Genomic DNA, 115,092 nt, shown 5'->3' on the forward strand with positions numbered 1-115,092 from the left:
TCATCAACAGCAAGGGGCTGACGTCCAACGCTTCCGGCCGCTATCAGCAGATGCTGAAGGACTGGCCGCACTACAAAGCGCTGCTCAAGCTGCCGGACTTCGGCCCTATCAGCCAAGATCTTCTGGCGCTGCAGCACATCCGCGAGTGCCGGGCTTTGCCTGACGTGGTGGCCGGGCGGATCGAAACGGCTATCGCCAAGTGCCGGAACATCTGGGCCAGCCTGCCCGGCGCGGGCTACGGGCAGCGCGAACACCGCCTGGAGGATTTGCTGAAGCAGTACCGGCTGGCGGGCGGGGTGATGTCGTGACGCTCGGGCAGATCCTGGCCGCGATCCTGCTGGCGATGGCCGTCAGCGCCGCCGGCACCTGGCAGGTGCAGGACTGGCGGATGGGCAAGAAGCTCGCCGAGCAGGCAGGGCTGCAAAAGGATGACATGGCGGCGATCAGCAATGCCGCCTCTGCCCAGGTCCGTGCCGAGCAAGAGAGACGCCTTACCCTTGAGCAGAAGCTCTCCGGCCAGGACCAACAACACACCAAGGAATTATTCGATGCCCAGCGCAACCAGGCTCGCCTGCGTGACCAGCTTGCTACTGCTGATGTCCGGCTGTCAGTCCTCCTTGCCGAGGATCCAGCCAGTGGCTGCAACGTGCCTGCCACCACCAGCACCGGCGGCGTGGTTCATGCAGCCCGTCGAGCCCAACTTGACCCAGCGCATGCTCAAAGAATTATCGCCATCACTGACACCGGCGACCAAGGACTGATCGCGCTGCGGGCCTGCCAAGCTTACGTTAGGGTCATTACTAGATGAGGGCAGGGGCTTCATCCTGCTCGCTACAAAGCCGATACATAAATGCAATTGATTTTCGTTATCTCTACATGTGAAACTTGTAAATAAACATCATTTGCATTTTAGCTTTTTGGAGTTTCAGCCATTCATGCGCAAAATATCCTCCTTGCCCACGTCAGCACTCACGCTGATTGCCTTGGGTATTCTTAACAGTGCCTTTGCGGATGACAGCACTCTGAATCTGCCTTCCACGAACATCAGCGCTACTGTCGAAGATCAGGAAAGTGCGCCGCCGGGTTATCAGGCCAAGCCCGACAGCAGCACCACGCGGTTGAATCTCACGGCCCAGGAAACCCCGCAAAGCGTGACCAGTATCAAGCGTGAGCAAATGGACGATTTCAAACTCAACAGTGTCCGCGATGTGCTGGACAGCACGCCGGGTGTGAACGTCCAGAAAGTAGAAACTGACCGCACCTACTTCACGGCCCGGGGCTTCGATATCACCAATTTCCAGTATGACGGCGTAGGCATGCAGATGACCGGCGGGCTGCTGGTGGGCGATGTCGACATGGCTACCTATGAGCAGGTGGATATTCTGCACGGAGCCAATGGCCTGATGACAGGCAGCGGCAACCCCTCGGCAACGGTCAATTTCGTGCGCAAGCGTCCGACTTATGAGGCTCAGGCCAAGATTGATCTGAGCGCTGGTTCCTGGGACAAGCGCCGGGTCGATATCGACTTGTCGGGCCCGTTGACCGAAACGGGTAATGTTCGCGGGCGATTGATTTATGCCAACGAGGTGGGTAACTCCTACTTGGATCGTTATTCCCGGGAAAAGAACATTTTCAGCGGCATGCTGGCATTCGATCTGACCGAAAGCGACACCTTGACCGTTGGTTACGAAGACCAGAAAAGTAATGCCAACGGTGCCAGTTGGGGCGCGTTGCCGCTGACCGACGCCAGTGGCAAGTCGCTGCATTACAGCAGCACCAGCGCCAATATCGCCCAGCCTTGGGTGTATTGGGATGTTCACACCACTCGCGCTTTCGCGGAGTGGGAGCACAGTTTCGCCAACGACTGGAAGTCGCGCCTGACCCTAACCGCCATGGAGCACCGGGAAGACGCCGAGATGTTCTACATCTACGCTGACAGCACTTCTTCCACCGGCTACACCGGCCTAGCATCCAAGTACAAGGACAAGAACCGTGAACTAGACGGCGATCTGTCTTTCAGCGGCCCCTTTTCCCTGGGCGGACGTGAACATCAGTTGACGGTGGGCGCCAACGTGGCCCGCTCGCGCAACAACGAATCCTCGTTATACGGCACGTCGTCGTACTACACCTCGGTATCGTTGCAGGATGCGCTCAGTGGCTCCATTGCCAAGCCCACTACTTACGATATCGCCAACGCTGCCGATACCTCCAGCTATACCGACCGGCAGAAGAGTGTGTATGCCGGGGCGCGCTTCAGCCTCACCGACGATCTCCACTTTATCACCGGGGGGCGCATGCTCAGTGCTGACAGCGATGGCGAAAACTACGGTTCAGGCCGGAATGTGCGCGTCCACGGCAAGGTTACGCCTTATGCTGGCCTGGTCTACGATCTGACGCCGCAGTACTCGCTGTATGCCAGCTATACCGAGATATTCAATCCGCAGTACTACCTAGACCCTCAGGGCAAGGTGCTCGACCCGCTGGAAGGCAAGAGCTACGAGGCCGGGATTAAAGGCCATCTGCTGGACAACAAGCTGGACGTCTCGGCCGCTGTGTTCCATACCAAGCAGGACAATGTCGCCACATACTCCGGATACGACGCCAGCCTAGGTGGTTACTTGTATGAGGGCATGTCCTACAAGAGCAACGGTATAGAACTGGAAGCCTCTGGTGAGCTGGCTCCGGGCCTGCAAGTCAGTGGCGGTTACACCTACGTGTACATCACGGATGCGGATAACGACCGTGGACGCAAGTTCATCCCGCGCCATGCCTTGACCTCCTCCATGAGCTACAAACTGCCGATGGCACCGAAGGTCAAGGTCGGCGGCACGGTTAAATGGCAAAGCGAGATCCAGAACGACGATACTCCAGCCGCGAACCAGAGTGGTTACGCACTAGTGGGCATTATGGCGCACTATGATATCGACCCACACTGGAGCACCCAGTTCAACCTCGACAACCTTACCAACCAGAAGTACCTGCAAGCTGTGCGGTATGGCCAGAGCAACTATGGCGACCCGCGTAACTTCACTGCGTCTGTCAGTTGGAAGTTCTAAGGTAGGATCGAAAAGCGCACATCAAGCCGCGCCCTGTCGCGGCTTTTTGTTGGGCGTCAATCGCGGCAGTGGTGAGGCAAGCCGAGCAGAATCAATTGCGCCTCGGCGTCGCTCAATGGGTAGTTGTACGTGTCTTCATCGATGTTCATGGTAGCGTGCTCAAATGCTGTATGTGCACACAGCAATCGAGGTTTGCCGATTGTGCGATTTGAGGCTACGAGCTGTAGGATTTAATCCGGCGCCATGAGCACTGCCAGGGTGAGCTTTATGAAGTCTTCGTTCTCGTCGATGGTGTGCAGAGCGCCCCGGATATTCTCAGCCACATCGGCGGAGCCGCGCTGCTCAACCCAGTTCGATAACTCCATGATGGATGCCTCGAGAGCAAGCTGATTTTCATAGAGCTTGGAGAGTAGGGAAGGGAGTAGGTCTGTATTCGGCATGTCTGTTTCCTCCTTGGAGTGAACAGCTTAGCAGGGTCTTAATCTTGGATTTGATTTAGGTCGGCAGGACGCCGCGAGAGGGGTTATGCAGTTTCGGCATGGGCTGAAATTTGCCCGTTGGGACCAGTCTTGGGACCAACGGGTGCATTTCGGTGCTTTATTACTGATTACTTATGACGACTTGGCTCAGTAAACACTGATCAACAGTAATCATCAGAATGCGTTTCATACCGCATGGTGATGTTAGCTGTGGAGATCAATTACTTTACCTATCAATGGGTTGCGAGCGTGGCGGCAGGAGCCTTCAGGCATGCATCAACAGCGACATCAAGGCGCGAAACCCGGTCGCTGAGCAAAAAATGGGGGATGTGTGTTGGAATTTGGCGCGCATTGTCGCATATGTGAGGCGACAGTTGTATGGCGGCCGACGAGGGATATTCAGCGCTCTGAATGTGGCAAGCCATTGCTGGTGCAGCTCGGATGCCTGCTTGACGTACTCCGAGCTCGTTGGCGGCGGGAAAATGGAAGGTGTTTCCAGCACCTGACCTTTGCTTTTTTTCCGGCGCTCAGCTTATTTCCCTGGCGAATAGAGGGCTTGCAGGGGGCTATCATTCAACAAAACGAAGCGCTCAATAAATCGTATTGGGCAAGTGATCGTGCTCGTACATCTTCGCTATCTGGTCTGCTTATTCCAGCGTGAAGGGGTCAACCTCCTTTTTGTTGCGCTTGGGTAGGGGAGCGTTTCACTGCGCCGACTGCCGTTCCACATAAACCGGATGCGGATCGATCCGTCGTTGAGTTGTTCTGCTGCTGACATGTGTGGTCCTGGCCGCGCGGGGTGGCGGAGAGTAGCCCACCGGTTTCCGGCAGGCTTATTCAGAGGGGAAAGGGCTACATCAAGGAGGCAACATATGCCCCTGCGGTTTGCTGCCGCATATCCTGTCGCGTTTTAAGATTGATGAAGCCCAGCCGAAGCAATGGCGCGCCGGTGATGACCAGTTTTGTGACTGTCGAGCGCTCGACCTTTAGCGGCGCGGCGATGTGGTTTTCTGTAGGCATGAGGAGTCCTTGCCGGGCCATGCCCGGCGGTGGAGTAGATTGATTTGAACTGCTGATTCCATCAGGTGCCGAAACAGCTACCACCCAGAGGACATAGCGATGACTAAGGAAAAGAAGAAAGAGCCCGAGCAGGAAACCCCGGCGCACTCCACCGAGGAAGAGCGCGAACGCTTGAAGGACTTCAACAAGGACGGAATTCCGCCTGGTTCAAGCTGATCGTCAAGCAGCGCGTGATTGGCGCTGTTCTGTTCGCCGTGCCGTCCTGACCTGGGCCATTCCTCAGGTTGCCGGTGCCGAGGGCAAGCGCTCCGCTGCGGTGCTGCCGGCTGCCTGTTACGACATCACCAATTGGGATAATGATGGCAAGCCGGAGTCGACCCGGTACTGGTGGCGCTCAGGGATCCGCAAGACATTGGATGACCAAGTGAACGAGGCGCTCACTGCCGCTCAGGAACTGCTCGACGCAGAGGGATTAATCGAAGGTTGCGCGGCGTAGCAAAAAGCCGTTGCAACGAGTGAGAAAGTGAGAGAAAGATTTATCCATCCTGTCAATCTTGCGCATAAGGGATTGATATTAGAGAGCCTCGTCACTGGACGGTTTTTTTTCGTCCGCTCGTCGAGGCAGAAGCACTTTCTGTCTAATTAATCCCTCCCAGTTATATGCGCAACCCCGCGCTACAGACAGGAGATGATTTATGGTGGATGACAATAATGGTCCTGCAGCGGCATATCCGGGACCAAAAGAGGAAGTGCCTGAGACGGGCGAAGGTCATGACTCCGGTCTTGAGCAAGCTGGGTCCGAGCCCAAGCAGGGTACTGGTGAGAGTCCAGAGGATTGGAATCCGCCGCCTGGAAACCCAGGATCGGATCAGGACGCTCAGAATGATCGCAGCAACGGCGGCGCTAAGTAGTCTTCAGCGGTTACAAGTTAAAACACAGAGCCCGGCCATCGGCGGGGCTTTTTGTGTCCGATTAGCTATAGGCGAAATTGGTTAACCATTCGGTTCAGTTCAGCCGCCAACTTCGACAGTTCCGAACTGGCTAACGCGGTCTGGTTTGATCCTTCAGAGGCCTGGCTCGACAAATCGCGGATACTGACCAGGCTTCGATCCACTTCCCGGGCTACTTGAGCTTGCTCCTCGGATGCTGTGGCAATCAGCACGTTGCGTTCCGTGATGTCGTCAATGGTTTCGGTAATTTCCACCAATGCCGAGCCAGCACCACGCGCTGTGTCGAGTGTTTTTTGTGCTTGGATGTTGGTATTGCTCATTGCAGAAACGGCGGCTCCAGTGCCTTTCTGAATGGACGTGATCATCTGTTCGATCTCGCTGGTTGAAGTTTGCGTTCTATGCGCGAGCGCTCGGACTTCATCGGCTACCACAGCGAATCCGCGGCCTGCTTCTCCTGCCCGGGCTGCTTCGATTGCAGCGTTGAGTGCAAGCAAATTAGTCTGTTCGGCGATGGCCCTGATGACGTCCAGAACCTTACTGATGTCGGTAGCCATCACCGCGAGTCCTTGAACCTCATTGGATGCGTCTCCCACGCTTGAGACCATCAGGCTAATCGCTTCGACGGTTTCATCCACCCGTGCGCGGCCGGCTACAGCCGCCGAATTGGAGCGTGTAGCGGCCTCAGATGCCGCAGAGGCATTTCGGGCGACTTCTTCAACTGCAGCGCTCATCTCGGTAACAGCCGTAGCGGCCATTTCCACCTCGTGGCTCTGTTGCTGCATGCCGGTATTCGCGTTTTCAGTTACGGCATGCATTTCCTCGGATGTTGATGCCAGCTGGCTGGATGAGTCGGATATCGACAGAAGCGTGGTTCGCAAGTTGGCCTGCATCGCTTTCAACGCCTGCATCAGCCGCGCTACTTCGTCGGTGCCTTGCACATCGATCACTTCGCTAAGGTCGTTTTTCGCAATCCGCTCAGCGATGGCCAATGACCGATTCACCGGGGTGGTGAGGCTTCGGGTGTACATGAAAGCAAGGACGATCGCAGCCAGCGTACTCACCAAAATGAAACCGCCGACGATCAGTTTGCTTTGTTCATAAATACGCGTTGCATCTTTGCCAGCATTCATTGCTTTATTGTTATTGAGTTCGGTCAGGTTCTGAAGAACGGTGTTTACGCCATCCGCCTCAAACTTCATTACCTCGCTGGACAGCTTGACTGCATCCTCGAATTTTCCGGCACCTGTAAGGGCCAAATATTGCTCCTGAACGACCTCATACGTGCTGTAATCTTTCGCCAATTCCCCGATAAGCTGTTTGCCCTTAGCCGTTACGATGAGCGGTTGGAGTTTCTGAATAAGATCCTTAAAACTTCCGCGCGATGTTTGGACCTCTACAAGCGCTTGAGCTCTGCGCTCGGCAGGCTCAATAGGGTTGCGCAATCTCGAATTATTATTTCGAATGCTTAAAAACTCGCGGTCCATCTTGGCGAGTATCGAAATGCTGGGCACCACGTTGTTTTCTACAAACTTTTCAGCGTCGTTCAAGCTTGATGCCTGGATGAGAGCTACCACTCCCAACCCAATAATCATCGAGCAAAAAAAACCAAAGCTAAGTGCGGAGCGTGGGGCGATATTGAGTTTGCGCAGAATCATACTGATACCTCTTCATGATCCCATTCTATCGGCAGCAAACTGAGCAGCAGCCCGTTCATCGCTGCTACGCATTCTATTGCTACGAGTACGACGGCATTTGCACCTGTTTCTAGCGTCTGCATATGCAGACGCTTTTCTTTGCCGGTTCCTTTCGAAGGACGCGACCGACCGAGCCATGGACAGCGCCGATATCGGCACGTTGAAGCGCCTGAACGGACTGCTGAACCAGGAACGCGCTGCCAGTAAAGAGGCTGAGTCCCGCGCCGATCAGTTCGCCGAGGAACGCAACGACCTTGCCGCCGCAGTAGGCCGCATGGAAGGAAAAATCGAAGCCCTCACCAGTCAGGTTGGCCAGCTCACCGAGCGCGTCACAGAGCAGAGCGAAGAGATTCACCGCCTGTTGTTGGATCAATCCGAAGCTGGTGAGGGTTCTTGCTTCGGCTTGCTCTTGCTGAGAACGAACCACACAGCTAAACAGATGAGCCCGCCGCCGTACAAATGCGCGGCCGAAAGATGTTCATCAAGGAACATCACACCCCACAGCACGCCGAAGGGAGGGATTAGGAAGGTTACGGTCAGCGAACGCACCGGCCCGATATCCGCGATCAAGCGGAAGTACAGAATGTACGCACACGCAGTGCAGATGAAACCCAGCGCAACCAGTGCTATCCATACCTCTGGGTTACCCCAGCTCGCCGGTGGGTTTATTGCGGTTGAGATTCCGAAAAACGGAACGAGAAACAGCGTCGCGCCAATCTGACTACCAAAAGCTACGAGTTTCGCGTCAAGCCCACCCTTGTCAGCTACCCATCGTTTAGTCAGAAATCCTGCTGCACCATAGCAACTGGTGGCGACTAAACATGCCAACGCGCCCATGACCACGTTCATTGAAAGTGTGACGGGGCCGGTGCTGGTCAGCAACGTAATGCCCATAAGCCCGATCAAAACGCCGACACCTTTTTTCAGTGTCAACGAATCGCTGAAACACATCCAACCGATCAAGACGCCCATCATCGGTGTGGTCGCATTGAAAATTGCTGAATAGCCGGCAGGTAACAGCAGTGCCGCCACGCTATACATCAAAAATGGGAGGCCCGAATTGATAACGCCCAATACCATGATCTGCTGCAGCTTGCCTTTGAAGTCGACTTTGGTTTTTAAAATGGCAAGAATGACGGCCAAGCCAATAGCACCCAACAACACGCGAAAAAATGCAGTCGGCAATGCGCCCAAAACAGGAGCCGAGATGCGCATGAAGAGGAAGCTGGCGCCCCAGATCGCCGCCAGAGCAAGTAGTCGAACATAATCGGATAATTTCATGGGCTGCCTTCAGCGCTGTTCGTTAACTCAAAAATGACTCGAGAATTGCATAGCTAATGCCGCGCAATCCAAGAATTTATTGGAGTGGTTAAGGGGAAAAGGCCAGCTATACGGAAGCCATGGTGGACTTCTCTAAGTTTGGAGTCTCATCGTAAGAATCTTCGAAATGTGCTCGCACTCCGATTCTTGCTGCCGAAAATGTATGTGCGTTTGGGCATCACGCCTTTCGGCGTCTGATGGATGAGTACTGAGCCAAAGGCGCAGTTATAGGTGGAAATCGCCCGCAGCCTCCGGCTGGTAAAGCACTTTCTTGATCTCAATCCGGCGGGTCCGATCAGAAATTCGCCAGTCGATGGCATCTCCCTCCTGATAGCCAAGGATGGCGGCGCCTATATCAGAAGACACGGAATGCTTCCCTGCATTGCTGTCCGCGTCTTCAGGGTAGACCAACGCCACTTCGAGCTCTTCGTCGTCCAGTTGCAGCAAAGCCCTAGAGTTCATCGTGATGACATTGCACGCCACCTGCTGCGGCTTGACGACAATGGCTCGTTCAAGCTCATGTTCGAGCTCAACAACCGCCGAGCCTTGCTCTAACGCGATTAGACCGTAGAGCCTGGCTTTGTCGATTTCAGTGATGTAGATCCTACTGGAGTCGCCACCGGCTCCTTCGCGTAAGAACTGGAGATAGCGTTCCTCCGTCATGGACAATGATTTCAATGTCGGCGTTTCGCTCTCAAGCATAAAGCCGCTGCGCAAAAAGGCTTTTAGCGAGCGCGAATTGTCCGGGTGAATCTTGGCGATGAGCTTCTCGGCCCGCATGTCGAGGAAAGCCAGTTTCATGCCTTCGCGGATCGTGCGGGCGCCTAGGTTTCGGCCCCATTTGTCGCTGTCTCCGATGACCAGGACTATCTCGCAATTTGAGCCGGTCTTGACCAGACGGACAAAGCCCACCGGGGCGTCATGCCGGTCATAGGCCATAAAGAATCTGCCGCCCCGGTTGAATAGATGGGTCAGGATCGGCAACTGAGTTCGATCAATGGCTTGCTCGATGGAACGGGAGACATGACGCGAATCGCTCAGGTAGCAGGTGACGCGCTCATCCTCTAACCAATTCATTAATGTCAGCGCATGCGCCCGAGTAATTTCAGGGCAGAGCGAAATGAAAGGCCTGTTCATCTTAACCACTCTTATTTGTAAAGGATGGAAGGCCTTCATGGATATGAACATGGCGGCTCTTCGGCAACCGGGCATTTTAAGATATACCGCGAGTAATGGCGAACAGCCTAGAGAGTTTGAAGAAACCATCGTTTTGGCGAGCCCATGCCCAAACCAGTCAAGCGCTCAAGCCTCGATGAAGCCGACTACATTCGGAATGATCAGCGCTGTATCGTTCTGTCCCTCTCTTCCGTAATGCAGTGGATGCTGAACGGCACCACGCATAGAGAGATGCCTAATTTTTGGGTGGCAACTTCATACCAACAGGCGTTCTGATCGCCGCATAAAGCCGACGCTGCTTTGCAGGTCGGATGCCTGCTTGACGTACTCCGAGCTCGTTGCCGGCGGGAAAATGAAAGGTGTTTCCAGAACGTTGCTTTCGCTTTTTCCGGCGATCCGTGTGTTTCCTGGCGAATCTCAACGCATGCGTGGCGGGATCGTTGATTGCGTCGCGCCGAACAACCGCGGCTGCATTTTCAGCCTTGCACCTTCAGCCACGCACGAATGCGCGTTCGGGCATTGGCGTAAGGAGACGAAGTATTGAACTGAATCATGCGGCCCTTGGGCCATTTTCCGTACCAGGCGCTGCCATAGAGTTCATCGTCTGACCTTGCCGTGATCGTCGCCGCGAGCCGTGTTTTTGCTTCTACCAGGCGGGCAATCAGTTCGTGCCATTCGAGTGCGTTGTGATCTGCATAAAACTTCTGTGCCAGCAGGCCGAGCTGGTTCCATTTGAAGCCGATCTCAGGAAACTCAACCGGTTCACCCCGGTCGTCGCGGTCCAGCCATTTCAGGACCAACTCGTTCCATCCAATCAGGTAGGCCACAAGATCGGCCGGACTCATGGTGGTACCGTCGACATGACCCTTCAGTGTGGCTTCACGCGCACGATCAGGCGCAACCTTGGCCAGATCGCTCATCAGCGTGTTGAAGGTCGTCGTAATGGCCGCAAGCAATTCTGCCTTGGAGGCTGGAACAGCCATGAGTTCCTCCTTCTATCTGCTCTTACGACTGGCACGGAGGGTATGGAAAACTCAGGTTTCCCGAAGCGTTGAGATCAGTCTCGACGAGGCCCCCCGCGCTCAGTAAGTGGTTGCGATCGCCTGCGCGAGCTGCATGTCGGTCATGGGGCGCGTGTGAGGGTCCGAGCGGTAGTGTAGAGATGCCTGCTCAAACTGAGCGCCGCGAATTTCGCCCTCGGAGCCAATGAATGCAAGGGCATCATCCTTCGCTTTTTTCATTATTGAGGGCGAGTAGACCGTAAATGCCGTGGTCCCGCCGAGGATAATGGTCGGGAACAGGGTGGTGGCGCTCAGCGCTCTCTCGACCGGATTCTCCACATACCATGCCATAGCGTTGGTGCTGATCGATGCCATGAGGGCGATTGCCAGCGTCTTCCATGAATTCATTCTTCGATGCTTCCATTGCGGTCGAAGGACGCACGATAACAGAGTCGGCTGAGCGCCAGAAACTCGGCCCGTCAGCAATTAAACACAGGCGCATAACGCTCTTCGCGTTTCTTGAAATGAATCGGGGCCATAGGGACTTTTTCACCGTTGACGAATATGTCCGGGAAGGTGAGCGTGAAATCATCCATATCGCCTTGACCCAACGCTGTTCCTTTGAACCCGTCGTGGAATGTTTTCCTGGGGTCGAAACCGGTTTTGAGTTGTTCAATGGTGACAGGATAACTTTGCCCATTAGCCAGCGTGACCGTGACAACGGGCGATGCCGCGCTGACCCAAAGCGCCGGGGCGGGTTGTTTGACGGCTGCTGTGCGCTGCACCGAGGTATTAGATGGGTAGAGCCGCCCGAACAGGCGCAGTTCAGCTGCGGTTGAGCGCTGGTTGCCCGGCCAACTGGAGGTGCCGGGTGGCGCCACATAGACCAGCACATGAACCCAGTTGAGTGCTTCTGACAGCGGGGCATAGCTCATCGCCGCTTTCGGGCCGGGGCAGGTGCGCGAAAGCAGGGCGTTGCTGCCCACCGTCGACTCCGGATGCAGATAGGGCCCCGTGCTGCATCCTGCAAGCAGAAGCAATAGCGGATACAGGATGTTTTTCTTCATAGGGGCAACTCCATTTGCTGTTTGGGTTCGGCGCACAGTATCGCTTATATCAGGCGGCAGATGCGTGGGGCGCGAAGATGGGCTTCGCCAGCGTCTCCGGCATCGCCAGCCATAACAGCGCCAACGCGACGAAAGCCACACCGGCCAGGGTGAGGAATGCTGCGTTGTAGCCCGCCTGTTGCACCACGAACCCGGCCAAGCTGCTGCTCAGTGCCGCGCCCAGGCCAAATACCGTGGACAGCGCGCCCAGGCTGACGTTGAAACGCCCGGTGCCCTGGGTCAGGTCCTTGACGATCACCGGGAACAGCGCGCCGAAAATCCCCGCGCCGATACCGTCGAGCATTTGCACAGCCACCAGCCAATAGGGATCGCTGGACAGGGTATAGAGCACACCACGCAGCGGCAGAATCATGAAGCCGAACAGCAGCAGCGGTTTGCGCCCCCACACGTCGGCCTTGCTGCCCACCAGCCAGGCCATCGGCACCATCACCAATTGTGCGGCGACAATACACGCCGAGGTCAGCGGTGTGGCCATCTGCAGGTTGATCTGCGAGAGCTTCTGGCTGACCAGCGGCAGCATGGCTGCATTGGCCAAATGGAACAGGGCGCAGCAGATGGCGAACAGCAACAGCGGGCGGTTCGCCAGCAGCACCTTAAGCCCGGACGGCTGCTCGTGATCGGCCGCGTGGGCGGGGTCGAAGCCCCGCGCAACCTCATGGTCGATAGCCTTGGCCGAGACACAACTGACCGCGACGACACTGGCCACCGCCATAAAGGCCATCAGGTAGAACACCACAACGGGCCCAAACAGATACGCCAGGCCACCGGCGAGCAGTGCAGCCACAGCGTTGCCGGCATGGTTGAAGGTTTCATTGCGCCCGGTGCGGCGGGTAAAGGCACGTGGTCCGGTAATGCCCAGGGAAATCGCGGAGATGGCCGGAGCGAACACCGAGGCGGCCACGGCGCTGGCCGCCTGGGTCAAGGCAACGAGGCTGAATGAACTGACGAAGGGCAGCAGCAGGCAACTGCCCGTCACCAGCAGGGCGGCAATGGCAATCACTGCGCGTTTGCTGTGCGTGCGGTCGATCAGTGCGCCCGCCGGGCCCTGGGTGATCAGTGCGGCGATACCCGCCAGGGTCATGACCACGCCGATACTGGCGGGGTCCCACTTGTGCACCGCCAGCAGGTAGATGGCCAGGTACGGGCCAAGGCCGTCGCGCACATCCGCCAGGAAAAAATTCAGGCTGTCCAGGGACAGGGTATTACGCAGGTCGGAGGCTCTGGCCATGGCGCAGTCTTCGGAAGGGGCGTTCAACGGCTGAACACTCGATGGGCTAATGACCTGTGCGCTCCACATTAAGTTTCGCCCGCTCCCCCGGGGTTTTAATCCTTGCCCACTTGGCTTATTTTCTGATCCCCCCTGTAAGAATATCTGGAGACGCAATGGACATGCCCTCAGCTCAACAAGCGATTGCCTGCAACAAGGACGCCTGGGACCAATCCGCCGACCTGCACAAAACCACCGAGACCTGGAGCGCACTGCTTGGCGGGGTCCGCGACCCCGGTTTTTCGTGCCTGGACCCCACCATTACCGGTTTGTTGCAGGACATCGGTGTCGCCGGCAAGGACGTGGTGCAACTGTGCTGCAACAACGGTCGCGAAAGCCTGTCGCTGTTCGCCCTGGGCGCGCGCTCGGTCGTTGGCGTCGATCAGTCCAAGGCGTTTCTCCAGCAGGCGCGTGAGCTTGCCGATGTGTCGCCGCATGCTCCTGAATTCATCGAGAGCGACATCCATCATCTGCCGCAACGCTTGCACGCGCGCTTCGATATCGCCCTGGTGACCATCGGTGTACTCGGCTGGATGCCTGATGTGGCGTTGTTCATGCGCCATGTCGCCAGCACGCTGAAGCCCGGCGGTACGCTGGTGATGTATGAAACTCATCCGTTCCTGGAGGTGTTCGATCCCAAGGCGCAAAACCCGCTGCTGCCTGCCAGTTCATATTTCCAGCGTGAGCCTTTTGTGTTGCAGGAGTCGATTGTCTACGAAGGCCAGGGCGACGTGGCTGGACCGACCTCCTATTGGTATGTGCACACCTTGGGGGATGTCGTGAGCGCAGCGATTGGCGCCGACTTGCAGATCAGCCATCTGCAGGAGTACGCCCACTCCAACCGTGAAGAGCTGTACGACCAGTACGAGCACCAACCTGCTCAGTTGCCCTTGTGCTTTACCCTGACTGCCACCCGGCAGCGAGTCTGAGTGGGATTGTCCAGACAAAAAAAAGCCCGCGAGGAGAGGCGGGCCAAGGGATTCACTGGAGTAGGTAGGCTTCACCCTATAAGACTGGAAGTGAAGGCTTTGTGAAAACGTTGTCGCAAATTCGGATGGCGTACGGCTCAGGAGCTCCGTATGAAACTGCGCATGGTTTGGCCTGCACTCGTCTTGAATGAGAGGGGCCTGGGCATACCTTCATCCGCGGCAATGAACACAAATGTATTGCCTTCGAGGCGATAGCTGGCGGGCAAGTGCTTGCCGGCGTCATCGCCGATGGCGTCCACCCAGGTGATGCTCTTGGGACGCGTGGTGCTGTCCAGGAAAAAACGCCCCTCCAACAACACCTCGCCACTGACGGTCTTGACCTCGAAACGGTCGCCGGCAATCGTGGTAATTGCACCTGGAGCGCTGTGGGCATCTACGGGATTGAGCACGCCACTGTCTTCGAGTGAGGTTTGCTCCCAGGTGCCTTGAAGGGCTAGAACATCCGGGTCTGAAAGGGATGACATAAAAATTCCTTTTGCTGAAAAATTAGTTGCCGGTCGTTCTGAACAAAGCGGTGTTTTCTTTATCTAAAGCGAAAGTTTATGTAGGAACTATCCTATTTTTATTTTTTTGTAATTTTGCGTTTACCGGCAGGCAATTTGCGTTACTTTGCCTGCCTGTCGGGTAACGTCTCGTAACGAATCGTCTTTACTCAAGGTGGGTGCCACATACAACAGTCGTGTAACCGAAATGAAACCTCCCGCTGCTTAAGTGTGAGGGTTAAGTTAAATGGATGGCCTTTTGATGGCGTAGTGCCGCATTCGTGGTATGCCGGGAAGCTGCCCCCTGTTTATTCGTCGTTAGTCCGATCTGTGTGTTTGGGCGCCGGATTCCAACTCATCAGAGTGTACGAACTTTGAACAATACCCCCCTGCGTCATCAACATTTGGTATCGGACGAAATTGATCTCCTCGAACTGTTTCACGGAATATGGAAGCAAAAAAAACTGGTAATCGGTTGCACGATTCTGGCGGGTATTCTGGGGGTAGGCTATGCGTTTCTTGCACCCAGGGTTTACCAGGTCAGCAGTGTGCTACGGCCAGCGGCGATCAATGAGTTGGATGCTCTTAACCGTTCCGAAGTCTACAGGTTGCCGCCAGCCGAGGCCTTGGCCAAGGTCGGTGCGCAGTTGGACTCCTATGAGGTCCGGCTGGGTTTTTTCAGGGCTAATCCTGCACTGTTCGAAGCATTCCAACGCCCAGGGCAAAGCCTGGAGCAGAGCTTTGAAGCGTTCAACCAGAACTCCATCAACCTGGTGATGCCTGATCCGAAGAGGCCCGACGCGGTCAGTTCCTATCTGCGCCTGGTAATGCAGTACCCCAAGGGAATTGACGGCGCGGCCATTCTCAACGGCTTCGTCGACTACGCCATTGCGCAGGAGCGCAACCAGGTGGCGTCCGACCTCAAGGTGATCGTTAATAACCGCCTTAACGAACTCAAGGGCAAGATCGATGCTGCGCGTACCAACTACGAGGCGGATAAAGCGTCGAAGACCGCCATGTTGCTGGAGGCTGACGAAGTCAAACGCGCTAGCTTGCAGGACGAGCTCACGGCCTTGCGGTTGCAGATGAAAATGGAACGCACCAACCGCTTGGCCGAACTGGCCGAGGCGATCTCGATTGCCAAGTCCATTGGCATCAAGAACCCCACCACTCCCTCTGCCATGGATCGGAATGGACCTCGTGGCTCGAACCAGGTGACGAGTATTGTCTTGACCAATCAGCCGATTCCTTTGTATTTCATGGGCACCGAAGTGCTGGAGGCGGAGAGGGCTGCGCTGCAACAGCGTACCAACGATGATTTCACCAACAGCAGGGTGGCCGAGATCGGCAAGGAACTTCGCATGCTCGACGTCAACCGCGAAGTCGAAATACTCAACGGCCGCAAGAACGAAGATATGTTCCTGCAGGACGTAGAGCCCCTGCGGGCGGAAGAGGCTCGGTTGCGCGGACTGAATCTCGACATGAGCATGCTGAAACTGGTCACCGTGGATCGCCAGGCACTGGAACCGCTGAGTCCGATAAAGCCAAGGGTGGGCGCGATCATCGCAATCAGTTTCGTGGGCGGGCTGGTGCTGGGAATATTCTTGGCATTAATTCGACATTTTGTGCAAGCACGGCGTAACCGTGCCGTGTTCGATGATCGCCGGTCGCCACACCAATAGGTCGGGCTGAATACGGCGTGGGGTAGTTGCACGGTCGGCCGAAGAGGCGCCAGCCCAGAACCTTCAGTAGACAGGTTTTCACAATTCTTGATTAACTTTTGGTTACAAACTGTGGCTAAATAACTGCCACGGACTGCGTACCGGGTACTCACTAAGCCGGTCGTTCCAATTGTGTGAATTGTGATTTCAGACGCTGCTATCCATCCTCAGCCGTTGTGGGCGCGCAGGTGCAGCCTGTTTTCTTCTGACATGTGACGAACCCCCTTGAAACTCATCATTGTTGTTCTCTATGTGGCCTCCATTGCGTATGTACACCTGCGTGGTCGGGTGCGACATAAGCTGGGCCGCCAACTCAGTGATCATTCGACCTTCCTGGCGCCGATCAACTGCTTGCTTTACCTATGCTCCAAGCTACCCGGTCGTCCCTACCTGTCACCCAGTGATTTTCCTGACTTGAGCCCGCTGCAGGCGCATTGGAAGGAGATTCGCGAGGAGGGCCTGAGCCTGATGCGCGCGGGTGAAATCAAGCGTTCCGACCAGTACAACGATGTGGGCTTCAATTCGTTCTTCAAGTCTGGCTGGAAGCGCTTTTACCTGAAATGGTACGGCGAAAGCCACCCTTCGGCGATGAAGCTGTGCCCGCGTACCACCGAGCTGCTGCAGGGCATAGGCTCGATCAAGGCGGCGATGTTCGCCGAGTTGCCACCGGGCTCCAAGCTGGTGCGCCACCGTGACCCTTACGCCGGCTCGTACCGTTATCACCTGGGTCTGGTTACCCCGAATGATCCGGGCTGCTATATCAATGTGGACGGCGAGCACTACTACTGGCGTGACGGTGAGCCGGTGATGTTCGATGAGACCTACATCCACTACGCCGAAAACACCACGCAGCAGAACCGCATCATCCTGTTCTGCGATATCGAGCGGCCGATGAAATATCGCTGGGCTGCAGCGTTCAATCGTTGGTTCAGCCGCAACGTCATGGCCGCCGCCGGCTCGCCCAACGATGCAGGCGACAAGACCGGCGGGCTCAACCGCGCCTTTACCCGACTGTACAAAATTCGCTTGCGTGGCAAAGAGCTGAAAAAACGCGACCGCACGCGTTACTACCTGGAAAAATGGGCGATCTTTGCCGCATTGGCGCTCATATTTGTGCTGATTTGAGGCCAACCTGGGCGTAAGTCACTCCGGTGGCGTCGCGCCCAGCTTGTCCCACATCTTCTTGCTGATTTTCTGCCGATTGGCATAACCGGCCCATGGGTCAACCTTCAGCCCCTGCAAGCGTTGGTGCAGGTTGGCCACGGTCCATTGCTGGGAGCCACGCAACCCCTTCAATTCCTCGCGACTGACCGGTACCGATACTGGCAGCCCTGGGCGTGCGCGCACCGAATAGGCCGCTACCGTACTGGCGCCGCGTGCATTGCGCAGGTAATCGACAAAGATCTTACCCACGCGGTTTTTCGGCCCGGAGGTGGCGGTAAAGCGCTCGGGCAGTTGCTCGGTCATGAATTGGGCAATGGCCTTGGCAAAGGCCTTTACGGCGTCCCAGCTATCCCGGCGTGCCAGCGGTATGACCAGGTGCACGCCTTTGCCACCGCTGGTCTTGACGAACGCTTCCAGCCCCAGCTCGTCGAGTACCGACAACGTGAGCTGCGCGGCTTCCAGCATGGTTTTCCAGGGCAGCGCCGGGTCCGGGTCGAGGTCGAGCACAAACAGGTCCGGGGTTTCGATTTTGTCCGAGGTGGCGCCCCAGGTATGCAATTCGATGGTGCCCATTTGCACGGCCCCGATCAGGGCTTTCGTCGTGTCGATCTCCATCAGGCGCGCATGGCCTGGGTCCAGCGCCGGGTCCAGTTGCTTGATATTGGGAATGGCCAGGCGTTCCGAGTGCTTCTGGAAAAACTGCTCACCCTCGATGCCTTCCGGAGCCCTGAGCAGGGACACGGGGCGATGTCGCAGGAAAGGCAGGATCCACTCGCTGATGCCCTCGTAGAACTGCGCCAGTTGCTGTTTTTGCGTGCCGCTCTGCGGGTCGATGACACGCTCGGGGTGAGTGATGTTTACGCCGCCGCGTGGCTTAGCGGCTTTCACCGCTTTGAGGGAGTTTGCCGCGCGCGGCTGTTCATGGATGATCTGCGTTGCTGGCTTGTCGGTACGCAACCCCACGAAGGCTGCCTGGCGCACCACGCCTTCACGGGTCCACTCCGTAAACTGCACTTCGCCGACCAGGCGCGGTTCCACCCAGTGCACACCTCGTGCCTGGGGGCTGGTGAGGGGGTTTTCCAGGGGCGATGCGTCGCGCTCCAGCGGGGTGAGTTGTGCGTAGATGTTTTTCAATGAGGCTTGGTCGAAACCAGTGCCCACCCGCCCGGCGTAGACCAGCCCGCCATCGTCATTGACTGCCAGCAGCAGCGCGCCAAAACCGCTGCGCGACCCCTGGGGCCGGGTGTAGCCGACAATCACGAACTCCTGGCGCAGGCGGCACTTGAGCTTGATCCAATCGGTATTTCGACTGGAGACGTAGGGGCTGCCCTTACGTTTGCCGATCACGCCTTCCAAGGCCAGGTCGCATGCACTTTCGAAGATATCGCGTTGATTGGCGGCAAACGCTTCGGAGAAACGCAGCAGTTTGCTGCGGCTACCAGACAAGGCGTCCTTGAGCGCGGCGCGACGCTCCTCCAGCGGCGCCTGGCGCTGATCGCTGCCGTTTAAAAACGGCGCGTCGAACAGGTAGTAGACAATGTCCAGGCTGCGGCCGATATCAAAGGCATTTTGCAGCGCCTGAAAGTCCGGCAGGCCGTCGCCATTGAGGCTGACCACCTCGCCATCCAGCCAGCTGTCCTTGAGCTTTAGGGCGCGCAGGGCCTTGGCCTGGCGTGGCAGGCGTTCGGTCCAGTCGTGGCCGTTACGTGTAAACAGGCGGACCTCGCCGTCGCGGATGCGGGCGAGCATGCGGTAACCATCGAACTTGATTTCGTAGTGCCAATCGCCTTCTGGCGCGCGGTCTACCAGGGTTGCCAATTGCGGTGCAAATTGCTCGGGGAGGGCTGTCGCGTGCTTCTGTGGTTTGGCGCGAGGCTTGGCCTTGGGTTTACCGATGGATGCATCACTGAGGACGCTCTTTGGCTGGGCCTCCACAATGTCATAGTCGGCCGCAGAGCGGGCCTGTTGGTCGTGCTCCTTGATCAGCAGCCACTGCTCCTTGTCGCCGCTGCCCTTGAGGCGCGTACGCACCAGCGCCCAGTCACCCGAGAGCTTCTCACCGACCAGGGTAAATTTGAGTTTGCCGGCGGCGTAGGCCTTGTGCGGGTCGCCATGGGGTTGCCAGATGCCGCGGTCCCACACGATCACGTCGCCGGCGCCGTACTGGCCGGCCGGGATGCTGCCCTCGAAACCGCCATAACTGAGGGGGTGATCTTCAACATGCACCGCCAGGCGTTTCTGGCTCGGGTCCAGGCTCGGTCCCTTGGGCACTGCCCAACTGAGCAGCACGCCGTCGAGTTCCAGGCGGAAGTCATAGTGCAGGTTGCGCGCATCGTGCTTCTGGATCACGAAGCTCAGGGCCGAAGCCTCGCGCTTTCGACCTGCTGCGCTGCCTGATGGCTCAGCGGTGACCTCGAAATCGCGCTTGCGGTTGTATTCGCTCAGGGGCTTTGCCATGGAGTTCTCCTGTATATGGCAGGCTCAAGAGGCCTTTTTGCCGGCTTTTTTCGCCGCCGGTTTTTTCGTCGTTGGTTTGCCGGCCAGGCTGCGTTTGAGCAGCTCGGTCAGGTCGATCACATCGGCCGACTTGCGCTCGTCGCTGTCTTCCTGGGATTCGACGTCTTCGATCTTGCCTGCCTTGGCCTTCCTGGCCACCAGCGCCATGATCTTTTCCTGAAAACTGTCGCGATACTCCTCGGGCTGCCAGTCGGCGCTCATGTCTTCCACCAGACGCTTGGCCATGTCCAGCTCGCCCTTGGCCAGGTCGGGTTTGGTCACGTCGCTGGGGAGTTCCAGTTCATCCAGGCTGCGCACTTCAGCTGGCCAGCGTAGCATCACCAGCACCAGCGCCGACTCCAGGGGCATCAGTGCCGCCAGGTGTTGCTTGGTGTGCAACACCACATTGGCCAGGGCGACCTTGCGGGTTTTCTTTAACGTTTCGCGCAGCAGTGCGTAGACCTTGCCACCGCGTTTATCCGGGGCCAGGAAGTAAGGCGTGTCGATGTTCTGCAACGGAATTTGGTCACTGGCGACAAACGCGATGATCTCGATGGTCTGGGTCGACTTGGGGTGGGCCGAGCGGATCTCATCTTCGCTGAGTACCACATAGCGGCCTTTCTCAAATGCCACGCCCTTGACGATATTCTCCTTGGTGACCTCCTTGCCGGTGCTCTTGTTGATGCGCTTGTAGCCCACCGGGTCCATGCTGCGCTTGTCCAGCCAGTCGAAATCCACGCCCTGGGCGGACGTGGCCGAGACCAGCGATACCGGAATATGAACCAGGCCAAAACTGATGGCGCCTTTCCAGATTGCCCGTGGCATACGTGCGATTCCTTAAGAAGAAGCTGTGTTCTGGTGACTCGACGGCTGCGTGAAAAGTTTCCCCCGGCAGATGCGCGGACAGATCGTGTTACACCTGATGAGAAACTATTTAGTTACGAAAGCCGAACCCAGGGCGTAGCGTGGTATCGAAAGCACGTACTCCTCGCCCCAGAGAGGCTTTGTCATGAAAAGCTGTGTGCGTCATCTCGCGGTGCTGGTGTTAGGCCTGGCACTTGGGCCATTTGCCCATGCGCAAAACCTGCCCGGCAGAAGCGATTCCAATAACGGTCCGATCCACCGGGCCAATCCCAACAGCATGCAGGGCACCCAGCCCAATACACCGACGGTGCGTGGCATTCAGACCGTGCCGACCCCGCGTGCGCCGACCCTGGAAAACGGTGGTATCGGCAATCGCTATCCGCAACGCGATGCGACACCCAGCCGCCCGGCCACCGACACCAAAGCCCCCACCTATGATGCCAACGGCAATCGCCGGTAAGGACGCTGTCTTATGTTTATACGCAAAACCCTGCTAGCCACCCTGTGCGCCACCACGCTGCTTGCGCAGACGGCCGTTTATGCGGCCGATGCGCAGCAGTTCCCCAGCGAACAAGGCAGCATCTCCGCGACGCCGATCGCCAAAGGCCTCGATCACCCGTGGGCCGTGGCATTTCTACCCGACCAGCAAGGTTTCCTGGTGACCGAGCGTCCAGGCCACCTGCGCTTTGTCAGTCCGGACGGCAAGCTGTCTGCGCCGTTGACCGGCGTGCCTGAGGTGTGGGCCAAGGGGCAGGGCGGTTTGCTCGATGTGGTGCTGTCGCCGGACTTCAAGCAGGACCGCATGGTCTACCTGACGTACGCCGAGGGCGGTGGCAAAGGCGGTACGGCCGGCACGGCAGTGGGCCGCGGGCGCCTGGCGACGGACATGAGTGGCTTGACCGATTTCAACGTGATCCTGCGCCAGGAGCCGAAACTCTCCACCGGCAACCACTTCGGTTCGCGCCTGGCCTTCGACCGTGATGGCTACCTGTTCGTGACCCTGGGGGAAAACAACGATCGCCCGACCGCCCAGGACCTGGACAAGTTGCAAGGCAAAGTCGTACGGATCTACCCGGATGGCCGCGTGCCCGATGACAACCCGTTCGTCGGTCAACCCGGGGTACGCCCCGAGATCTGGTCCTACGGCCAGCGCAATCCGCAAGGGCTGGCGCTGAACCCATGGAGTGGCACGATCTGGGAAAACGAACACGGGCCGCGCGGCGGTGATGAAATCAACATTATCGAGCGGGGCAAGAACTACGGCTGGCCGCTGGCGACTCACGGCATCAACTATTCGCTCACACCGATTCCCGAGGCCAAGGGCAAGACCGCAGAAGGCACCGTGGCGCCTCATCATGTGTGGGAGAAATCACCGGCTATCAGTGGCATGGCTTTCTACGACGCCGACCGGTTCAAAGCGTGGCAGCACAACGTGTTCATCGGTGCGCTGGCCAGCCAGGAACTGATTCGGTTGCAGTTCGACGGCGACAAGATCATCCATGAGGAGCGTTTGCTGGGCGGCTTGAAGGCACGTATTCGCGATGTGCGGCAGGGGCCGGATGGCTTTCTGTATGTGCTGACGGATGAGGACGATGGGGTGCTGTATCGGGTGGGCCTCAATCAGGATTGAGCAATGAGCCGCAAGCTTGAAGTTTCAAGCTTGCGGCTTCAGTCAAAGCCCCAGAGCGGACAACCCCGGATGCTCATCCGGGCGTCGACCCAGCGGCCAGTGGAACTTGCGTTCGCTTTCCTTGATCTGCAGGTCGTTGATGCAGGCAAAACGATTGGCCATCAGGCCATTCTCGTCGAACTCCCAGTTCTCATTGCCATAGGAGCGGAACCAGTTACCCGAGTCGTCGTGCCATTCGTAGGCATAGCGCACGGCGATGCGGTTGTCGGTAAAGGCCCATAGCTCTTTGATCAGCCGATAATCCAGCTCCCTGGCCCATTTTCGAGTGAGAAAACCCTTGGCCTCTTCGCGGTTATGGACGAATTCGGCACGGTTACGCCATTGCGTGTCCAGGGTATAAGCCAGCGACACCCGGTGTGGGTCGCGGGAATTCCAGCCGTCTTCGGCCAGGCGCACTTTTTCAATCGCCGATTCACGGGTAAACGGCGGCAAGGGCGGACGTGTTTCTGCGGTAGATGACATCAGGTGGCTCCTTAAAACCCTACAGCGTTATCGAAAGTTGCCAGGCGTGTGGATTCACAGTCCCAATAACGTTCGCGCCATGCATTGCGCGTTATCAGCAGCTGTTGAATCACCCATGACCAGGGCAACGGTAATGGCGCCATCGATCAGGATCAGCAGTTGCGCGGCCTGCCGTTCGGGGTCGGGGGTGCCATGTGCCTGGCACAGTTCGAGTGCGTACTCGAACAATTTCTGTTTATGGGCCTTGGCCAGCAGGCGGACCGGGTCGTGCGGGTCGCCGGTTTCGCCACTGGTGTTGATAAAGGCGCAACCTCGAAAGTCCGCCGAGGCGAACCAGGCCTTGAGGGCGTCGAACAGCGCGAGCAAGCGTTCGCCGCTGCCATCGACGCGCTCCACTTCGCCGTGCAGCCATTGCATCCAGCGCTCGTCGCGGCGCTGCAGGGCTGCGATCACCAGCTCATCTTTATTGGCGAAGTAACGGTAAATACTTTTTCGCGAGACGCCGGCGGTTTTCACCAGGAAGTCCATGCCGGTGGCGGCGATGCCGTGGCGATAGATCAACTTTTCAGTGACGTCGAGGATAATGTCGCGAGTTTCATTGTGGGTAATTTCGTTCATGCTTATGAAAGTAGAACGATCATTCTTCTTGGTCAATAAAAATTTTACTCTCTGGCACTGCGAGACCTGAGCACCCCCATGGTGTAAGCTCGGGGCCTCCTCGGATTCGACCCATTGCGAGCCCTATGCCGTCGTTCTTCAAACGCTCCCTGTTGCCCAAGCTGCGTGGCTTCCCCCTCACTCCCGACGCCCTTGACGTGCTGTCCGGCGCTGACGCGTTTCGCCGCTGCCTGCTGGAAAAAATTGCCCAGGCCACCCGACGCATCTACATCGTTGCGTTGTACCTGCAGCAGGACGAAGCAGGGCAGGAGATCTACGACGCCCTGCACGCCGCCAAGGCGGCGCGGCCGGAGCTGGACATCGTGGTAGTGGTCGACTGGCTGCGCGCCCAGCGCGGGCTGATTGGCGCCGGCAAGCAACCGGGCAACAGCGCCTGGTACCAGGCCATGACGCAGCGCCATGCCAGTGAAGTGCCGGTGTATGGCGTGCCGGTGCAAACCCGCGAGCTGTTCGGCGTACTGCACCTCAAGGGCTTTGTGATCGATGACAGCGTGCTGTACAGCGGTGCCAGCCTGAACAACGTGTACCTGCACAAGTTCGATAAATACCGCTTCGACCGTTATCACCTGATCCACAGCCAGCCGTTGGCCGATTCGATGCAGCATCTGGTGGAGCACGGCCTGGTGACCTCCAAGGCCGTGCACCGCCTCGACCTGCCCAACCTGCCGACCACCCGCAGCCTGCGCAACGACATCGGCGACCTGCGCAGCCGCCTCAAGCACGCGGCCTACGACACCACCGCAGGGCAGTTGCCCAACGGTCACCTGTCGGTCAGCCCGTTGCTCGGCGTGGGCAAGAACAACCCGTTGAACCGGGTGATCCTCGAACTGATCGCCAGCGCCCAGCATCAACTGACTATCTGCACACCGTACTTCAACCTGCCGCTGCCGGTGACCCGGGAAATCAACCGCGCCCTTGCGCGTGGGGTGAAGGTCGACATCATCGTCGGCGACAAAACCGCCAATGATTTCTACATCCCGCCCAGCGAACCCTTCAAGGTGATCTCGGCACTGCCGTATCTCTACGAAATCAGCCTGCGCCGTTTCGCAAAACGCCATCAATCGGTGATCGACAGCGGCCAGTTGAACCTGCACCTGTGGCGCGACGGTGACAACACCTACCACCTCAAGGGTATGTGGGTCGACCAACGCTACACCTTGCTCACCGGCAATAACCTCAACCCTCGGGCGTTCCGCCTTGATCTGGAAAACGCCTTACTCGTCGATGACCCGCAAGGCCAGTGGCTGGAACCGCGACGTGCCGAGCTGGCGCAGATTTTCCAGCACACTACGCGGATCGAGCGTTACCAGGATTTGCAAACCCTGGTGGATTATCCCGAGGCCGTCGGCAAATTTTTGCGCCGTGTCAGCCGTGTACGAATCGAGCGGTTGTTGTACCGAATTCTCTAGTAACGGGTGCGTTGCGGCAGACTCGACTTCTTGAGACTTTGCCTCTGCAGCGGCTTTGGCGTGTGCTGTACGTTTTCTATTGACTGTTCTAAGGGACGAGAACTCTCGCCGTTCAATTGGCCAGGGGTTAATAGATATGTACACCACTCGATTCAGCAGTACTGTCCCGGCGCTCAGTGAGTTTCAGGCGCCCTCCCAGGGGGCGTTGTTGCACCCTGTCGCTGTACCTGACAGCCGGTCCAAACGTGCTGCTTTGGATACCGTAACGTCTCGACGCCATTTCCCCAGCGCCGCTGTTGCCGCTGCCGCGGATACCACGCTGCGCAAAAGGCTGGTTCAGTGGTTGACCACGGGCAGCGCGCCCGAAAACCTCATCCCGCCCAATGCATCCATCGCCCCCTTCCTCCAGATGTACAACGCCGCAATCAATGAGCCGGCCGTGCTTGCCTGGTTTGAAACCAAGGGCCTGAAGCTGTCGACGGTGCGGGTCTTTCGAGATTCGGTGGCAGGCACGGTGACGCGTGATGGCAAGGATACCTTTGAGCGGTTTACAGCCACGGATGGTTCGGGCTGGTGGGAGGTGAGCACAAAGATCAACGCCATCCAGCAGGTTCTGTCACCCCATGACCTGGGTGTGCCCGTTGCTGAAAGCCCTACCCAAGGTGCGGTGCCACGGGACGTGGTGCTGGATTTCTACGGCGTAAGGCCGCCGCTCAATGAACGGGCCTCGGCTGCAACGGGCACACAACTCAAGCGCGAGGGATGGCCCGCGATTTCTTCCACCTTGCGTGATCAGTGGGAGAAACAGTTCAAGCACCTGCTGCAACAGAACGATGACCAGGCAGTGCGCCGGCAATTGGTTGGCCAGTTGCAGCCGATGATCGCGGGCAAGGCGGACGGCGAATCACTCAAGCTGGATAACCATACGGTCTCCATTGCGAGGGGATCGACCCTGGATCAACTCAGTCAAGAGGCACGAAAGCAGTTCAATGCCTTTCTGACGACGCCGACCTTCCGGGATTTCCTGACGAAAGTGGGGTTCGCGGGAGAGGGCCGCGCATACAGGTTGTCCGAGGGGGAGCTCCAGATGCGCAACGCTGCCGGTCAATGGCGATCGTTGCAGGCGTATTTCGACGATGAAATCCAGAAAGCCCTGGCCGCCGGCAGCGAAGAAGCACAACAGTCTGCCCGCCAGATGAACGCGAATCTCGATGATTTGCTGCAGATGAGTGGCAAGACCGGGAATGCCCTGTACAGCACTCGCACCTATGACGCGCGGCAGGCGTTGGCGTTTTATGCCCCTGATGCGCCGCAAACCGTGAGTGAGGTGCGTGCCACATTGAGTTGGTTCAATACGTCGTTCCCGCCGCCGCTGCCGGCAGCCGATTACGCAGCCATGCTGCCCTATGAGCAGAGCGTGGGCGCCGCTTTGTCGGCCGATGCTCGTGAGGTATTGAAAGGCATGGCGCCAGCGGTGGTGTCATTGCTTGGACGCTTTACAGGCTCCAGTGTGGTTGAGCAATCGCCGCATGATCCGGACCGCCGTCTTGCCGACTTTTTCGATTCGCCACCGTGTATCGCCAAGGCCGACGAATTGGCCAAGCGGCTGAAGCTTTACGCCGTGGCCGACGGCCAGCCCTTGAGTAAAGCCAAGCGCCATCAACTCCTCGCTGCTGCGCTGAAGCTGAGTGTGAACGCTCCAGTGCCCGGCCGGCCAGGCGTGGTGGCCGGGTATTGGCTTTACCAGCCAGGCAACCTGGGCCGCACACTCAAGGATGTGCGCCGGGACGTGGAAAAACACCTGGAAAGCAAGGGGGTCGATGCCACGCTTTCGTCCCTGTTCGCCCACCTGTTCCTGGCCCACTCCGCACCGGAAATGCTGATCAAGGCCGATCCGGATGTGCCGAGGGAGGCCGCGCAGGCCTTCAACCGTGACCCGCAAAGCGTCAAGATCGGCTCCACCGGCTGGCTGGAAATGCGCCTGGGCTGCGCAATAGCCGATGCACTGTCCGGCGCGGGCAGTTCGCGATTGATGAACCTTACGCAAATCATGGCACTCTCGCGGCTTGACGCGGGTGGTGCAACGCAAGAGACGCTGCTCAAGACCCTGGCGACCAGGCCCTTGTTGGACTGGGCGGTCATGACCGGTATTTTCCCCATGACCCACGACGGCCAGTACTCCCCAGGGGATTATCAGGCCGCAGCACAGGCCTTTACCTCGCGGGAGAAGCAGATCCGCGAGGCCTTCAGCACGCTGACGAAAGAGCCGCCGACCCAGCGCAGCTTGCTGATCGAGCAACTGGTGCCGTTGTTCCCGGAAATGACCGCCGATGAAATACGTGAATTCAGGCTTGAACTGGACACTGACGTGCCCTTTGACCCTCGCCAGCATGCTCATTTGGAATCCCGTCGGCCGTTGCTGACCGATGTCATTCTGACGGAGCAGGTTCGCGATGACCCGTTGCTGGCCGTCGATCATTGGCTCAATACCCGGATCAGTGGGGAGCGACGCTACCGGTTCACCCATCCCGGAGTTTCCCAGGCAACCTTCGAGGCGCGCATCCGGCAGGTGCCAGAGATTGCCCCATTGGTGGAAGCCGCCGTTGATCGGCACATTGCCGATACCCGCGTGGCTCAGGCTATTGCATTGAAACTGATGATTGCCCAGTTGCCTGCGCAGGAACGTCTAGCGCTGGAGGCAGGCAAAATAGAATTTTTCACCGTACGCCAGGAAACCGGGGAAGCCCTGGAGGACGATCAGGGCCCCGACTCCAAAGTCGACGAAAACTGCGGCAGGCATGGTCTGCTGCTGCGTTATGAAACGGGCGTGGTAGAACCCAGGTTCGGTTACTACGAGGTGTTCCCGCGATCGATGCAGATGGTCAAGCGCACCGATTTGCCTTATCGGTTGACACTCAACGGTACTGTCGAGGAGGGCCGCAAGCCCCACGGGCCATTTGCTTATGTGCGCGCTCCGTTCCGGCTGGGGACTGAGCAAGCGTTGGATGTGATGGCCTACCGTTCAGGTTCGCCACCGCGTACGGGGGCCAAATCGAAGGTGATTCTCGACAAAGCCTCCACAGAACTGCCGCCGACGCCGCTGCCACGCCCTGGGGATACGGCGATCCAGCGTGTGCCCGATACCTTTGCTTCGACCAAAACCCAGCGAATTGTCAACGCTTTGCTGGCGCACAGTTTTGACGACAAGCGCGAGGCGCTGATTGAGTTTGCCAACCAACCCACGGGTCTACAGAGTCGACGCACCTATCCGTTTACCTCCGGCAGTCAGCTGTTCACCGCCGAGAACGCTCGTATGATGCTGAGCCTGATCCCGTTTGTGGGGGCGATTTCAGATATTGCACAAGGCAATGTGAAGGAGGGACTCAAGGGCTTGCTGATTGATTTCGCTTCGTTCGCCGCCACAGGAGGGCTGAGTGGGGCGAGCCGATTTTTGCGCGGCGTAAAAAAGCTGGTGCTGTTCAATGGCAAGTCATTCAGCCTGCCAGGGCTCAAAGGCGCCGCGCCGTTGCTACGTAGCCTGTTCAATCCTCTGGACGGTACGATTGACGTGTTCAAATCCGGGTCGAATGCCATCGATGCAATGCGCAAAATCATGAAAGGTGAAGTCGCTCGCCTGGCGCCCGGCCTCTATATGCCGACCACGGCATTCGAGAAGTGTCGTTGGGCGGTGGGCGTTCAAGGTTGCCTCTTCCCGGGAGGCGTTCGATCGTTCAGGGCTGTGTCGGGCGTTCGAACGGGCAACGTGGGGGCTCTTGAAATCCAGGCGATCCAGAAAAATGCCGGGTGGTATGCGATCAATCCCAGCTCTGGCGAGCCCGAGGGTGCACCGCTGAAGCATTTCAGGGTTCGGGGTTGATAGGTGCCGCCCAGGCTCATTGCGAACCTGGGCGGCCACGGATCAGTTCAGGCCCAGCTTGCCACGCAGGGTCGACAGGTCTTCGGCCAGGGTGTTAACCGGACCCACCAGCGCCTTGCGGTCGTTTTCCTTGACCTTGTCATAGGTCTCGAAGCCGCCGTCCTTGGTCTTGTACTTGGCCAGGATCTTGTCCACGGCGGCAAAGTTCTTGTCGACCTTGGCCAGGAAGGCCTTGTCCTGTTTCTCGATCTGGCCACGGAACAGGTCGACGATTTTCTTCGCGCCGTCGATGTTGCCCTGGAAGTCATACAGGTCGGTGTGGCTGTAGCGGTCTTCTTCACCGGAGATCTTGGTGGCGGCGACTTCTTCCAGCAACGCTGCGGCACCGCCGACAACTTTCTCCGGCGGGAAAGTCAGGCCGTCGACACGGGTTTTCAGGTCGTTGACGTCGGTGTTGAGCTTGGCCGTCAGGGCTTCCAGGCCCTTGGTCGAGTTCTGCGAGAACAGCGCGTACTCGATGCGGTGGAAACCGGTGAAGTCTTCGGCGGTCACGCCTTTTTCGTGGTCATCGACACGGGAGTCGATCGAGGCGTCGAGGTCGCTGAACAGCTCGGCGATCGGCTCGATGGACTCATAGTGCACACGGGTCGGCGCGTAGAGCTTCTTGGCGGTGGCGAGGTCGCCTTTGTTGATGGCATCGGTAAAGGCCTGGGTCTGGGTGACCAGCTCGCCGATTTCCTCGGTAACGTAGATCTTGTAGTCCGACACCGGGCCTACCAGGTCCAGCGGCGCGGTGGCGGCGAAGGCTGCCAGCGGCGAAAGGGTCATTAACAACGACAACGCGATAGTCGACTTCTTCATGGGACGTTTTCCGCTCTGGTGTGTTTTAGGTGTTGGCAGTGGTTTGAAGGTGCGTGGCAGCGAGCAGCGTGCGCCCAATGAAATCCTTGGGCCCCGTGACCCCCGGCAACGTGAAGAAGTACCCGCCGCCGACCGGCTTGAGGTATTCCTCCAAGGGTTCGCCGTTGAGCCGGGTTTGCACGCTGATAAAGCCTTTCTCCAGGTCAGCCTGGTAGCAGATGAACAACAGCCCCATGTCCAGCTGACCGTTTTTATTGACGCCGTTGGAGTAGTTGAACGGCCGACGCAGGATCAGGTTGGCCTGGGTCTGCGCAGTACGCGGGTTGGCCAGGCGGATATGGGCATCGAGCTTGGTCAGCTTGCCTTCCGGGTCCTTGCTGTAGTCGGGCACCTGGGATTCTTTCTGGCCATCCATCGGCGCGCCGGTTGGCTTGATACGGCCGATGATGCTTTCTTGCTCCTGCAGCGGCGTGCGGTCCCAGCGTTCGACGAAGTTGCGGATGATGCGCACCGCCTGATAGCTGCCATGGGCCGCCCAGCTCGGTTCGTCGCTGCCGGGTTGGACCCACACAATCTGGTCCATGGCCTTGCTGTCGTTGGAGTTAGGGTTGGCCGAACCATCGCGAAAACCCAGGAAGTTGCGCGCGCTCTGCGCCGGCTCGCCGGGCTTGGCCGGCGCCTGGGGCGGCACGCTGCCTTCCTGCTTCCAGCGCACCAGCAGCAGGTCGGGCAGGTTCTTCACGATGTCGCGCAGGGCGTGGATATTGGTGTCCGTGGTGTTGGAGCTGAATTGCAGGCTCAGGTCGCCATGGCACTGCGCCGGTTCCAGCGCATCGTTGGGGAAGCCGACCATGCGGCTCAGGCGCTTGGGTTTGACGGCGGCCAGGCCGAAGCGCTCATCGAACAACGATTCGCCGACGGATACGGTGATGGTCAGGTTATCCGGCGTGACCACCGGACCGAGAATGCCGGAATCGGTGGGCGGCAGCTTCGGGTCGACCTGGGGCACGGTGCCGCCGGTCATCAGGAAGCCGATGCGCTCGTTCAAGGTGCGGAACAGACGCTCCAGGTCTTCGCGGTCGCTGGCCAGGACATCGAACGCCACGACCATGCCGCAGGCCGGGCGAGGGGTGACGATGCCGCTTTGGTGCTGGCCGAAAAAGTCGTGGTGGTCCTGGGTCTTGTCACTGCGCGGTGCGGTAGTGACTTGCTCGGCGGCGGCCGCCATGGCCGGGCAGGTCAGGGTGCTGCCGGCGATGGCGGCACCGGTTGCGGCCATGCCCAGGAGGACACGGCGACGTTGTGCTGAAAACTGTTCTGAATCACTCATGTGTGCGGTCGTCTTCACTGCAGGCCGGAGAGGCCAAGGGCGGGGTCGATTCCATCGAGTGCGGCGGCCAGAGCCTTGGCCTTGTTTGCGATCTGCTTGCGCTGATCGGCGGTAACGCTGTCGTATGTGACGTAGCCTTTGTCGAGCTTGAAACCCTGGAGCTCGGTATCGAAGGCGGCGAGGGCGCTGTCGACGGTCGGCAGCAGGTCGGCGGCGGACTTGGTCAGCAGCGGACGCATCAGCTCGACCACCTTGTGCGCGGCCTCCAGGTTCGCGGCGAAACCATTCAGGTCGACATGGCTGTAGCGCTCCTCTTCACCGCTGATGGCGCGTACATCCGCCAGGCTGTTGAGGTTGCGCACTACGATGCTGACCAACTGCTCCGGCGGCAGGGACTGCGCCAGCAATTGCTGCTTGAGGGTGGTGACATCGGTCACCAGGCGCTGCGCAATCGGCGCCAGGCCATCAAGGCTGCGTTGCTGGAACAGGCTGTATTCGAGGCGATGGAAGCCGCTGAAGGCCGGGTCTTGCTCACGTTTTTCAAAATAGTCGGCACGGGCGTTGATGGCGTTGTCCAGCTCGGCCAAGCGCTGTGAGGCCGGGGCCAGACGTTGGTAAGCCTCACGGGCCGGCACATACAGCGCTTGCGCTTGGGCCAGGTCGCCAGCGTCGATCGCCTGTTGCAGGGCGGTCACGGCCTTGACCAGGGCACCGCCCTGGCTGCTCAGGTACACGCGAAACTCAGACAGCGGGCCGATAAACGCCACCATCGACGGCTTGGCCTTGGCCTGGGCGTCGGACTCAGCGGTCGGCGTCACATGCAGGGTGCCGCGCGGGTTGCTCAGCAGGCCGCACGTGATCGCATAGTCCCCCGGCAACAGGTTGGCGTTGATCACCTGGCTCAGGCCTGGGGCGATGTTTTCGCGCTCTTCGACCACCAGCACGCCGTCGAGGATTTCCCACTCCACCGCCCGGTCAGAGCGGTTGATGATGCGAAAGCTCGCCCGGCCGGCCGGCACGCTCAGTGCATTGGGCTCGCAGGCGTGGCCATGGATGGTCACGGCGATTTCATTGTGGTTGGTCTGGCGCTTGCTGGCCGCCAGTTGCGAGGCGTAATAGAACAGGCCACCGGCGGCGATCATCACGACCACCGAGCCGGCCACCGCCCAGCGCAGGGCGCGGGGGGGCGAAGCGGGTTGAGGCGTTGGGTTGGACAAGAGACGGTCCTTACTGGCTGGAAACGGAAGAAGGGCTAGCGGCAGGCTTGGCCGGTGCCGCGGGCAGGAAAAACATCACCAGCGCCACCATCAGATAAATCAGATAGGCGCCCAGGGTGCTGATGGTCGGCGCTTCCTGGTAGCCGAACATGCCGGCCAGTACCGAACCGAGCGGGCTGTCCATCGGCAGCACGGCGCTGAAATCGAATAACACGGTCTGCCAGTGGTTCCACACGCCCGCTTCGTGCAGGGCTTGCACCGAGTTGGCGAGGATGCCGGCGGCGACCACGAGGATGAACAAGCCGGTCCAACGGAAAAACGCACCGAGGTTCAGGCGCATGCTGCCGCTGTAGATCAGGAAGCCGACGATGATCGCCAGGACCAGGCCGAGCAGCGCGCCAATCGGTGCGCCTGGCCCCTCGCTCTGCTGAAACACCGCCAGCAGGAAGAACACGGTTTCCAGGCCCTCACGGGCCACGGCAAAAAACACCATGAGGATCAATGCCGTGACCTGGTGTTTGGAACCGGTCAACGCCTGATCAAGTGAGGCGTGCAGCGAGTGCTTGATGGACCGCGCGACCTTGCGCATCCAGAACACCATGGAGCTGAGAATGCCCACGGCGACCAGGCCGACGATGCCTTCGAACAGTTCCTGCTGCTTTTGCGGGAACTCGGCGCTGACCAGTTCCAGACCACCGCCCACCAGCAAGGCCAGGGCAGCGGCGAGGAACACGCCGATCCACACGGCGGGCATCCACTGGCCACGGCCGGTTTGTTGCAGGTAACTGGCGATGATGCCGACGATCAGCGCGGCTTCAATGCCTTCGCGCAGCATGATGAGAAAGGGGACAAGCATTCGGCACCAGAGCGTAACTAGATAGGAGCCTAAGTTGTAACATAATGATACTCATTACTAAACAGACAATCTTGACGATTGCTGAACAGCGGCTGAACAGCGGCTGAACGGCCCGGAGAAGGCCGTTCAGTAGTCCTGCCCGACGGCCTGGTTATAGGTATCCACCAGCAAGTCAAAGCGGCGTTGTGTTTCAAAGTAATCGGCGTTTAGCCGCTCTGGGTCGGGGGTTTCGCTTGAATGACGGGCAAGTGTTTGCAGCGCGCCAAGGTAGTCGTAACCGGGTTGTCTAATCCGCTGCCACAGCTGCTGGGCCTTGGCGTCGGAGATGGGTAGGTTGGGGCGCAGGTACTGCTGGGCGTGATCCCAGCTCTGCTGTAAGTCGCTCAATGCGTCCGCCAATTGTTTGGGGGATCGCGGGTCAAGGCTGTGCATCGTGTCGCGGGTCTGCAAGATCAGGCCGGGGATAAGCGCCATCTGGTGTTCGTCACGCACCTGCAAGTGTTGCAGCTGTTGCAGGCGTATCCGGCGGTCGGCTGCGTCCACGGCGGCGCGCAGTTCGGATGAGACCGTGAGGAATTTTTCCGCCACAGGGAAGAACCGCGCATCGCTGATCGCCCGCTGCGCAGGGGTAAGGCCTGGGACGGTTGCGTTGGGGTAGAAGTCGAACTCTTTCACCGATGAATAGACCTGCAGCAGGTGGTCCATATAGTCATTGCGAAGCGCGGCGATCTGCGGCAGGTATTTTTGCAGTGCGCTTCTTTGCGAGGACGTCAGCAGGCACAGGTCCGGGCGTTTGGCGTCGTAGTCCAGCAGGCTCAATTGCGGGCCCTGTGCGCGCTGATACCGTTCGGGGAAACGCTCGATGATATCCAGGCTCGGGTCGTTGGCGCGGGGGCTGCGGCTGCGGTAGTTGGAGTACGCCACTCGCCAATTGCTGTCGACCCGGTTGAGGCAGTCGATCACTGGACGCAGCGCCTGGGCTTGCTGGTGTTCAAGCGCTGCCGGGCGGTTGGCCCAGGTTTTCAGCGGGGCGAGCATATCGGTATTCGTCAGCAGGCCCACGGTGCTCAGCGCCAGGGGCACTATGGTGCACAGTGCAGCAAGGGTGATGCGGTTCATGGTGTACACCCCTGCGCGCCGGCTTTGAGGCCACTGCAAGGGCTCATCAGAAACGGTTGCAAGCCCTCGTCACGGTGGATGCGTTGGTTGTTTGCGTATATCAGCGCGGCGCTCAACAACAGGGCGCCGAGGCCCAGGCAGGTGGCCCATTGGCGTGTCGACGGTCGCGCAGGCCAACGCCACGTCAGTGCTGAACGTATCGACGGTCGTCCGAGCACGCGCTGCGCCAGCCCCAGGCCCTGCAGTGTCAACACATAGCCGGCGAACGCGTAATTGCCGAGGATGATCCAGATCAACAGGCCAAGCACCCAGCACGGCAGAATCTCGCGGATCACCAACGGCGGCGGCCGGCGAAAACTCAGCCAGGGCGATAGGTGGGCGGCGAGCTTCTCGTCAATCTCGCCGTAACCATCAGTGACGGGGCGCCAGATCGCCAGGATGAGCAACGCCGGTATGGCGATCAGGAAGGCCCAGGTTGGGACCATGCCGAGGGATTCCATCAAGGTGTGGTCGGTCAGTTGCTGGTCGTGGATCGCCCAGCCGACGGCCATGCCCAGCAAAGCCACAAACATCGGCCAGGGGCGGCTGGTGCGTTCCCAGTCGCGCCAGAAGTAGGGGGCTTCATCGGGCATCTGTGCGCACAGGGCCGGGTACTGGTTGAGCAGGGTTTCGCTGAGAGTACGGCAGGCATTCCAGTCGGACTCGCCGAAGCGTCGAGCAAAGCGTTGGCGTTGTTCCAGTGTCATGTCGCCGAACAGCAACCTGGCCGCGCGCGCCTTCGGGTCACGGCTGTTCAGGCTGGCCTGGTGGTAGGCCTGCGCACTGAAACGCTCCAGTGCATGGCGTGCCTTTAACGCCGACCATTCGGGTTCGGGGCAGTGGTTTTCCAGGTGTTGATCGGACCAGGCCTGCTCGCTGCACAGGCTCTCAAACAGCGCCTCGGACCAGAACGTGCTGGCCAGCAGCGTGCGCGCGAGTACGTCATCGAGCCGCGCATGACGCGCCAGGGGCTTGAGCCATTCGGTGTCATGCAACTCGATCAGGGCGGCGTTGAAGGCCTCGACCTGTTGTTGATCGAGTAATTCGGTCAACCGCTGCTCAACCTGGGCAAACATCTGCTCCAGCAGCGCGGCCAGGCGATAGTCGGGCAGCCGCGCCGGGGTTTCCCGTTGCCAGGGGGTGAGCCAGTGCAAGTGCGTCACGGCCCAGTCCGCAATCGCGGGTTCCGTGCCACTCAGGCAGCGTTGCAGCAGCAAGGCTTCAAATGCCTCGGTGCATTCATTGTCCTGGGCGTGCTGATAGAGACGCGCGAGATTGGCCGGCGTGGCATCGGCCACCAGGGCCTGCGCCTGGTCGTAGCGCGTGTCGGGCTCGGCGGTAGCGGGCAGCACCGTGTCGACCTGCAACGCTTGCGGCACTTCGACGGGCGCTTCATAACGGCTCCATTGCAGCGCGTGCTCATAGGCCTCGCGCAGGCGCTGGAAGCCGACAGGGTCTTCGTCCGGGCGATGCTGTTTGAGTAACACCGCGTATTGGCGCTTGATACTGCGAGCATCGGCGTCGGACGGCAGCCCAAGTACTTCCCAGCAACTCATCGATACAACTCCCTGTCGGTAAATCCCGGCGCAGAATACCCGAGACCCAAACCCGAGTGCCTACTCTTTTGCCGCGTGACTGCCTAAGATGGCCGCACTTCACGCCACACAGGGCACGGCAGCGCCAATGTTGGAAAAAGACACTATCTCCCTCCACCTCGTGCGCGAAGCCTTGTTGCAAAGCTGCGCACCGGGTCCGGCCACCGTCGAAGTCTTGAGCAAGGTCGGTATCGATCCGGCATTGCTGGAGCAACCCGACGCCCGCGTTCCGGCCACTGCCTACGCCCGTTTGTGGCGCTTGCTGGCAAGGCGCATGGACGATGAGTTCTTCGGCATGGACCCGCGCAAGCTCAAGTCCGGCAGCCTCGAGTTCCTTTGCCGCGCCGCCATTGCCCAACCCAGCCTGGCGGCGGGCCTGCAAACCGCCCTGGGTTTCCTCTCACTGATGCTGGAACACATGCCAGCCCAGCTGGTGCGCCAACAGAGCCTGGCGGAAATCGTGTTGCACGAACCAGAAGCTGAGCCCAATCGAGCATTCACCTATTTCACCTACTGGATGATCGTGCATGGCGTCGCCTGCTGGCTGGCGGGGCGACGCATTCCGATCCTGGCCATCGAACTGCGCTGCTCGCAGCCGGACTTTTGCGATGACTACCAAGTGATGTTTTCGGACAACCTGCGTTTTGATCGGCCCCGCACCCGCATGATCTTCTCCGCCGATTGCCTCGACTTGCCGATCAAGCGCAGCCCCGAAGAACTCAAGCGCTTCCTTGCCCACGCGCCGGCCAACATCCTGGTCAAATACCGCAACCCCGACAGCCTGGCTACACGCATCAAGCACGACCTGCGGCAAATGCCTCCCGACACTTGGCCTGAGACCGAGGGCCTTGCTGCCATTCACTGTATCTCCGCCTCGACCCTGCGCCGCCGCCTGGCGGAAGAAGGGCAGACCTATCAGGGCCTCAAGGACAGCGTGCGCAAGGAGTTGGCGATTGTGTGGCTGGCTGAACCGCAGATCAGTTTTGCCCAGATCGCCGAGCGATTGGGGTTTGCCGATACCAGTTCGTTCTACAAGGCGTTTCGCAAGTGGGTGGGGTCCAATCCTGGGCATTACCGCAGTTTGATTCTTAACGATGCTGGATAAGTCTTCAGGGAGACAGGTCGTGCTTAAGTCATGGTTTATCTGTATTTGTTGCGCTCTGTTCCCGCTCACCGCCTGGTCGGCCCTGGGTATCGGTGATTTCACCCTGGGCATGCCTCGCTCGCAGGTCATGGACATCCTGCAACGTTATTTTCCGAAGGTGGAACTGGAGAGGAACCTCTCCTATTCGGTGCCGATGCCTTACTACCGCGCGCTGGAACCGTCACGCCCGTATCAATTGGGCAATGTGCCGATCTACGTGGTGGAGGCGTACTTCGACGAAGCCGACCGCCTCAAGCAACTGAACATCGCCTTTAATATCACCGACCCCGAGCGTCTCAAACCGCTGATACCGTTGATGCGCGAAGCACGCTTGGTTCCGGACACGAATGGGCGTTATGAGGTGATGATCGAGGAGGGTGAGCTGACTTATTGGGTCTCCAGGATATTCGAGTGGACCACCGTAGAGATCGCCAACAAGGCAGCTTCGAAGGTCAATATTCCGATGCGCATGCACCGTGATCAGCAAATCAAGGCGGCCAGGTAGCCTTCCGGCCAGCCAAATATGCAGGTCAGCCCTCTGGCGTTGTTGCAGCCAAAAAAAAGCCCCATGACCAAATAGACCACGGGGCTAAAAATTGGCTGGATGCGACCAACCAAAGGAGCTCTTTACGTTACTTGGCAGTCGCCACGACGGTGTCCGGCTTCCAGCCACCCCCCAGCGCCTTGTAGATCGCCACAATCCCGCGATACAGGTCCACTTCGGCCTGGGCCTGGGAGTCTTCGGCGGCGAGGCGTTCGCGTTGCGCGTCGAGCAGGACGAGGAAGTCCACGGTGCCTTCGCGGTAGCGGATCGCGGCGAGGTCGGCGGCGGCTCGGCTGGATTCGCTTTGGCGGATCAGCGAGACCAGGCGTTGCTGACGCTTGCCGTAATCACTGAAGGCATTCTCGGACTCTTCCAGCGCCAGCAGCACTTGTTGCTCGTAGCTCGCCAGGGCGCCATCGGCTTCGGCGTCTGCGCCACGCAGACGGGCACGTACGCTGCCCAGGTCGAAGGCGGCCCAGGTGATGCTCGGGCCGAGTGCCCAGGCATTCGCGGCGGACGAGCCGATCTGTGAACCGCGCCCGGCGGTAAAGCCGAGGAAGCCGCTGAGGCTGACCCGTGGGAACAGGTCGGCCTTGGCCACGCCGATACGCGCGGTGGCGGCGGCCAGTTTGCGTTCGGCGCTGAGGATGTCCGGGCGCCGTTGCAGCAGTTGCCCCGGGTCGCCGATCGGCAACGCCTTGGCAATCGCCGGCAGGTCTTTCGGGCTCAGGTCCACCGTCAGCTTGTCGGGACGCTGGCCGAGGAGGGTGGCGATGCGGTTACGCTCACGCACCTGTTCGGCCTGCAGTTGCGGCACGCTGGCTTCCACTGCGGCGAGGCGTGCGTCGGCGCGCTCCACGTCGAGTTGGTCACCCACACCGGCATCCCGCAGGCTGACGGTGATGGTGCGTGAGTCCTGCTGGTTCTTCAGGTTGTCGAGGGCGATGCGTTCCCGCAGTTGCGCGCCGCGCAGTTGACCGTAGGCGTCTACCAGTTCGGCAATCATGGTGACTTGCAGTTGGTACAGGTCGGCCTCGGCGGCTTGCTGGTCGGCGTCGGTGGCTTCCAGGTTGCGCTGGATGCGCCCGAACAGGTCCAGCTCCCAGGCCATGTCCAGGCCCAGGTCGTACCGCTCGGTCTTGACCCGGCTGGTGGTCTGGCCGGGGATCTGGCCCTTGCCCTGGTCGCTGCTGACGCGGCTGGTAATCGTCGGCATGGCATCGTTGCTGGCGTCATCGCGGATTGCACGGGCAGCGCGCAGACGGGCAAACGCCACGCGCAGGTCACGGTTACCTTGCAGCGATTGCGTGACCAACTGGTTGAGGGTCGGGTCGTCGAACTGCTGCCACCAGATGCCTTCGAACTTGGCGTGGTCATACTGCTTGGCGTCCGCGGCGGCGGTGATGTTCGCCGCCTCCGGGGTCTGGGTTTTGTAGTCCGGGCCTACGGCACAGGCGCTCAACGCCAATACCAGCAAACTCGGCAGGAATACGTTCACACCACTCATTGCTGTGTCTCCAGCTTCAGGGCCTTGGCCGCTTTGCGCGCTTCGCTGCGCTCCACATAGCGACGGATCAGTACGTAGAACACTGGCGTCAGCAACAGACCGAAGAAGGTCACCCCGATCATTCCGGAGAACACCGCCACGCCCATGGCATGCCGCATCTCGGCACCGGCACCGCTGGACAACACCAGTGGCACCACACCCATGATGAAGGCGAACGAGGTCATCAGGATCGGCCGCAGACGCAAGCGGCAGGCTTCCAGGACCGCAGCGAGCGGGTCGAGGCCTTCCTGCTGTTTGTCCTTGGCGAACTCGACGATCAGAATCGCGTTCTTGCATGCCAGGCCCACCAGTACGATCAGGCCGATCTGGGTGAAGATGTTGTTGTCGCTACCCGAGATGATCACCCCGGTGATGGCCGACAGCAGCGTCATCGGTACGATCAGGATCACCGCCAGCGGCAGGCTCCAGCTTTCGTATTGGGCGGCCAGGACCAGGAACGCCAGCAGTACGCAGAGCGGGAACACGAACAGCGCGGTGTTGCCCGAGAGGATTTGCTGATAGGTCAGGTCGGTCCACTCGTAGGTCATGCCGTTGGGCAGTTCATCCTTCAACAGTTTTTCAATCGCCGCCTGGGCCTGGCCGGAGCTGTAGCCCGGTGCCGCGTTGCCGTTGATTTCGGCGGTGATAAAGCCGTTGTAGTGCATCACGCGGTCCGGCCCCGAGGTGTCGCTGACCTTGATAAAGGTCGCCAGCGGGATCATCTCGCCTCTGTTGTTGCGCACTTTCAGCTGGCCGATCTGGTCGGACTCCTGGCGGAACTGTTGCTCAGCCTGCACGTTGACCTGGTAGGTACGCCCGAAGCGGTTGAAGTCGTTGGCATACAACGAACCCAGGTAGACCTGCAGGGTGTCGAAGATGTCGCTGATCGCCACGCCGTGGGTCTTGGCCTTTTCGCGGTCGATGGCGGCATCGACCTGGGGCACGTTGACCGTGTAGCTGGTGAACAGGCCAAACAGCTCCGGCACGCCGCGGCTCTTGGTGATGACGTTCTGCACTTCTTTGTACAGCTCGTCATAACCCAGGTTGCCACGGTCTTCGATCTGCAGGCGGAACCCGCCGATGGTGCCCAGGCCCTGTACCGGCGGCGGTGGGAAGATCGCCATGTAGGCTTCTTCGATGTTGGCGTACTGGCCGTTCAGCGCACCTGCAATCGCCCCGGCGGACATGCTCGGGTCTTTACGTTCATCGAATGGCTTCAAGGTCACGAACACGATGCCGCTGTTCGGGCTGTTGGTGAACCCGTTGATCGACAGGCCAGGGAAGGCAATCGCGGCTTCCACACCGGGCTGTTTGAGGGCGATGTCCGACATGCGCTTCATCACGTTTTCGGTGCGGTCCAGGCTCGCAGCGTCGGGCAATTGGGCGAAGGCCACCAGGTATTGCTTGTCCTGGGCCGGTACGAAACCGGTCGGGGTGTGGGCAAATCCGAAGAAAGTCAGCACCATCAGGCCGGCGTACACGAACAGGGCAATGCCCGTGCCGCGAATCACCCGGCGTACGGTGCTCACGTAGCCATGGCTGGACTTTTCGAAAAAGCGGTTGAACGGACGGAACAACCAGCCGCCGAACAGCTTGTCGAGGACCTTCGAGAAGCGATCCTTCGGTGCGTCGTGACCGCGCAGCAACACGGCGGCCAGGGCAGGGGACAGGGTCAGCGAGTTGAACGCCGAGATCACCGTCGAGATCGCAATGGTCAAGGCGAACTGTTTGTAGAACTGCCCGGTCAAGCCACTGATAAACGCCGCTGGAATGAACACTGCACACAGCACCAGCGCCGTGGCGATGATCGGGCCGGTCACTTCGCTCATGGCTTTTTCAGTCGCCGGGAACGGCTCCAGGCCCAGCTCGATATTTCGTTCGACGTTCTCCACCACCACGATGGCGTCGTCCACCACGATACCGATGGCCAGTACCAATCCGAACAGCGACAGCGCGTTGAGCGAGAACCCGAACAGGTGCATCACCGCAAAGGTACCGATCAACGATACCGGCACCGCCACCAACGGAATGATCGAGGCGCGCCAGGTCTGCAGGAACAGGATCACCACCAGCACCACGAGGATCAGCGCTTCGAACAGGGTGTGCACCACCGCTTCGATGGAACCGCGCACAAAGATCGTCGGGTCATAGGCGATGCGGTAATCCATGCCGGCCGGGAAGCTCTTTTTCAGCTCGGCCATCTTGCTGCGCACATCGTTGGAGATATCGATGGCATTGGAGCCGGGACGCTGGAAAATCGGAATCGCGACGGCCGGCTGGTTGTCGATCAGCGAGCGCAGCGCGTATTGGCTCGACCCCAACTCGACCCGGGCGATGTCCTTGAGGCGCGTGATTTCACCGTTGGCGCCGGCGCGGATCACAATGTTCTCGAACTCTTCCTCGGTGACCAGGCGACCCTGTGTGTTCACCGACAACTGGAAGCTGGTGTCAGACGGTGCAGGCTGGGCGCCCAGGGCACCGGCTGCCACCTGGCGGTTCTGCTCACGGATCGCGGTGACCACATCGGTCGCAGTCAGGTTGCGCGAGGCGGTCTTGTTCGGATCCAGCCATACACGCAAGGAGTAGTCGCCCATGCCGAACAACTGCACGTCGCCCACGCCGCCCAAGCGGGCCAGCTCATCCTTGATATTGAGGATCGCGTAGTTGGACAGGTACAGCATGTCGTAACGCTGATCCGGGGAGGTCAAGTGCACCACCATGGTCAGGTCGGGGGAGGCCTTGTCCACGGTGATACCGATGCGCGTCACTTCCTCAGGCAGTTTTGGCTGAGTCCGCGTCACCCGGTTTTGCACCTGCACCTGCGCATTGTCCAGGTCGGTGCCCAGGGCGAAGGTGATGGTCAGGGTCAGCTTGCCGTCGGCAGTCGATTGCGAGGACATGTACAGCATGCCCTCGACGCCAGTGATGGCTTGCTCCAACGGCGCGGCCACGGTTTCACCGATGACCTTGGGGTTGGCGCCCGGGAAGTTGGCACGCACCACCACGGTCGGCGGCACGACTTCCGGGTATTCGCTGATCGGCAATTGGAACAGCGAGATCGCACCGGCGATCAGGATCAACAGCGACAGCACCGCTGCGAAGATCGGCCGCGAAATGAAGAACTTGGAAAAATTCATCTTGAGTCGTATCCCTTAACCGCGTGGAGCCGCAACGGCTGCGAGCTTGGGCGCGGTTTTTTCCGGCGCCACTTGCTCCAGGTTGCTGGCTTCAAGCGCTTGTCGTTGTTGGGCCAAGGCGGCGAGGGTTTCCTTGCTGGCCATCGGGATGGTTTCCGGTGCGACCGGCGAGCCGGGGCGCGCGCGTTGCAGGCCCTTGACGATAATGGTGTCGTCCTTGTTCAGGCCGCTGCGCACGATGCGCAAGCCTTCGATCTTCGGCCCCAGTTCCACCGCGCGATACGCCGGCTTGTCGCCTTCCATGACCAGCACGAACTTCTTGCCCAGGTCGGTGCCGACGGCCTCGTCGTTGATCAGCACGGCGGAGTAGGTGCCGCTGCCGACCAGCTTCAGGCGCGCATACAGGCCAGGGGTGTATTCGCCCTTGCTGTTATCGAACACGGCGCGACCACGGATGGTGCCGGTGGCCGGGTTGACCTGGTTGTCGATGAAGTTCATCTGGCCCAGGTGCGGGTTGCCGGTTTCGTTGGACAGCCCCAGGTACACCGGGGTGGTGGCGCCACGGCGGCCTTGGCGAGCCAGTTCGGTGTACTTGAGGTACACACGTTCATCGGCGTCGAAGTAGGCGTAGACCTTGTCGGTGGAGACCACGCTGGTCAGCGCGGTGACGTCGGCGGTCACCAGGTTGCCGGCGGTGATTTCGGCACGGCTGACGCGGCCGCTGATCGGCGAGGTCACACGGGTAAAACTCAGGTTCAGCTTGGCCAGGTCCAACTGCGCCTGGATCCCGGCGACGGCGGCGCGGGCCTCCTGGGCGGCGGTGGTGCGCGAGTCGGCCAGTTCGGCGGAGATCGCATTGCTCTGGCGCAGGCGTTCGCCGCGCTGGGCTTCGTTATCGCTGCGGGTGGCGGCGGCTTTGGTTTGAGCCAGTTGGGCTTCAAGGCGGCGCACTTCGGCCTGGAATGGACGCGGGTCGATCTGGAACAGCAGGTCGCCTTTCTTGACCAAAGCGCCTTCGGTGAAAGCGACTTGGTCAATCTGGCCAGAGACCCGTGGACGAATCTGTACGGTTTCGGGCGCTTCCAGGCGACCGGTGAACTCATCCCACTCGTTGACCGGCTGCTCAAGCACCTTGGCTACGCTGACTTTTGCCGCGGGCATGGCGGCCGCTTGTTCCGGGGTCTTGCCGCACGCGCTCATCACCACCACGGCCAAGATCGCCAGGGGGAAGCGCAAATGTTTGAGTGACTGTTCCATGAGGTGCATCCGCCAATGTATTTGAGATGGGCGGATCATGCGCGGCGAGGCGGTATGTCACGAATCGAATGAAGCAAAGGTAACTATCATTCGGAATGATATAAGCGCGGGATCAGCCCTCTAGCATGGGGGGTTCGTTAGGGGGCTATCAATGGGCGTGATGACAAAGGACTGTTGTTGCGTGTGTAACGAACCTCTCAGGTCGGTTGTGTTGAGCCTACCTATCCAGATGGCGGCGTAGCTTGAAGTCTGTGCGATCAGTCGAACGCAAGCTGTTCCTGGATAGCGCGAGGGGGATCATGAGCGAGTTGCTGTTTGCGTGACCGAGTGTGTTTGCGGCCCGATGTTTTCGGTGCCGCATCTTTGGCGGTGTCATCTGGAACCACCCACAGTGCGCTGGCCTTGCCGCCGTCGTTCAGCCGTTCGGCAATCGTTATTTCCATGGCATGGCGAAAGGCTTGCAGTTCTGGGCGGTCTGTTGAATCGCCCTGGGCATCCAAGTCATCGATGGTGCGTTGCCAGCCCGCCAGTGCGGGGTAGCTGCGCTTAAGGCTGCGTTTACCGACCACAGCGCTGAGTAATTGGGTGCACAGGTGTTGTCCTTGGGGCGTGAGGCCGTGATAGCTGACGAACTCCTGGCGATTGGTTTCCATACGGATGAAGCGGATATGTTCATCGTAGCGATGGTGACGGGGATGAAAGAAGGTCATGACGTCTGCCGTGGGGTAAAGCGCCGGGGTCCCAGGGAACTTGCCCCAGTCGGCCTTGCCCTTGACCGAGTTGCAATCGACACACGCAATTGCCAGGTTGCGCGGATGCAAGGCGAATTGAGGATAGGTGTCGCGTGACAGCACGTGTTCGATGGGTGCTGCACTCGCATGGTTAAGCAACCAGCGCTTGCAGTAACAACACCTGGGCTCCTGGCGGCTTTTCAGCGCTAAGCGCAAGCGTTTTTTGAGCGCCGCACAGTCGGCTTTGGCAGGGTCGCCCAGCTTGCCCCAGATACTTTTATCAAAAGCCTTTGCCCCCTTGCGCAATGCGTGCAGAAACTTGCGCTGTTCGCTGTAGAGGAGCGCTGCCTTCGGCTCGCCGGTGGGGCGGGTCATGCTGGCAACGCCTGTTGCGCAAGGGCAAAGGTTTCGGTGATGGCAAGACTCGCGTGTTCGATGAGTTGCAGGTCCTGTTGGTAGCGCTTGTCTTCGGCGTCGCCGGAGGTCTTCATGATGGTTGTCATGTATTCCAGTGCTTTCCTGAGGTCTTCATGTTGTTGGGCATACTTACCCGCCTGGCCCCTGTTGGTTGCTCGAATAGCCTCGGTCACAAGCGCCGCGCAGCGCTCGGCGACTTCCCGGTTGTGTGGGGTGTAGGTCTCGAAGCCCTTGAGCAGGATGGTCTCTACTGAGTGGCGCTGTTCAGGCGCAATTTCTGTCAGTTGATTGTCCTTGGCCATAAAACAATGGCTCAGGTTGTCCTTGGCATTGGCAACCAGGGTCGGTGAATGGGTGGCAATCACGAACCGGGTTTGCAGACGTTCTGCCATCAGGCTGAACAGGCTCGGCAGCAACTGCTGCCAACCGACATGCAGGCTCACTTCTGGCTCATCGATCAGCAGCACTTTGCCGGGGCCGGCGCTTGCCATGATTTTGGCGAACAGGAGCAGCACCTGTTGTTCGCCGGAGCTGAGGTCGGTGAATTTCAGCAGGTTGGAATGGCCTTGGCGACTCAATGCGAGACTCAGTCCCTTGAGGGAAACATGTTCACTGACCGCGAGTGCAAGGGGAATGACTTGGGCGGCCAGGTCGAGTGGTCGCAGCAGTTCGTTGAATGCACCACTGGGCGCAAGGTACAGGCGCTGTTTGAGGCCCAGGCGCTCAAGCAGGTTTTCCAGCAACGCCAGGCGCTCAGGTAGCTCGACCGTTTCGACCAACAGGTCGATCAACTTGCGCTCGATGGTTTGCGATGAATACCCGGTACTCGTCCGGTCGCCCAGGTAGCGATAATGAGGATACTTCTCGCGATTGCCCAAGGGAAAACGGTCAATCGGCCCAACCACAATGGCCACACTGGCGGTGGACTGTTGCTGCAGGTGGTCAACCAGAGAAGCCAACAACAGGCTTTTGCCGGCACCATTGTTACCGATGACGTAGGTGCAGGAAGATACGCTGCCTGGTTGCGCGAGCAAGTGCTCCAGCGGGCGCCGGTCGAGCAGTGAAATTTCCCGTACTCGATCAACGGGCGGAACCCGAGTCCCGCCGATGCGGGTCCTGAGCACATCCTTGGTGTCCAGTTCTACGCAAACGCCGTCGACATCCTCATACCCAGTGTCAAACCATTGGGCAAACAGCCCTTTGAGTGAACCCAGCAGCTTCGACTCAGGGTATTGGCTGAAGCGCAACGCTCCATCTGACCGCCATATCTGGTAAATCGCTGCTGAGAAGTAGGCGAGCTCTTCTGCGCTGACCCCCCGAATGCCAGACAGCAATTTGCGTGTGTCGATGCACAACGTTCTGTCTGCCTGGGATTTTTGGCTATTCAACAACCAGGCGTAGTAGCGGGTGGCGTTGCCAGCGTCGTTATAACTCGTGAAATCGAACACGGCTTCAAGCAGGTCATTGCTGGACAGGTGTTGCTTGAGTTTATCCAGGGCGGCGGGGGTTGGGGTCCGGCCAGGCGTGAACACCATCAGTGTTCGCCCCGTTAACGTGCCTTCTTCGGTCCGTCGTAACAGTGAGACGAAGGGCTGTTTCAAATAGACCGGATTATCCAGCAGTGAGAGGCTCTCACATTTGAAGTCATTCGGCAGACCTTGGATCAGTTCGGCATTGACGCCTTGCACGATCAGTCTGAGTCGGGTCAAGTGGTGCAGGGCCGCGCTACCTTCAACAAGCAAGTATGCAAACCGGCCCTGATGGAGGTCGAAATGCTTGACGAAGGCTTCGCCACTGTAGGGCTCCAGGTCGATCAGCCCTTCATCGCGCGCCAAGCCGGTGGCGAGTGCTCCGCTGATCTGGGCATGGCGGCGGTCGAAACGGGCTTGGGTGGCAAGAAAATAAAAAAGTGCGTCGAACAGGTGGAGGCACTCTTCTCCGTCCAGTTGCTCCGTGACCTCATCCAGCAGCACTGAAAGCTGTTCGTAGGTCTGTTCGTCGCATGCAGTGATTTTTTCGGCGATGCCACAGTGCTCCATCAGCATGTGCACGCTGGCCTGAATGGTGTCGTGGTAGACCCAGTACTTAGTCTCCCGCTCCTTGACCCATTTAGGGCTGTCCCAGTCCACGATTTGCACGGCGAGGACATAGAGCAAAACCTGCTGGAATTGAGCGTCTGTCATCTCGCCCTGAAGCTGACTGGCCTGTGCGCGTGCTAATAGCTCGCCGAGCCAGATATGACTTTCTTCCATGAATGTCCACCTGTTTCCTATGACATTAAAGACCGGGGACCGCTCCCGAGGTGCATGGGTTTGAAGTTTACCTATCGATTCGAGTAGTGGCGAGTAGCCATTTTCGACTGTCTGCCAGCCACCATTCAAAAAATGGGCTGCGGGTTTTCCCCGCAGCCAAGGACCCTACGTGGTACCGAACCCCACCAACACTGTCAGCGCCCCCTGGTTATCCCCCAACCCAACGCCATAACGCCCCTCCAGATCATCGTTGATACACAGCTGCAATTCCCCGGTCTGCCCCGTTGGAATTTCCGCCAGGTCACCCACCAGAAACGGTGTCCCGCTGCTGCTCACACGGCCAATCAGCGCCCCCTCATTAGCCCCCGCCAAGGTGTAGCCCGCCTTGGCGATCAACCCCGGGCTGCCGTTGCCATCGACCATGCCGCCCACCGGGCTGGCCAGCCACTTGCCGCTGACATAACGCACCAGGCGCGGGCTCGGGCCGCTGATCTGCACGCCGGTACCTTGCCACGGCTGGTTGGCCTGCACCTGTACCGTCGCGGCTTTAAGCTCGTTGCACAGGGTGTCGCCGGCCTGGATCGACAGCGCGGCGATGGTCAGGCTTGGGTTGGAGGTGCCGGTGGTGGGGAACACGCCATCGCCCACCAGGAACAGGTTGTTGTGGTCCCAACTGCGTTGGGTCTTGTCCACCACCGAGGTCTTGGGGTCATCACCCATGCGGTAGGTGCCCATCAAGTGCCCTGCACCCTGGAACGAATAGGATTGCCCTTGGTAGGTGAACACCCCAGGCGGGATGTCGGCAGTCAGTTCGGTAGCCCCGAGCAGTTCGGTGATGACATGACTGGCCAGAATACGCGCCTGTTTGAAGCCCTCCTTGGTGTAGTCGGACAGGTCGTAGTGGATTTCCGGGCGCGGGATACCCAGGCGGTCCTTGTATTGGCCGGAAGGCACGATGTAGCAGTTGGCGTTATTGGGATCCTCCTCCACTTGCTCCACCAGGAAACCCACCCGAAATTGCCGCGTAAGCAGGTTGTTCAACTGTTGCACCAGCGCCGTGCCGAACAGCACCTGGGGCGCGCCCGGGTTGTTTGGCAGCGGGTTGGTGTGGCTGACGTTGGTGCCATCAATCAGGTCGGCGACGGTGGTGTACGGGTCGCCGATCGGCCAGTTGAATCCCTCGTTGCCGATCTCGATCCGCCAGGCCGCGCGCTGGCTGCGGAACGCGCCGTCGCGCAGGCTTTCGATGCCGGAGGTGGACACCGGGCCGCGATACGGGAAGACCGTCTTGCCCTCGGGCATCAGGCCCCAGGCCAGGTAGATCGGGTGGTCTGCCAGGCTGCGCCCGACCTGGCCGCTGCTGTTGGCCACGCCCTTGGGCCAGGCGCTGCTGGTGGAGTTGAGCAGCAACTTGGGCGTCTCGATGGCATGGGCGGCGATCACATAACGTTGCCCGACGGCAACGCCCGTGCCGGTCGGTGGTCCATCACCGAGCTGGTACTGGATGAACTCGATACCGCTGATGCTGTTGTCCGCCGCGACGGTGACCTTGCTCGCCACGGTCTTGTACAGCACCCGCACATTGCCGGTGTTGAGCGCGTTGTTCATGGTCACCGTGGCATCGTACTTGGCCTGGATCGGGCAGATCGGCGTGCAGTTGGTGTTGCCTGCGCATACCCGTCGCCCGGCATACGGCTGCGAGTTGCGTCCGGCCGGCGTCGGGCTGACCACCAGGGGCAGGCCCTGAAACGCCTGGCCCTGCACCGCGTTGACGAAGCTGCCATCGACCAGCGACAGCGGGATGCTGGTCATCGGGTATTCATAGTTGGCCGGGAAGGTAATGCCCAGGTACGCCTGGTCGGCCACATTCGCCGCCACACCGATTTCCGCCTCGGCACGGCAATACGCGCTTTGCAGGTCGTTGTAGCTGATCGGCCAGTCCACCCCCACGCCGTACAGCGATTTCATTCGAAAATCATTCGGCAGCATGCGCAGGCAAGTGGCGACCCAATGCCAAGTGGTGCCGCCGCCCACGCGCTCATAAGTACTGGTGAACGGCAACGGGCCTTTTTGCACCAGGTAGCTGATGGCGGGGTTGTTCCAGCCATTGATCAGGTCGGCGATGGTCGCGCGCGGTGCGTTCTGTTCAGCCGGGTTGCGCGCCGGGCTCAGGGTGCTCACCGGTGGGTAGGGTGATTCGGGCGTCTTCAGTGTGGCGGTGTAAAAACGCTCCAGGTACTGGTTGCGATTGGGCGGGATCTCCGGCCCCGATTCCAACACCAGCACTTGCACCCCGGCCAGCCCCAATTGATAGGCAATGAGGCTGCCTGCAAGGCCCGCACCGACAATCACCACATCTGCTTGTTCGCTACTCATGACGATGCTCCTGGCTGCGTGCTGGCGGTGACCCCGGTGAAGTCTTCCAGGTTGGGCGGCGGACTGTTCCAGTAGCCGAAGAAGAACTCGCTGTAGCCCATGGGGTGGGCCTGGGCAATACTCCACGCCCAGCTCTGGGTGTAGGCCTCGTCACTCACCACGGTTTGCTCGCCGAGCGGGAACGCACCCTGGGTATACGGCTGGTACCACACGCCCAGCAGCCAGAGCTTCATGATCGCGCGTGCCACCTGGGCGGTTTGCGTCGGTGCCGGTTGGCCGTTCTGCATCAGGATTGCTGTGCCGATTTGCTGTGGTGTTGCCTGCTCGGCCGCCAGCGTGGCGTATTGCGCGAGCAGGGCGCTGAGCACGCTTTGGCCGACACGCGGACCGATGAAATCGAGAAAGGTCGTGGGCAGGCCGATGGGGTCTACCGACGGCGCCAGCAGTTCCTGATTGATGCCGGTGAGCACCACGCTCAGGCCGGTGAAATTGTCCAGGTCGGTACTCATGGCTGACTCCTTGTCACACCGGTGGATTGGGCGCGCTCGAGCAGGTAGGTGAAGTCCGCGAAGCTGGTGCGCGGCGACTGGGTAACGTGGGTGGCGGCATTGCCGTGGCAGGCGATGCAGCTCGATGACGCTTGGGGCACGGTGCCCTGGATATAGGTCTCCAACGTGGCATTGGCGAGGAACGATGGTGCCGGGTTGCCCAGCGGCTTGGTGGCAGAGATCTGGCACGGCGGCTGGCCGCTGAGCGTCGGCCACTGGGTGCTGATCAACTGGTAGTTGGCCCATACGCTGTTGGGGTTAACCGTTCGCAGCAGGGTCTGGTAGGTGGTGTTGAGGGCCTTGGTTTCATCCGTCAGCGGTATCTCGCGCACGATCTGCGAGGGCGTGGCCTTCACCGCCGGGTTCCACGGCCTGGGCGGCGGCTGGTTGACCTCGGCCTGGCTGCTGGCGTTGTAGAACAGGTACGGGCCTTTGCGCTCGGCGGGCGGCGTGGTTTTTTCCGGCACATTGTCGACGTGCTCAAAAGTCGACCACACCCACTGCGGCGCGCTGGTGGTCTTGTGCACGATATGCAGGCCCACCAGCCCGACCGGCTCGGCCACGCAGGACTCGGCCACCACCGGCCCTTTGCTCGGGTCGCTGTTGCCCGGCGTATACACCAGGGCGTCGACGCTATGGAAGCTGGCGGGATTGTCGTTGCCGTCCAGCACCTTCCACGAGGCCTTGACCATCAGCGAACCCACCTCACTGGTGTGCGGGTTACCGCAACTGAACGCCACGGCATTGGTCGGGCTGGCGGCAAAAAACGCTTGTTGGCCTTGAATGCTGTAGAGGCCGTTGTTGACGATACCGTCGAACATCGGTTGGTTGACCACGATTTCATTGCGCGTGTACACGCCGCTCTGGTCCACCAGAGGGCCGCTCTCAAACGGCTGGATAAACTCGTCGAGCACATCCGGGACCTTGCCCATCTGTTGCAGCAAGCGCCCGGAACCCTTGCCTTCACAGGCTTTCGGTACGCTGGCGGGCGCGTGAAAAGGCAGCGGCTTCTGCCCTTGGGCCAGGAATATCTGATAGCTCTCCTTATAGCTTTCCCACACGGTGGCCGCGTCCTGCTGGCCGATCTGCACACCGCTATTGGGTTGACCCGTGTCCAGGGCCGGCCAGTTCAGCGCAATGAACGTCTGCCACGACATTTCATCGAAGTTGGCTTGCAGGCTGTCGAGAGAGAAGGGCGGGGTCGCCGTGACATCGAAGGGTATTTGCGTAGACAACGTGGGGGCCGCGACGACCAGGGGGCTCAGCAACGCGCCAAACAGCGCACAGCCGAACCCGGGCCGGGGGCGATGGGTTTCCATTCTCATCGGTATCTCCTAGGCATCAGGTGCCGGGAGACAGTGGGTCCGTCATGGACTCTTCAATGCGCCTCCTGGCACGGGCTAGAGCGTAGATAAGGTTGGCGGCGCAGGAGTGTGGGCGGCTAGATTTGTTCGTAATATAAACAATCGCCAAGCAGAGGTTCAGGCGTGCTCTGTTCGAATATAAGTGCGAAACACATGGTCCCACAGCGGTGAAGAAACCCCGAAATTCTTCTCGATGCCTTTGCGGTGATGCAGGTCGTGATTGGCCACCAATCCCGGAATAAAGGCATAGGCCCAATGCCGCGGGCGGTGCATCACGTAGTGCAGCGAGATGTAGACGAAATAGCCGGCTACGGCACCGATAAAGGCCGAGGTGAGGCCGGTGAACCAGGCGAGCAGCAACAGCACTGGCAGCAAAATGAGGGGTGTGTCACATCGTCGTAATACTGCGAACGGCGGGCGTGTGTTGTGGGCCCGACCCAATGCGTTGGGCCGGCAGTCGTCGACCATTGTTTCTCGTTACTTCAACGCCGATATCGCCAGCGCACCGCGCTTGCTTGCGCCGCCGTTCATTCTTGAGGACTGTCACTTGGATGAGATAACCGACCAACTCCTGAGTGCGGTGAACAGTACCGTGGTCGAGCTGGTCGGGGTTTTCGGCTATTACGCCCTGGTGGCGATGACCCTGAATGTGTTTGCCGTTCGCCGTGATACCGACACACCGCTTCCATTTGCCGAACCTTGAAAACCGAGCCCGCGGGCACTAGCAGCGTCGTGTCGCCGCTGACCCCGGTTGGGCCTCGACGTTGCCGGGCGTGGAGGTAGCACCGCGCCGCTGCAACAACTCAATCTGGTCCGCCGGCACCAGCGTACGCAGCGTCTTGTACAGCACCCGGGTTTCCAGCAGGTTCCACACCCGCAGCATGGTTTCCAGCGCGTCCAGGGGTTTGCTGATGAAGTCCCGGGCGCCTAGGGCCAGGGCGCGCAGGCGCGTGTCACGGGTCGCGTCGGCAGTGAGCACCAGGATCGGCAGGTATTCACCCTGGGGGATGCGCCGGTTGAGTTGTTCCAGCACCGCAAAGCCGTCGAACTCCGGCATGTGCAGGTCGAGGATCACCAGGTCCGGTTCGAAGCTGTTGAACAACTCCAGGGTGCGCAGCGGCTGGGTGCTGCTCAGCACGTTGGTCAGTCCTTCGCGCGCCAGCAATTGCTCCACCAGGTCGAGGTTCGGGCGTTGGTCGTCGATGATCAGGATACGCAGGTCGAGGTTCACGCGGGCTCCGGAAAAGCTTGGTCGAGGTGGGCGAGAAATGCCGGCACGTTGATCGGTTTGTTCAATACCGCGGTGGCGCCGGCCTCCTGCAACGCCTGGCGGGTAAGGTCGCTGGCGTCGGCGGTGATCATCAGCACCGGTGTGTCGCGGGTGATCAGTGACTGACGCAAGCGTTGCAGCACCTTCAAGCCATTGATGTCCGGCAGGGACACATCCAGCAGAATCAACTGTGGCGCATGCTGCGCGGCGAGGTCCAGGCCCAGTTGGCCTTGCATGCTCGACAGCAGTCGTATGCCGGGCCGGCGCTGCAGCAGGGTTTCGATCAGCGCCAGGCTGGAGAGGTTGTCCTCGATGCACAACACCTTGCCCTCGAAGGTGCTGACGACGGGGGCAGGGCGCTTCAATTCGATGTCGATGCCGGGCGTGGCGATGCTCGGGGCGTGCGCCACGCGCACGGAGGGCAGTTCCAGAGTGAAGCGCGAGCCGATGCCGGGTTGGCTCCGCACCGTGAGTTGGCCGTCCATGTTTTCCAGCAGGCTTTTACTCAGGGCCAGGCCCAGGCCGCTGCCTTCCACATTCGGGTCGGCCCCCAGGCGCTCGAAAGGCTTGAACAGTTGGCCGATATGATCGGCGGCGATGCCGTTGCCGGTATCGCATACCGACACGCGGATACGCTGCCCATGGATGCCGACCTCAATGCTCACCTGACCATCGCGCCGGTTATATTTGATCGCATTGGACAGCAGGTTCAGCAGCACCTGGGTCAGGCGCTGGCGGTCGGCAACGATGCCCGTATCCGCCGCCAGCGCCGGCAGCGGCTGCAACTGCACGCCCGCGTCGGCGGCCATGGGCGACACCAGCGTCAGCGCTTCTTGCAAGGTGCCCGCCAGCGGGATCGGCACGATATTCAACGCCAGGCTTCCGGCCTCGATCTTGGCGATGTCCAACACTTCGTTGATCAGCGTGAGCAGGTGCTGGCCGGCGCGCAGAATGTGACCGACATCGGCCTTTTGCGCCTTGGGCGCGTCCATGTCCAACAACTGCGCAAAGCCCAGGATCGAGTTGAGCGGGGTGCGCAGTTCATGGCTCATGCGTGACAGGAACTCGCTTTTAGCGCGGCTGGCGCGTTCGGCCTCCTCGCGGGCGGTGCGCAGGGCGATCTCCGCCGCACGGCGGTCGGTGATGTCGCGGGTGATCTTCGAAAATCCGCGCAGGGCGCCGGTGCCGTCGTACTGCGCGGTGATGACCACGCTGGCCCAGAACCGCGTGCCGTCCTTGCGGCAGCGCCAGCCTTCTTCGGTGTAATCGCCGTTGCGGGTGGCCTCGCGTAAGGCCATGTCCGGGTGCTGCGGGCATTCCTGGGGCAGGTAGAACACCGAGAAATGCTGGCCGATGATCTCCTGTTCGGTATAGCCCTTGATCCGCTCGGCGCCGTTGTTCCAACTGGTGACATGGCCCGCCGTGTCGAGGGCGAAGATCCCGTAGTCCTTGACCCCATCGATGATCAGCCGCAAGCGTTCTTCGTTGTCGCGCAACGCGCGTTCGCGTTCGGCCAGTAACAGTCCGGCTTCCACCAGGCTGGTGCCCAACTGGCCGATTTCGTCTTGTTCCGGCGGCTGTGGCAGCAGCGGCGAGCCCAGGGCCAGGCGCTGGGCATTGCGCTGCACATTCTGGACCCGGGCGACAATGCCCTTGGACAGAAACAGCACCGCGACAATCGCCCCGAACAGTCCGCAGATCGCCGCCAGCCAGGTGGAGAGCAACAAGCGTTGGCGGGTCTCGGACGCGGCGGCGCTGCGCTCGGCCAGCAACGACTCCTCGAGGGTGAGCATGCTGCTGATGTGTTGGCGCAGGGCATCGAGGATGTGCTTGTTACTGATCAGGATGGCACTGATGGACTCCGGTGTGGCGTCGCTGTCCTTGAGCATTTCCTCCAGCCCGTCGACCTTGCCGTCGATCAGCGGCTTGATCGCGCTGAGCTGCTCGCGCACCCGTTGATCGCGTACGTTGCGGTCCAGTCGGCGCAGGGCTGACTCGATCTGGGGCTTGGCGTTCAGGTAGCTGGGCAGGAAGTCTTCGCGGCGGGTGAGCAGGTAACCGCGCACACTGGCTGCGGCTTCCGCGAGCAGGGTATGCACGGCCTGAATATCGCTTTGCACGCGTAAAACACGGCGCACATCCTCTTCAGCGCGGGCGGTCTGGCGTTCCGTGGTGTAGATCAGCACCAGGGACAGCAACAGCACCACCAGTGGCAGTGAAATCACGACCAGCGCCTTGCCGCGCAGCGGCAGGTCGGCCCAGCGCCGCTTCATGTTGGTGTCACCAGGCCCAAGGCGATGCCCCGCACGGCGGCCTGGGTGCGGTCGGCCGCACCGAGCTTGCCGATCACCCGCTCGACATGGGCCTTGGCCGTGCCGGTGGTAATGCCCAGGTGTTCGCCGATGGCCCGGTTGCTCATGCCGTTGGCGACCAAACCGAGGACCTGGCGTTCCCGTGGGGTGAGCGGTTCGCTGGGGGCGGCACCGCTGGCCTGGCGTTCGGTCATGCGCCGCAACAGCCGGGCGCTGACCGCCGTGTTGAGCGCTTCGCCGCCAGCGGCCACGTGTTGCAGTGCCTGGATCACCTCGGCACGGCTGGCGTCTTTGAGCAAGTAGCCCACCGCACCGGCATTCATGGCTGCCTCCAGGTACTCGGGGCTGTCGTCCATGGTGAACATCACCACCTTCACCGCCGGCAGGCGTTGTTGCAGCAAGCGTGCGGCGCCCAAGCCGTTGAGCCCGGGCATGCGGATGTCGAGGATGACAATATCGGGCAGCAGTTGCTCGCACAGCTCTACCGCTTGCAGGCCATCGCTGGCTTGACCGACCACCTCGAACTGCGGATGGCCGGCCAGCAGGGACACGAAACCGGTGCGCGTGACTTCATGATCATCCGCCAGCACCAGGCGCAAGACGTGGGTCATTGAGGTACTCCAATCAAGGGGGCTGGCACGCGGGCGTGCAGTTGGGTACCGCCGTCGACTGTGCTGACGCAGGTGAAGCTGCCGCCCAGCAGGCTGGCGCGCTCCTGCATGGTGGCGAGGCCCAGATGCTGGGCGTCATCGAGGGATGGCGCTGACGTGAAGCCTTTGCCGTTGTCGTCCAGCCGCAGGGATGCCTGGCCGTCGTGCAGCGCCAGGGTCAGTTGCACTCGACTGGCTCGCGCATGCTTGAGCACATTGTTGATGGCTTCCTGGCCGATCCGGAACAAGGCGATTTCCACCTGGCTGGGCAAGCGCGTCTCACAGTGCGCCTGCCACACCACGCTGATTCCGGCGTCACGCAGGCGGTCGGCTTCTTTATCGAGGGCTTTGAACAAACCGAAATCATCCAGCACCGTGGGACGCAGGCCCGCGATCAGTTGCCGGCCCTCGCCGACAGAGTGTTGGGCCAGGGTAAGAATCGCCTGCAGGTCGGCGGCCAACGCGTCTGGCAGCGGCGGGCAGCGCCCGGCAAAGCCCTGCAGCCGTTGGTGCAGACCCGCCAGGGTTTGCGCCAGGCCATCGTGCAGGTCGTAGGCCACACGCTTGCGTTCGTCCTCCTGGGCGCGAAGCAAGCGGTTGACCAGGTCGGACAGGGTTTTGTCACGGAGCTTGAGGGTGGTCAGCAGCCGATCGTTTTCCAGGTGGGCCGCCAGCAGGGTGGCGAGCAGCTGCAGGGATTCGCTGTCTTCGTGCTCCGGCGCCCGCAGGCTGACGCTATTGCCCAGCACCAGTACGCCAAAGGCATGGCCATCACCGGCGCGCAACGGCACTTGCAAGACGCTGGGCAAGTCCTCTGCTGGTCGTTCCTGCCAGCACGGCGTGCGCAGGCTGCGGTCGGCGAGGGCGGCCAGGCTGCCCAATCGCGCCGGGTTGCCATGGCGGGCGCTGGTGTAGGCGACGCCCTCGGCGTCCCACTCCTGCAGCAGCCCGTGGTCCATCGCCAGAAACGCGCAGGCCCGCGCGAGCACGTGTTCGCGCATGGCGTCGGGGGCCAGCTGGCGCAGTTGCTGGCCGGTATCCACCAGCAGGCGCAGGCGCGCCGTACGGCTTTGCGATTGGCGAAAATGCGCGCGCATGGCCAAGGCGCTGCCGGGATCATGGGGCGTGTCATGCATGGGTGATGCTCCATTGCTGCGGGCGCGAGGGTTAGCTATTAAACAGGGTCGGGCACCTTGGGCGCTATCTGCCAAATGGCATAGGTAAATACCTCCGGTTGGCCGATGGCGGGCAGCGGGCAGGTTGGCAAAGTGGCCTCAACGACGACCACTGGAGTAACGCCATGAAATTCAAGATCGCCCCAATCGCCCCAATCGCCCTGATGTTTGCCCTGAGCGTACCGTTTGTTCACGCCGCCGAGACGGCCCCGTATGTCTACCGTGAGGTGGCCCAGGCGCCAGCCAATGTGAAAGACCGCGAGATTGCCAGTTTATTCGACCGCTGGAACAGCGCCTTGCAGACCGGCAACGTGAAATCGGTGGTCGACCTCTATGCGCCGGGCGCTGTGTTGCAGCCGACCGTGTCCAACCAGGTGCGCACGACGCCGGATCAGATCAAGGACTACTTTGACCACTTCGTGGCGCTCAAGCCGGTGGGCCAGATCAACTACCGCGAGATTCGCCAGCTGGGCAGCAACGTGGCCATGGACAGTGGCGTCTACACCTTCACCCTGACCGAGTCGGACGGCAAGGTGCGCCATGTGCAGGCACGCTACACCTTCGTCTATGAGCAGGTGGGTGGCCAGTGGAAAATTCTGAATCATCACTCTTCGGCGATGCCTGAAGTGCAGGCCAAGCACGCCAAGCAGTAATGATTGGAGGAAAAATGCCCATCCCTTGCCGGGGGTGGGCATTTTTTTGTTATGGCTGGGAGATTGGTCCTGTGACGGATCCATAGCCTGGCGACATTTGACTGATTGTCTCCTATCCAAATGTGGGAGGGAGGCACTACCTCTTCGATGCAGCGCTGTCGCCCAGTAAACTGGAACCTCTGTGGCGAGCGGTACAAGCCCGCTCGCCACAACAGCGCTGTCTGCCGGACGTTCAGCGTTGAGCCCATTCAGAAGTCCAGCGTCACCCCGCTATACAACGCACGCCCGTCACCCGGTGAGTGCAGCGAGGCTTTGGCACCGTCCGGGTCATACCAGGCGTACTCGTAGTAGCGGTTGGTGAGGTTTTTCAGTTGCAGGTCGACGCTGAGCGACTCGGTTACCCGGTACGTCGCCCCCAGGTTCATCAGGACATAGCCGCCGTAAGTGCCCTGGGTGTTCTCGCGTTCCAGGTAGTAGTGGGTCTGGCCGTTCATCCACGCGGTCAGTTGCAGGGCCGGCGTGGCCTTGAAGCTGACGCCGGCGTTGTACAGGTGATGGGGGATGTGGTCGATTTCCTGGCCCTTGCTGTTGGGCAGCGTCGCGCTGGGCTGGAGGATTTTCGAGTACTGCCAGGCATAGGCCAGCCAGATCTCGGTGCGTTCATTCGGGTGCAGGTTCAGCTGCGCGTCGTAACCCCAGCGGCGGGTTTCGCCGACGTTGTCCGACTCGCCGCTGGGGTCATTGAGCCTGCGGCTGACTTCGCCACTGGCTTCCTGTTGCCAATACGCCACGCGGCCGTCGACCCAGTCGGCAGGGGTGAATTTGATCCCGGTTTCCCAGCCTTCATTGATGGACGGCGCCAGGTCGGTGTCCCTGGGCGGAATCTTGTAGGCCGCCGCGCCGCTGCCGACCTGGAACGTGCGCCCCCAGTTGGCGTACACGCTGGCCACGTCCCAAGGTGAGTACACCACGCTGAGCTTGGGTTGCCTGATCAGCCCGTAGTCGTTGATGTCGTAGTCCAGGCCGGTCATTTCATTGGTGAAGTTGCCCTGGATCTTGTCGACGCGATACGCCGGGATGATCTTCAACGACTCGAACGGCTTGATCTCGGCCTGCATGTAGGCGCCGTAGGTGTCGAAGTCGAACTGCTGGTCGCGGGTTTGCGCCAGGCGCGCGCGGTCCAGGGTGCGGTAGCGCTCGCTCCGGTTCTGTTGCTGTTGGGTATCGGCGCCGCCTTCCAGGGCGAAGTCATACAACCAACTGACTTGCGGGCGCCAGGTCAGCGAGGTGAGGGCACCGTACTGGGTTTCGTAGGCGTCGCGCTCCTGCTGGGCACTGGTGCGCCAGTACTGGGTCCAGCGTCGGTCATCGAACGTGTTGACGTAGGTTTTCGCCGACCAGGCAAGGGTGTCGGCCAGTTCGGTGTCGAAATGCACACTGACCTGATTCATGCGCCGTGTGCCTTTATCGCTGGCGTTGTAGCGGTTGGTCATGGTCGGGTGTCGGCGCGCATCGTCCTCGCTCAAGTAACCGGGCTCCTGTGCCTCGGTTTCGTAGTGACGGGCGATCAGGCCGATGCGGTAGCTGTTGTCGTCAGGGGTGTAGAACCATTTGCCGGACATCGAGAATTTGTCCGCCTCGGCATGGTCGCGGTAACCGGCGGATTTCTGGTAGGCGAAGAAGTAGTTCTGCGTCCAATTGCTGCCCTGGATGCCTTTGGCGAACTGCGTTTCCTGGGTGTTGAAGCTGCCATAACGCAGGCGCGCCTTGGTGTAGTCTCCGCCCGTGCGGGTGAGCATATTGACGTTGCCGGCGATGTTGTTCAGGCCGTAGCGCGCATCGCTGGTGCCACGCACCACTTCGATACTGTCCAGCTCCATCGGGAAAATCATGTCCATGAAGGGCATGTTGCCGTCGTTGCTGTTGCTCGGAATACCATCGATCAGCAGCTTCACCGCATTCACTTCACCTTCGCCGTTGAAGCCGCGAAAGGAAATCTTGCCGGAGGTGGTGCCCTGGTTGAATTCGGTGAGCATCACCCCCGGCGCGCGGCTGAACAGCTCCCAGCTGTAGTTGACCGGCATTTTTTCGAGGATGTCGGCGCCGAGGATATCCACCGAGCTGAGCACGCTGGCGGTACTCAACGGGCCGCTGGCGCCGCTTGCACCCTGGACCGTGACGGTGCCGAGGGTCAGGGCCGAGTCTTCGCTTTTGCCGGCTTGGGCAAGGGCTGAACATAACGGGTTGAGGGCGAACAGGCCGGCTGAAATCAGCGGCCACAGGCAACGGGACACGGCGTGACGCTGCGCACGCGGCGCAGTCAAGAGAACAGGCATGGACATACTTCCTGATAGCCAAAAACTGCAAGGACGTTCCAGTCACCCGCATAGGGCAACTGATAACGCAGGGTTCGGGGCGATCAGGCGACAGGAGAGGCGCGCGGGTTCAGGTCCGGCCAGCGAACCTTGGGTTGCAACGTCGGCAGTAACGGGTTGTCGAGGGCGATATCGGGTGTATAGCGCGGCAGCAGATGCCGGTAATGGCTGGAGGGTAGTGCGGCCAGCCCGGCATGGCCACAGCAGCAATCGCTGTGCTTCATGGCGGTGGGTGCCGGAGCTTGCTGCGAAGGGTCGATCAGCTTGGCAAAGCCTGGCGGCAGGGCTTGCGACGCGCCCCCGGAGCAGAAACCGCCCCAAAGCATCAGGCCGCTGTCCGGCGTTTGCAGGGCACGGCTCAGCGGCATGGCCAGCATGTTGAGCAACAGGGCCAGGCAGGCGATCCAGGGGCTGATACGTTTGAACATAGCCATCGAAGCAATCGACGCAAAAGGGCGGGTATTTAGCCGCAGTTCAGGCATGAAGTAAAACGCGCTATTTTGCCGCAGCACTGTCTTCGGCTGATGAGAGAGGCGTGGCGGCCCCCGGAGGAAGTGGCAGTGTGGTTTCGATACCCTGGCGTGCACCGGTTGCTGATAGGGTCATTGAGGTTTATCTCCCGGCCTTACTCAAACATGGGCGCCCGGCTTTGGTTCTATCCGATCGGGCTCGTAAATGCTGTCGAGCGCGGTGAAGCGCGGGTCCAGCACAACTGGCTCGCCCTGTTGGGCGTGCCCGAGGCGCCTCACTCACTGCTGGAATTCCGACGCCTGTACCTGCAAGACTTCCAGGACGGCGAGGGGCTGTTCAAGGGCGGGTAGGGAATATCGGAGTTTTAGGGGGGCACGCTATCAGGCTATTAGCAGGTGAAGTGTAAATAACGCTGGTAAATGAGCCAAATTCATGGGGTATTTTGAGTAGTGGATTAGATGCAGCGTATTAAACCGCTCGGCACAAATTAAGGAGGGTTTGTTGATAGCTTTAGTTGCTTCTGCCGGTTTGTTTATTGGTGTGTTGTCGGGAGGGTGATAAGGGTAAAGCAGTGTCATCCGAGTGTGCTCACCGCCCTGTGTTGACGTGTATTTTCGGTTTGGTCGTTATCTTGATAAGTCATCGGAGTTACTCAAGGAAAAAGACAGCGTAGACGCTTAAACGCAGCTTCGCTCTGATGTTCGCTTGTCAGTAACGGGGTGTTTGCTCTCGAAAGGATGAGGGTTGGCGTTCATTGGTGTCATAAACTTTGGTCTGGCTGGCGCAGCCCGTAAATGAGGCTACGATAATCTACAGCGTCGCTGTAGAGACCATCCGTATGGTGCTGCTGGTGTGAATCTTACTGGGATGTGTATTCAATCGAATGGGCGGCTACAGGCTTCGCCGGGAAACTGAATTCTTATTCGTCGACCATAAAAACCTTTCGAAGCGTTTACGGTGGGTTATTTCCTGGTCGTAAGAGTAGACGTTTGCAGGAGCTGCGATGGCTGACAAGGAAGTGCTGCAAACCCTTAAAGGCGTACTTGCCTGCCTTTCGGGTGCGGTTGTTGTCCTGGATCGATCTGCCCTGGTCGTCGTGGGTAACCCTGCGTTTTCGGCGTTGCAGCTCCAGCATGGAGTACCACCTGATGCAGGGGCCGAGTTTCTCGCCCTGCTGCGGCCAGAGGACTACGGGCTTTTTTATGCGGCGCTCGAGAAGGCCGATGGAAAGTCCCGGGTGTTTTTTGAGGCGACAGCGAGGGGAGTGGGCCGGTTGGGCGTATCGATAACGCCGTGGCAGCACGACTACTTTATCGCTGAGATTACCCCTGGCCTGGAACTGACTCGCTCTCCCGCCGACGGCGAGCGCTTTTCAGATATACCCCTTAAATCGATTTTCGATTCATCCGGTACCGGGTTGGCGCTCGTGGCGCTTGACGGTCGGTGGCTACGGGCCAATAACGTGATTTGCACGCTGTTGGGCTACAGCGAAGCGCAGCTGCAAAGCACCACGTTCATGGCTTTGACCCACCCCGAGGACCGCGAGGTGGGCAAGCAGTTGATAGAAGAATTGAAGGGCGGTGCACGGCAGGGCGCCACCTTGCATAAACGCTACATCCACCACGACGGTCAGGTTGTCTGGGTGCGTTTGACCGTAGGGCTGGTGCGGGACGACCAGGGGCAGCCGATCTGTTTTGTCTCCCAACTGGAAGACATCACCGAGAACTGGCAACTGCGCGAAACCTTGCTGGGCAGCGAGCTCAAATTCCTCACCCTGGCGGAAAACTCACCCAATATCATTGTTCGTTACGACCGCAACTTGTTGCGCACGTACGTCAACCCGACGTTCCTGCTCTTGACCGGCATGTCCTACGACGAAGCGATCGGCGCCAGCCCCATGCAGGAGTCCGGCGACTACCTGAATCAACTGCGTCACGTGGCATCCACAGGCGAGACGGCTCAATTTCTGAATAGCTGGGTGGTCGCGCCCAGTGGTGATTATGTGAGTTGTGTGGTCAGCTTGATGGCCGAGCGCAGCCCTTCAGGTGAGGTGGTGGGGGTGCTGGCGCTGGCCCACGACATCACTGAGCTGCGTAAGCAGCAAGTGCTTGAAGATGCGCGTTTACGCATATTCGAAACCATGGCCACGGGGGCTCCTTTAGACGAAACGCTGGCGTTGCTGGTGGGCTACCTTCAGTTGGCCTTGCCCCACCGTTCCTGTGGCGTCGTGCTTGCCGACCCGCAAAGTCTCGGGTCGTCGGCACGCAAGCCTTCTGCCGCGACTCTTGCAGAAGGCGTTCCTTCAGTCTGGTCCGAGCCCATCGTGGATAACCAGGGGCACATCCTGGGTGCTTTCGAGTTATCTCAGTCGCCTGGTTCCCTGCCGCAAGAGAGCGACCTGCAGCGCGTACGCCAGACCTGTCACATTGCGGCCATTGCCATTGAGCGCTTGCGCTCCGAATCGTTACTCAGGGAGCGCGAGCGCCGTTACCGGGATATTTCCGACCATACCCTGGACATGTTGTGCCTGCTGGAGGTTACGCCACTCGGTGACCTACGCTGCGTTGAGGTCAACCCCGCGTTGCTGCAGGTGCTTGGAAAACCGCATGATGATGTTATCGGCGAGGCGCTGGAGTCGATTTTTGGTCGGTCGAACGCGCGAAAAATCCAGACGCTCTACGAGCAGTGCAGGGCCGCCGCACGGGTGGTGGAGTCGGATGAAGGCCTGCTGGTTCGCAACGAAGTCCGTAACTTGCATTTTACCTTGGTGCCGGTGGCTGATTCCGGCAGCGCGGGCCAACGGGTACTGGTGATCTGTCGCGATGTGACTCATCTGACCAGGGCCCGGCAAAAAGAACTGGAACGCCAGCACGACATCAACGCACTGGTGGAAAACAGCCCGGACGCGGTCGCCCGATTGAGTGCTCAAGGCGAAGTGCTTTATGTCAATGCGCAGTTGAAGAAGTGGGTGGGCGGTGCCTGGCCGGAACTGATGGGCATGCCCATGGATGAGGTGTTTCCCCTGAACGCTCAGTCCCAGCTTTTTCGAGAGTTGGTGGCCCAGGTGATTCAGCAGAACAAAGCCACGGAGCAGGAATTTTTATTGTCGGGTTTGAAAACCGCGCCCAAGGTGGTGTTGATCCATTTTGTCCCTGAGCTTGACGGCCAGCGCGTCGTCAGCGTACTGGCCGTGGGGCGCGATATTTCCAAGCTGCGCGCTGCGGAACGCCGCCTGGCCAATTCCAACGCCCAATTACGTGACCTGTCGACCCGCCGGGAAACGGCGCGGGAAGAGGAACGCAAACTGATCGCCAGGGAAATCCATGATGAACTGGGCCAGCACCTGACGGCACTGCGCATGGGCATCTCGTTATTGAGGTTTCAGTTCGGCACCGATACGCCTGAGCTCACCCCTCAGGTCGAGCGCTTGATGGCCCTGACCGATAAGACGATCCAGGTGGTGCGTGATGTCTCCACCAGCCTGCGACCCTCCGCGCTGAACCTGGGGCTGGTGTCCGGTCTTGAATGGCTGACAGCCGAATTCGTCACCTCTACCCGGGTTCCCTGCGCGTTGAACCTGCCTTTGATTCCCTTGACCCTGCCGGACACCCACGTTACCGCTGCATTTCGCATCGTGCAGGAGTCATTGACCAACATCGCCCGCTACGCCGAGGCGACACAGGTCAGCGTGACCCTGACCCCGCAGGAGACGCACTGGCTGCTGGAGGTCCAGGATAACGGCAAGGGGTTTGACCCCGATGCCGTCGGCCGCAAGACGTTGGGCCTGGCAGGCATGCGTGAGCGTGGCTTGATGTTGGGCGGCAAAGTGATCATTTTCAGCCACCCCGGACAAGGCACGACGGTCCAGGCTTTCATTCCGATGCACAAGGATAGGTATTGATGATTCGAATGCTGATCGCAGATGACCACACCATCATGCGCGAAGGGCTCAAACAGTTGTTCTCGCTGGTCGCCGATTTGCAGGTAGTGGCCGAAGCCGAGAGTGGAACGCAACTGATCGAATTGTTGCGTCAGGTCGAGATCGACCTGTTGCTGCTCGACATGAATATGCCGGGCATCAGCGGCGAGATCTTGATCGCGCGCCTGCATACCCAGTACCCGAACCTGCCGATTCTGGTGTTGAGCATGCATAACGAAATCCATATCGCGCAACGGGCATTACGTGCCGGTGCGCTTGGCTACCTCACCAAGGACCGCGATCCCGAAACCCTATTGGTGGCGATCCGTCGGGTGGTCAGCGGCCAACGTTACCTGGACCCTGGGCTGGCAGAACAGATCGCGCTGCAGAGCAGTGGCTTGAAGCAGCAGACCTTTGTCGAAAGCTTGTCCGATCGTGAGTTCCAGATCCTGCGCTTGCTGGCGCACGGCATGAGCGTCAACCAGATTGCCGAGCAACTCGTCATCAGCAACAAGACGGTCAGTACCCACAAGACTCGGCTGATGGAAAAAATGGGATTTTCTTCCACCGCCGACATTGTGCGTTTCGCCATGACCCTGGGTATTTCGTGACGCGCGTACGGGGGTAGGAATTTTCCTAGCCTGATTCCCGGTATCCCTACCCCAGAATAGGGATGCTCCGATGGTGGCGATGCCATTATTGGGCCAGTATTCCCTTCAAGCAGCCGAATTGCCGATCAGGCGGTGGCGACAGGCTTTGACTGGGAGATAGACCGTGACCGATCAGACACCATTTCCTAGCGCGGCTCTGGCTCTGTTTCCCGTCGCCTCTGCGGGCCTGCTCGGCGGACTTGCGATAGCCTACAGCGAGCGCTTCAGTCTGGAGGCGATGGTGGCAGGGGCCGCGTTGTTTACGCTGTGTATTGGCATGGGCTTGTGGACGAACAAGCGGTACCAGGCACACTGCAATCGCCTTCAGCAACAGCTTGATCAAGCGGCTTCGGTGCCACCGACGCTGGCCGTCGATAACGGCTTGGCGCAAGTGTGCGTCAGCGTGCTGCCGATCTGGTCCCGGCAGATAGAAGCGGCTCGCTCGATCAGTGAAACGTCGATCCTCAAGCTCAGCGAACGCTTTGGCACGCTCTCCTCAAACATCAGTCACAGCGTGTCCAGCAACGGCGGCCAGGATGCCTCGCAACAATTGGTCGACTTGCTGGAAGTCGGCCAGCATGACCTCAATTCCATCGTCCTGGCCCTGCGTGCTGCGCTCTCCAATAAAGAGAATGAACTCAAGGAAGTCATGCAACTCTCCGGGTTCACCGAGCAACTTCAGCAGATGGCCAAGTTTGTCGGTGACATCGCCAGTCAAACCAACCTGCTTGCGCTCAACGCGGCTATTGAAGCCGCGCGAGCCGGGGAGGCGGGACGAGGGTTTGCGGTGGTCGCCGATGAAGTGCGTAAGTTGTCGAGCATGTCCGGCGAGACCGGGCGCAAGATCAGCGAAACCGTGATCACCGTCAATGCCGCCATCGCCCGTACGGTGCAAATGTCCCGCCACCACGCCGAACAAGACACCCTGACCCTCGCCGATTCGGAGCGCGTGGTCTCGCAGGTCATCGAACATTTTCGCGCGACCGCCCAGACCATCGTGCGCAACAGCCATGACCTGCAGCAGCAGAGCGCCAACGTCGCCGACGAGATTGCCCAGGTGCTGGTTGCCCTGCAGTTCCAGGACCGCGTCAGCCAGATGTTGACCTTGATTACCCACGACCTGGACAAGTTGCAGCAGCAACTGGACGAGCGCAATGAGTTGAGCCTCAGCGGACATACCCTGGCGCCGATGACCAGCGACCGTTGGCTGCACGAGCTATCAACGGCTTACACCATGCCGGAGCAGCACGCCATTCATGACGGTAAACCGCATGCGAAGGCGGATGCCAACGAAATCACTTTCTTCTAGAGGAGCTTTTCCGATGAGCAAAACCATTCTGATCGTCGATGACTCGGCGTCCATCCGGCAAGTGGTCAGCATCACGCTCAAAGGCGCCGGTTACGACGTGATCGAAGGCTGTGACGGCAAAGACGCCCTGAGCAAATTGGACGGTCGCAAAATCCACCTGATTGTCAGTGATGTGAACATGCCCAACATGGATGGCCTCAGTTTCGTCAAGGCCGCCAAGCTGTTGCCGGCCTACAAGTTTACGCCGGTCATCATGCTGACCACCGAAGCCAGCGATGCGATGAAGCAGCAAGGCCAGGCCTCCGGCGCCAAGGCCTGGATGGTCAAGCCCTTCCAGCCGGCGCAAATGCTGACTGCCGTCTCCAAGTTGATCCTGCCATAGCGATGACCAGCGACCGCTGGCCAGGAGGTTTGCATGAAAAGCTCCGTCCCGATGTTGCGTCGAATCCAGGTCATGGAGGGCCCGCTGACGATCTATACGGCTGCCGAGCAAAAGGACGTGCTGTTGTCGTTGTTTCCTCTGGCCCATGAAGTGGAGTTGGACCTGTCGAATGTCGACGAGCTGGACAGTGCCGGGTTGCAGCTGTTGATCCTCATCAAACGCGAGTCCCTCAAGGAGGGAACCCAGCTGTTGCTGAGCAACCCCAGCGCTACGGTGAGCGAAGCACTGCGCCTCAGCGGTCTTGACGACTACTTCACCAATGCCTGTTTCACCCAGTCGGTCGGAGCGTAATCGTATGGCCCAGCCCATGAACATGGATGATGTGCTGCAGACTTTCATTGCCGAAAGTCGCGAGCTTCTGTTGCAAATGGAAGATGCGCTGCTGCAGATCGAGAAGTCGCCGCAGGACCTGGACACTATCAACGGCCTGTTCCGCGTGGCCCACACCATCAAAGGCTCGGCCGGCCTGTTTGGCTTGATGCCGATCGTTGAGTTCACCCATGTCGCCGAAAGCGTGCTGGACCGGGTGCGCAGCCTGGAGGTGCGCGTCGATGAGGCGCTGAGTGCGTTGTTTCTCGACGCCCGCGACCATATCGGCCAATTGATCGACCTGTTGGCCGAGGACGGCAACCTGGATCGCTTGGATGAACCGCTGCGGGCGCAGGGTCAATCGCTCATTGAGCGGCTGTCGCTGTATCTGGAGGCGGCGGTCTCGACACCAGCGCCGGCCCTTCAAGCGACGTCGCCGGCGGATGAGCAGGGCGGCAGTCCCGGCCATTGGCATTTGTCCCTGCGCTTTGGCCCGGATGTGTTGCGCAATGGCATGGACCCCTTGGCGTTCCTGCGTTACCTGAGCACGCTGGGGCGTTTGCTGCACACCGTTACCTTGTTCGATGGCTTGCCACCCCTGGCCGCCATGGACGCGGAAACCAACTACCTGGGGTTTGAACTCGCACTGGCCAGCGACGCCCCCCTTGAGGTGATCGACGGTGCCTTTGATTTTGTCCGCGAGGACGCGCTCGTGCAGATCCTCGCACCACACGCCACGGTGCAGGCATGTCGCGCCCATCTCGACGCACTACCCGAAGACAATGCCGGGCTGCTCGAGCTGTTGGTGCGTTGCGGCACACTGACCGAGGCCCAGGCCTTGCTCGTGACCCAGGACGCTGAGCCCGCACCGGTCGAGACGCGCAGTGAGCCTGATGCCCAGGATCCGACGACGCCGTTGATCAAGGCCGGCAAGGCTGCGGCGAGCAACGAAGCCAGCCTGATTCGGGTCGATGCCGCCAAGCTGGACCAACTGATCAACCTGGTCGGTGAGCTGATCATCGCCGGTGCCGGCGCCAACCTGGTGGCGGTGCGCAGCGGCATCGGCGAGATGATCGAAGCCACCAGCCTGTTATCGCGATTGGTTGAGGAAGTACGCGACTCGGCACTGACCCTGCGCATGGTGCAGATCGGCGCGACCTTCACGCGGTTCCAGCGTGTGGTGCGGGACGTCTCCAAAGAGTTGGGCAAGGACATTGTGCTGCACATCGGCGGCGGTGAGACCGAGCTGGACAAGACCGTCGTCGAACGCATCGGCGACCCGCTGACCCATTTGGTGCGCAATGCCATGGACCACGGCATCGAGCCGGCGGCGACGCGGCTCCAGCGGGGCAAGCCGGCCCAGGGCACGGTACGCCTGAACGCCTATCACGAATCCGGCAGCATCGTGATCGAGGTGTCCGACGACGGCGGCGGCCTGGCCAAGGACAAGATCCTGGCCAAGGCCCGTGAGCGCGGCTTGGTGGGAGAGGGCCAGCAGCCGTCGGACAAAGACATTCTGAATTTGATCTTCGAGCCGGGATTCTCCACCGCCGACCAGGTCAGCAACCTGTCCGGCCGTGGCGTGGGCATGGACGTCGTGAAGCGCAATATTACGGCGTTGCGCGGCAGCGTCAGCCTCGAGAGCGAACTGGGGCAGGGCACGACTGTGCGGATCCGCCTGCCGCTGACGCTGGCAATCATTGACGGCTTTCTGATCGGGGTGGGCAAGGCTTCCTATGTCATTCCGCTGAATATGGTCGAGGAGTGCATCGAGCTGGCGCCTCAGGCGGGAGCCGAAACCGATTACCTGGACCTGCGCGGGGATGTGCTGCCGATCCTGCGGTTAAGGGACCTGTTTGATGTGCAAGAGCCCGGAGGCAACCGCGAGAACGTGGTCGTCGTGCAATACGCAGGCCTGCGGGCCGGCCTGGTGGTAGATCGCTTGCAGGGGGAGTTTCAAACCGTGATCAAACCACTCGGCAAAGTGTTTGGTGACGCCCATGGGCTGGGCGGTTTCACGATCCTCGGCAGCGGAGCCGTCGCCCTGATTCTGGACATACCCAATTTGCTGGGACGTATTGCCAAGGAAGCCACCCACCGTTCGACCCCCAATTCTTTATCGACTCAATGAAGCGTCATCAGGAGTGCCTCGCCATGACCGTTATCAGAAACATCATGTTGTTGGTTTTCACGGCAATGCTGGGTGTCGTCGTGTTGGGTGGCACCAGCCTGTATCTGGCTGGTGAAATCAAGACGAGCGCCAGCTATGCCAACGTCAATACGGTGCCCAGCCTGCTGGAAATCGACCGTGCCGCAACAGCGTTCACCGACCTTCACGCCTTGCAATGGCAGCGCTTGAACGATCCCGGAAAAAATCTGGTCCCCAGTTACGCGGACAGCGTGGCACAGGACTTCAGTGTGGTTGGCAAAGCCCTGGATCGCTATCAGGCCGAGTTGACCTCCGACGAGCATGACGCGTCGCTGTTGAAACAACTGCGTGGTCACTTGGCTGAGTTCGCTGCCTTGCAGGCGCGCTTCGACAAGCTTATCGACAACGGTGATCAAGCCTCGGCCCGTACATTGATTGAGACGAGCCAACCGTTGCAGACCACGGTGATTTCAGCGATCAGTGAGCTGCGCGAATACAACCTGGAGCTGGGGCGAAAAGGCCAATTGCAAGCCACCACCATCGAGAAGAATGCGCGCTACATCATCCTGTTGGTGAGCGGCCTGACTCTGTTCGCAACCATCCTGGTCGGCACCTTGCTCGGGCGTAACCTGATGCGCCGGCTCGGTGCCGAACCGACCGTGGTGCAAGCCTATGCGGCACGTCTATCGGCTGGCGAGCTGAATGCCAAGGCGACGCTCAAGCAGGGCGACACCACCAGCCTGATGGCGAGCATGCAGCAGTTGGGCGCGAACCTGCACGCGTTGATCGTGGAGATGGACCGTATGTCCAGTGAACACGACAAGGGCGAGATCGACGCACAGATCGATGCCGGCCGCTTTCATGGCAGTTACCGCTCCATGGCCCAGGGCATCAACGATATGGTCAACGGCCACATCGCGGTGAAGAAAAAAGCCATGGCCTGCATACGCTCCTTTGGTAACGGTGATCTGTCTGCACCCCTGGAACAATTCCCCGGCAAAAAGGCCTTTATCAACGAAAACATCGAGCTGCTGCGCACCAACATCCTGGCGCTGATCAATGAAATGCAGCACATGTCCAGCGAGCATGAAAAAGGTGACATTGACGTCATGATTGACGTCGAGCGGTTCGCGGGCTCGTACCGTGATATCGGCCAGGGTATCAATGAGATGGTCAACGGCCATATCAGCGTGAAGAAAAAAGCCATGGCCTGTATTCGCGCGTTCGGCGAGGGCGATTTGTCCGCTCCGCTGGAGCAGTTCCCGGGTAAAAAGGCCTTTATCAACGAAAACATCGAGCAACTGCGCGCCAATATCCTGGCCCTTGTCGAGGACACCAGCCAGATCAGTGACAGTGCGCTGATCGGCAAGCTGGACACCCGGCCTGACGTGGCCCGGCACCAGGGGGATTTCCGCCGCATCATCGTCGGGATCAATGGTTCTCTGGACGCAATCATCGTACCGATTACCGAGGCCATGGACGTGTTGTCGGCGATGTCCGGTGGCGACCTGACTCGCACCATTACCGGTGACTACCAGGGCAAGTTCCTCGAGCTGAAGAACTCGGTCAACGACACGGTGGAAAAACTCTCGGAAATCATCGGCGAAGTGCGCGGGTCAGCGGACTCGCTGTCGAGTGCCTCGGAAGAGATCTCCGCCACCGCCCAAAGCATGGCTCAGTCGGCTTCCGAGCAAGCGGCATCGGTCGAACAGACCTCGTCGTCGATGGAGCAAATGTCGGCGTCCATTTCCCAGAACACCGAAAATGCCAAGGTCACCGACGGCATGGCGGGTAAAGCCAACAAGGAAGCGTCGGAAGGCGGTCGTGCCGTGAAGGACACCGTGGCAGCGATGAAAACCATCGCCGAAAAAATCGGCATCGTCGATTCCATCGCCTACCAGACCAACTTGCTGGCGCTCAACGCAGCGATCGAAGCGGCACGGGCCGGCGAGCACGGCAAAGGCTTCGCGGTGGTCGCGGCCGAAGTGCGCAAACTGGCGGAGCGCAGCCAGATCGCCGCACAGGAAATCAGTGAAGTGGCCAAGAACAGCGTGGCCTTGGCCGAGCGGGCGGGCAACTTGCTGGACGAGATAGTGCCTTCGATTGCCAAGACCTCCGACCTGGTGCAGGAAATTGCGGCTGCCTCGGAAGAGCAATCCATCGGTTCCGAGCAAATCAACAGCGCGATGTCGCAGATGAGCCAACTGACCCAGCAAAACGCGTCAGCCTCCGAGGAGCTGGCGGCGACGGCCGAGGAAATGAGTGGCCAGGCCGAGCAGCTGCAGGAACTCATGGGGTTTTTCACCGTGCAAAGCAAACGTGCCGGACGCAATGTCTCGACGCCCCAGATCAGCCGCGCGATGTCCACGCAGGACCATGACAGTCGCTCCTTGGACGGCGGTTTCGTCCGCTTTGGGAGTTGACCCATGGGCACCTCAGCGGTCAGGCAGGGCGCTGTCGAACCTGCGCCGCCAGTGGATGAACCGTTGCAGTACCTGACCTTCCTGGCGGCTCAGGAGATGTACGCGGTCAATACCCTGAGTGTTCGTGAAATCATCGAATACAACCAGGTGACCACCGTACCGATGATGCCGGCATTCCTGCGGGGGGTCATCAATCTGCGCGGCTCAGTGGTGCCGGTCGTGGACCTCAAGGCACGCTTTGACAAGGGGACGACGGAACTGGGCAGTCGGACCTGCATCGTCATCCTTGAGGCCGCGAAGGAGGGCGAATCCCAGGTCCTGGGGGTGGTGGTGGATTCGGTCAGCGAAGTCATCGAGATACTCGACATTGATATCAAGCCCGCACCGGCGTTCGGCAATCATATTCGCACCGACTTCATCCGGGGGATGACCAAGGTGCGAGGCGAGTTCGTCACGCTCCTGCAGATCGAGCATGTGCTGTGTGTCGATGAGATGGCCGGCCTGATGTCTGTTTGACGAGCACACCAGCGCCTGCGGGCGTGACTGGAAAGTATTTGATCCGAGGTGAATCATGGCCCTACCCATCGACAGTCCAGGCAATGCCACAGTCTCGAGCCCGAGCCAGTACCTAACCTTTGTGCTGGGGGAGGAGATGTTTGCCGTGGGCACGCTCAACGTCCGGGAAATCATCGAATACGGGCCGATCACCAGCGTGCCGTTGCTGCCTCCCAGCATACGCGGGGTGATTAATCTGCGTGGCGCGGCGGTCCCCGTGCTCGACCTGGGGGTGCGCTTTCGCGGCGAACGCACGGTGCAGACCCCAAGGACCTGCTTTGTGATCATCGAGGTACAGGCCAATGCCCAGCGCAAACCGGTGGGCATCATCGTCGATGCGGTCAGCGAGGTACTGGAGATCGCCGATCAGGATATAGAGCCTTCGTTGAATTTCGGTACCGATGTGAGGGCCGATTTTTTACTGGGTATCGGCAAGCTGGAAAGCGGTTTTGTGCTGTTACTGGACATCGGTCGCGTGTTGTCCCTGGAACAGGTCGATGCGCTGTCCAACCTTGAGTCTTCGCTACCTTCGATCGCCTGAGTGTGCTGTGGGAATGTCCTTATGAACGTGATCCTTTCTGACGCCGAGTTCGCGCAGTTTCGTGACCTCATTTACCAAATCGCGGGCATCAGCCTGTCCGATGCCAAAAAACAGTTGGTGAGCACTCGCCTGGCCAAGCGCTTGCAGGTGCTCACGCTCAACACTTACGGCGCTTACTACAGGGTGTTGATGAAGGACAGCGCGGAGTTGCAGGTGGCGGTGGATCTGCTGACGACCAACGAAACCTACTTTTTTCGTGAGCCCAAGCATTTTGATTTCCTGCGTGATGTAGCGTTGCCCGAACTGCGTGGCAGCGGACCGTTGCGCATATGGAGTGGCGCGTGCTCGACCGGTGAAGAACCCTATACCCTGGCGATGGTCCTGGCTGACAACCTCGCCGGCCGGCCCTGGGAGATTGTCGCATCGGACATTAGCAGCCGGGTGTTGGACAAAGCCCGCCTTGGGCGTTATCCCCTCGACGGCACACGTGGCATCCCTGAGGCGCTGCTGAACAAGTATTGCCTCAAGGGCGTGGGAGCCAACCACGGTTGTTTCATGGTCGACCCGGCGCTGGCGGCAAAGATCAATTTCCAGTCGATCAATCTGAACAACCCGCTGCCGAAACTGGGGATGTTTGATGTGATCTTCCTGCGCAACGTGATGATCTATTTTGACAACGACACCAAAGTGCAAGTGGTCAAGCGACTGATCAGCCACTTGAAGCCGGGCGGGTACTTTCTGGTCAGCCATTCGGAGAGCCTCAACGGCATTACCGACCAGCTGCGACTGGTCAAGCCTTCCATCTACCGGAGGCCACATGCCTGACTGCCGACCGTCCAACGAGGTGTTCCTGAATCCTGGCGATTGGTTTTTCGGCTCGGGTGCGATTCACCTACGTACGGTGCTGGGGTCGTGTGTTGCCTTGGTGTTCTGGCATCCCCGGCGCTTGCTGGGGGGCATGTGTCACTACCTGCTGCCACAGCGCGCCGTGGCCAAACCCGGCGTCCTGGATGGTCGCTACGGCAATGAGGCGTTTGAATTGTTGCTCGCTCGAATACAGTCGATCAAGGCCCGGCCTGCTGAGTTCAGGATCAGCGTATTTGGCGGCGGGAACATGTTTCCTGGGTTTGTGCGCTCGGACAACGATTACGTCGGCCAGCGCAATGTCGAGCAGGCCATGCGCCTGCTCGATCTGCATCATTTGCAGTGTCAACACTTTCATGTGGAAGGCGTGGGTTATCGGACCATTGTGTTCGATCTCACCAGCGGCGAAATAGAACTCAACTACCTGGCCTTGCGAACCCCTAGCAGCCCTCATGGAGAGCGTGCGACATGAGCCTTATCAAAGTGCTGATCATTGATGATTCCGCCGTGGTGCGTCAGGTGCTGACGGCGACCCTGGGGCAAGACCCCGCTATTGAGGTGATCGGCGCGGCGGCAGACCCGGTGTTTGCCATGGACAAGATGAACAAGCAATGGCCGGATGTGATTGTGTTGGACGTCGAGATGCCACGGATGGATGGCATTACGTTCCTGAAGAAGTTGATGGCCGAACGCCCCACGCCCGTGGTCATCTGCTCCACGCTGACCGAAAAGGGCGCGGCCACGACCATGCAGGCCCTGGCGGCCGGCGCGGTCAGTATTGTGACCAAGCCACAACTCAACCTGCGTCAGTTTCTGACCGACAGTTCTGATGAATTGGCGGGCGCCGTCAAGGCCGCTGCGCGGGCCAACATGAAGCGTATGGTGCCGTCCAGTGAACGGGTACCGGCAAGGCTGACGGCCGACGTCATATTGCCCGCGGGTACCCAGGCGATGGCGCGCACCACCGAGAACATTGTCGCCATTGGTACGTCCACGGGCGGCACCCAAGCCCTGGAGTTGGTGTTGACCGCCTTGCCCAGGGTTTGCCCGGGAATCGTGATCGTGCAGCACATGCCCGAACACTTCACCGCTGCGTTTGCCGAGCGCCTCAATCGACTGTGCGAGATCGAGGTCAGGGAGGCGAAGAACGGTGACCGGGTTATCCCCGGTTGCGCGCTGATTGCCCCCGGTGGCCGACATATGGTGCTCAAGCGCAGCGGCGCCCAATACCAGGTGGAAATTGTCGACGGTCCGCCGGTCAGCCGCCATCGACCTTCGGTTGATGTGCTGTTTCGTTCGGTTGCCCGCAGTGCCGGCAGTAACGCGTTGGGGATCATCATGACGGGGATGGGCGACGATGGCGCCCGGGGCCTGAAGGAAATGCACGACAACGGTGCCCGCACCCTGGGCCAGGATGAAGAGTCCTGTGTGGTGTATGGCATGCCCAAGGAGGCGTTCAAGCTGGGTGCCGTGGAGCGTGAGTTGCCCCTTGAGCAGATCTCGGCGGCCATTCTGCAATCCATGCATCAGCGCCGCTGACTGTTCAGCCTGGGCATAACGGCCACGCTTTCATGCATCGAGCGCCTGCTGCCGGGCAATTTCCTGATTGCGCAGAATGAAGCGCTGTAACTTGCCACTGGGGGTCTTGGGGAGCTGGTCGACGAACTCCACTTCCCGGGGATAAGCATGCGCGGCCAGGCGTTGCCGCACATGCAGGCGCAGTACTTCGGCCAGCTCGGCACTCGGCTGATACTGGCTGCCGAGTACGACAAAGGCTTTGATCAGCTCGGTGCGCTGCGGGTCGGGCTTGCCGATCACCGCCGCTTCGATCACCGCCGGGTGTTCGATCAGCGCGCTCTCGACGTCGAACGGCCCGACGCGGTAGCCGGACGTGGTGATCACATCATCGTTGCGGCCAACGAAGCTGATACTGCCGTCGTCATTCAGTTCCACACTGTCGCCGCTGAGGTAATAGCGGCCCACAAAGGCCCGAGTGGGCATACCCAGGTAGCCGTCGAACCAGCAAAGGGGCGAGCGCTCGCGATCCACCGCCAGGACGCCCGGCTGACCCGCCGGCAATTCCCGATGCGCCTCATCCAGCACGACGATGCGGTAGCCGGGCACCGCATAACCCGCCGAGCCCTCACGGACCGGGTGACGCAAACCATGGTGATTGCACAACACCATGCCGATTTCCGTCTGGCCGTAATGGTCGTGAATGGTCACGCCGAGTTGCTCGGCAAACCAACGGATCACGTGTGGGTTGAGCGGCTCGCCGGCACTGCTGACGGCACGCAGGCGGCCGCGCACGGCGCCGGCGAACGCTGCGCCTTCGGCAATCAACAGGCGATAAGCCGTGGGTGAGCCGGCCAGATGGGTGATTGCGTACTTGGCAATGACTCGGCACGTACTCTCCACCGTGAAAGGGCCGTTGTAGAACAGCGTGGCATGACCACACGCCAGCGGGCCGGTCACTGCGTAATACAGGCCATAGGCCCAGCCGGGATCGGCCAGGTTCCAGAAGCGGTCGTCCTCACGCAGGCCAATCGAATCGCGCATATAGCCCTTGAAGGCCAGCATGGCGCGCAACGGCACTTCCAGCGGCTTGGCCGGCCCCGTGGTACCCGATGTGCACATGAGCAGGAACGGCGCGTCGGCGTCCAGCAGCACCGGTTCGCATTCTGCGCCCTGGCAATCCAGGGTGCTCCAGAACGGGTAATCGCTTGGGTTTTGCGGGCAGTCGCCGGTGATGACGACGCTTGGGCAGTTGGCAATCTCATCCAGCTTGGGACGGTTTTGGGGATCCGTTACGATCCAGCGCGCGTTGGAGCAGCCCAATCGTTGCTCGATCGCCTTGGGACCAAATGCGGTGAAGAGCGGCTGATAGACAGCGCCCACCCGCCAGGTCCCCAAGATGGCAATCAGCAGTTCAACCGTGCGTGGCATCAGGCCGGCAACGCGGTCGCCCGGTTTTACCCCTTGCTCGCGCAAAAAATGACCGAAGCGTGCAGCGCTGGCCTGCAACTGGCTGAATGTGTATTGCGTGGCGCTGCCATCCTGCGCTTCGCAATACAACGCCACGGCGTCGTCGTGGGCGTGTCGGTCGCAGCATTCGACGCAGGCGTTCAGGGCAGTGAGGTCGCCGTGCAAAGCCCGCTCGGCGGTCTGCTGGTAATTGAAGGATGTGGCCACAGCTTGATAATCACGCATAACGATACCTGGTTCTTATTGTTGGGTGTGTACTGCCAATAGTTGCGTTGCCCACGACTTGCCCATTGAACGACGACGCGTCGCTGAGGGGGCTAGCTGTCCATCATGTCGGCCGCTTGCTGGGTCGCCTGGCTGGTGCGGGTCGCCAGCTTGCGAACTTCATCGGCGACCACCGCGAACCCGCGTCCGGCTTCGCCAGCGCGGGCGGCCTCAATGGCAGCGTTCAATGCCAACAGATTGGTCTGGCTGGCGATGCCCTGGATGGTGGCGACAATGTGCGTCAGCTTGCGCAGGGTCTCCTGCATCACTCGGTGCTGGTGTTCCTGAGCCTCACGCAGGGTGTTTTCTTCATGGTGGGCATGGATATCGGTGATGGCGCCCACCACTCTTTGCGGGGAACCGTCCTCTGCGCGGCGCGTTTGCCCACGGCCGCGAAACCAGCGGTAATTGCCACTGCTGTGCTTGAGCCGATAATCGACATCAAAGGGTGTTTTTCCGCTGTGGTCTTCGACGTGGGCGACAAACGCCGCGATTGCCCGCGCGCTGTCGTCTGGATGCAGGCGTGAGGTCCAGCTTTCCAATGTATTGGGAAATTCCTCAACCGTGGTGTAACCCAGCAGTCGCCGCATTTGCGAAGACCACCAGATGGTGTTTTTCGGGTTCGCCGGATCACCCGCCACCACCTCAATGTCCCAGAGCCCGTCATGGAGCATTTCACGGGAAATCTCGAAGCGTGTGGCCGCCAGTTCGAGTGACTCTTCGTGCAGGCGCTGTTCATGAATGTCACGCAGGTTTCCGCCGATGGCGACCGGTACGCCTTGCGCATCGCGGCGCGCGACTCCGCTGATCCTGCACCAGCGATAGTCACCGTCTGATGCAAGGGCCATGCGTACGTCCAGCGTAAAGGGGGTTCGCCCGCTGCGATCAGCCAGGTGCCGGGCAAGCGCGTCAAGATGGCGTTGCCGGTCCGTCGCGTGCAGTTGCTCGTTCCAGCGGCCAAGTAGATCAATACCTTGGGTCGGGATCGACGCGGACCCTGTCCACCTCATGGCCCACTCCGGCGCGGGTGCAGCAACACCTGTCGGTTCCAGTTCCCAAAACAGTTCACCTGCGCCTTGAGCGATAAGCGCCCAGCTAGCCTCCCGTTCCTGCAGAAGCGCGTCGCGGCGGGCCAGGTGCTCGGCCAATTGGGTGGCTTCCAATGCCAGCGCGTGTGTCTGTGCTTTCAGTGCTCGCCGCTCTTGCAGCAATGTCTCGACGCCCGCCAGGATGCGTCGCAATAACGGGTTGCTCGACGACAGCGGTGTACTCGCCTGGTCAGGCTCATCCAGTCTGTCGGCAAGCGGAGCCAATACCCAGCGGTTGGTTCGGCTGAAAAAGAGCATGGGCCACCTCTATCTCGGATCAAATGGCGTCAATCGCCATGGGCTGTGTGGGTATGCGGACAAGGGCCCGTTGGTCAAAGGCTGTCGCCCCTGGCAGTGCCTGCCAGGCCAGGGGGCCGGCGGCGATTTCCCGCGCACTCAGCAGGCAGGTGTCGAGCTCGCGCTGTAACGCGTCGGTGTCGAGCCCCTGGCCGATAAACACCAACTCCTGCCGGCAGTCGCCGACCACGCTGTCCCATTTGGCCATGATGCTTTGCCGCCGATATTCATCCTGGGGCCATTGCGACGGCTCGATGAAGTTCCACCAGCGCCCGACATAGTCCCACTGGAACCGCTTGCCGCTTTGCACCAACAGGCCGGTTTCCAGGTGGCGGCTGGCAATCCAGAAGTAACCTTTACTGCGCAGCAACCGCCCGTTGCACCAGGGCCGCTCGAGAAAGTCGAGCAAACGTTGCGGGTGGAACGGTGCGCGCTCACGGTACACCCAGGACGTTACGCCATAGGTGTCTGACTCGGAGACCGCCGCGTCTGCCACTTCCATTTTCCGCATCCAGCCCGGCGACGCCGCGAGGCTGGGTAAATCAAACAGATGGGTGCCAAGGAGGCTGGCTAACGGCACGTTGCCGTGGGCAATCGGCAGGATCCGCGCAGTCGGGTTGAGGCCCGTGAGGATCGCCTGCACGGCCTGGTAGTGCGCCGCATCGATCAGGTCCAGCTTGTTGACGAGAATAACGTTGGCGTACTCCACCTGTTCGATCAGCAGATCGGCCAGATGGCGCTTGGGCGCGTCCGGTGTTGCGTCGTCGCGGTCAACGGTGTCCGGTGATTCGAGCAGTTCCTGGAAACGACTGCCATCGACCACCGTTACCAAGGTATCCAACCGCGCCAGTTCGCTGAGGCTGAAGCCCTCAGCGTCAAGGAAGGCGAACGTCTCTGCGACCGGCATCGGCTCGGAGATCCCCGTGGATTCAATCAGCAGGTAATCGAAACGCTGCTGGCGTGCGAGCATACTGATCTGCTCGAGCAAGTCAGCGCGCAGGGTGCAGCAGATGCAACCGTTGCTCATCTCGATCAGCTCATCGCGACCCCGGTGCAGCGCGACATCGCGCTGCACCTCTTCGGCATCGATATTGACTTCGCTCATGTCATTGACGATGACGGCCACGCGCAGGCCTTCGCGATTGCGCAGGATATGGTTGAGCAGGGTGGTTTTGCCGGCGCCGAGGAAGCCCGAAAGGACCGTCACCGGCAGTCGGTTTGCCTGGGCGCCGTCTGTCATGGGTTCACCGCGCGCGTGCCGGCGGCCTTGTCCAGGTAGCTTTCGAACAGGTCGACCACCACAAAACCCTCATCGGCCGCATCCCCCCACAAGTCTTTCACGGCAAACTCGACGTGGTAGGTGGGTTGATGGGCGGCGCTTACATCGCCATGGCCAATCGCGTCCGGGAACGGCCATTTCTCTGACGTCCGGTGCAGGACCACGCCTTCCTTGCCGCGCACGTAGGCGGGCATGCGGATGTGTCCGGCCACATATTCGTCTCGCACGACCACCCGATCTCCCACCTCGAAGGGCGGCCGCCCCGTGATCGCCGCGCGGCCCTCGGCATGGGCGGGATTCGCCAGCTTGAAGTGGGAGCCCAAGGCCTGATCAAGCTCAGCCTGGGTGATCACGCCGGTTTCGACCAGCAGGGTGGCGGTCGCGATGACGTAGCGTTCGTAGTACTGGGTGCCGACATGCTGGCGCACGTCCAGGCGTTCGACGGCGTGACGCACTTCGTCCACGCTGAACTTTTTCAAGTGGTCGGCACCGATGAACATCAAGCTGTAGGCCAGATGCTCCCAGTCCTGCTTGAACACCTGTTTGTAGCTCAGGCTATTGATGGTGTGGGGGACTTTTCCAAAGCCTTGGAAACCGCCGAGATCGTGAAAGCCATCCATAATCAAAACTCCGGGAGTGAACGATGATGAGGTGTTGTTTTCAGCCCACGCGGGGCAGGGCGACGCCAATCAGCACGTCTTTGGTCACCAGCGTTCGAAGCTGCTCTTCGCTCATGTGTTCTGAGCCTTCAGGCCTGACCGGCACGACCAGGTAGCGGCTTTCGGCGCTGGTATCCCAGACCTTGACCACCATGTCCCGCGGCAACTCCGTTCCCAGTTCGCGCAGTACCGTACGCCCCTCCCGGACCAGGCGTGCGCGAAACTCGAAACCCTTGTACCACTCCGGTGGCAGGCCGAGGACCGGCCAGTTGGTGCAGGAGCACAGGCTGCAGACAATGACGTTCTTCACCGTCGGCGTATCCTCCAGGGCGACGATGTATTCGCCCTGGGGGCCGGTGTAGCCGAACTGGGCGCACGCAGCGGTGCCGTCCTTGAGCAACAGTGCCCGGAACTGCGGATCGACCCATGCCTTGGCCACCACACGGGCGCCGTTCTCGGGGCTCCAGCCGTGCTCCATCAATTGCGTGAGCTGCTCGACATAGCCCTCCGGGATGAGTTCCTTGCTCTTGAGGACTTGAAACAATGCCCAGGCTCTTTCGCCGGGCGTTGAAGTAGCTGTACTCATGGGGTTATTCCTATCAGTCAACACGGGGGTAAAGTCATTGGATTTCTTATTGTTCTTCGGGCGCCGGCGACGCCCGTCGACGGCTCAGAGCGTGCGCCAGTCCACGGATGCTTCAAACGCCGCCGCAGCCTGGTAAAGGGTGCCTTCGGCATAGTGTTTGGCGACGAGCATCAGCCCGACGGGCAGGCCGTCTACCCGCCCGCACGGAATCGACATGGCGGGATGCCCGGTGATGTCCTGTGGCGCGGTGTTGCCGATCATTTCCAGTGCGCGCGCCACGTACTCAGTGATCGAGCAATCGGCCGGTGGGTGGGGTTGGGCGATGATCGGCGTGGTCGGCATCACCAGCAGGTCGTAGGTCTGGAGTGCCTTGTCATAGCCCTGTCGGGCAAAGCGCGCGAGGTTTTGCGCTTTGGCGTAATAACGCCCGTTGTAGTGGGTGAGTCCGTATTGACCGACGAACATGCACAGCTTGAGCGACGCGGATAATTGGTCGGCCTGTTCGCGCCAGCCGGCCTGTTTGTCCAGCAGGCCGACATCGTAGAGGCCTTTCCAGTTAAAGCCCGCGCCGTTGCCATGCATCATCTGCATGGTCAACCCTTCGCAGCCGATGGGGTGCCACAACGACCCTGCCAGGTTGTGCTCGGGAACGGACACCGGCTCGACATGCGCGCCCAACGCCTCGAGACGGGCGATGGCGTCACGCACTTTCTCGGCGACGCGAGGATCCTGGTTGGCAAGCGCAAACCCCTCTTGCAATACGCCGATCCTGAGCCCGCGCACACCCCTCGCCAGGTAGCTCTGATAGTCATCGACCTGCGGCGAGGCCTGGCGTGGATCAAGCCCATCCGCGCCGGCCATGGCTTGCAGCATCAGCGCGTTGTCGCGCACGTTGGCGGTGATGGGGCCGACATGATCGATCGTGGCTTCAATCGCCATGACCCCGGAGTAGGGCACCAGGCCGTGGGTCGGCTTCATGCCGTAGGTGCCGCAGAAGGACGACGGGATTCGGATGGACCCGCCTTGATCACCGCCAACGGCCATGTCCACCTCTCCGGCTGCGACCAACGCCGCACTGCCCGAGGAAGAACCGCCGGCGGCGTAACCGTGACGATGGGGGTTGTGCACGGGGGCCGGATCAGAAGTGTGGCTGCCGCCGGACAAACAGTAATGCTCACAGGTGGCCTTGCCCAGGATCGTCACCCCGGCATCCAGCAGACGTGTGACCACGGTGGCGTCGAATGACGGTACGAAACCGGCCAGCGGCGCCGCGCCGTTCATCATCGGCACACCCGCCAGGGAAATGTTGTCTTTCAACGCGACGGTTTTGCCGGCCAGCAGGCCCTCACGGGCCCCGTTCACTTCAGCCCGGCAGTACCAGGCGTTCAGCGGGTTTTCCTTGTCCGAGGGCCGATAGCCCGAACTGCGTTCGTAGCGTATGGGCGGAACGAAATCAGGCAGTTCGTCGACCAGGTCGTAGGCATCGAAACTCGGTTGCATCAGGTCCAGATACTGCGCTGCCTGTTCAGGCGTCAGTTGCATGTGCAACTGGGTGGCGAGGTCCTGCAGTTGATCAAGCGTGGGGCGAATAATGGCCATGATTTTCCTTGATTTCATCGGTGGTCGGTGGGAAGGCGTGAGGCTGTTCAAACACTTCCTGCACCTTCGGGGTCGGATCATTCCGGGTGGCAATGGAGAACAAATTAGGCCTGTTTTGCCACGGCGGCTTGGTTGAACAGGACACTCGTTTGGCTGAACAGGACAGCTCAGCCCGGTGCCACTTCAAGGGCTTGGCTTTTGACAAACGGCAGCATTCCCAGCACGACTCGACGAGACTTCATGGTCAAATACCTGTCAAAAAGTGGCCCCCGACCTCATGCGCTAGAGATGAGGGCCAAAAAATAATCGGGACGAAGGGCGCGGTGCCGGGTGTCAGCTTTGCGCGACACCTGCATCACGCAACATGCCGGTCTGCGGGTGGCAGTTGATGTACTCGAACAGCTGGCTCTTGGCGTCCGAGACCGACACTTCGTGGTACAGCCGCAATTTCACCAGGCCGGCCGCCACGCGGAAGAAGGTGACGAAAATGCGCAGGTGGGTGGGATGGGATTCCGCCCAGCGTTCCAGTTTCTCGACCGAACGCCAGTGGCCGATGTTGTAGCTCATGTCGAGGAAGTTGCCGTCGAGGTCGATGTTGCGTACGAATCGATTGCTGTAGCAGCCCAGGGGCGCCCCGTTATCGCGCAGGAAATCCATGCCGTCCTGCAACGTCGGCAGGATTTCGTCGAGGTACAGTGAACGCTCGTCAGCCTCGGCGTCAGCCCAATCCTGGCCGGAGCGAATCAGCGCGATGTTGTCATGGCCCATGACGATGACGCGGCCACCTTTGGCCGGGTCGCCCAGCACCACCTTCAGTTCGCCCGTGGGGCTCATCCAGTCCGTCTGGGACGCCGGGAAACGATCGCGCATCGAGCCCCAGTAACCGTGCTCTTCGATCTCGCCGCTGGTCGTGTCCATGATCGCGCCCACCCCCGGCAACTGCTTCTGGAAGGCGTAGAGGGTTTCGAATTGCTCGGCACGCGGCGCGGTGATTTCGCGAAAATAACCCAGGCCGTCGTTCAGGCGATCCGGCGATGCCCACCAGTCATTGACGGGCGGTGATCGCAACCAGCGGCAATAGGCCGCCGCGTCCTTCCAGTAGCCGACGATCATCAGGTTGTCGTAGCCACTGTTGTCCGTGTGGTGGGTCAGATCATGGGTCTGCGGGCCGTCGGGCAGGCTGAAGCTGCCGACGATGTCGCGCATGGCCTTAAGGGCGCGCGCACGCTGCGCCTCACCGCGAAACTGCACGCCCAGGTAGGCCATCACCACTTGCTTCAAGTGTTCGTCGGCGCGGCCGACCCACATAGGGAAGGGCGGCTGGTAGTCCTCGGGCACACGGCGGGACAACGTCCGTGGGCATCTAAGGTGTTTGTCGATCGCAGATTCCATGGGCGGCTCCTTGTTTTTTTCAGGTTCAGGCGTAGCGGGCTGGACAGGCCGTGAGGTCATAGTCAGGCATGTGCGAACCGCCTCGCTTTGTTCGCCAGGACAACCGTTTGGTTGGAAAAGACAGGTGCCGGATGCCAGGGCTCAGGAGCGATAAAGGGGGCTGGGCGTGGTCTGAATTTTGCTTTCCAGGATCGACCGGCAGCGTGTCGCTGCTTCAAGTCGTTGCATTAAGGTGAGTGCCATGGCTCAGAACAATCAATATTCCACCCTTGCCGTTTCGCAACCGCGTCGCTTCGATTACTGGAAAGAAGTGGTGTGTCGCCATTGTCTTATGGCTGACAGCAAACCCTCGACCCAGAGCGATTTCAACGGAACGCTCCAGGTCTCCGGTGTGGGGGCGCTGGATGTCTCCAGGCTGTCGTCCCCGCTGCATCATTGGGTCCGTTCCGAGCGGCATTTACGCAGTGGCCCCGCAGAAGACCTGTGGCTGGGCTTCACCCTCAATGGGTATGGCGAAATTGAGCAAGAGGGGCGCAAGGCCACACTGGGGGCCGGTAATTTGTTCCTTTATGACGCAACCCGACCGTTCCGATTCAGCCTGGGGGGGAGCGAAAACCACTTGATGCGCATCCCTCGGCAGTTACTGACTGAGCGGTTGCCGCGTGTGGCGGAATGCACCGCAATGGTGCTGGATGACCGCCGCCCCGGCGTGGTGCCGTTGCGCGAGATGCTGCGCCAGATGGCGAACACTCCCGTGCTTCTGGAGGATGGAGGCATTTGCAATCGTTACTCCAACACGATAATCGACCTGCTCGTGATTAGCCTGGAACTCCAGGACCTGAAGACGACTCATCAGGAGCTGGATCTTTATGCGCGGATAATGACCTACATCCAGCACCACTTGAGCGAGCGAGAACTGTCGATCGAGCTGATCGCCCAAGCCCACCACGTGTCCACCCGAACGGTGACCCGTGCATTCGCCCGTCATCAGAAAAGCCCGGTCGCAGAGATCTGGAAAGAACGGCTGAATGCCAGTCGGGCGGCCATCGAGTGCGGCCAGGTGCGCAGCGTTTCCCAAGCCGCACTGGACTTCGGTTTTTCCGATTTCTCCCACTTCAGCCACGCGTTTCGCAAGGCGTTTGGTGTTGCGCCTCACACGCTCTTGACGCGCAACTGACGGGGCCCCAAAAAAAGGCGGGGGTTATTGGCGTCCTGCTCGATAAAATTGACGAGATGAAAGGGTTAAGTTGCTAGCGATCCCCCTGCCGATTCAAGCCGCGAATCGCGACCGACGCAGCCTCGCCGGGGCTCGGCAGCTACGGATTTGACAGGCGTCAAGGTGCTCCCACCTCACGAATGCTCGATCACCATCACCGCCGTGGTGTCCGCCTCAAGTGCCTCGAACACATGAGGCACATTCGCCAAGTAGCTGATGTAGTCGCCGGCGTTGAGCAACACCGGGCCACTCGCCGGGCCGATACGTGCACTGCCACTGCACAGCACCACATGCTCTACGGTGCCCTGCGGGTGAGGCTGAGACAGACGAACTTCGCCGGGCTGCACCTTGAGTCGGTAGATGTCGCGCTGTACGCCGGCCGGGCAATCGGCAAGCAGTGTCGCTGCGTAATGGGCCGTCTCGGCATAGGCGGTCATGCCCTCGTTAGCGCGAATCACCCGCAGGGCCTGCCGGGGTTGTTCGAAGAACCGGGTGACTTGCAAGCCCATGGCCATCGCCAGCGACCACAAGGTTTCGATGCTGGGGTTACCGATGCCCGACTCCAATTGAGACAAGGTCGACTTCGCTACCCCGGCGCGCTTCGCCAGCTCGGTCAAGGAAAGCCCGGCGGCCAGGCGCTCGCGCTTGATTGACAGCGCCAGCAGATCGATTCGACTCGGATTATTTCCCGGCAGGTTGTTCGTTATATCGGTCATTTGTTTTATAAACCATCCTTGAATGGGTTGACGCTCTTGGGGGGTATGTTCAGTATATCGGCCATTAGTTCATTATAAAGTTGTATTTGCCAGCCTATTTCCCCGCGAACGGTGGCTTGGGCCATGGTGATGTCGATAGCAAGGAAGCCATAAGTGATGAAGTCGAAAACCCGTGGGACGCTCGAAATGACCTTGGCCATGGCCATCTCCGGCACAGTCGGCTGGTTCGTCGTCATGTCGGGGCAGAGCCCGGAGGCGGTGGTGTTCTGGCGTTGCCTGTTCGGCGCCATGGCGATGCTGGTCGCGTACCTGGTGCCTGGGGGGCTGCGCAGCGCGCGGATCGCTGCCCGGCCATTCATTCTGGTGTGCCTGGGCGGGGTGGCGCTGATCCTCAACTGGGTGCTGCTGTTCGGTGCCTACACACATGCCTCTATCGCCATTGCCACGGTGGTCTACCACGTTCAGCCGTTCATGCTGGTCGGCCTGGGTGCGCTGTTTTTTGCCGAACGCCTCAGTGTCGCCAAGGTCGGCTGGCTGCTGTTGGCCTTCGCCGGGCTGATGCTGATCGTGTCCGCCAAGGGCCGTGGGCAGGCCACCGGCGCCGACTACCTGCTGGGCGTCTGCCTGGCGCTGGCTTCGGCCTTTTGCTATGCCGTGGCGGCGGCTATCACCAAGCGTCTCAAGGATTTTCCCGCGCACCTGATCGTGCTGATCCAGATGGTGGTCGGCGTGCTGGTGCTGGCACCGTTCGTGGACTTCACTGGGGGCGAAACGCTCAAGGGCGCCTGGACTTACCTGATCATTATCGGGGTGGTCCATACCGGGCTGATGTCGACCCTGCTGTACAGCGCCATCCAGAAAATCCCCACGGCACTGGTCGGGGCACTGTCGTTCATCTATCCGATTGTCGCCATCCTGGTCGACTGGGTAGCCTTCGCCCATCCCCTCAGCACCCTGCAGGTGATGGGCGCAGGCGCGATCCTGCTGGCGGCGGCGGGTATGAATTTTGGCTGGTCGCTGGGCCGCGCGGGGCGTCATGACGTGACGTAAGGTCGGGCGCCCAACCGCCATCGAGTCAAAAGACGTCACGCCAACCACTGGCGGCAATGCGCCTGGGAAGAACATCCATGAATACTCATGGTTCTGGTGTCACGGCCTGTCATAATCCGGGGGGCGCGCCTGGATCCGGGAGCGAGTGGCGCAGAGCCCGCCCGTATCCATGGCTCTCGGCAGTCCGGCCCGCTTTCACAACCCTCTAGGAGTCCGTGCCATTCATGGTGCTGTTCAATCGATTGAGCGCGTTTTCGATCCAGGCGCGCAGGGCACTGGGACTGGTGTGGGAAACCTCACGGCCACTGTTCACGGGGCTGTTGCTGGCGACGATTGTCGCCGGACTGCTGCCCGCACTGGCCGCCTGGATTGGACAGCGCATTGTTGATGGCGTGGTCCACGCCATGCAGGTTCATGCGGCCGGCAGCCAGGCACCCGTGTGGCCGGTGATGCGCTACGTGCTGGCCGAGGCCGGTGTGCTGGCGTTGTTGGCGGCGGCACAACGGGCGCTGTCGATGCAGCAGTCGCTGTTGCGGGTGAAGCTGGGCGTGAAGGTCAACCTGATGGTCCTGGAGAAAGCCCAGACCCTTTCGCTGCTGCAATTTGAAGACGCTGAGTTCTACGACAAGTTGGTGCGGGTGCGCCAGGGTGCTTCGACGCGCCCGCTGAGCCTGGTGACCAAAGGACTGGGGTTGGTGCAGAACCTCATTTCGCTGGTCAGCTTTGCTGTCCTGTTGGTGCACTTTTCGCCGTGGGCCCTGTTGATTCTGGTGGTCGGTGCGTTGCCGGTGTTCTTCGCCGAGACGCATTTTTCCGGCAATGCGTTCCGCTTGTTCCACCGGCGTGCACCGGAGACGCGTCAGCAGAACTACCTGGAATCCTTGCTCTCCCACGAGTCCCATGCCAAGGAGGTAAAGCTGTTTGGCCTGGCACCGCTGTTCCTCCAGCGCTATCGCGACAACGCCCAGCGTTTGTATACCGAGGACCGCCAATTGACGCTGCGCCGCGATGCCTGGGGCTTCGCATTGGGCCTGCTGGGCACCGCAGCGTTTTACCTGGCCTACGCCTGGGTGGTACTCGACACCGTGCGTGGCCAGACGAGCCTGGGCCAGATGACCATGTACATCGTGCTGTTCAAGCAGGGGCAGGCCGCAATAACCGCCAGCCTCAGCGCCATTGCCGGGCTGTACGACGACAGCCTGTTTCTCTCGGACCTGTATGAATACCTTGAAACCCCCGTGATCACGCCGCGCGGCCGACTCACCCAAGGGGCGCGCCCTGGCGATGGCCTGCGCTGCGAACAGGTGGGTTTCACCTACCCCGGTGCTGAATCTGCCGCGCTGCGCAATATCAACCTGCACCTGGCACCGGGGAAAAGCCTGGCGCTGGTGGGTGAAAATGGCTCCGGCAAAACCAGCCTGATCAAACTGCTGACCCGTCTGTATGCCCCGGATGAAGGCCGCATCCTGCTGGATGGCAGTGACCTGCAGGAGTGGGACGAACACACCCTGCGCCAGCGCATCGGCGTTATTTTCCAGGACTACATCCGCTACCAGATGACCGTCGGCGAAAACCTGGGGGTGGGTGACGTCGACGCCCTGGACGACCAGGTACGCTGGCGCAGCGCTGCCACTCAAGGCGTGGCGGCCGATTTTATCGAGCGCCTGAGCCATACCTATTCAACCCAGCTGGGACGCTGGTTCGGAGGTCAGGAACTGTCCGGTGGGCAGTGGCAGAAAGTCGCCTTGTCGCGGGCGTACATGCGTCAGGATGCCGATCTGCTGATCCTCGATGAACCCACCGCCGCGCTGGATGCCGGGGCTGAGGCGGCGGTGTTCGAGCACTTTCGCGAGCATGCCAAGGGCCGCATGACCCTGTTGATTTCCCACCGTTTTTCCAGTGTGCGCAGTGCGGATCACATTATTGTGTTGGAACGCGGGCAGATTCTGGAGGAGGGCAGCCATAGCCAGCTGATGGCTGCGGGTGGACGTTATGCCGAGCTGTTCGACGTTCAGGCGCGGGGTTATCGCTAGGAAACCCACCGCCGCGTATCTTCCGATCCCTTCAAGCGACGTGTGCGGACCTCTATTTGGCAGGGCCGGATTTGAACACGCCGCTGAGCACAAACGCATAGCGTTCCGGGCGGATAAAGAAGGTGGTGCGGTCGCAGCAGCGCCCGTCGACAAAGTAAGAGCTGCGCTCCATCACCAGCAGCGCGGTGCCGCGTTTGACGTGCAGGGTGCTGGCCAGGCTGGTATCGGCCGTTTGCGCACGAATGGCCAGGTCGGCACGGATGACGGCCAGGCCGGGTGAGTTTGTCGCGATCCTCGGGCCGTCCGGTTGCGCCTGGGCGGCGCACGCATCAAGGACCGCTATCGCGGCGCCTACTGGACCGGAGAAAGGCGCGTGACGGGAGCGGTCATCAACGGTTTTCGCGCCTTGGGCCTCGATCACCCGGAGCAAACCGTATGGCGCAAGGACGCCACGACCCTGGCCTTTCGCACCGACACCAACGGCGAAACCGACAGTATCGAAATCGACCTGTCGCAATTGGCCGGCGCGACGTTGCAGATCCGCAGCCGCATCGACAACTACATCAAGGTCGGCGATCCGTCTGAACCCCAACGCGGGGCAAGCCCGCTCGCCACAAGGGGCCGGTTCAGCTCAGGCATTGCGCCCCGGCTTTGGCCACCTGTGCATCCTGGCCAGACTTGACCCCGGACACACCGACGGCGCCGATTACCTGGCCGTCGACGATGATCGGCACACCGCCTTCGAGGGCGGTCAACAAGGGCGCTGACAAAAAGGCATAGCGTCCGCCATTGACCATCTCTTCATACCCTTTGGACTCACGCCGACCCAGTGCCGAGGTGCGGGCCTTTTCGGTGGCGATGTAGGCACTGACCGGCGCGCAGCCGTCGAGGCGTTCAAGGGCCAGGGGATGGCCGCCGTCATCGACAATGACGATGGTCACGGCCCATTGATTGCTGCGGGCTTCGGTGCGTGCAGCCGCAAGGATTTGGCTGACTTCGGTCTGGCTCAGTACGGCTTTGGTTTTCATGGGGATTCTCCAATACTGGGTGAGGGCAACGCGGCCTCGACCAGTTCGATCCAGTGCCTGACCGGGGTGCGCCCCGCTCCGTCGAGGTGGGACTGGCAGCCAATATTGGCGGTGGCGATGACGTCGGGGTGGCCGCTTTCCAACGCAGTGAGCTTGTTATCGCGCAGTTGTCGCGACAATTCGGGCTGGGTCAGCGAGTAGGTGCCCGCCGAGCCGCAGCACAGGTGGCTGTCGGGAACAGCGGTCAGGTTGAATCCCAGGCTTGTCAGCATGGCTTCAACGGCACCGCCGAGTTTTTGCGCGTGCTGCAACGTGCAGGGGCAGTGGAACGCCAGGCGCTGGTCGCTGTGTACGCCAAGCTTATCCAGCGGCTCGCCGCGCAGCACTTCAACCAAGTCCCTGGCCAGGGCACTGACCCTTTTCGCCTTGTCGGCATACGCCGGGTCGGTGCTGAGCAGGTGGCCATAATCCTTGATAAAGGCACCGCAGCCGCTGGCGGTTTGCACAATGGCCTCGGCACCGCTTTCAATGCTCGGCCACCATGCATCGATGTTGCGCCGCGCACGCTCAAGGCCGGCCGCCTGAGCGTCGAGGTGATAGTCCACGGCACCGCAGCAGCCTGCCTCATGGGTCGATATGACGCTGATCCCCAGTCGATCCAGCACCCGCGCCGTGGCGGCGTTGGTATTGGGGGACAGACTCGGCTGCACGCAGCCCTCAAGCATCAATACCTGACGGGCGTGGCGTGGGGTCGGGCGCGGTTTGACCGGGTAGGCGCGGCGAGGCAACTTGGCCTGCAAGGTGTTGGGCAACAATGCCCGAAATAGCTGGCCACTGCTGATCAGCACGTTGAATAGCGCGGGATTGGGGACGACGCTGCGCAACCCCTCGCGCAGCAAGCGTTGACTGAGTGGGCGCGGTACAGCTGCGTCGACCACCGCCCGGCCGATGTCGAGCAAGTTGTGATAGTCGACGCCTGAGGGGCAGGTGCTTTCGCAGTTACGGCAGGACAGGCAACGGTCCAGGTGCTCCTGGGTCTTGCGCGTGACTTCATTGCCTTCGAGCACTTGCTTGATCAGGTAGATGCGCCCCCTCGGGCCATCCAGTTCATCGCCCAGCAGTTGATAGGTCGGGCAGGTGGCATTGCAAAAACCGCAGTGCACGCAACTGCGCAGGATGCTTTCGGCTTCTTCAGCGCGAGGCAGTCGGCGGGCGTCTTCGCTCAAGGTGGTCTGCATGGTTCAAAGCTCCGCGTACAGGCGACCGGGGTTGAAGATGCCCCGTGGATCGAGTTGCTGCTTCAGATTCCGGTGGTAGCGCATCAACGTGTCGGGCAGCGGTTGGAAGGGACTGTCGATCAGGCCCGGGTGGTAGCAGGTCGCATGCCCGCCGAGTTTATCGACCACCGCGCGAATGACACTCGCGTCGGCGTCGGATTTGAGCCAGCGCTGGGCGCCCCCCCAATCGATCAGTTGCGTCCCTGGCAGCGACAATCGGGGCGTGTTGTGCGGCAAGGACAGGCGCCAAAGGGGCAGGTCCTCATCGAAGAAACTCAACCGGTGTTCGTTCAGGTCATGCCAGTAGGCAGCGTCCAGACACTCACCGCCCAGGCGGTCATGGGCCGCCGCCACCGAGCCTTCACCCCCTTCGAGTCGCAGGTGCAGGCGCTGGCCATCGTGACACGCGGCGCTGATCGGCAGCGGTTGTTGCCCCCATTCCGCCAGGCGCAGCAAGGCACGGTCGGTGTCCAGCTCCAGGCTGATGCTCAAGGTTTGCCGTGGTTTGGGCAGGACCTTGAGGGACACTTCGGTCACCACCCCAAGCGCGCCGTAACTGCCGGCCATCAAGCGCGACAGATCGTAGCCGGCGACGTTCTTCATGACCTCGCCGCCGAAGCGCAAATGCTTGCCCTGTCCGGTGATCAGCCGTGTTCCGAGGATGAAGTCGCGGACCGATCCTGACCACGGACGCCGTGGCCCCGAGAGTCCGCAGGCAATCATGCCGCCCACGGTGGCGTGTTCACCGAAGGAGGGCGGTTCGCAAGGCAGCATCTGTTGCGAGGCGTCCAGCACTTCTGCCAACTCCGCCAAGGGCGTGCCGCAACGGGCGGTGATCACCAGTTCAGTCGGGTCGTAGCTGACGATGCCACGGTGGGCGCGCGTGTCGAGGACTTCACCTGTGACTGCGCGTCCAAGGAACGCCTTGCTGTTGGAACCCTGGATGAGCAGCGGCGTGGCGTTGTTCAGCGCCTGGTTGACCTGCTCCAGCAGCGCTGCGCTGGCGTCGATAGCGTGTTCGCTGTGCATCAGAAACGCTCCAGGTCGGGGAAGGGCATCTGACCCAGATGAACGTGCATGGCGCCAAACTCGGCGCATCGATGCAACGTCGGGATGTTCTTGCCAGGGTTGAGCAATCCGCCTGGGTCGAATGCGGCTTTGACGGCGTGGAACACGTTCAGCTCATCGCTATTGAACTGGGCGCACATCTGATTGATCTTTTCGCGGCCCACACCATGTTCACCGGTAATGCTGCCGCCGACCTTCACGCACAATTCGAGGATCTTGCCGCCCAGGGCTTCGGCGCGATCGAGTTCGCCCGGTTGATTGGCATCGAACAGGATCAGCGGGTGCATGTTGCCGTCGCCGGCGTGGAAAACATTCGCTACCCGCAGGTCGTACTCGGTCGATAACGCCGCGATAGCGTGCAGCACGCCAGGCAGTTCGCGGCGCGGGATCGTCCCGTCCATGCAGTAATAATCCGGTGAGAGGCGGCCCACCGCCGGAAACGCATTCTTGCGCCCGGCCCAGAAACGCACGCGTTCGGCCTCATCGCGAGCCTGGCGCACTTCGGTGGCGCCGGCCTGTTCCAGCACTTGGCGCACGCGGTCGCAGTCGTCGTGGACGTCGGCTTCTACGCCATCGAGTTCACACAACAGAATCGCTTCGGCGTCCACCGGGTAGCCGGCGTGAATGAAGTCTTCGGCGGCGCGAATGGCCAGGTTGTCCATCATTTCCAGGCCGCCTGGGATGATGCCGGCGGCAATGATGTCCCCCACCGCACGGCCAGCCTTTTCGACGCAGTCGAAGGCTGCCAGCAGCACTTTGGCCGTTTGTGGTTTGGGCAGCAGCTTGACCGTGACCTCGGTGATCACCCCGAGCATGCCTTCGGAGCCGGTGAACAACGCGAGCAGATCGAAACCCGGAGAGTCGAGGGCCTGGGACCCCAGGCTCACGTGTTCGCCGTCGACGGTTAGCACGTCGACGTTGAGCAGGTTGTGCACGGTCAGCCCATACTTCAGGCAATGCACGCCACCGGCGTTTTCCGCCACATTACCGCCGATGGAACAGGCGATCTGCGAGGAAGGGTCCGGCGCGTAATACAAGCCAAATGGCGCAGCCGCCTGGGAAATCGCCAGGTTGCGTACCCCCGGCTGAACCCGGGCGGTGCGGGCGGCGGGGTCGATGTGCAGAATGTTGTTGAAGCGCGCCATCACCAGCAACACGCCTTTTTCCAGCGGCAGCGCACCGCCGGACAAACCAGTGCCCGCACCACGAGCCACAACCGGTACACGCCGCTCATGGCAGACTCGAAGCACGCCCTGCACCTGATCGATGTGGCGCGGCAGCACCACCAGCATGGGCGTGGTGCGATAAGCGGAGAGGCCGTCGCATTCGTATGGCTTGAGCGCTTCGCGCTGGTGCAGGATTTCCAGATCAGGCAACCGAGTCTGCAGGGCCTGCAACAGCGCCTGTTTGTCGACGTCAGGCAGGACGCCGTCGACGCGTTCATCGTAGAGAATATTCATAGTCGGTAGGCGACCCTCAGTTGTTTTTATTCGAGGTCTGTTCCGATGCAGCTGGCTTGCATCATTCGCCTGGGGCGTTTTACTGTCTATGGGTTGTTGGTCTGGTCGAACCAGTTGTTTAATCGTTGTTTCTTTATTCGGTTAAAAAAGACCATCAAAAACAGTCGATTAACCGGGTGTTTGAGCACTGGCGAGTCGGACGCTGAAGCTGGTCATACCAGTTGGAGATCGCATGGACAGCACAGAAACGGGCCGTACCCAGCAAGTTGCCGACGTGGTCTGTGAGCGGATCGAGCGCCTGATCGTCGACGGTGTGCTCAAGACCGGGCAACTGTTGCCTTCGGAGCGGCGGTTGACGGAAAAACTCGGCGTCTCGCGTACCGCCCTTCGCGAGGGACTCAAGGTGTTGCGCGCTCGCGGGATTATCAACACCGAGCAAGGCAAGGGCTCATTCGTGGCCGACCTGTCGGGGCCGGGCGTGGCGTCACCGCTGCTGCACCTGTTCAGCTCGCAGCCGCGGACGCTCTACGACCTGTTCGAAGTGCGTAGCCTGCTCGAGGGCGAATCCGCCCGCTTAGCGGCCCTGCGTGGCACCGACGCCGATTTTGTCCTGATCACCCGCGCTTATGAGGCATTGCTCGATGCCCACGGCCATTTGCTGGAGGCGAGCGAACATGCTCGGCTTGATCATGCGTTCCACCTGGCGATCTGCGAGGCGTCGCACAACCCGGTGCTGGTGCAGACCTTGCGCTCGCTGACGGACTTGCTGCTCAACACCGTCTTCGCTTCGGTCAACAACCTCTATCACCGTGAACCGCAGAAGCGCCAGATCGATCGCCAACACGCACGGCTGTATAACGCCGTGATCGGGCGCCTGCCGGAGCAGGCGCGCAAGGCGGCCATCGCGCACATCCAGAGCATCTGCGAAAACCTCAGGGAAATTGAAAGCGAAGAGCAACGGCTGATTCGGTCCACGTTGCGACTGGAGGGGTGGGCGTGATGCAGCGCCTGGATCTATTATTCATTTTAGGAATAAGAATAATAGAATATATTCCTTGGTCGTATTAATCATCATGCTACCTTGCTGTCACCGGACCGCCGGATATGTTCAATCCTATTGTTATGGTACGACTATGTCTGGCGCCCGAATCTTCCAAATCAGCCTTGAGGCTCTGTCGCATGACGGCGCCCACGCAGCGATTTATCACGCCGGCAATATCCGCATCAGTTCTTTTTCCTCCATTGCCGTTCCATTCGTTACCGGCAAACCTCTCCCTTGTCAGGCCAACAGCGAAGCCTGCAGTGCAATCAGCGAAGGCTTGGCGTTTCTTCTCTACGCCATGTGAATCGTCGTTGTTGGGTGGACTGCCCCCGGCATCGTAGACATCTCCAGCTAAGGCTCTGTCCAGGCGCAGGTGAGCGCCTGGTAGAGCACGTCACGCTTCTCAAGCTGGAAAATGAGAGACCCAGCCGGAGCGGTCTCATCCTCAAACGACTCAAAAACTTACCCAGCAGTGTCGGTCTGCCGTCATTGAAGCTCCTCAAGGAATTCACAGCCATTATGAACAACGCTAAAAAACTGACTCTAGTGGCTGCTCCACCTGGCACAGATTTCCATCGCGGTGACGGTTTCAATAAGAAGTTCGTCGCTTCCAGATGCTTGGTACTTGCAGTGTCGCTTGGTGGGCTGTCGACATTAGCTTCCGCCGCGTCTCAATCCCCGCCGTGTGAAACACCACCGGGCGGGATAATGTTCATTACTCAAGACTGCGTCGATCCGGAGTTCGACCGCCCGGTAATAGATAGCCGAGAAGATTTGAAAAGCCCTGTTCTGACGCATCGCGTTTCCGGGCACTTCGAAGGCACCGATGTAAAGTTCAGCTTTTTCTTCCCGCCGAAAGCCCAATGGAAAGGGCGTTTCTTCCACAAGGTTTATCCCTTGGGTGACGGTAGCGTTCCGGACCGGGTAATCAAATTTGGTGCCGACAGCGGTGCGTATACCGTGGATACTGTTTCGCCCTCTGGCTATCGAGCCAACGCGGCGGCTGCAAAGTTCTCGAAGATGGTCGCTGGGGAATACTATGGACTGCCCGCTTCTCAGATCCACGGCTACATCTATGGTGGCAGCGGCGGGTCTTATCTGACCATTGCAGCGGCTGAGAACTCGTCGGGGGTGTGGGAGGGTGCCGTTCCATTCGTCATTGGCGTTCCAACATCCATTCCTACCAATTTTTTTGTTCGTGCTTTCGCACGTCTTGTACTCGAAGATAAAGCGTCACACATTGCCGACGCTATGCGACCGGGAGGTAGCGGCGATCCTTTTGCAGCACTTGACGCCACGCAGGCCTCGGTTCTTGCGGAGGTCACGGCAATGGGCGTGCCCCTGCGCGGTTGGGATAATTACGCCTACATCCTGGGTCTCAACGACCCGCAAGGTTTACTGGGGTTTGCCAGTTCGGTCAAAGGCATTGATCCCGGTTATGCAGATGACTTCTGGAGTAAACCTGGCTACCTCGGTACCGCGCAATCCACTCTGGGCACTCTTGTCCGAAGGGCGAAAATTGAGCGCGTAGTGTCGGTTCAAAGGATAGATCGTGACTCGGCTGGTAAGCCATTAAGCTTGCACGTGGCCGGGTTGTCGCACCTCAAAAACAGCTCTTGGTTGGACTTCACTCTCGAAGGGGCAGAAGGGGGCAATCGAAAATTGCTTGGGTCTTTGGATGCCGAGCGCGGAGTCATTACGCTGTCCGCGCAAAATCAAGTCGACATGCTCAACACTCTGAGAACTGGAACCAAGATTCGTGTCGACAATCGCTGGGCAATTGCGTTGACCTCCTACCATCGGCATCAGGTACCGGTTTCTGGTGGATTTGCTGTGTGGGATCAATTTCGCAATGCAGACGGTTCTCCGCGCTACCCGCAACGCCCCCAAGAGGTAGGCTCAATAATCAGCGCAGGTGTCAGCGGAGGCGGTAGCTTCACCGGCAAGATAAACAGCAAGATGATAATCATAGCCAATGCACTTGATGTCGATGCCTACCCTTGGGATGCCAACTGGTATGGCCAGCGATTGAAGGCGGGAGAGGGTAATCAGTACGACGCGAAGGTGCGAATCTGGTTAAACGATAATGCAGACCATTTGGATGGCAGCGTTGTTGCCTCGGGCGCGGCTGACAATCAGTTTGTGAGACTTGTAGATTACAACGGCATCCTCGAACAGGCCGTCAGGGACGTAAGTGCCTGGGTGGAAAATGGTACAGCGCCGCCTCGCTCCACTCAGTATGGGCTCAATAATGGCCAGGTCTCATTACCTGCAGACGCATCAGCAAGGCAAGGCATCCAGCCTGTTGTGAAACTCACGTCCAGGAGCGGTGAGAGAATCATTGCCAAAGTCGGGGAGCCCGTCACGCTGCTGGGTGACATTACCGTCCCGCCATCTGCCGGCAAAATTGTGAAAACGGAATGGAGCCAGACGGGGAACGATGATTTTCTAGACGCTCCGCTTCCTCATCAGCCGTCAGAAACGCTCGCTATACATAAAACACTCACCTACTCGGAACCTGGCACCTACTATCCCGTGCTCCGCGCTACCGTCCAGCGTGAGGGTGACGCCACGGCGGAGTTTACGCGGGTCGGAAATCTGGCAAGAGTGCGAGTAGTAGTGGAGTAGGAAATGCCCAGGTAATTTCTCACGAATTCGGCCATAGGCCATTGGTGCTGCGAGCAACATGCAACGGGTAGGCCGGGACTTGTTTCGCAGCGATGTTCCTGCTGATAGGTTCAGGGTTTGAGAGCAGCCGTAGCTGGTGTCCGTGCCGGTTCAGCTGCCGTTCGCGGCGCTCTTCATCCCAGCGATAGAACCCTTGCCCGCTGCGCAGACCGGTGTTGCCTGCGGCCACTTTCTCCCTGAGCGGCTCGATGAGTCCACAGTACGGGCATCGCTGAAAAACCGCCTGCTGTCGCAGCAATCAAACCGACCAGTTGCAATCCAGGGTAGCCACTTAGGGTGCTGGCGAACCACCCCAGCGCTGAGAGCTCTGCAGCAAAAGCGAAATGACCTGCGCGCTCCTGGCCGCGATCAGAGGAGGCACACAGCAGAGGCATCTACCTGCAAATGCAAAGCACAGCCGAGGAGGACAGGACTAAAAGAGTTGCAATAATGCCGGCGTTACGACCAAAAATATTATTGGTTGTAAACGAAAGTGCATAGCCATGCAGAATGCGACCAACAAGCAGTATTGAACCAAGTGCGTGCAGTTGCCATTGCGGTGAGCCGCTTAATTCTAGAAGTCCAATCAGCAAGAGTGCCAGTGGAACGTACTCAGCGAAATTGCCGTGTCCTCTGATGCGCCGAAACATGACGGGGTTGCCACCGTCACCAAAACTGGGACTGCCGGGACCTACTCTTCCAATAATTACTCGGACACTTAGCACAACGAACAAAATTGCAAGTAGTCCGCTATAGAGGATTGTAACTTTCATTATGTGTTCCTTGCCCAAAGAGGGGGCTTGGCTAGTGTCTAAAGTCGCTCGCTTCGAAGTGTTGTGCAGTCCGTGTAGTGGTCATCTTCGCTCTTTCAATTGCGCTGCGTTAGTCGGAGCTGAAGCATTGCTACTGGACGTCTCCCGAGGAAGAATGCGATTTTGATATGGCGGAAACAGGGCAAGAAATAGTTTGCCCTGATACAGGAGTTAAGCGTCAGCGCCGCCTAGAATATTTTCAAGTTGCATTTCTTTTAAAACACGGTCTTGAATGGGCTGCTTGGCAGCATTAATTTCATCAACACCCCAAACCATGCCGACAGCTGTGCGCGTAGGGCGTTTGCCAGCAGGCATATCTGCTAGCGCTAAATAAGTATCTACGACCAGCTGTGGATCGGGTGCTTGGTCAGACTGCATGAATTTCGCGAACTCAGCGAACATAGCGCCAGGTATCTTTGCCAATTCACCATAACTGTCAAGCACGTCAAGACGGGAAGGCTCTTGCCCGCCTGCACTCAGACCTGTAGGGAACGGGCCTGGTTGTACGATGGCAACATCAATACCGAAGGGAGCCACTTCGTAACGTAAGCCTTGGACGTAGCCTTCCAGAGCGTGCTTGGTGGCGGCGTATGTAGAGAAATAAGGCGCTGAAATCTGGCCGACCATTGATGAGGTGTTAATGATCAGGCCGGACTTGGCTTCCCGCATCGCAGGCAAGACAGCCTGTATAATACGCATAGCGCCATAGTAGTTGGTTTCCATCTGTTCCCTGGCTTGGGCAATACTAAATGCCTCCGTAATACCAAGGTACATTACGCCTGCATTGTTAATCAAAATATCAATCTTGCCCGCTTTAGCCAGCAAACCGGCAACGGCTGTTTTGACGGATTCGTCGCTGGTGACATCCATATCTACAACATGGATGAGGTTGCTATACGCTTCCAGCTCGGCCTTGACTGCGGCGTTCTTGCCTTCTGTGCCACGCATGGTAGCGAACACTCGGTAGCCCTTGTCGGCAAAGTCTTTCACTGCTTTTAGGCCAAATCCGCTGCTGCTACCGGTGATGATTACGTTTTTTTGTGCTTCGCTCATTTTTCTTTCCTGCCTGGCTGTAAATTAAGTACCGTGTGGTACGATAATGTGGGGTGGCATCATGTGTCAAGTTAAAATACTGGGTGGTACGAAATGATTTTAGATCCAACAAAACCTTTAAGGGGACGACCTAAGACCCTAGACCGCGATCACGTTTTGGATGTGGCAATGGAAGCCTATTGGAAAGAGGGTGTGCGTGGTTTGTCCCTTAATGAGATTTGCAGAAGATGTGATATATCGAAGCCAGGTCTTTATCGTGAATTTTGGAATGAAGATGGCTTGATGAAAGCGGTTATTCTTAAATATCAGGAACAGGTGCTAGATTCTGTGCTGCAGATGTTAAACACAGAAATGCCGTTTCGAGAGGCGCTTGATAACCTAGTGTCATTTGCCACCTCAGTGAGTGATAGTCAAGAAGTTCCAAAGGGATGTCTTTTGATAAAGATGCGCGAATCACGCATGCACTTGGGTGAAGCAACACGAGCACAAATTGACTTCATACAGGAGCAAGCTTTGGCTGCCTACAGGAAATGGGTGGAGCGTTCAAAGGCCAAAGGTGAGTTTTCTGCAGACATTTCATCAGAGTTTGCATCTGCCTATATCGATGCACAGTTAAGTAATGCTGCGTCGCAGATATCTCGTGGTGAGGATCCGCAAATTGTAAAGAAAATGCTATTAGTCGCTTTTTCTGTGTTCTGAGGAGTATGACTCTTTGCTCAGTGTTTCTGGTTAGACGAAAAACCAGTGTACTGTCGCCGAAATCGTTTACGTCCTGAGCGCTGCCCTTTGGGTAGGCGAGTTGGCGCGAAATAAGCTCGTCACGACCGGCAGCGGACGGTGCCTTCCTATGACGTTGGTGGGTGCGGCTGGACGGCTGTTGGCGCAGCCGACCATTCCATCAAAATTTAAATGAGTACCGGAAAATCAGGCGGTTTTCGTTGGCGCTATCGGCGTACGTCGACCGATTGGTCGAGTTGCGCCACTGCGCTGACACATTTTTGAACGGCCCACTCTGGACGGTGTAGGTGATATCGGTCACTCGCTCCCATTCCTTACCGTCCTCTCCTCCGAGTCGCAAGCGGGCAGCCTGACGTGTAGTCAACCGCCAGATAGGTGAAATGATCGGCTTTTACAGGCTTGTACCCAAAGGCCGTGAGCCGTTCGAAGTCGGTTGAGTTGCGTTGTGGTGCAACGCAGTGCACGAAGTTGGGCGGGGCGTAACAGGGGGGAGGTTATTCTTCCAGGTGGCCGCGTCGATAGGCGCCAGGGCTGACGCCAGTCCATTTCTTGAAAGCCCGATGAAACGCGCTGGTTTCCTGGAAGCCGGTGGCGGCGGCGACTTGCGTTACCGTCATATCGCCACGCGACAGCAGGTCAATCGCCATGTCGCGGCGAAGGTCGTCCCTGAGGCTTTGATAATGCGTGCCCTCTGCCTGCAAGCGGCGTTGCAGCGTGGAGTTGGACATGTGAAGCTCCACCGCCAGGTCATCGCGTTCGGGCCATTTTTCCGGGCAGTCCAAGAGCGCATGGCACATCAGTTTGAAGCTGCCGCGACGCATGGGATGACTGTCGATGCCAAAAAATTCATCGTCCAGCAGGTTGGCTATCTCCACCCACAGTCGGGCAAAGGAGGTCGCTGAGACCCTGGCTTTTGGGGCGTTGAGCAGTTGAGGGTCGAAGTCTGCATTGGCTAACGCAGCTGTCAGGTCCAGTTGCCTTTGCCTGGCGCTATACAATGCTTCATGCACCAAGGCAATTGACGTGGTGCCTTTATCCTGGAGGGGCGTCATGGATATTCCGCACAGGTGTGATTGGCAATAATGTAGGGCTAACGCCGGTTCACCGCCAGTGCGACGAGCCGCTTCAGCAGAGAAGAGCCGCTTCCCAAAAAAGGCGACGAAATAGGAAGCGGAAGAACGGAAGTCAGCGTAGAGACTTCATCCTCGTCTAACCATACAACCGCTGTTCAATCTCTTCGAGCGTGCTGCCTCGTGTCTCCGGTACCCACACTGCAACGAAGGTCAGGGACAGAAGTCCTGCTCCCACGAACACAAAGAAGGTTTGGCCGATCCCGATCGTTGCAACCAAGGATGGAAAGAACATGCCGATCATCACGTTGGTCAACCAGAAGGCTGCGATCGCCATGCCCATGCATCCGCCACGGATGCGCATTGGGAAAATTTCTGCCAAAAGTACCCAGAAAGCAGGCCCGATCAGCCCTTGCATGGAGGCCAAGAACATCGACATGGCGCCGAGAATGAGCATGGCGCGGGTGACGGAGGGGTCGACAAAAACTGAAACCAGGCCAATCAACAGCAAAGACAATGTGGTGCCGGTGAAACCGAGCAACATCATTGGGCGACGCCCCACGCGGTCCAGCAGAGCAATACCCACGAACGTTGCGCCAATCGAGATAATGCCGTTTACGACATTGGCTATCAGTGCGCTACGTTGTTCCAGGCCTGCTTCTGTGAGGATCTGGGTGCCGAAGTACATGATTGAATTGACTCCGGTCAGCTGCGACGTAACAGCGATACCGATGCCAATCAAAAAGATTCGTCGCGCGCCTTTTTGAGACAGATCGCGCCAGCCACCTTTTTTGATGAATCGCTCGTTGCTGATCTGCTGAGTGATGGCCTCCATCTCAGCCTTGGCGTAGTACTCCTCCCGTACCAGTTTCAGTACCTCCAGGCCCTCTCTAAAGCGCCCTTTGGTGGCTAGCCAGCGCGGGCTTTCCGGCATGTAGAGCATACCCAACCAGAGTGCCACGGCTGGCAGGGTTGCCAAGGCAAGCATCCATCTCCAAACACCATCGAGATCGCTGAACAAATTGCCCAGTGTGGCGTTGGTGGTGAAGGCCAGGAATTGCCCGGTGACGATCATCAGCTCGTTGCGAGTGATGATGCGACCGCGGATGCTGGATGGGGCCATTTCCGCAAGATACGCCGGCACGACGACCGACGCGCCGCCCACCGCTAACCCCAGCGTGAAGCGGGCGGCCACCATGACGTTGAGGGTGGGCGCCAGCGCACAGGCCAACGCGCCAAGAAAAAACACTACGGCGAGGAAAAGAATGATACGGCGGCGACCCTTGAGGTCCGATAGGCGACCGCTGCACAGCGCCCCCATCATTGCGCCGATCAATAGGGCGCTGGCGACCAAGCCCTCCGTAAATGGCGTCAGGCCCAAGTCATCCTTCATATAGAGCAGGGCGCCATTGATGACGCCGGTATCGAAGCCGAACAGCAGGCCGCCAAACGTGGCAATCCAAGTCACTTTTTGCAGGTAGCGCTGTGCCTGGCGTTTTTCAGGACTTACATAGGCGGCTGAAGTGTCTGCCGTATTTCCGTAGGAATTAATTGTCATTGTGATATTCCTGACTGAAACTTATGGGGATGCTCACTCGCCATTGCGGTGAGCGATTTAATATGGAATTACATTGGTTTTTTCTCGTGGTGCGATTCAGATGGACTGGGGTTTGAAATCGCTGGCGGCAACCGGCATGACGCTCTTTAGCAGTCTTACGGACTTTTCCAAGCCCTCGAGGCTGTTGAGTAAAACGTCCTCATGCTCAATCGATAGCCAGCCATCGTAGCCAGCCATCTTCAAGCGGTAGCAGAATTGCCGCCACCATTGCTCACCGTGGCCGAATCCAAGCGTGATGTAGGACCAGCTTCGGGATGAGATATCCATCAATGAGCCATTTTCCAGGAGTGAATCCACGGCCTGGACTGGCGCGTTCAGCAAAGTATCTTTGGCGTGCACATGGTAAATGGCGTCGCCCAGTGCCTCGGCGGCGACCAGCGGGTCAGCGCCCATCCAGAACAGATGCGAGGGATCCAGGTTGGCTCCTATCACCGGTCCGATCGCATTGCGTAGTTTCAGCAGCGAACGGACGTTGTAGACGCACTGGTTACCGTGCAATTCCAAAGCGATACGCTCCACACCGTTCTCCTTGGCCAGATCAGCGATCTCGCTCCAGAAGGGCAGCAGGCGTTCTTCCCATTGATAGCGCAGCATTGTCTGGGTTTCGGGAGGCCATGAGGCAACCACCCAGTTCGGCATCCTGTCGCCGGCCCGACCCTCTGGTAAGCCGGACATGGTGCAAACGGTCTTGACTCCCAGTTCACCGGCTACGCGTATCGTGTCCTTGAGACACTGGCCTTGCTCGGGCTGCGTGGGATGCAAAGGGTTGCCGTTGGCGTTCAGGGAAATGATTTCCAGGCCGTGCTCCTGGAAGCTGCGTTTGAGTGCCTGGCGTTCCTCGGCGCTGGCGAGCATCTGCGCCAAGTTAAAGTGCGGCGCGGTCGACCATCCGCCGGTGTTGATCTCCAGGCCCGACACTTCCAGGCGTTCAGCCTGCTTGAGCATCTCCCGCAATGGCAGGTTACCGAGGCTGTCGGTGACGAATCCCAGCTTCATGACGTAGCTCCTTCTCGCGATCGGTAGAGGGGCGGTACTTCCAGCGTTGGCAAAACTACCCGGCGACGCTGATTGAGTGCCTCGATACCGGCTTGGGCGACGATGGCTGCGCAATAGCCGTCCCAGGCATTCGCGGCATGGACAGGGAATACGCCTGTGTTGATGAACTCCACGAATGCTTTGTTCTGCAGGCGGTAGGCGTCGGCGAAACGCGGCCGCCAATCGGCAGCGTACCGTTCAAAGCCTTGAAGACGGGTATTGAAACGAGCATTTACGGGTGTGGCCAGTTGCACGGAACCCAGCTCGCCCACGAGCTCGCCACGCACGTCGTACCCGTAATGGGCGTTGTTGTTGATTTCGATGTTCACCAGATGGCCTTCCCGGGTTTCCAGCACCATGAATACCGGAGCACCGGCGCCATCCTCAGACGTGCGGGTAGGTTGGAACACTGAAATGGCAACGTATTCAGTGTCGAGCACATGACGGGCCACATCGAACTCATGAGGCGCGGAGTTACTGATCGCCATTTGCCCGCTGAAGTTGGCGGGAGCTTCTACGTTGCGATGGAAATTGTGCATCATCACAGCCCGACCTATCACGCCGTCGCCCAAGGCACTTTTCATTTCCCTGTACGACGGGTCAAACCGGCGCATGAAGCCCAGTTGCACGAATTGGCGACCCCGGGAGGCCTCTTTGTCGATGACCGCCAGGCACTGGTCCGGGCTTTGAGACAGCGGCTTTTCACACAGTGCAGGTTTCCCAGCCTCGATGGCTGCCATGGTCAGGACCGCATGGGTTTCGTCCGGGCTGGCGATGATGATTGCATCGACATCGGACCTTGAAAGTGTGAACAGTGGATCAGTGGAAACGTCAGCGGCGCCATAACGGTCAGCTATCAGCTTCGCTCGCTCTGGCGACGCATCACACACCACATGCAACGTGGCTCCCGGAAGGTCCTGGGCAATGATGCGGGCGTGATCTTCCCCCATAATCCCTGCGCCGATAACGGCGATTCGTATGCTCATATTCAACTACCTATCAATGGGCGAAAGTCATCAACGCGGCGTCGAACTCGCGAGCGTGTTGATTGAGAAAGGCGGTGCACAATGGGGCAAAAGCGGCGTAGCCGCGGCGGTCGAAATCAACCGATGGGGACGAGTTACTCATGGGGCGATCCTGGCGGTTTGTTGTGTTTGTTATGCCTCGATTATTAGCACCGAAAAAGCAATCATCAAGCAGCGCCATAGGCGGTTTATGATGTAAAACACCTCAAATACGAAGATGCTTTCATGCCTGTCATTGCTCTTGAAACAATTATTAGCAATGCGTATATGGTGTAAATAACATCAAAAAAGGGCTGGCTATATGACCATGCAAACATCGGCGCGTTTATGGAAGGGGCCCACTGTTCAACAGGTCGCCAAGGTGGCCAGGGTCGGGGTAGCGACCGTTGATCGTGTGCTGAATAACCGTCCTGGCGTACGGGAAAACACCCGTCTGAAAGTGCTGGCGGCGCTGGATAAGCTAAAGAAAGATTTGGCTGACGGCATGGCAACTTTGCAGATCAAGCTATTTTGCGATTCGGGTGAAACCTTCAATGCTACGTTGGCCGGTGCCGAGGCGTTGGTGAACGCTTCGACACCTGGCGTCGTCGTGCATGGCTACTATGTACCGACTAACCAGGTCGATCCCGCCACTTTTGCTGATCAGGTTCAGGCTGAGGGCGCCTCAGCGGATGGTGTGATCGTCGTATCGCGCGAGCATCCGGCGATCAACCGAGCGATTCGCAAACTGTGCAGCCTGGGTATCCCCGTCGTGTGCCTGACCACCGACCTGCCTAACTCCGGGCGTAGTGCTTACGTTGGCAATGATCAATATGCGGCGGGCAGTGTCGCCGGATTGCTGATCGGCAATGCTTTACCTAAAAAGCCCGCGAAAATCCTGCTGGTGACCAGTGTGCCGTTTCGCTGTCAGCAGGAGCGGGAGATGGGGTTTCGCAGGGTGCTCCGTTCCGAGTTTCCGTATCTGAAAATCGACGAACGAGTGATGTCCGACGATCGCCCTCAGACCACGACTGAACAATTGACGCGCTATTTTTCCAAGCACAACTATCCCGCAGCCATCTACAACGTGGCCGGCGCCAATCGGGGTGTTGCTCAGGCCATAGAGACTATTGCGGCTGAGGATCGGCCTATTTTTGTCGGTCATGAGCTGACGGTTCATACGCGGGCGATGCTTGAGTCCGGCGTCATGGATTATGTTATCTCTCATGATTTCGTTGGCGAGACTGCCGCAGCGGTGCGCTGGATACGAGGAGCGATTGAGGGAGCGGTGACAACGCCACCTTCAACACAGATCTTGATTCACACCCGATACAACTGTGGTGCGTAAGGTCACGTTGCGGTCGGTATCCAATTTTGTACTTCGACCACTGCGTCCTCGATGCCTACATAAAAGCGTATGGGACAACCTGGTGGCAGGCCTGCAAAAGGAGGTTCCCTACGACTCAACCGTCGTTGTTTTCTTCGCTTCGTCTAGCATCCATTGAGCAAACGCTTGTATTGGTTCTCTGCTCAATGCGATGGGCTCGGGGAGGATGAGACAGAAGGTTTTGGAAGTGGTTTTCCCCTCTGGCCACGGAGCGACCAGACGTCCTAACGCAAGTTCGGTTTCAACGTAAAGACGCGGGACCAGCGCAACACCGAGGCCGGCCAATGCAGCCTCGATCAACATGCCGTGAAGATCATAGCGTGCACCAATCGCTGGATTGGTAAGTGGGATCCCCGTTTCCAGGGAATAGCGCTGCCAAGCATCCGGGTTCTGGCGTCGGTGCAGGCGTGGAAGCTTGTCCAGTGTTGCTGCTCCTGTGCTCTCCTGGAGCAATGCAGGATGACAAACAGGAATCAGCACTTCATGCAAAAGGTGGTGAGTCCGCATCCCCGTCCAGGCTGGGTGCTCGAAATGGATGGCAGCATCGAATCCGCTCCCGGCGAGAACGAAGGGGTCCATGCGCTCAGCCAAATGCACAGTGATGTTCGGGTGCTTTTGCTGGAATCGTGTCAAGCGAGGAATGAGCCATCGCATCGCGAAAGTCGGGATAGTGGCGATGTCCAGGCTCGCGCCATCGTTCGGCTGCCCCATTAAGTACTGACTGTCCCGATCCAAGCGGTCCAGCGATTCGCGAACTTGGGCCGCGTAGCGTTCCCCGTTGGGCAGGAGCCGGACACGATTGCCGACTCGCTCGAATAGCGCGACACCGAGGAAGGCTTCCAGCCGGCCAATCTGGCGACTGATGGCGCCTTCAGTCAAAGACAGTTCCTCTGCCGCGCGCGCGAAGCTGCCGTGACGAGCGGCCGCTTCGAATGCTGTCAATGCCGTGCTGCTCGGGATCTTCTTTCGCATAAGCGTTCTCGGTCTAAGGAGGGTGATCCAGCTTAGCTTGATCTTTTGTCACTGAAGCATACCGAATAATCGTTTTATGCGCCGAGATCAAGGTCATACGATGATGAGACATCAACAAAGAGGGCCGGACGTACAAGAAGTCCGGTAGCGAGTGATCCATGATCTACACCGTAGAGTGCAGCTTTGCCGACCCAGCCAGCGAAGCAGAGTGGAATGATTTCTATAGCCTGGAAAAGCTACCCGCGCTTATTTCCGTGAGCGGGTTCCATACCTCGCAGCGCTTCAAGGCGTTGAGCACGGGTTGCCCTGTCTACCTTGCCGTGCATTCGATCGACGGTCTGGCCGTGCTTGAGGGCGATGAGTATCGCCAGAAGGGCGGGGGCAACTTCGCACGTTGGCAGCAGCACATCACCGATTGGCACCGCAATCTTTACGGCGGCCTTGAGCGTGCACCTGCCATCGGTGAAGGCGAGCATCTGATCGTGAGCGCAGTCGGTCCCGAGCCGCTCATCGAGATGGGGCTCACGCCTGAGCAGATGTGGGCTGTCGCATTGGAGAAGTGTCCTGAAAACAGGTGGCTGGCGAAGCTGGATAGCGCCATTAGTCTTGGTTTGAATGCGCTTCCCAAGGGCGTGCATCTCTATGCCCCGATGACCGCGCAATTGACGAGTCACGACGGCACAGTGCCGCAGACCCAGGTGTAGGACCATGCCTAACCTGACGATCTTCATCCAGGCGGAAAACATGCCGCCCGAAGCGTATCTGTCGGAACTCACTGAAGAATGTACTCGGCTTTGCACGGATGTCCTCCAGGCTACGTTGGACAACGTGCATGTCATCTATGTCTCAGTTCGCCAAGGGCGCGGGCATCCTGCTTACGCGGAAATCAGGTACCGCCTCGAACCGCTCCGAACGCCATCAGTCATGGACGCCTTCACGGCGCGATTGGATGTGGCCATAAAGCGCCATACAGGGCTAACGGCGCGCATCCGTTGCTTCGGCTATTCGCCCCCCGCCATCTACGCGCGGAACTGATGACGCGCAAGGAGTACCGCAATGAGCGACATGAAATTTCCGGGCCAGCACATCGGCGAGTTTTCGATTACGGCCATCAGTGACGGGTACCTTTGCGCAAGTCTGGATCTCCTCTCGAATATCGATCCTGCGGAGGCGTCCAAGTTGCAGCAGGACGCAGGCGTGAGCGACCCATCCTCGATCCACATCAACTGTTACCTAGTGCGTGGAATGGGCCGCACGATCCTCATCGATGCGGGGGCTGGTGGTTTCAAGCAGTGGGGCGGCAAGCTAAAGGCGAATCTCGCACTTGCTGGCGTGCAACCCGCTGACATTGACACCATTCTTCTGACCCATGCACATCCCGACCATGTTGGGGGGCTGCTTGACGCTTCAGGGGAAGCAGCCTTTCCCGATGCAGAGCTAGTCGTCCACCAGCGTGAGGTTTCTTTCTGGGAGGACGATGGCAATCTCAGTCGAGCAAGTGAGCGTGCTCGTGGCAACTTCCTTTTTGCTCGGAAGGTGTTCGATCAGTATCGGGAGAAGACGCGCATGTTTACTGATAGCGAAGTTCTCCCTGGCATTAGTGCGATGCCCCTTCTGGGGCATACCGCAGGACATTCCGGTTATCGTCTCGATTCCAATGATCGTAGTCTGCTGGTTTGGGGAGATATCGTTCATTTCCCCCAAATTCAGATTGCTCGTCCCGACGTATCCATTGCATTCGACCAAGATCCGCTTCTTTCCGCCGAAACACGATCCAAACTATTGAATGTTGTTAGCTCGGATAAGATTCTTATCGCGGGTATGCACCTTGGCGAACTCGGATTTGCACAGGTCGAGCGGATAGGTAAGACCTACAAAATTTCCTACGAAACTTAGCAGCTGTTCGAGATGCCTACGATGCATCGGCTGCGGCGAATGAGGTCATTGATCCCACAGCGCCTACTGCGGTGCTGCTGGCGATTTGGGCATCGGCGCAGTCGTTGCCGTTGATGGTACTGCTGACGGGCCTGCTGGGTGCGTTGACCTATGTGGCGGTACCCGCTCTGCAGGCGCGGGTGATCGAGTTGTCGCACACCCACGCGCCGCAGGCACCCGCAGTGGCGGCTGGGCTGAACATCGCCGGCTTCAATGGCGGCATCGCGCTGGGTTCGCTGCTGGGCGGGGCCAGCCTGGAGGCGGTGGGGCTGACCAGCACAGCCTGGGTCGGTGCGATTGTCGTGGGCCTGGGGATCGTCTGGATGCTCTGGCAGATGCGAGAAAACCGTGCTGAACGCACCGAAGTGCCTGGATGAGGGGATAGCGATGGAGCTTCGTCACACTTGCTCGGCATCTGCCTGGCCCTGGCTTCGGCTTTTTTCTACGCCGTGGTGGCGGCGGGCATGAATTTTGGTTGGTCGCTGAGCCGTGCCCCGCGTCAGGAAGTGACCTAGAGCTGGGTGCGACACCACACGCCATCTGAACCAACGTTAAATCAAGGGAGTTGATCGTGACTGTGATCCTGTGTGGCCTGGGAGGCTGCCTTCCGCCTCAGATAATTGACAATCAGTAAATTTCCAGCGGGCTGGATACCACGCCCGAATGAATAGAATCGCGCACGGGCATTCGTAAGCGTCGAATGGTCAGTGATGGGTTGAGCATGTGACCGCCGTGGATAGCAGGATTGACCTGGGTGGTGTTCCAACTCAGCTACCTGTGGCTGTGGATGTGGCTGTGGCTGGTGCTGTCATATGACCTTGCGGATTACCGGGAAAGGCGCTCTTGATCTTCATGAAAAAGAATTCGCTATCCCGGTAACCGTACGCCATCCGCTTAATGACCTTGCGGGCGGGCTTGTCATGACGCAACCGGTTAGCCTCGTCGACACGGACCCTATCAATCACTTCTCGGCCATATTTGGCCACCACATGGAAGAGGTCGTAGACCACTCGTGTGTTGGGACTGGATCGTTGATGTGGCCAAAGAAATGGGGCTGCGTGGCGCGACCCTCTCTACAGGTATCGGGGGTTTTGGGCATACCGGTCGGTTGCATTCCTCGCATTTTTTTGAAATGGCGGATCAGCCGACCGAGATTCGCATGGCTATCACCGAGGACGAATACGAAAGGTTGTTCAAGCGGTTGGAGCTTGAGGAAATCTCCGTGTTTTACATAAAGACCCCAATCGAAATGGGCACCGTCGGCAAAAAGGCCAACTAGCCTCACCCCTCATTAGAATCCTGGGGTTATGAATATGAGCTATGCGGAGGATACGGTTCGCCTAGCTATCTTCAGTGCTACGAGACATTGACCACGGCTCGTCCAGGCTGGTCGTTGCTATCAATGATTTTGAAGAGGGCATTGTAGAAGGCGATTGCTTGATCGCGAAATTCATGAAGAAGCAAAGCGATACTTCTTAGGTCAATGGGGGTGGGCAAAGCCGCGAAGGTTGGGGTACCGACCACTCGCGCCGGGCACCCTTTCGGGTGCCCGGCGCGACCCCGCCCATAACGCAGACAACGCGATAGCATGTGCTTCATGGTCGGCTACGGGCAAAGCTCAATCAAAATTTTTCCAGAGTACCCATCTTTGATAATCCAGTTGTGGGGCCGTGCTTTCAAGCAATTCACGATCTCTTATTTGACTAAGGTGATTGGTACATCCGAGAGCTGAATCACCTTGGCCGCGACAGAACCCAGAAAGATCCCCGCAAGAAAACCGTTACCATGTGAGCCTAAAATGATGCTGTCACATCCTAGGGATTGGGAGCACGCCACGATTTGGCTGGCTGAATCGCCTTGTAGCGTATGGAGTGTGAATGCAATACTTTCGTGCTTCAGAAGCTCGACAGCCTTTTGTGAGTCTTCAGCACTTTTATCACCATAGTAACGGTCAAGCTCATCCGAGCTCATGTCGTGTGCGATTCGAGTGGGTAAAAGTGGCTGCACATTCACCAGATAGACCTCAACACTCCCTCCCAGTAATCCGCCATCTTGGACTAGCCCAATAAGATAACGTACCGCCCGTTCCGAATGCTCGGAACCATCGACAGCTACAAGTATTTTATGCATTTTCCAAATCCTCTTTCAGTGGCATGAAGATGCTTGTCGGTAGGGTATGGCCAGCTTGCACTCGTTCTACTCGGACAAACGGATTCGAATCTGTTTTTCAATCTCGATTATGGCAAATAACGCAACGCCCACCCCGATGATCAGCAGACCATCACGGACGGGGATCGCTTCAGTAGCAAACACCTTTTGCAGCGGTGGTGCGTAGGTAATGGCGAACTGAGCTAAGGTCACTACTGCGACGGTCATCCACACAACCTTGGTGCCACGAATGCCCTTCCAGGTAATTGATGTGCTGTAGAGATTGCGAATGAAGAACAGATGGAAAATTTCCATCACGACTAACGTGTTCACTGCGATGGTTCGGGCCAATTCCACTGAGTAACCACGGTCGAGCGCATACGAAAAAATACCGTAAACGCCGCAGAGAAACAGAATGGAAACTAGCACCATATGCCAGACCAAAGCACCACTTATGAGTGACTGTTCGCGCGAGCGTGGCGGTCTGCGCATAGTGTTTTCTTCGGTGGGCTCGAACGCTAGCGCGATGCCGAGCGTCACTGCGGTTATCAGATTGATCCACAGAATTTGTATCGGCGTCACCGGCAGCGTAGTACCAAGCAGCAGCGCGACGATGATGGTCATGGTCTCGCCCGCGCTGGTAGGCAGCGTCCAGCTCAGCACTTTCTTGATGTTGTCGTAGACCGTCCGGCCTTCGCGCACCGCAGCAACGATGGACGCGAAGTTGTCATCGGCCAGCACCAGGTCTGCGGCTTCCTTGGCGGCTTCACTGCCTTTTCCACCCATGGCGATACCGGCATCGGCTCGCTTTAGTGCTGGTGCATCGTTGACGCCATCGCCGGTCATGGCCACTGTCATGCCATTCGATTGCAGCAGCATTACCAGTCTGAGCTTATGTTCTGGGCTGGTGCGCGCAAAAATATTGACGTGCTTTACCGCCTCTTTCAAAGCGGCATCGTTCATGGCGTCGAGGTCTACGCCGGTCAACACACTGTCGGGATTTTGCAGGCCAATTTGGCGACCGATGGCGGCGGCGGTACCGCCGTGATCGCCAGTAATCATTTTTACGACAATGCCTGCTGCTTGGCATTGTTGAACTGCTTTTATCGTCTCTGGTCTAGGCGGGTCAATCAGTCCGACCATGCCCAGCAGAGTTAACCTTCCTTGTACGTCCCCAAACTCCAACACGGTGTGCTCGGGAGGGACTGATCTAACTGCAAACGCCAATACACGCTGCCCCTTGGCAGCAATGGCGTTTGCCTGTTCGTGCCAGTAGTCCGCATTGAGCGGTTCAGTCCCGCCAGCGTTTACGCGCTGCTGCGTGCTCATGGCCAGTATTTGTTCTGGCGCGCCTTTTACATAGATAAAGGCATGTCGATCATGGTTGTGATGCAGGGTCGCCATGAAGCGGTGTTTCGCGTCAAACGGAATGGCATCGGTGCGGGGCCAGGCCCGATGATCTTCATCACTATCGAAACCAGTCTTTCCGGAAAATGCCAGCAGGGCACCCTCCATTGGGTCACCCTCTACCTTCCATAAGTCATCATGCAGGCGCAGTACAGCATCGTTGCACAGGCCGGCTGCTCTCCCCAGTTCTGCCAACGCAGGGTGAGTCGATATGTCGACTAGCTGATCTGCAAGGCTGATGCTTCCCGCTGGCTGATAACCAGCGCCATCGACCGTGAAGATGAGATCGTTCGTCACTACCGATTCCACCATCATTTCGTTGCGGGTAAGTGTGCCGGTCTTGTCAGTGCAGATGACGGATACCGAGCCGAGCGTTTCGATGGCTGGCAGGCGACGCACGATGGCGTTGCGGCGAGCCATTGCTCGCACTCCAACAGCCAGCGTAATGGTAAGGACGGCGGGCAGCCCTTCAGGTATCGCCGCTACCGACATACCAACCACTACCATGAAGATCTCGGTGAACTCGTAGTGCCCAACATAATGGCCAAACACGAGCAAAAGGCCGCCGACTAACAAGATCAAGATCGTCAGCCAACGCGCCAATACGTTCATTTGCTGCACCAGCGGAGTGGTCAGTGTTTCTACTCCGGCAAGCAGCGTACTGATGCGTCCGATTTCAGCAGATGCTGCGGTAGCAACGACAACCCCTGTTGCTTGCCCGCAAGTCACGAGCGTGCCGCTGAATGCCATACAAGTACGATCACCCACGGCTGCTCCAAGGGCTACTGGTTCCGTATGCTTTTCTACGGGTACGGATTCACCTGTAAGAATGGCTTCTTGAATCTGTAGTCTGTTCGCGTGCAGCAGGCGTAAATCGGCAGGGACTTTGTCTCCCGCCTCCAGCAAAACGATATCGCCCGGTACCAGTTCCTCGCCCACAATACTTAAGCGTTGGCCTGCGCGGATCACGGCGGCGTGCGGTGCCAGCATCTGCCGGATAGCGTCCATGGCTTTTTCCGCTTTGCCTTCCTGGACGTATCCAATGATTGCGTTTGCAATAACCACTGCAAGAATTACCGCCGTGTCCCACAGATGCTGCAGCATCGCGGTAATCGCAGCGGATCCTAGAAGCACGTAAATCAGAATGTTGTGAAATTGCAGCAGGAATCTGAGCCACGCGGGTCGACGTGCTGCTTCTGGTAGCCTGTTGAAACCAGTGCGGGCAAGCCTGGCTTGGACTTCGGTTGCCTCCAGCCCGACATGTTCATTCACCTCAAGCAGGTTCTTCACTTGCTCGGCAGGCAGGGAGTGCCAGACCACGGAATGCGGGGGGATTGGTGTTTGCTCAGTTGCTGCGTCGACCACCGGCTTCTTCAATGATTATCTCCTGTGCACACATCTCGACTGAACGGGGCTGAGGTGGTCATGGGCGGGCGTGGGTATAGCAGAACGCTAAAAAATCGTTGGATGTTCTTACATTCTCTCTGTCATCTAGCTGATACGAACTAAAAGATCCATGCAACCAAGCGCTTGATGATTATTGACTTAAATCAAATTGTTGGCAGTCGGTAGTGTGACAAGATATTTACTGAGCAATCTATTCTTCGATCTACGCCACTTGTGATTTATGGTGTCAGCACCCGGATATTGTTTTTAGTAAGTTCGATCTATTAATAGTTTGGAGTGCAGTTACTGCAATACTTTGATAAATCATTACGTTACAGTCTACATATGGGTTGCACTCAAAGTAAGAGTGCAAGCACGGAGGTGTCTAGCTCGATTGAGCGCTGTTGTCGACCGGGTTTTCATCCAGCACCTCTAGTGCTTCTGGCAACTCGGTAATCACGCTGAAGTCGCTCACTTCAACTGCACCCAATCCATAGCCCAACAAGTGGAACGAAAACGCCTTACGCGACTGCGGATTGTCAAAGCTGAAGTACATCTCCAGTGGCTGGTCTGCAGTGACGACCATTTCGGCTGGCAGGCCCAACTGGACATCCTGCTCCAGCTCCTTGGCCTTGAGCAGTATGTAGGCGTTCTGTTGTGGATCTACCGAGCGCACGGTCAGGCGAACTCGAGTGTGCGAGCCCTTGGGCATTTCCAGGTACTGAGCACCGATAAGGTTGTCGGCCCAGTCATCCTTGATCTGCGCTTGAAGCGGGATGATGGCGGGGCTGCCGAACTGGTAGTGCTGGTTCAACGGTGTCCGGAGCAGCGAATGATCCAGCGCCGTCGCTCTTGCGGTGATTTGTCGGGCGCGTTTACCGCCGTACTGACCAGTTAAAGTCGCACGCTCGGCGATGAAGCCTTTGCTGGTGTAAAACCGACAGCGCTGTTGAAAGTCGCATTCGGTCAAGGTGCCCTGTCCATCGTGATAGCGAAGCTTGTCGTTGGTGAACGACATGATCTCGCGGCCCGTTTCATAGTCACGAAATAGGGAGCGACCGCTCAAGGCTGAGGGGACTGGTAAGGCAAAATAGTCGAGTATCGAAGCGCTCAGATCGACATGGCCATACACGCCGGACTTCACATGGGGTAACTGATCCTGCTCGGGTGCAAGCGTCAAGTTGAATCCCCAAGACGAGGCCAACCGCACGCCATCAATACCATGAGATTCGTCCGAGGTGATCACCACCAAGGTGTCGTTCAAGATGCCCTTACGTTCCAGGCCATTGAGGAAGTGCCCAAGTGCATCATCCAGATAAGCGACGGCGGCCTGCTTGGGGGTGTCGTAGCGCTGCAGGTAGTCTTCAGGGGCTGAATAGGGTTGGTGGGTGCCAACGGTCAGCAGAGTCAGCATCCACGGTTTTTTGTGCTTTTTCAGCTGGCCGACGTAGTGCAGCGCCCCTTCGAAGAACGCCTTGTCATCTTTGCCCCAAGGAAAC

94 protein-coding genes and 12 pseudogenes (2 of these 106 cut by a window edge) are annotated in these 115,092 nt (G+C 59.3%); 43 read left to right on the plus strand and 63 right to left on the minus strand.

Annotation, left to right across the window (positions count from 1 at the left end; genetic code table 11):
- From HCF10_RS08420 to HCF10_RS08430, 3 genes are all read left to right on the plus strand, one after another.
- On the plus strand, window positions 1–308 hold the 3' portion of the coding sequence (locus HCF10_RS08420) for a glycoside hydrolase family 24 protein (protein WP_167655273.1). Its footprint begins 202 nt before the window's first position; the window shows 308 of its 510 coding nt (coding positions 203–510); its start codon lies beyond the left edge, outside the window; its stop codon occupies window positions 306–308.
- A complete protein-coding gene (locus tag HCF10_RS08425; RefSeq protein WP_167655274.1) occupies window positions 305–808 on the plus strand; it encodes a lysis system i-spanin subunit Rz in 504 nt (167 codons plus the stop codon). Before HCF10_RS08420 ends, HCF10_RS08425 begins: the two co-directional genes overlap by 4 nt.
- Window positions 809–935: 127 nt before the next feature.
- Entirely contained in the window at window positions 936–3,056 is a 2,121-nt protein-coding gene (locus HCF10_RS08430; protein ID WP_167655275.1) for a TonB-dependent siderophore receptor, read from the plus strand.
- Between the two features lie 230 nt (window positions 3,057–3,286).
- Here HCF10_RS08430 and HCF10_RS08435 read toward each other — a convergent pair whose 3' ends face one another.
- The 4 genes and pseudogenes from HCF10_RS08435 to HCF10_RS31970 all read right to left on the minus strand — a co-directional run.
- Window positions 3,287–3,496 carry a hypothetical protein gene (locus HCF10_RS08435; RefSeq protein WP_167655276.1) on the minus strand — a complete coding sequence of 70 codons (210 nt, stop codon included), beginning with the start codon at window positions 3,494–3,496 and terminating at the stop codon, window positions 3,287–3,289.
- 891 nt (window positions 3,497–4,387) lie between these two features.
- Window positions 4,388–4,555, minus strand: coding sequence for a hypothetical protein (locus HCF10_RS08440; RefSeq protein WP_167655195.1), 168 nt, complete (start codon window positions 4,553–4,555; stop codon window positions 4,388–4,390).
- Between the two features lie 976 nt (window positions 4,556–5,531).
- Window positions 5,532–6,413: a methyl-accepting chemotaxis protein gene (locus HCF10_RS31965; protein WP_443200906.1), complete on the minus strand. Its 882-nt coding sequence runs from the start codon at window positions 6,411–6,413 to the stop codon at window positions 5,532–5,534.
- Window positions 6,387–7,160 (minus strand): annotated as a pseudogene (locus tag HCF10_RS31970) (MCP four helix bundle domain-containing protein); the annotation flags it as partial. The pseudogene HCF10_RS31970 and the gene HCF10_RS31965, both read right to left, overlap by 27 nt.
- A 133-nt stretch (window positions 7,161–7,293) precedes the next feature.
- Here HCF10_RS31970 and HCF10_RS08450 point away from each other — a divergent pair.
- Window positions 7,294–7,560, plus strand: a pseudogene (locus HCF10_RS08450) (chemotaxis protein); the annotation flags it as partial.
- Between the two features lie 8 nt (window positions 7,561–7,568).
- Here the strand turns inward: HCF10_RS08450 and HCF10_RS08455 are convergent.
- From HCF10_RS08455 to HCF10_RS08480, 6 genes are all read right to left on the minus strand, one after another.
- On the minus strand, window positions 7,569–8,480 hold the full coding sequence (locus tag HCF10_RS08455) for a DMT family transporter (RefSeq protein ID WP_167655277.1): 912 nt from the start codon (window positions 8,478–8,480) through the stop codon (window positions 7,569–7,571).
- 264 nt (window positions 8,481–8,744) lie between these two features.
- Window positions 8,745–9,707, minus strand: coding sequence for a bifunctional GNAT family N-acetyltransferase/nucleoside diphosphate kinase regulator (locus HCF10_RS08460; RefSeq protein WP_178116812.1), 963 nt, complete (start codon window positions 9,705–9,707; stop codon window positions 8,745–8,747).
- 464 nt (window positions 9,708–10,171) lie between these two features.
- Entirely contained in the window at window positions 10,172–10,678 is a 507-nt protein-coding gene (locus tag HCF10_RS08465; RefSeq protein WP_131696482.1) for a ClbS/DfsB family four-helix bundle protein, read from the minus strand.
- Window positions 10,679–10,777: 99 nt separating this feature from the next.
- Entirely contained in the window at window positions 10,778–11,104 is a 327-nt protein-coding gene (locus HCF10_RS08470) for a DUF2388 domain-containing protein (protein WP_131696481.1), read from the minus strand.
- Between the two features lie 71 nt (window positions 11,105–11,175).
- On the minus strand, window positions 11,176–11,763 hold the full coding sequence (locus HCF10_RS08475) for a hypothetical protein (protein WP_131696480.1): 588 nt from the start codon (window positions 11,761–11,763) through the stop codon (window positions 11,176–11,178).
- A 49-nt stretch (window positions 11,764–11,812) separates the two neighbouring features.
- Window positions 11,813–13,051: an MFS transporter gene (locus tag HCF10_RS08480; RefSeq protein ID WP_145338632.1), complete on the minus strand. Its 1,239-nt coding sequence runs from the start codon at window positions 13,049–13,051 to the stop codon at window positions 11,813–11,815.
- Window positions 13,052–13,206: 155 nt separating this feature from the next.
- Here HCF10_RS08480 and HCF10_RS08485 point away from each other — a divergent pair, with 155 nt between their 5' ends.
- Window positions 13,207–14,019: a class I SAM-dependent methyltransferase gene (locus HCF10_RS08485; protein ID WP_145338633.1), complete on the plus strand. Its 813-nt coding sequence runs from the start codon at window positions 13,207–13,209 to the stop codon at window positions 14,017–14,019.
- A 137-nt stretch (window positions 14,020–14,156) separates the two neighbouring features.
- Here the strand turns inward: HCF10_RS08485 and HCF10_RS08490 are convergent, their stop codons facing one another.
- Window positions 14,157–14,543 (minus strand): TIGR03067 domain-containing protein, encoded by a 387-nt coding sequence (locus HCF10_RS08490; protein WP_167655278.1) that lies wholly within the window; start codon window positions 14,541–14,543, stop codon window positions 14,157–14,159.
- A 392-nt stretch (window positions 14,544–14,935) separates the two neighbouring features.
- On the opposite strand from HCF10_RS08490, the gene HCF10_RS08495 reads away from it, so the two are divergent.
- Together HCF10_RS08495 and lpxO are read left to right on the plus strand one after the other, a co-directional pair.
- Window positions 14,936–16,243 (plus strand): Wzz/FepE/Etk N-terminal domain-containing protein, encoded by a 1,308-nt coding sequence (locus tag HCF10_RS08495; protein WP_167655279.1) that lies wholly within the window; start codon window positions 14,936–14,938, stop codon window positions 16,241–16,243.
- A gap of 264 nt (window positions 16,244–16,507) precedes the next feature.
- A complete protein-coding gene (gene lpxO, locus HCF10_RS08500) occupies window positions 16,508–17,407 on the plus strand; it encodes a lipid A hydroxylase LpxO (RefSeq protein WP_131696475.1) in 900 nt (299 codons plus the stop codon).
- An 18-nt stretch (window positions 17,408–17,425) separates the two neighbouring features.
- Here the strand turns inward: lpxO and ligD are convergent, their stop codons facing one another.
- Together ligD and ku are read right to left on the minus strand one after the other, a co-directional pair.
- Window positions 17,426–19,903, minus strand: coding sequence for a DNA ligase D (gene ligD, locus HCF10_RS08505; protein WP_167655280.1), 2,478 nt, complete (start codon window positions 19,901–19,903; stop codon window positions 17,426–17,428).
- Between the two features lie 24 nt (window positions 19,904–19,927).
- On the minus strand, window positions 19,928–20,767 hold the full coding sequence (gene ku, locus HCF10_RS08510; protein ID WP_131696473.1) for a non-homologous end joining protein Ku: 840 nt from the start codon (window positions 20,765–20,767) through the stop codon (window positions 19,928–19,930).
- A 184-nt stretch (window positions 20,768–20,951) separates the two neighbouring features.
- On the opposite strand from ku, the gene HCF10_RS08515 reads away from it, so the two are divergent.
- Both HCF10_RS08515 and HCF10_RS08520 read left to right on the plus strand, forming a co-directional pair.
- The gene (locus HCF10_RS08515; RefSeq protein ID WP_145338638.1) at window positions 20,952–21,266 is read left to right on the plus strand and encodes a hypothetical protein; all 315 of its coding nucleotides are present in this window, start codon (window positions 20,952–20,954) and stop codon (window positions 21,264–21,266) included.
- 12 nt (window positions 21,267–21,278) lie between these two features.
- Window positions 21,279–22,436 (plus strand): PQQ-dependent sugar dehydrogenase, encoded by a 1,158-nt coding sequence (locus tag HCF10_RS08520; RefSeq protein ID WP_167655281.1) that lies wholly within the window; start codon window positions 21,279–21,281, stop codon window positions 22,434–22,436.
- 42 nt (window positions 22,437–22,478) lie between these two features.
- Here HCF10_RS08520 and HCF10_RS08525 read toward each other — a convergent pair whose 3' ends face one another.
- On the minus strand, window positions 22,479–22,958 hold the full coding sequence (locus HCF10_RS08525) for a nuclear transport factor 2 family protein (protein ID WP_167655282.1): 480 nt from the start codon (window positions 22,956–22,958) through the stop codon (window positions 22,479–22,481).
- 54 nt (window positions 22,959–23,012) lie between these two features.
- Entirely contained in the window at window positions 23,013–23,576 is a 564-nt protein-coding gene (locus HCF10_RS08530; RefSeq protein WP_167655283.1) for a TetR/AcrR family transcriptional regulator, read from the minus strand.
- A 125-nt stretch (window positions 23,577–23,701) separates the two neighbouring features.
- Here HCF10_RS08530 and pssA point away from each other — a divergent pair, with 125 nt between their 5' ends.
- Together pssA and HCF10_RS08540 are read left to right on the plus strand one after the other, a co-directional pair.
- Window positions 23,702–25,045 carry a CDP-diacylglycerol--serine O-phosphatidyltransferase gene (gene pssA, locus HCF10_RS08535; RefSeq protein WP_131696468.1) on the plus strand — a complete coding sequence of 448 codons (1,344 nt, stop codon included), beginning with the start codon at window positions 23,702–23,704 and terminating at the stop codon, window positions 25,043–25,045.
- A gap of 439 nt (window positions 25,046–25,484) precedes the next feature.
- Window positions 25,485–28,922, plus strand: coding sequence for a hypothetical protein (locus HCF10_RS08540; RefSeq protein WP_337782113.1), 3,438 nt, complete (start codon window positions 25,485–25,487; stop codon window positions 28,920–28,922).
- A gap of 42 nt (window positions 28,923–28,964) precedes the next feature.
- Here the strand turns inward: HCF10_RS08540 and efeO (HCF10_RS08545) are convergent, their stop codons facing one another.
- The 6 genes from efeO (HCF10_RS08545) to HCF10_RS08570 all read right to left on the minus strand — a co-directional run bounded on the left by efeO (HCF10_RS08545) (window position 28,965) and on the right by HCF10_RS08570 (window position 35,900).
- Window positions 28,965–29,783, minus strand: coding sequence for an iron uptake system protein EfeO (gene efeO, locus HCF10_RS08545; protein ID WP_131696467.1), 819 nt, complete (start codon window positions 29,781–29,783; stop codon window positions 28,965–28,967).
- A gap of 25 nt (window positions 29,784–29,808) precedes the next feature.
- On the minus strand, window positions 29,809–31,113 hold the full coding sequence (gene efeB, locus HCF10_RS08550) for an iron uptake transporter deferrochelatase/peroxidase subunit (protein WP_131696466.1): 1,305 nt from the start codon (window positions 31,111–31,113) through the stop codon (window positions 29,809–29,811).
- A gap of 14 nt (window positions 31,114–31,127) precedes the next feature.
- On the minus strand, window positions 31,128–32,330 hold the full coding sequence (gene efeO / locus HCF10_RS08555) for an iron uptake system protein EfeO (RefSeq protein WP_167655284.1): 1,203 nt from the start codon (window positions 32,328–32,330) through the stop codon (window positions 31,128–31,130).
- 10 nt (window positions 32,331–32,340) lie between these two features.
- Window positions 32,341–33,186, minus strand: a complete 846-nt coding sequence (gene efeU / locus HCF10_RS08560) for an iron uptake transporter permease EfeU (RefSeq protein ID WP_131696464.1) — start codon at window positions 33,184–33,186, stop codon at window positions 32,341–32,343.
- 126 nt (window positions 33,187–33,312) lie between these two features.
- Entirely contained in the window at window positions 33,313–34,305 is a 993-nt protein-coding gene (locus HCF10_RS08565) for a hypothetical protein (protein ID WP_145338644.1), read from the minus strand.
- Window positions 34,302–35,900: a J domain-containing protein gene (locus tag HCF10_RS08570; protein ID WP_167655285.1), complete on the minus strand. Its 1,599-nt coding sequence runs from the start codon at window positions 35,898–35,900 to the stop codon at window positions 34,302–34,304. The genes HCF10_RS08565 and HCF10_RS08570 overlap by 4 nt, the downstream gene beginning before the upstream one ends.
- A gap of 127 nt (window positions 35,901–36,027) precedes the next feature.
- Between HCF10_RS08570 and HCF10_RS08575 the strand changes: the two genes are divergently transcribed.
- The gene (locus HCF10_RS08575) at window positions 36,028–37,044 is read left to right on the plus strand and encodes an AraC family transcriptional regulator (protein WP_167655391.1); all 1,017 of its coding nucleotides are present in this window, start codon (window positions 36,028–36,030) and stop codon (window positions 37,042–37,044) included.
- A 19-nt stretch (window positions 37,045–37,063) separates the two neighbouring features.
- A complete protein-coding gene (locus HCF10_RS08580) occupies window positions 37,064–37,588 on the plus strand; it encodes a hypothetical protein (RefSeq protein WP_167655286.1) in 525 nt (174 codons plus the stop codon).
- A gap of 127 nt (window positions 37,589–37,715) precedes the next feature.
- Here the strand turns inward: HCF10_RS08580 and HCF10_RS08585 are convergent, their stop codons facing one another.
- From HCF10_RS08585 to HCF10_RS08625, 9 genes are all read right to left on the minus strand, one after another.
- A complete protein-coding gene (locus tag HCF10_RS08585) occupies window positions 37,716–39,134 on the minus strand; it encodes an efflux transporter outer membrane subunit (protein WP_167655287.1) in 1,419 nt (472 codons plus the stop codon).
- Window positions 39,131–42,310, minus strand: a complete 3,180-nt coding sequence (locus HCF10_RS08590; protein WP_167655288.1) for an efflux RND transporter permease subunit — start codon at window positions 42,308–42,310, stop codon at window positions 39,131–39,133. The genes HCF10_RS08585 and HCF10_RS08590 overlap by 4 nt, the downstream gene beginning before the upstream one ends.
- Window positions 42,311–42,325: 15 nt before the next feature.
- Window positions 42,326–43,567 carry a multidrug efflux RND transporter periplasmic adaptor subunit MexE gene (gene mexE, locus HCF10_RS08595; protein WP_145338648.1) on the minus strand — a complete coding sequence of 414 codons (1,242 nt, stop codon included), beginning with the start codon at window positions 43,565–43,567 and terminating at the stop codon, window positions 42,326–42,328.
- 257 nt (window positions 43,568–43,824) lie between these two features.
- Window positions 43,825–44,673, minus strand: coding sequence for an HNH endonuclease (locus tag HCF10_RS08600; RefSeq protein ID WP_167655289.1), 849 nt, complete (start codon window positions 44,671–44,673; stop codon window positions 43,825–43,827).
- Window positions 44,670–46,967 (minus strand): AAA family ATPase, encoded by a 2,298-nt coding sequence (locus HCF10_RS08605; RefSeq protein WP_167655290.1) that lies wholly within the window; start codon window positions 46,965–46,967, stop codon window positions 44,670–44,672. The genes HCF10_RS08600 and HCF10_RS08605 overlap by 4 nt, the downstream gene beginning before the upstream one ends.
- Before the next feature lie 165 nt (window positions 46,968–47,132).
- Window positions 47,133–49,343, minus strand: a complete 2,211-nt coding sequence (locus tag HCF10_RS08610; RefSeq protein WP_131696456.1) for a GMC family oxidoreductase — start codon at window positions 49,341–49,343, stop codon at window positions 47,133–47,135.
- Window positions 49,340–49,852: a sorbitol dehydrogenase gene (locus tag HCF10_RS08615; RefSeq protein WP_167655291.1), complete on the minus strand. Its 513-nt coding sequence runs from the start codon at window positions 49,850–49,852 to the stop codon at window positions 49,340–49,342. The genes HCF10_RS08610 and HCF10_RS08615 overlap by 4 nt, the downstream gene beginning before the upstream one ends.
- The gene (locus HCF10_RS08620) at window positions 49,849–51,216 is read right to left on the minus strand and encodes a cytochrome C (RefSeq protein WP_167655292.1); all 1,368 of its coding nucleotides are present in this window, start codon (window positions 51,214–51,216) and stop codon (window positions 49,849–49,851) included. Before HCF10_RS08620 ends, HCF10_RS08615 begins: the two co-directional genes overlap by 4 nt.
- 156 nt (window positions 51,217–51,372) lie before the next feature.
- Window positions 51,373–51,630 (minus strand): sterol desaturase family protein, encoded by a 258-nt coding sequence (locus HCF10_RS08625; RefSeq protein ID WP_237683079.1) that lies wholly within the window; start codon window positions 51,628–51,630, stop codon window positions 51,373–51,375.
- Between the two features lie 217 nt (window positions 51,631–51,847).
- On the opposite strand from HCF10_RS08625, the pseudogene HCF10_RS08630 reads away from it, so the two are divergent.
- Window positions 51,848–51,958 (plus strand): annotated as a pseudogene (locus tag HCF10_RS08630) (carboxymuconolactone decarboxylase family protein); the annotation flags it as partial.
- 18 nt (window positions 51,959–51,976) lie between these two features.
- On the opposite strand, the gene HCF10_RS08635 reads toward HCF10_RS08630, so the two are convergent.
- The 4 genes from HCF10_RS08635 to HCF10_RS08650 are packed head-to-tail and all read right to left on the minus strand — an operon-like array spanning window position 51,977 to window position 56,623.
- A complete protein-coding gene (locus tag HCF10_RS08635; protein WP_131696453.1) occupies window positions 51,977–52,486 on the minus strand; it encodes a response regulator in 510 nt (169 codons plus the stop codon).
- The gene (locus tag HCF10_RS08640; protein ID WP_167655293.1) at window positions 52,483–54,798 is read right to left on the minus strand and encodes an ATP-binding protein; all 2,316 of its coding nucleotides are present in this window, start codon (window positions 54,796–54,798) and stop codon (window positions 52,483–52,485) included. The genes HCF10_RS08635 and HCF10_RS08640 overlap by 4 nt, the downstream gene beginning before the upstream one ends.
- On the minus strand, window positions 54,795–55,448 hold the full coding sequence (locus HCF10_RS08645; protein WP_167655294.1) for a response regulator: 654 nt from the start codon (window positions 55,446–55,448) through the stop codon (window positions 54,795–54,797). Before HCF10_RS08645 ends, HCF10_RS08640 begins: the two co-directional genes overlap by 4 nt.
- Entirely contained in the window at window positions 55,445–56,623 is a 1,179-nt protein-coding gene (locus HCF10_RS08650) for a sensor histidine kinase (RefSeq protein WP_131696450.1), read from the minus strand. Before HCF10_RS08650 ends, HCF10_RS08645 begins: the two co-directional genes overlap by 4 nt.
- Before the next feature lie 164 nt (window positions 56,624–56,787).
- Between HCF10_RS08650 and HCF10_RS08655 the strand changes: the two genes are divergently transcribed.
- Window positions 56,788–57,315, plus strand: coding sequence for an SgcJ/EcaC family oxidoreductase (locus HCF10_RS08655; RefSeq protein WP_167655295.1), 528 nt, complete (start codon window positions 56,788–56,790; stop codon window positions 57,313–57,315).
- A gap of 248 nt (window positions 57,316–57,563) precedes the next feature.
- Here the strand turns inward: HCF10_RS08655 and HCF10_RS08660 are convergent, their stop codons facing one another.
- Together HCF10_RS08660 and HCF10_RS08665 are read right to left on the minus strand one after the other, a co-directional pair.
- Window positions 57,564–59,651 (minus strand): TonB-dependent receptor, encoded by a 2,088-nt coding sequence (locus HCF10_RS08660; protein ID WP_145338656.1) that lies wholly within the window; start codon window positions 59,649–59,651, stop codon window positions 57,564–57,566.
- An 83-nt stretch (window positions 59,652–59,734) separates the two neighbouring features.
- On the minus strand, window positions 59,735–60,124 hold the full coding sequence (locus tag HCF10_RS08665) for a DUF2946 family protein (RefSeq protein ID WP_145338657.1): 390 nt from the start codon (window positions 60,122–60,124) through the stop codon (window positions 59,735–59,737).
- 201 nt (window positions 60,125–60,325) lie between these two features.
- Here HCF10_RS08665 and HCF10_RS08670 point away from each other — a divergent pair, with 201 nt between their 5' ends.
- From HCF10_RS08670 to HCF10_RS08730, 14 genes and pseudogenes are all read left to right on the plus strand, one after another.
- Complete coding sequence (locus HCF10_RS08670; RefSeq protein ID WP_167655296.1) at window positions 60,326–60,511, plus strand: hypothetical protein; 186 nt, start codon at window positions 60,326–60,328, stop codon at window positions 60,509–60,511.
- A gap of 653 nt (window positions 60,512–61,164) precedes the next feature.
- The gene (locus HCF10_RS08675) at window positions 61,165–64,062 is read left to right on the plus strand and encodes a PAS domain-containing sensor histidine kinase (protein WP_167655297.1); all 2,898 of its coding nucleotides are present in this window, start codon (window positions 61,165–61,167) and stop codon (window positions 64,060–64,062) included.
- Entirely contained in the window at window positions 64,062–64,691 is a 630-nt protein-coding gene (locus HCF10_RS08680; protein ID WP_145338659.1) for a response regulator, read from the plus strand. The genes HCF10_RS08675 and HCF10_RS08680 overlap by 1 nt, the downstream gene beginning before the upstream one ends.
- Before the next feature lie 316 nt (window positions 64,692–65,007).
- Window positions 65,008–66,039 carry a methyl-accepting chemotaxis protein gene (locus HCF10_RS31675; RefSeq protein WP_259242772.1) on the plus strand — a complete coding sequence of 344 codons (1,032 nt, stop codon included), beginning with the start codon at window positions 65,008–65,010 and terminating at the stop codon, window positions 66,037–66,039.
- Window positions 66,040–66,052: 13 nt separating this feature from the next.
- Window positions 66,053–66,421, plus strand: coding sequence for a response regulator (locus tag HCF10_RS08690; protein WP_027605685.1), 369 nt, complete (start codon window positions 66,053–66,055; stop codon window positions 66,419–66,421).
- Window positions 66,422–66,454: 33 nt separating this feature from the next.
- Window positions 66,455–66,772: an STAS domain-containing protein gene (locus HCF10_RS08695; protein ID WP_131696443.1), complete on the plus strand. Its 318-nt coding sequence runs from the start codon at window positions 66,455–66,457 to the stop codon at window positions 66,770–66,772.
- Between the two features lie 4 nt (window positions 66,773–66,776).
- On the plus strand, window positions 66,777–68,921 hold the full coding sequence (locus tag HCF10_RS08700; RefSeq protein WP_205885599.1) for a chemotaxis protein CheA: 2,145 nt from the start codon (window positions 66,777–66,779) through the stop codon (window positions 68,919–68,921).
- 917 nt (window positions 68,922–69,838) lie between these two features.
- Window positions 69,839–70,462, plus strand: a pseudogene (locus HCF10_RS31325) (methyl-accepting chemotaxis protein); the annotation flags it as partial.
- A gap of 321 nt (window positions 70,463–70,783) precedes the next feature.
- A pseudogene (locus HCF10_RS31330) lies at window positions 70,784–71,362 on the plus strand (methyl-accepting chemotaxis protein); the annotation flags it as partial.
- Window positions 71,363–71,365: 3 nt separating this feature from the next.
- The gene (locus HCF10_RS08710) at window positions 71,366–71,878 is read left to right on the plus strand and encodes a chemotaxis protein CheW (protein ID WP_131696441.1); all 513 of its coding nucleotides are present in this window, start codon (window positions 71,366–71,368) and stop codon (window positions 71,876–71,878) included.
- 55 nt (window positions 71,879–71,933) lie between these two features.
- Window positions 71,934–72,458, plus strand: coding sequence for a chemotaxis protein CheW (locus HCF10_RS08715; protein ID WP_131696440.1), 525 nt, complete (start codon window positions 71,934–71,936; stop codon window positions 72,456–72,458).
- A 21-nt stretch (window positions 72,459–72,479) separates the two neighbouring features.
- Complete coding sequence (locus HCF10_RS08720) at window positions 72,480–73,283, plus strand: CheR family methyltransferase (protein ID WP_131696439.1); 804 nt, start codon at window positions 72,480–72,482, stop codon at window positions 73,281–73,283.
- Entirely contained in the window at window positions 73,276–73,794 is a 519-nt protein-coding gene (locus HCF10_RS08725; RefSeq protein WP_167655299.1) for a chemotaxis protein CheD, read from the plus strand. The genes HCF10_RS08720 and HCF10_RS08725 overlap by 8 nt, the downstream gene beginning before the upstream one ends.
- Complete coding sequence (locus HCF10_RS08730; protein ID WP_131696437.1) at window positions 73,791–74,861, plus strand: protein-glutamate methylesterase/protein-glutamine glutaminase; 1,071 nt, start codon at window positions 73,791–73,793, stop codon at window positions 74,859–74,861. The genes HCF10_RS08725 and HCF10_RS08730 overlap by 4 nt, the downstream gene beginning before the upstream one ends.
- A gap of 30 nt (window positions 74,862–74,891) precedes the next feature.
- Here HCF10_RS08730 and HCF10_RS08735 read toward each other — a convergent pair whose 3' ends face one another.
- The 8 genes and pseudogenes from HCF10_RS08735 to oxdA form a co-directional block, all read right to left on the minus strand.
- Window positions 74,892–76,532 carry an AMP-binding protein gene (locus HCF10_RS08735; protein ID WP_167655300.1) on the minus strand — a complete coding sequence of 547 codons (1,641 nt, stop codon included), beginning with the start codon at window positions 76,530–76,532 and terminating at the stop codon, window positions 74,892–74,894.
- A gap of 116 nt (window positions 76,533–76,648) precedes the next feature.
- Window positions 76,649–76,918 (minus strand): annotated as a pseudogene (locus HCF10_RS31975) (methyl-accepting chemotaxis protein); the annotation flags it as partial.
- A pseudogene (locus HCF10_RS31680) lies at window positions 76,904–77,917 on the minus strand (PAS domain-containing protein); the annotation flags it as partial. The pseudogenes HCF10_RS31680 and HCF10_RS31975, both read right to left, overlap by 15 nt.
- Window positions 77,918–77,936: 19 nt before the next feature.
- Entirely contained in the window at window positions 77,937–79,196 is a 1,260-nt protein-coding gene (locus HCF10_RS08745; protein ID WP_167655302.1) for a GTP-binding protein, read from the minus strand.
- The gene (gene nthB / locus HCF10_RS08750; protein ID WP_167655303.1) at window positions 79,193–79,855 is read right to left on the minus strand and encodes a nitrile hydratase subunit beta; all 663 of its coding nucleotides are present in this window, start codon (window positions 79,853–79,855) and stop codon (window positions 79,193–79,195) included. Before nthB ends, HCF10_RS08745 begins: the two co-directional genes overlap by 4 nt.
- A gap of 40 nt (window positions 79,856–79,895) precedes the next feature.
- Entirely contained in the window at window positions 79,896–80,480 is a 585-nt protein-coding gene (nthA, locus tag HCF10_RS08755; RefSeq protein WP_131696432.1) for a nitrile hydratase subunit alpha, read from the minus strand.
- Between the two features lie 84 nt (window positions 80,481–80,564).
- Window positions 80,565–82,079: an amidase gene (locus HCF10_RS08760; RefSeq protein ID WP_167655304.1), complete on the minus strand. Its 1,515-nt coding sequence runs from the start codon at window positions 82,077–82,079 to the stop codon at window positions 80,565–80,567.
- A 333-nt stretch (window positions 82,080–82,412) separates the two neighbouring features.
- Complete coding sequence (gene oxdA / locus HCF10_RS08765; protein ID WP_167655305.1) at window positions 82,413–83,471, minus strand: aliphatic aldoxime dehydratase; 1,059 nt, start codon at window positions 83,469–83,471, stop codon at window positions 82,413–82,415.
- Window positions 83,472–83,712: 241 nt separating this feature from the next.
- Here oxdA and HCF10_RS08770 point away from each other — a divergent pair, with 241 nt between their 5' ends.
- Window positions 83,713–84,648: a helix-turn-helix domain-containing protein gene (locus HCF10_RS08770; RefSeq protein WP_131696429.1), complete on the plus strand. Its 936-nt coding sequence runs from the start codon at window positions 83,713–83,715 to the stop codon at window positions 84,646–84,648.
- Between the two features lie 173 nt (window positions 84,649–84,821).
- Here the strand turns inward: HCF10_RS08770 and HCF10_RS08775 are convergent, their stop codons facing one another.
- Window positions 84,822–85,403 carry a helix-turn-helix domain-containing protein gene (locus tag HCF10_RS08775; protein ID WP_131696651.1) on the minus strand — a complete coding sequence of 194 codons (582 nt, stop codon included), beginning with the start codon at window positions 85,401–85,403 and terminating at the stop codon, window positions 84,822–84,824.
- A 156-nt stretch (window positions 85,404–85,559) separates the two neighbouring features.
- On the opposite strand from HCF10_RS08775, the gene HCF10_RS08780 reads away from it, so the two are divergent.
- Both HCF10_RS08780 and HCF10_RS08785 read left to right on the plus strand, forming a co-directional pair.
- The gene (locus HCF10_RS08780) at window positions 85,560–86,453 is read left to right on the plus strand and encodes a DMT family transporter (protein WP_167655306.1); all 894 of its coding nucleotides are present in this window, start codon (window positions 85,560–85,562) and stop codon (window positions 86,451–86,453) included.
- Window positions 86,454–86,677: 224 nt separating this feature from the next.
- Window positions 86,678–88,486, plus strand: coding sequence for an ABC transporter ATP-binding protein (locus HCF10_RS08785; RefSeq protein WP_167655307.1), 1,809 nt, complete (start codon window positions 86,678–86,680; stop codon window positions 88,484–88,486).
- A 52-nt stretch (window positions 88,487–88,538) separates the two neighbouring features.
- On the opposite strand, the pseudogene HCF10_RS08790 reads toward HCF10_RS08785, so the two are convergent.
- Window positions 88,539–88,760, minus strand: a pseudogene (locus HCF10_RS08790) (UTRA domain-containing protein); the annotation flags it as partial.
- A gap of 27 nt (window positions 88,761–88,787) precedes the next feature.
- On the opposite strand from HCF10_RS08790, the pseudogene HCF10_RS31790 reads away from it, so the two are divergent.
- Window positions 88,788–89,078: pseudogene (locus tag HCF10_RS31790) on the plus strand (hypothetical protein); the annotation flags it as partial.
- A gap of 34 nt (window positions 89,079–89,112) precedes the next feature.
- On the opposite strand, the gene HCF10_RS08800 reads toward HCF10_RS31790, so the two are convergent.
- Genes HCF10_RS08800 through glcD form a run of 4 tightly spaced genes read right to left on the minus strand, consistent with a single transcriptional unit; the run spans window position 89,113 to window position 93,319 of the window.
- The gene (locus HCF10_RS08800) at window positions 89,113–89,514 is read right to left on the minus strand and encodes a heme-binding protein (RefSeq protein WP_167655308.1); all 402 of its coding nucleotides are present in this window, start codon (window positions 89,512–89,514) and stop codon (window positions 89,113–89,115) included.
- Window positions 89,511–90,752 (minus strand): glycolate oxidase subunit GlcF, encoded by a 1,242-nt coding sequence (glcF, locus tag HCF10_RS08805; protein WP_167655309.1) that lies wholly within the window; start codon window positions 90,750–90,752, stop codon window positions 89,511–89,513. The genes HCF10_RS08800 and glcF overlap by 4 nt, the downstream gene beginning before the upstream one ends.
- A gap of 3 nt (window positions 90,753–90,755) precedes the next feature.
- Window positions 90,756–91,820: a glycolate oxidase subunit GlcE gene (gene glcE, locus HCF10_RS08810; protein ID WP_167655310.1), complete on the minus strand. Its 1,065-nt coding sequence runs from the start codon at window positions 91,818–91,820 to the stop codon at window positions 90,756–90,758.
- Entirely contained in the window at window positions 91,820–93,319 is a 1,500-nt protein-coding gene (glcD, locus tag HCF10_RS08815; RefSeq protein ID WP_131696423.1) for a glycolate oxidase subunit GlcD, read from the minus strand. Before glcD ends, glcE begins: the two co-directional genes overlap by 1 nt.
- A gap of 232 nt (window positions 93,320–93,551) precedes the next feature.
- On the opposite strand from glcD, the gene glcC reads away from it, so the two are divergent.
- The 3 genes from glcC (at window position 93,552) to HCF10_RS08830 (ending at window position 96,989) form a co-directional block, all read left to right on the plus strand.
- Window positions 93,552–94,319: a transcriptional regulator GlcC gene (gene glcC, locus HCF10_RS08820; protein ID WP_131696422.1), complete on the plus strand. Its 768-nt coding sequence runs from the start codon at window positions 93,552–93,554 to the stop codon at window positions 94,317–94,319.
- A 133-nt stretch (window positions 94,320–94,452) separates the two neighbouring features.
- Complete coding sequence (locus HCF10_RS08825) at window positions 94,453–94,665, plus strand: hypothetical protein (RefSeq protein ID WP_053187656.1); 213 nt, start codon at window positions 94,453–94,455, stop codon at window positions 94,663–94,665.
- Window positions 94,666–94,880: 215 nt separating this feature from the next.
- Window positions 94,881–96,989, plus strand: a complete 2,109-nt coding sequence (locus HCF10_RS08830) for a Tat pathway signal sequence domain protein (protein WP_237683080.1) — start codon at window positions 94,881–94,883, stop codon at window positions 96,987–96,989.
- Window positions 96,990–97,423: 434 nt separating this feature from the next.
- On the opposite strand, the gene HCF10_RS08835 is transcribed toward HCF10_RS08830, so the two are convergent.
- Together HCF10_RS08835 and HCF10_RS08840 are read right to left on the minus strand one after the other, a co-directional pair.
- Window positions 97,424–97,801, minus strand: coding sequence for an MAPEG family protein (locus tag HCF10_RS08835; protein ID WP_167655311.1), 378 nt, complete (start codon window positions 97,799–97,801; stop codon window positions 97,424–97,426).
- 210 nt (window positions 97,802–98,011) lie between these two features.
- On the minus strand, window positions 98,012–98,893 hold the full coding sequence (locus tag HCF10_RS08840) for an SDR family oxidoreductase (RefSeq protein ID WP_145338676.1): 882 nt from the start codon (window positions 98,891–98,893) through the stop codon (window positions 98,012–98,014).
- A 93-nt stretch (window positions 98,894–98,986) separates the two neighbouring features.
- Between HCF10_RS08840 and HCF10_RS08845 the strand changes: the two genes are divergently transcribed.
- Window positions 98,987–99,592, plus strand: a complete 606-nt coding sequence (locus HCF10_RS08845) for a TetR/AcrR family transcriptional regulator (RefSeq protein WP_145338677.1) — start codon at window positions 98,987–98,989, stop codon at window positions 99,590–99,592.
- A gap of 199 nt (window positions 99,593–99,791) precedes the next feature.
- Here HCF10_RS08845 and HCF10_RS08850 read toward each other — a convergent pair.
- The 6 genes and pseudogenes from HCF10_RS08850 to HCF10_RS31685 all read right to left on the minus strand — a co-directional run.
- Window positions 99,792–99,995, minus strand: a pseudogene (locus HCF10_RS08850) (OprD family outer membrane porin); the annotation flags it as partial.
- Between the two features lie 130 nt (window positions 99,996–100,125).
- Window positions 100,126–100,683 (minus strand): AraC family transcriptional regulator, encoded by a 558-nt coding sequence (locus HCF10_RS08855; protein WP_167655312.1) that lies wholly within the window; start codon window positions 100,681–100,683, stop codon window positions 100,126–100,128.
- Between the two features lie 157 nt (window positions 100,684–100,840).
- Window positions 100,841–102,259 carry a sugar porter family MFS transporter gene (locus tag HCF10_RS08860; protein WP_167655313.1) on the minus strand — a complete coding sequence of 473 codons (1,419 nt, stop codon included), beginning with the start codon at window positions 102,257–102,259 and terminating at the stop codon, window positions 100,841–100,843.
- Window positions 102,260–102,355: 96 nt separating this feature from the next.
- Window positions 102,356–103,315: a sugar phosphate isomerase/epimerase family protein gene (locus HCF10_RS08865; RefSeq protein WP_131696417.1), complete on the minus strand. Its 960-nt coding sequence runs from the start codon at window positions 103,313–103,315 to the stop codon at window positions 102,356–102,358.
- Window positions 103,312–104,340 carry a Gfo/Idh/MocA family oxidoreductase gene (locus tag HCF10_RS08870; protein WP_145338679.1) on the minus strand — a complete coding sequence of 343 codons (1,029 nt, stop codon included), beginning with the start codon at window positions 104,338–104,340 and terminating at the stop codon, window positions 103,312–103,314. The genes HCF10_RS08865 and HCF10_RS08870 overlap by 4 nt, the downstream gene beginning before the upstream one ends.
- A gap of 13 nt (window positions 104,341–104,353) precedes the next feature.
- A complete protein-coding gene (locus HCF10_RS31685) occupies window positions 104,354–104,482 on the minus strand; it encodes a hypothetical protein (protein WP_259242521.1) in 129 nt (42 codons plus the stop codon).
- Window positions 104,483–104,680: 198 nt separating this feature from the next.
- Between HCF10_RS31685 and HCF10_RS08875 the strand changes: the two genes are divergently transcribed.
- Entirely contained in the window at window positions 104,681–105,706 is a 1,026-nt protein-coding gene (locus HCF10_RS08875; protein WP_145338680.1) for a LacI family DNA-binding transcriptional regulator, read from the plus strand.
- A gap of 108 nt (window positions 105,707–105,814) precedes the next feature.
- On the opposite strand, the gene HCF10_RS08880 is transcribed toward HCF10_RS08875, so the two are convergent.
- On the minus strand, window positions 105,815–106,717 hold the full coding sequence (locus tag HCF10_RS08880; protein ID WP_145338681.1) for a LysR substrate-binding domain-containing protein: 903 nt from the start codon (window positions 106,715–106,717) through the stop codon (window positions 105,815–105,817).
- 158 nt (window positions 106,718–106,875) lie between these two features.
- Between HCF10_RS08880 and HCF10_RS08885 the strand changes: the two genes are divergently transcribed.
- The 4 genes from HCF10_RS08885 to HCF10_RS08900 all read left to right on the plus strand — a co-directional run bounded on the left by HCF10_RS08885 (window position 106,876) and on the right by HCF10_RS08900 (window position 109,029).
- A complete protein-coding gene (locus HCF10_RS08885; protein WP_167655314.1) occupies window positions 106,876–107,421 on the plus strand; it encodes a sugar ABC transporter in 546 nt (181 codons plus the stop codon).
- A 4-nt stretch (window positions 107,422–107,425) separates the two neighbouring features.
- Window positions 107,426–107,752 carry a hypothetical protein gene (locus HCF10_RS08890; RefSeq protein ID WP_167655315.1) on the plus strand — a complete coding sequence of 109 codons (327 nt, stop codon included), beginning with the start codon at window positions 107,426–107,428 and terminating at the stop codon, window positions 107,750–107,752.
- A gap of 21 nt (window positions 107,753–107,773) precedes the next feature.
- Window positions 107,774–108,613: an MBL fold metallo-hydrolase gene (locus HCF10_RS08895; protein WP_167655316.1), complete on the plus strand. Its 840-nt coding sequence runs from the start codon at window positions 107,774–107,776 to the stop codon at window positions 108,611–108,613.
- Window positions 108,614–108,684: 71 nt separating this feature from the next.
- Window positions 108,685–109,029: an MFS transporter gene (locus HCF10_RS08900; protein WP_205885602.1), complete on the plus strand. Its 345-nt coding sequence runs from the start codon at window positions 108,685–108,687 to the stop codon at window positions 109,027–109,029.
- A gap of 390 nt (window positions 109,030–109,419) precedes the next feature.
- Here the strand turns inward: HCF10_RS08900 and HCF10_RS08905 are convergent.
- Window positions 109,420–109,674: pseudogene (locus tag HCF10_RS08905) on the minus strand (hypothetical protein); the annotation flags it as partial.
- On the opposite strand from HCF10_RS08905, the pseudogene HCF10_RS08910 reads away from it, so the two are divergent.
- Window positions 109,674–109,931 (plus strand): annotated as a pseudogene (locus tag HCF10_RS08910) (DUF190 domain-containing protein); the annotation flags it as partial. The pseudogenes HCF10_RS08905 and HCF10_RS08910 overlap by 1 nt on opposite strands.
- Window positions 109,932–110,347: 416 nt before the next feature.
- On the opposite strand, the gene HCF10_RS08915 reads toward HCF10_RS08910, so the two are convergent.
- The 3 genes from HCF10_RS08915 to HCF10_RS08925 form a co-directional block, all read right to left on the minus strand.
- Complete coding sequence (locus tag HCF10_RS08915) at window positions 110,348–110,782, minus strand: universal stress protein (RefSeq protein ID WP_131696405.1); 435 nt, start codon at window positions 110,780–110,782, stop codon at window positions 110,348–110,350.
- 66 nt (window positions 110,783–110,848) lie between these two features.
- Window positions 110,849–113,527, minus strand: coding sequence for a cation-transporting P-type ATPase (locus HCF10_RS08920; protein ID WP_167655394.1), 2,679 nt, complete (start codon window positions 113,525–113,527; stop codon window positions 110,849–110,851).
- Between the two features lie 451 nt (window positions 113,528–113,978).
- Window positions 113,979–115,092, minus strand: the 3' portion of a protein-coding gene (locus HCF10_RS08925; protein WP_167655317.1) for a sulfatase-like hydrolase/transferase. Its footprint extends 1,097 nt past the window's final position; only the last 1,114 of its 2,211 coding nucleotides appear in the window; the start codon falls outside the window, past its right edge; the stop codon is at window positions 113,979–113,981.

The sequence above is a fragment of the Pseudomonas sp. B14(2022) genome, from assembly GCF_012030485.1.
Classification (GTDB): Bacteria; Pseudomonadota; Gammaproteobacteria; order Pseudomonadales; family Pseudomonadaceae; genus Aquipseudomonas.

Excerpts from the sequence above, each read along its gene's own strand:
- HCF10_RS08530 (WP_167655283.1), bottom strand. The coding sequence starts at position 23,576 with ATGAACGAAATTACCCACAATGAAACTCGCGACATTATCCTCGACGTC.
- nthA (WP_131696432.1), bottom strand. The coding sequence starts at position 80,480 with ATGAGTACAGCTACTTCAACGCCCGGCGAAAGAGCCTGGGCATTGTTT.
- HCF10_RS08730 (WP_131696437.1), top strand. The coding sequence starts at position 73,791 with ATGAGCCTTATCAAAGTGCTGATCATTGATGATTCCGCCGTGGTGCGT.
- HCF10_RS08655 (WP_167655295.1), top strand. The coding sequence starts at position 56,788 with ATGAAATTCAAGATCGCCCCAATCGCCCCAATCGCCCTGATGTTTGCC.
- HCF10_RS08620 (WP_167655292.1), bottom strand. The coding sequence starts at position 51,216 with ATGAGAATGGAAACCCATCGCCCCCGGCCCGGGTTCGGCTGTGCGCTG.
- HCF10_RS08890 (WP_167655315.1), top strand. The coding sequence starts at position 107,426 with ATGCCTAACCTGACGATCTTCATCCAGGCGGAAAACATGCCGCCCGAA.
- HCF10_RS08435 (WP_167655276.1), bottom strand. The coding sequence starts at position 3,496 with ATGCCGAATACAGACCTACTCCCTTCCCTACTCTCCAAGCTCTATGAA.
- HCF10_RS08590 (WP_167655288.1), bottom strand. The coding sequence starts at position 42,310 with ATGAATTTTTCCAAGTTCTTCATTTCGCGGCCGATCTTCGCAGCGGTG.
- HCF10_RS08680 (WP_145338659.1), top strand. The coding sequence starts at position 64,062 with ATGATTCGAATGCTGATCGCAGATGACCACACCATCATGCGCGAAGGG.
- HCF10_RS08475 (WP_131696480.1), bottom strand. The coding sequence starts at position 11,763 with ATGAAGAAAAACATCCTGTATCCGCTATTGCTTCTGCTTGCAGGATGC.
- HCF10_RS08825 (WP_053187656.1), top strand. The coding sequence starts at position 94,453 with ATGTCTGGCGCCCGAATCTTCCAAATCAGCCTTGAGGCTCTGTCGCAT.
- HCF10_RS31675 (WP_259242772.1), top strand. The coding sequence starts at position 65,008 with ATGGGCTTGTGGACGAACAAGCGGTACCAGGCACACTGCAATCGCCTT.
- HCF10_RS08465 (WP_131696482.1), bottom strand. The coding sequence starts at position 10,678 with ATGGCTGTTCCAGCCTCCAAGGCAGAATTGCTTGCGGCCATTACGACG.
- HCF10_RS08835 (WP_167655311.1), bottom strand. The coding sequence starts at position 97,801 with ATGAAAGTTACAATCCTCTATAGCGGACTACTTGCAATTTTGTTCGTT.
- ligD (WP_167655280.1), bottom strand. The coding sequence starts at position 19,903 with ATGGCAAAGCCCCTGAGCGAATACAACCGCAAGCGCGATTTCGAGGTC.
- HCF10_RS08605 (WP_167655290.1), bottom strand. The coding sequence starts at position 46,967 with ATGGAAGAAAGTCATATCTGGCTCGGCGAGCTATTAGCACGCGCACAG.
- HCF10_RS08880 (WP_145338681.1), bottom strand. The coding sequence starts at position 106,717 with ATGCGAAAGAAGATCCCGAGCAGCACGGCATTGACAGCATTCGAAGCG.
- HCF10_RS08770 (WP_131696429.1), top strand. The coding sequence starts at position 83,713 with ATGGCTCAGAACAATCAATATTCCACCCTTGCCGTTTCGCAACCGCGT.
- HCF10_RS08610 (WP_131696456.1), bottom strand. The coding sequence starts at position 49,343 with ATGAGTAGCGAACAAGCAGATGTGGTGATTGTCGGTGCGGGCCTTGCA.
- glcC (WP_131696422.1), top strand. The coding sequence starts at position 93,552 with ATGGACAGCACAGAAACGGGCCGTACCCAGCAAGTTGCCGACGTGGTC.
- efeU (WP_131696464.1), bottom strand. The coding sequence starts at position 33,186 with ATGCTTGTCCCCTTTCTCATCATGCTGCGCGAAGGCATTGAAGCCGCG.
- HCF10_RS08875 (WP_145338680.1), top strand. The coding sequence starts at position 104,681 with ATGACCATGCAAACATCGGCGCGTTTATGGAAGGGGCCCACTGTTCAA.
- HCF10_RS08585 (WP_167655287.1), bottom strand. The coding sequence starts at position 39,134 with ATGAGTGGTGTGAACGTATTCCTGCCGAGTTTGCTGGTATTGGCGTTG.
- ku (WP_131696473.1), bottom strand. The coding sequence starts at position 20,767 with ATGCCACGGGCAATCTGGAAAGGCGCCATCAGTTTTGGCCTGGTTCAT.
- oxdA (WP_167655305.1), bottom strand. The coding sequence starts at position 83,471 with ATGGAATCTGCGATCGACAAACACCTTAGATGCCCACGGACGTTGTCC.
- HCF10_RS08570 (WP_167655285.1), bottom strand. The coding sequence starts at position 35,900 with ATGAGTTGCTGGGAAGTACTTGGGCTGCCGTCCGACGCCGATGCTCGC.
- HCF10_RS08440 (WP_167655195.1), bottom strand. The coding sequence starts at position 4,555 with ATGCCTACAGAAAACCACATCGCCGCGCCGCTAAAGGTCGAGCGCTCG.
- HCF10_RS08430 (WP_167655275.1), top strand. The coding sequence starts at position 936 with ATGCGCAAAATATCCTCCTTGCCCACGTCAGCACTCACGCTGATTGCC.
- HCF10_RS08670 (WP_167655296.1), top strand. The coding sequence starts at position 60,326 with ATGGGCGCCCGGCTTTGGTTCTATCCGATCGGGCTCGTAAATGCTGTC.
- HCF10_RS08515 (WP_145338638.1), top strand. The coding sequence starts at position 20,952 with ATGAAAAGCTGTGTGCGTCATCTCGCGGTGCTGGTGTTAGGCCTGGCA.
- HCF10_RS08855 (WP_167655312.1), bottom strand. The coding sequence starts at position 100,683 with ATGACGCCCCTCCAGGATAAAGGCACCACGTCAATTGCCTTGGTGCAT.
- HCF10_RS08725 (WP_167655299.1), top strand. The coding sequence starts at position 73,276 with ATGCCTGACTGCCGACCGTCCAACGAGGTGTTCCTGAATCCTGGCGAT.
- HCF10_RS08845 (WP_145338677.1), top strand. The coding sequence starts at position 98,987 with ATGATTTTAGATCCAACAAAACCTTTAAGGGGACGACCTAAGACCCTA.
- HCF10_RS08895 (WP_167655316.1), top strand. The coding sequence starts at position 107,774 with ATGAGCGACATGAAATTTCCGGGCCAGCACATCGGCGAGTTTTCGATT.
- HCF10_RS08650 (WP_131696450.1), bottom strand. The coding sequence starts at position 56,623 with ATGCATGACACGCCCCATGATCCCGGCAGCGCCTTGGCCATGCGCGCG.
- nthB (WP_167655303.1), bottom strand. The coding sequence starts at position 79,855 with ATGGATGGCTTTCACGATCTCGGCGGTTTCCAAGGCTTTGGAAAAGTC.
- HCF10_RS08745 (WP_167655302.1), bottom strand. The coding sequence starts at position 79,196 with ATGACAGACGGCGCCCAGGCAAACCGACTGCCGGTGACGGTCCTTTCG.
- HCF10_RS08915 (WP_131696405.1), bottom strand. The coding sequence starts at position 110,782 with ATGCATAAAATACTTGTAGCTGTCGATGGTTCCGAGCATTCGGAACGG.
- HCF10_RS08735 (WP_167655300.1), bottom strand. The coding sequence starts at position 76,532 with ATGCGTGATTATCAAGCTGTGGCCACATCCTTCAATTACCAGCAGACC.
- pssA (WP_131696468.1), top strand. The coding sequence starts at position 23,702 with ATGCCGTCGTTCTTCAAACGCTCCCTGTTGCCCAAGCTGCGTGGCTTC.
- HCF10_RS08720 (WP_131696439.1), top strand. The coding sequence starts at position 72,480 with ATGAACGTGATCCTTTCTGACGCCGAGTTCGCGCAGTTTCGTGACCTC.
- HCF10_RS08860 (WP_167655313.1), bottom strand. The coding sequence starts at position 102,259 with ATGACAATTAATTCCTACGGAAATACGGCAGACACTTCAGCCGCCTAT.
- HCF10_RS08715 (WP_131696440.1), top strand. The coding sequence starts at position 71,934 with ATGGCCCTACCCATCGACAGTCCAGGCAATGCCACAGTCTCGAGCCCG.
- HCF10_RS08460 (WP_178116812.1), bottom strand. The coding sequence starts at position 9,707 with ATGTTCATATCCATGAAGGCCTTCCATCCTTTACAAATAAGAGTGGTT.
- HCF10_RS08525 (WP_167655282.1), bottom strand. The coding sequence starts at position 22,958 with ATGTCATCTACCGCAGAAACACGTCCGCCCTTGCCGCCGTTTACCCGT.
- HCF10_RS08885 (WP_167655314.1), top strand. The coding sequence starts at position 106,876 with ATGATCTACACCGTAGAGTGCAGCTTTGCCGACCCAGCCAGCGAAGCA.
- HCF10_RS08780 (WP_167655306.1), top strand. The coding sequence starts at position 85,560 with ATGAAGTCGAAAACCCGTGGGACGCTCGAAATGACCTTGGCCATGGCC.
- efeO (WP_131696467.1), bottom strand. The coding sequence starts at position 29,783 with ATGAAGAAGTCGACTATCGCGTTGTCGTTGTTAATGACCCTTTCGCCG.
- HCF10_RS08800 (WP_167655308.1), bottom strand. The coding sequence starts at position 89,514 with ATGAAAACCAAAGCCGTACTGAGCCAGACCGAAGTCAGCCAAATCCTT.
- glcD (WP_131696423.1), bottom strand. The coding sequence starts at position 93,319 with ATGAATATTCTCTACGATGAACGCGTCGACGGCGTCCTGCCTGACGTC.
- HCF10_RS08660 (WP_145338656.1), bottom strand. The coding sequence starts at position 59,651 with ATGCCTGTTCTCTTGACTGCGCCGCGTGCGCAGCGTCACGCCGTGTCC.
- HCF10_RS08840 (WP_145338676.1), bottom strand. The coding sequence starts at position 98,893 with ATGAGCGAAGCACAAAAAAACGTAATCATCACCGGTAGCAGCAGCGGA.
- HCF10_RS08700 (WP_205885599.1), top strand. The coding sequence starts at position 66,777 with ATGGCCCAGCCCATGAACATGGATGATGTGCTGCAGACTTTCATTGCC.
- HCF10_RS08710 (WP_131696441.1), top strand. The coding sequence starts at position 71,366 with ATGGGCACCTCAGCGGTCAGGCAGGGCGCTGTCGAACCTGCGCCGCCA.
- HCF10_RS08600 (WP_167655289.1), bottom strand. The coding sequence starts at position 44,673 with ATGACCCGCCCCACCGGCGAGCCGAAGGCAGCGCTCCTCTACAGCGAA.
- HCF10_RS08760 (WP_167655304.1), bottom strand. The coding sequence starts at position 82,079 with ATGGCCATTATTCGCCCCACGCTTGATCAACTGCAGGACCTCGCCACC.
- HCF10_RS08695 (WP_131696443.1), top strand. The coding sequence starts at position 66,455 with ATGAAAAGCTCCGTCCCGATGTTGCGTCGAATCCAGGTCATGGAGGGC.
- HCF10_RS08455 (WP_167655277.1), bottom strand. The coding sequence starts at position 8,480 with ATGAAATTATCCGATTATGTTCGACTACTTGCTCTGGCGGCGATCTGG.
- HCF10_RS08470 (WP_131696481.1), bottom strand. The coding sequence starts at position 11,104 with ATGAATTCATGGAAGACGCTGGCAATCGCCCTCATGGCATCGATCAGC.
- glcF (WP_167655309.1), bottom strand. The coding sequence starts at position 90,752 with ATGCAGACCACCTTGAGCGAAGACGCCCGCCGACTGCCTCGCGCTGAA.
- HCF10_RS08870 (WP_145338679.1), bottom strand. The coding sequence starts at position 104,340 with ATGAGCATACGAATCGCCGTTATCGGCGCAGGGATTATGGGGGAAGAT.
- HCF10_RS08865 (WP_131696417.1), bottom strand. The coding sequence starts at position 103,315 with ATGAAGCTGGGATTCGTCACCGACAGCCTCGGTAACCTGCCATTGCGG.
- glcE (WP_167655310.1), bottom strand. The coding sequence starts at position 91,820 with ATGCACAGCGAACACGCTATCGACGCCAGCGCAGCGCTGCTGGAGCAG.
- efeB (WP_131696466.1), bottom strand. The coding sequence starts at position 31,113 with ATGAGTGATTCAGAACAGTTTTCAGCACAACGTCGCCGTGTCCTCCTG.
- HCF10_RS08785 (WP_167655307.1), top strand. The coding sequence starts at position 86,678 with ATGGTGCTGTTCAATCGATTGAGCGCGTTTTCGATCCAGGCGCGCAGG.
- HCF10_RS08645 (WP_167655294.1), bottom strand. The coding sequence starts at position 55,448 with ATGACCCACGTCTTGCGCCTGGTGCTGGCGGATGATCATGAAGTCACG.
- HCF10_RS08565 (WP_145338644.1), bottom strand. The coding sequence starts at position 34,305 with ATGAACCGCATCACCCTTGCTGCACTGTGCACCATAGTGCCCCTGGCG.
- HCF10_RS08480 (WP_145338632.1), bottom strand. The coding sequence starts at position 13,051 with ATGGCCAGAGCCTCCGACCTGCGTAATACCCTGTCCCTGGACAGCCTG.
- HCF10_RS31685 (WP_259242521.1), bottom strand. The coding sequence starts at position 104,482 with ATGAGTAACTCGTCCCCATCGGTTGATTTCGACCGCCGCGGCTACGCC.
- HCF10_RS08640 (WP_167655293.1), bottom strand. The coding sequence starts at position 54,798 with ATGAAGCGGCGCTGGGCCGACCTGCCGCTGCGCGGCAAGGCGCTGGTC.
- HCF10_RS08615 (WP_167655291.1), bottom strand. The coding sequence starts at position 49,852 with ATGAGTACCGACCTGGACAATTTCACCGGCCTGAGCGTGGTGCTCACC.
- HCF10_RS31965 (WP_443200906.1), bottom strand. The coding sequence starts at position 6,413 with ATGCAGGCGTTGAAAGCGATGCAGGCCAACTTGCGAACCACGCTTCTG.
- HCF10_RS08830 (WP_237683080.1), top strand. The coding sequence starts at position 94,881 with ATGAACAACGCTAAAAAACTGACTCTAGTGGCTGCTCCACCTGGCACA.
- HCF10_RS08690 (WP_027605685.1), top strand. The coding sequence starts at position 66,053 with ATGAGCAAAACCATTCTGATCGTCGATGACTCGGCGTCCATCCGGCAA.
- HCF10_RS08485 (WP_145338633.1), top strand. The coding sequence starts at position 13,207 with ATGGACATGCCCTCAGCTCAACAAGCGATTGCCTGCAACAAGGACGCC.
- HCF10_RS08520 (WP_167655281.1), top strand. The coding sequence starts at position 21,279 with ATGTTTATACGCAAAACCCTGCTAGCCACCCTGTGCGCCACCACGCTG.
- HCF10_RS08490 (WP_167655278.1), bottom strand. The coding sequence starts at position 14,543 with ATGTCATCCCTTTCAGACCCGGATGTTCTAGCCCTTCAAGGCACCTGG.
- HCF10_RS08665 (WP_145338657.1), bottom strand. The coding sequence starts at position 60,124 with ATGGCTATGTTCAAACGTATCAGCCCCTGGATCGCCTGCCTGGCCCTG.
- mexE (WP_145338648.1), bottom strand. The coding sequence starts at position 43,567 with ATGGAACAGTCACTCAAACATTTGCGCTTCCCCCTGGCGATCTTGGCC.
- HCF10_RS08575 (WP_167655391.1), top strand. The coding sequence starts at position 36,028 with ATGTTGGAAAAAGACACTATCTCCCTCCACCTCGTGCGCGAAGCCTTG.
- HCF10_RS08675 (WP_167655297.1), top strand. The coding sequence starts at position 61,165 with ATGGCTGACAAGGAAGTGCTGCAAACCCTTAAAGGCGTACTTGCCTGC.
- HCF10_RS08775 (WP_131696651.1), bottom strand. The coding sequence starts at position 85,403 with ATGACCGATATAACGAACAACCTGCCGGGAAATAATCCGAGTCGAATC.